The sequence below is a fragment of the Pseudomonas sp. TNT2022 ID1044 genome (assembly GCF_028656895.1).
GTDB lineage: Bacteria > Pseudomonadota > Gammaproteobacteria > Pseudomonadales > Pseudomonadaceae > Aquipseudomonas > Aquipseudomonas reinekei.
The window spans coordinates 230,687-314,557 of sequence record NZ_JAMDHB010000003.1; the positions used below are offsets into that span (position 1 = coordinate 230,687).

Annotated in this window: 71 protein-coding genes (1 of these 71 running past the window's edge); 30 read left to right on the forward strand and 41 right to left on the reverse strand. The window is 59.9% G+C overall.

Annotation, left to right across the window (positions count from 1 at the left end; translation table 11 throughout):
- From M5G20_RS05890 to argH, 11 genes are all read right to left on the reverse strand, one after another.
- Positions 1-756: the 5' portion of an acyl-CoA dehydrogenase family protein gene (locus M5G20_RS05890; protein ID WP_273918330.1), read on the reverse strand. 396 nt of this gene lie to the left of the window's left edge; the window shows 756 of its 1,152 coding nt (coding positions 1-756); the start codon lies at positions 754-756; its stop codon lies beyond the left edge, outside the window.
- A gap of 3 nt (positions 757-759) precedes the next feature.
- A complete protein-coding gene (locus tag M5G20_RS05895; RefSeq protein ID WP_273918331.1) occupies positions 760-1,866 on the reverse strand; it encodes an enoyl-CoA hydratase/isomerase family protein in 1,107 nt (368 codons plus the stop codon).
- Positions 1,867-2,050: 184 nt separating this feature from the next.
- Positions 2,051-2,758, reverse strand: coding sequence for an HPP family protein (locus M5G20_RS05900; RefSeq protein WP_273918332.1), 708 nt, complete (start codon positions 2,756-2,758; stop codon positions 2,051-2,053).
- Between the two features lie 157 nt (positions 2,759-2,915).
- The gene (locus M5G20_RS05905) at positions 2,916-4,094 is read right to left on the reverse strand and encodes an MFS transporter (RefSeq protein WP_273918333.1); all 1,179 of its coding nucleotides are present in this window, start codon (positions 4,092-4,094) and stop codon (positions 2,916-2,918) included.
- Positions 4,095-4,240: 146 nt separating this feature from the next.
- Positions 4,241-5,590, reverse strand: a complete 1,350-nt coding sequence (locus M5G20_RS05910; protein ID WP_273918334.1) for an MmgE/PrpD family protein — start codon at positions 5,588-5,590, stop codon at positions 4,241-4,243.
- The gene (locus tag M5G20_RS05915) at positions 5,587-6,474 is read right to left on the reverse strand and encodes a polysaccharide deacetylase family protein (RefSeq protein ID WP_273918335.1); all 888 of its coding nucleotides are present in this window, start codon (positions 6,472-6,474) and stop codon (positions 5,587-5,589) included. The genes M5G20_RS05910 and M5G20_RS05915 overlap by 4 nt, the downstream gene beginning before the upstream one ends.
- Positions 6,467-7,315, reverse strand: a complete 849-nt coding sequence (locus tag M5G20_RS05920; RefSeq protein WP_273918336.1) for a polysaccharide deacetylase family protein — start codon at positions 7,313-7,315, stop codon at positions 6,467-6,469. Before M5G20_RS05920 ends, M5G20_RS05915 begins: the two co-directional genes overlap by 8 nt.
- Positions 7,316-7,468: 153 nt before the next feature.
- Positions 7,469-8,293, reverse strand: coding sequence for an ABC transporter substrate-binding protein (locus tag M5G20_RS05925; RefSeq protein ID WP_273918337.1), 825 nt, complete (start codon positions 8,291-8,293; stop codon positions 7,469-7,471).
- Between the two features lie 39 nt (positions 8,294-8,332).
- Positions 8,333-9,097: an amino acid ABC transporter ATP-binding protein gene (locus M5G20_RS05930; RefSeq protein WP_273918338.1), complete on the reverse strand. Its 765-nt coding sequence runs from the start codon at positions 9,095-9,097 to the stop codon at positions 8,333-8,335.
- 10 nt (positions 9,098-9,107) lie between these two features.
- Positions 9,108-9,986 carry an amino acid ABC transporter permease gene (locus M5G20_RS05935; RefSeq protein ID WP_273918339.1) on the reverse strand — a complete coding sequence of 293 codons (879 nt, stop codon included), beginning with the start codon at positions 9,984-9,986 and terminating at the stop codon, positions 9,108-9,110.
- Positions 9,987-10,136: 150 nt separating this feature from the next.
- The gene (argH, locus tag M5G20_RS05940; RefSeq protein ID WP_273918340.1) at positions 10,137-11,564 is read right to left on the reverse strand and encodes an argininosuccinate lyase; all 1,428 of its coding nucleotides are present in this window, start codon (positions 11,562-11,564) and stop codon (positions 10,137-10,139) included.
- A gap of 308 nt (positions 11,565-11,872) precedes the next feature.
- Between argH and M5G20_RS05945 the strand changes: the two genes are divergently transcribed.
- On the forward strand, positions 11,873-12,838 hold the full coding sequence (locus tag M5G20_RS05945; RefSeq protein WP_273918341.1) for a LysR family transcriptional regulator: 966 nt from the start codon (positions 11,873-11,875) through the stop codon (positions 12,836-12,838).
- A 208-nt stretch (positions 12,839-13,046) separates the two neighbouring features.
- Here M5G20_RS05945 and M5G20_RS05950 read toward each other — a convergent pair whose 3' ends face one another.
- A complete protein-coding gene (locus M5G20_RS05950; protein WP_273918342.1) occupies positions 13,047-14,423 on the reverse strand; it encodes a UDP-glucose dehydrogenase family protein in 1,377 nt (458 codons plus the stop codon).
- Positions 14,424-14,604: 181 nt separating this feature from the next.
- On the opposite strand from M5G20_RS05950, the gene M5G20_RS05955 reads away from it, so the two are divergent.
- Entirely contained in the window at positions 14,605-15,543 is a 939-nt protein-coding gene (locus M5G20_RS05955) for a site-specific integrase (RefSeq protein WP_273918343.1), read from the forward strand.
- 79 nt (positions 15,544-15,622) lie between these two features.
- Here the strand turns inward: M5G20_RS05955 and M5G20_RS05960 are convergent, their stop codons facing one another.
- From M5G20_RS05960 to M5G20_RS05990, 7 genes are all read right to left on the reverse strand, one after another.
- Positions 15,623-16,180, reverse strand: a complete 558-nt coding sequence (locus M5G20_RS05960) for a PqiC family protein (RefSeq protein WP_273918344.1) — start codon at positions 16,178-16,180, stop codon at positions 15,623-15,625.
- Positions 16,181-16,197: 17 nt separating this feature from the next.
- Positions 16,198-17,874, reverse strand: a complete 1,677-nt coding sequence (locus tag M5G20_RS05965) for a PqiB family protein (protein ID WP_273918345.1) — start codon at positions 17,872-17,874, stop codon at positions 16,198-16,200.
- Positions 17,855-18,511, reverse strand: a complete 657-nt coding sequence (locus M5G20_RS05970; RefSeq protein WP_273918346.1) for a paraquat-inducible protein A — start codon at positions 18,509-18,511, stop codon at positions 17,855-17,857. The genes M5G20_RS05965 and M5G20_RS05970 overlap by 20 nt, the downstream gene beginning before the upstream one ends.
- The gene (locus tag M5G20_RS05975; protein ID WP_273918347.1) at positions 18,508-19,104 is read right to left on the reverse strand and encodes a paraquat-inducible protein A; all 597 of its coding nucleotides are present in this window, start codon (positions 19,102-19,104) and stop codon (positions 18,508-18,510) included. Before M5G20_RS05975 ends, M5G20_RS05970 begins: the two co-directional genes overlap by 4 nt.
- 272 nt (positions 19,105-19,376) lie before the next feature.
- Entirely contained in the window at positions 19,377-20,678 is a 1,302-nt protein-coding gene (locus M5G20_RS05980) for an NAD(P)/FAD-dependent oxidoreductase (RefSeq protein ID WP_273918348.1), read from the reverse strand.
- On the reverse strand, positions 20,675-21,763 hold the full coding sequence (locus M5G20_RS05985; protein WP_273918349.1) for a polyamine ABC transporter substrate-binding protein: 1,089 nt from the start codon (positions 21,761-21,763) through the stop codon (positions 20,675-20,677). Before M5G20_RS05985 ends, M5G20_RS05980 begins: the two co-directional genes overlap by 4 nt.
- Positions 21,764-21,947: 184 nt before the next feature.
- Positions 21,948-23,306, reverse strand: a complete 1,359-nt coding sequence (locus M5G20_RS05990; protein WP_273918350.1) for a glutamine synthetase family protein — start codon at positions 23,304-23,306, stop codon at positions 21,948-21,950.
- 161 nt (positions 23,307-23,467) lie between these two features.
- On the opposite strand from M5G20_RS05990, the gene M5G20_RS05995 reads away from it, so the two are divergent.
- Positions 23,468-24,424: a helix-turn-helix domain-containing protein gene (locus M5G20_RS05995; RefSeq protein WP_273918351.1), complete on the forward strand. Its 957-nt coding sequence runs from the start codon at positions 23,468-23,470 to the stop codon at positions 24,422-24,424.
- On the opposite strand, the gene M5G20_RS06000 is transcribed toward M5G20_RS05995, so the two are convergent.
- The 15 genes from M5G20_RS06000 to rfaH all read right to left on the reverse strand — a co-directional run bounded on the left by M5G20_RS06000 (position 24,425) and on the right by rfaH (position 42,343).
- A complete protein-coding gene (locus tag M5G20_RS06000; protein ID WP_273918352.1) occupies positions 24,425-25,471 on the reverse strand; it encodes an acyltransferase family protein in 1,047 nt (348 codons plus the stop codon). It abuts the gene before it with no gap.
- Positions 25,472-25,628: 157 nt separating this feature from the next.
- The gene (locus M5G20_RS06005; protein ID WP_273918353.1) at positions 25,629-27,101 is read right to left on the reverse strand and encodes a family 16 glycosylhydrolase; all 1,473 of its coding nucleotides are present in this window, start codon (positions 27,099-27,101) and stop codon (positions 25,629-25,631) included.
- A complete protein-coding gene (gene galE, locus M5G20_RS06010; RefSeq protein WP_273918354.1) occupies positions 27,098-28,153 on the reverse strand; it encodes a UDP-glucose 4-epimerase GalE in 1,056 nt (351 codons plus the stop codon). The genes M5G20_RS06005 and galE overlap by 4 nt, the downstream gene beginning before the upstream one ends.
- 30 nt (positions 28,154-28,183) lie before the next feature.
- Positions 28,184-29,602, reverse strand: coding sequence for an oligosaccharide flippase family protein (locus M5G20_RS06015; protein WP_273918355.1), 1,419 nt, complete (start codon positions 29,600-29,602; stop codon positions 28,184-28,186).
- A 13-nt stretch (positions 29,603-29,615) separates the two neighbouring features.
- The gene (locus tag M5G20_RS06020; RefSeq protein ID WP_273918356.1) at positions 29,616-30,569 is read right to left on the reverse strand and encodes a glycosyltransferase family 2 protein; all 954 of its coding nucleotides are present in this window, start codon (positions 30,567-30,569) and stop codon (positions 29,616-29,618) included.
- 28 nt (positions 30,570-30,597) lie between these two features.
- Entirely contained in the window at positions 30,598-31,911 is a 1,314-nt protein-coding gene (locus tag M5G20_RS06025; protein ID WP_273918357.1) for an O-antigen ligase family protein, read from the reverse strand.
- Positions 31,908-33,020 (reverse strand): glycosyltransferase, encoded by a 1,113-nt coding sequence (locus tag M5G20_RS06030; protein WP_273918358.1) that lies wholly within the window; start codon positions 33,018-33,020, stop codon positions 31,908-31,910. Before M5G20_RS06030 ends, M5G20_RS06025 begins: the two co-directional genes overlap by 4 nt.
- Positions 33,017-34,099, reverse strand: a complete 1,083-nt coding sequence (locus M5G20_RS06035) for a glycosyltransferase (protein ID WP_273918359.1) — start codon at positions 34,097-34,099, stop codon at positions 33,017-33,019. The genes M5G20_RS06030 and M5G20_RS06035 overlap by 4 nt, the downstream gene beginning before the upstream one ends.
- 2 nt (positions 34,100-34,101) lie before the next feature.
- Positions 34,102-34,806 (reverse strand): WecB/TagA/CpsF family glycosyltransferase, encoded by a 705-nt coding sequence (locus tag M5G20_RS06040; protein WP_273918360.1) that lies wholly within the window; start codon positions 34,804-34,806, stop codon positions 34,102-34,104.
- Positions 34,803-36,161, reverse strand: coding sequence for a UDP-glucose dehydrogenase family protein (locus tag M5G20_RS06045; protein ID WP_273918361.1), 1,359 nt, complete (start codon positions 36,159-36,161; stop codon positions 34,803-34,805). Before M5G20_RS06045 ends, M5G20_RS06040 begins: the two co-directional genes overlap by 4 nt.
- Before the next feature lie 48 nt (positions 36,162-36,209).
- Positions 36,210-37,601 (reverse strand): undecaprenyl-phosphate glucose phosphotransferase, encoded by a 1,392-nt coding sequence (locus tag M5G20_RS06050; protein ID WP_273918362.1) that lies wholly within the window; start codon positions 37,599-37,601, stop codon positions 36,210-36,212.
- A 146-nt stretch (positions 37,602-37,747) separates the two neighbouring features.
- Positions 37,748-40,060 (reverse strand): GumC family protein, encoded by a 2,313-nt coding sequence (locus tag M5G20_RS06055; protein ID WP_273918363.1) that lies wholly within the window; start codon positions 40,058-40,060, stop codon positions 37,748-37,750.
- Between the two features lie 2 nt (positions 40,061-40,062).
- On the reverse strand, positions 40,063-40,596 hold the full coding sequence (locus M5G20_RS06060) for a polysaccharide biosynthesis/export family protein (RefSeq protein WP_150733057.1): 534 nt from the start codon (positions 40,594-40,596) through the stop codon (positions 40,063-40,065).
- Positions 40,597-40,608: 12 nt separating this feature from the next.
- On the reverse strand, positions 40,609-41,793 hold the full coding sequence (locus M5G20_RS06065) for an outer membrane beta-barrel protein (RefSeq protein WP_337994289.1): 1,185 nt from the start codon (positions 41,791-41,793) through the stop codon (positions 40,609-40,611).
- A 13-nt stretch (positions 41,794-41,806) separates the two neighbouring features.
- Positions 41,807-42,343, reverse strand: coding sequence for a transcription/translation regulatory transformer protein RfaH (gene rfaH, locus M5G20_RS06070; protein WP_273918365.1), 537 nt, complete (start codon positions 42,341-42,343; stop codon positions 41,807-41,809).
- Positions 42,344-42,946: 603 nt separating this feature from the next.
- Here rfaH and M5G20_RS06075 point away from each other — a divergent pair.
- On the forward strand, positions 42,947-43,924 hold the full coding sequence (locus M5G20_RS06075) for an NAD-dependent epimerase (RefSeq protein ID WP_273918366.1): 978 nt from the start codon (positions 42,947-42,949) through the stop codon (positions 43,922-43,924).
- 9 nt (positions 43,925-43,933) lie between these two features.
- On the opposite strand, the gene M5G20_RS06080 is transcribed toward M5G20_RS06075, so the two are convergent.
- Positions 43,934-44,530, reverse strand: coding sequence for a cupin domain-containing protein (locus M5G20_RS06080; protein WP_273918367.1), 597 nt, complete (start codon positions 44,528-44,530; stop codon positions 43,934-43,936).
- Positions 44,531-44,693: 163 nt separating this feature from the next.
- Positions 44,694-46,655, reverse strand: a complete 1,962-nt coding sequence (locus tag M5G20_RS06085; protein ID WP_273918368.1) for an oxidoreductase — start codon at positions 46,653-46,655, stop codon at positions 44,694-44,696.
- Positions 46,656-46,855: 200 nt separating this feature from the next.
- Between M5G20_RS06085 and M5G20_RS06090 the strand changes: the two genes are divergently transcribed.
- From M5G20_RS06090 to M5G20_RS06175, 18 genes are all read left to right on the forward strand, one after another.
- Positions 46,856-47,647: a class II aldolase/adducin family protein gene (locus M5G20_RS06090; protein WP_273918369.1), complete on the forward strand. Its 792-nt coding sequence runs from the start codon at positions 46,856-46,858 to the stop codon at positions 47,645-47,647.
- Between the two features lie 233 nt (positions 47,648-47,880).
- A complete protein-coding gene (locus M5G20_RS06095) occupies positions 47,881-48,528 on the forward strand; it encodes a TetR family transcriptional regulator C-terminal domain-containing protein (protein ID WP_150733049.1) in 648 nt (215 codons plus the stop codon).
- A 75-nt stretch (positions 48,529-48,603) separates the two neighbouring features.
- Complete coding sequence (locus tag M5G20_RS06100; protein WP_273918370.1) at positions 48,604-49,320, forward strand: response regulator; 717 nt, start codon at positions 48,604-48,606, stop codon at positions 49,318-49,320.
- 5 nt (positions 49,321-49,325) lie between these two features.
- Complete coding sequence (locus M5G20_RS06105; RefSeq protein WP_273918403.1) at positions 49,326-50,096, forward strand: substrate-binding periplasmic protein; 771 nt, start codon at positions 49,326-49,328, stop codon at positions 50,094-50,096.
- Positions 50,093-52,354, forward strand: coding sequence for an ATP-binding protein (locus tag M5G20_RS06110; RefSeq protein WP_273918371.1), 2,262 nt, complete (start codon positions 50,093-50,095; stop codon positions 52,352-52,354). Before M5G20_RS06105 ends, M5G20_RS06110 begins: the two co-directional genes overlap by 4 nt.
- A 208-nt stretch (positions 52,355-52,562) precedes the next feature.
- The gene (locus M5G20_RS06115) at positions 52,563-53,975 is read left to right on the forward strand and encodes an amino acid permease (protein WP_273918372.1); all 1,413 of its coding nucleotides are present in this window, start codon (positions 52,563-52,565) and stop codon (positions 53,973-53,975) included.
- Between the two features lie 319 nt (positions 53,976-54,294).
- Positions 54,295-55,086, forward strand: coding sequence for an enoyl-CoA hydratase/isomerase family protein (locus M5G20_RS06120; protein ID WP_273918373.1), 792 nt, complete (start codon positions 54,295-54,297; stop codon positions 55,084-55,086).
- 42 nt (positions 55,087-55,128) lie between these two features.
- The gene (locus M5G20_RS06125; protein ID WP_273918374.1) at positions 55,129-56,289 is read left to right on the forward strand and encodes an acyl-CoA dehydrogenase family protein; all 1,161 of its coding nucleotides are present in this window, start codon (positions 55,129-55,131) and stop codon (positions 56,287-56,289) included.
- Between the two features lie 18 nt (positions 56,290-56,307).
- Positions 56,308-58,407 (forward strand): acetate--CoA ligase family protein, encoded by a 2,100-nt coding sequence (locus tag M5G20_RS06130; RefSeq protein WP_273918375.1) that lies wholly within the window; start codon positions 56,308-56,310, stop codon positions 58,405-58,407.
- Positions 58,408-58,417: 10 nt separating this feature from the next.
- Positions 58,418-60,025 carry a 5-guanidino-2-oxopentanoate decarboxylase gene (locus M5G20_RS06135; protein WP_273918376.1) on the forward strand — a complete coding sequence of 536 codons (1,608 nt, stop codon included), beginning with the start codon at positions 58,418-58,420 and terminating at the stop codon, positions 60,023-60,025.
- A gap of 24 nt (positions 60,026-60,049) precedes the next feature.
- The gene (locus M5G20_RS06140; protein WP_273918377.1) at positions 60,050-61,240 is read left to right on the forward strand and encodes a pyridoxal phosphate-dependent aminotransferase; all 1,191 of its coding nucleotides are present in this window, start codon (positions 60,050-60,052) and stop codon (positions 61,238-61,240) included.
- Complete coding sequence (locus tag M5G20_RS06145; RefSeq protein ID WP_273918378.1) at positions 61,233-62,648, forward strand: aldehyde dehydrogenase family protein; 1,416 nt, start codon at positions 61,233-61,235, stop codon at positions 62,646-62,648. Before M5G20_RS06140 ends, M5G20_RS06145 begins: the two co-directional genes overlap by 8 nt.
- Positions 62,649-62,745: 97 nt before the next feature.
- The gene (locus M5G20_RS06150) at positions 62,746-64,347 is read left to right on the forward strand and encodes an ABC transporter substrate-binding protein (RefSeq protein WP_273918379.1); all 1,602 of its coding nucleotides are present in this window, start codon (positions 62,746-62,748) and stop codon (positions 64,345-64,347) included.
- Positions 64,348-64,513: 166 nt separating this feature from the next.
- Entirely contained in the window at positions 64,514-65,473 is a 960-nt protein-coding gene (locus tag M5G20_RS06155) for an ABC transporter permease (protein ID WP_273918380.1), read from the forward strand.
- Between the two features lie 3 nt (positions 65,474-65,476).
- Positions 65,477-66,304, forward strand: a complete 828-nt coding sequence (locus M5G20_RS06160) for an ABC transporter permease (RefSeq protein WP_273918381.1) — start codon at positions 65,477-65,479, stop codon at positions 66,302-66,304.
- Between the two features lie 2 nt (positions 66,305-66,306).
- Positions 66,307-67,950 carry an ABC transporter ATP-binding protein gene (locus tag M5G20_RS06165; RefSeq protein WP_273918382.1) on the forward strand — a complete coding sequence of 548 codons (1,644 nt, stop codon included), beginning with the start codon at positions 66,307-66,309 and terminating at the stop codon, positions 67,948-67,950.
- A 9-nt stretch (positions 67,951-67,959) separates the two neighbouring features.
- Positions 67,960-68,676 (forward strand): NAD(P)H-dependent oxidoreductase, encoded by a 717-nt coding sequence (locus tag M5G20_RS06170; protein ID WP_273918383.1) that lies wholly within the window; start codon positions 67,960-67,962, stop codon positions 68,674-68,676.
- A 143-nt stretch (positions 68,677-68,819) separates the two neighbouring features.
- On the forward strand, positions 68,820-69,272 hold the full coding sequence (locus tag M5G20_RS06175) for a YMGG-like glycine zipper-containing protein (protein WP_273918384.1): 453 nt from the start codon (positions 68,820-68,822) through the stop codon (positions 69,270-69,272).
- A 111-nt stretch (positions 69,273-69,383) separates the two neighbouring features.
- Here the strand turns inward: M5G20_RS06175 and M5G20_RS06180 are convergent, their stop codons facing one another.
- The 3 genes from M5G20_RS06180 to M5G20_RS06190 are packed head-to-tail and all read right to left on the reverse strand — an operon-like array spanning position 69,384 to position 73,072.
- The gene (locus tag M5G20_RS06180) at positions 69,384-70,415 is read right to left on the reverse strand and encodes a DUF2955 domain-containing protein (RefSeq protein ID WP_273918385.1); all 1,032 of its coding nucleotides are present in this window, start codon (positions 70,413-70,415) and stop codon (positions 69,384-69,386) included.
- Positions 70,405-71,544 carry an HlyD family secretion protein gene (locus M5G20_RS06185; protein ID WP_273918386.1) on the reverse strand — a complete coding sequence of 380 codons (1,140 nt, stop codon included), beginning with the start codon at positions 71,542-71,544 and terminating at the stop codon, positions 70,405-70,407. The genes M5G20_RS06180 and M5G20_RS06185 overlap by 11 nt, the downstream gene beginning before the upstream one ends.
- Positions 71,537-73,072: an efflux transporter outer membrane subunit gene (locus M5G20_RS06190; RefSeq protein WP_273918387.1), complete on the reverse strand. Its 1,536-nt coding sequence runs from the start codon at positions 73,070-73,072 to the stop codon at positions 71,537-71,539. Before M5G20_RS06190 ends, M5G20_RS06185 begins: the two co-directional genes overlap by 8 nt.
- A 238-nt stretch (positions 73,073-73,310) precedes the next feature.
- Here M5G20_RS06190 and M5G20_RS06195 point away from each other — a divergent pair, with 238 nt between their 5' ends.
- From M5G20_RS06195 to M5G20_RS06220, 6 genes are all read left to right on the forward strand, one after another.
- Complete coding sequence (locus tag M5G20_RS06195) at positions 73,311-75,314, forward strand: aminotransferase class I/II-fold pyridoxal phosphate-dependent enzyme (protein WP_273918388.1); 2,004 nt, start codon at positions 73,311-73,313, stop codon at positions 75,312-75,314.
- Between the two features lie 27 nt (positions 75,315-75,341).
- Positions 75,342-76,124, forward strand: coding sequence for a transporter substrate-binding domain-containing protein (locus M5G20_RS06200; RefSeq protein WP_273918389.1), 783 nt, complete (start codon positions 75,342-75,344; stop codon positions 76,122-76,124).
- 110 nt (positions 76,125-76,234) lie between these two features.
- Entirely contained in the window at positions 76,235-76,948 is a 714-nt protein-coding gene (locus M5G20_RS06205; RefSeq protein ID WP_075944585.1) for an ABC transporter permease, read from the forward strand.
- 18 nt (positions 76,949-76,966) lie between these two features.
- Positions 76,967-77,665, forward strand: coding sequence for an ABC transporter permease subunit (locus tag M5G20_RS06210; RefSeq protein ID WP_273918390.1), 699 nt, complete (start codon positions 76,967-76,969; stop codon positions 77,663-77,665).
- Positions 77,665-78,663 carry a DMT family transporter gene (locus tag M5G20_RS06215; protein WP_273918391.1) on the forward strand — a complete coding sequence of 333 codons (999 nt, stop codon included), beginning with the start codon at positions 77,665-77,667 and terminating at the stop codon, positions 78,661-78,663. Before M5G20_RS06210 ends, M5G20_RS06215 begins: the two co-directional genes overlap by 1 nt.
- A gap of 57 nt (positions 78,664-78,720) precedes the next feature.
- Positions 78,721-79,737 carry a succinylglutamate desuccinylase/aspartoacylase domain-containing protein gene (locus M5G20_RS06220; protein ID WP_273918392.1) on the forward strand — a complete coding sequence of 339 codons (1,017 nt, stop codon included), beginning with the start codon at positions 78,721-78,723 and terminating at the stop codon, positions 79,735-79,737.
- A 270-nt stretch (positions 79,738-80,007) separates the two neighbouring features.
- On the opposite strand, the gene M5G20_RS06225 is transcribed toward M5G20_RS06220, so the two are convergent.
- On the reverse strand, positions 80,008-81,132 hold the full coding sequence (locus tag M5G20_RS06225; RefSeq protein ID WP_273918393.1) for a hypothetical protein: 1,125 nt from the start codon (positions 81,130-81,132) through the stop codon (positions 80,008-80,010).
- A 389-nt stretch (positions 81,133-81,521) separates the two neighbouring features.
- Here M5G20_RS06225 and M5G20_RS06230 point away from each other — a divergent pair, with 389 nt between their 5' ends.
- Positions 81,522-82,034, forward strand: coding sequence for a cupin domain-containing protein (locus M5G20_RS06230; RefSeq protein ID WP_273918394.1), 513 nt, complete (start codon positions 81,522-81,524; stop codon positions 82,032-82,034).
- A gap of 443 nt (positions 82,035-82,477) precedes the next feature.
- Positions 82,478-83,488, forward strand: a complete 1,011-nt coding sequence (locus M5G20_RS06235) for an integrase (RefSeq protein WP_273918395.1) — start codon at positions 82,478-82,480, stop codon at positions 83,486-83,488.
- Between the two features lie 267 nt (positions 83,489-83,755).
- Here the strand turns inward: M5G20_RS06235 and M5G20_RS30210 are convergent, their stop codons facing one another.
- Positions 83,756-83,842: a hypothetical protein gene (locus tag M5G20_RS30210; protein ID WP_443218293.1), complete on the reverse strand. Its 87-nt coding sequence runs from the start codon at positions 83,840-83,842 to the stop codon at positions 83,756-83,758.
- Positions 83,843-83,871 lie beyond the last annotated feature (29 nt).

Below are 83,871 nucleotides of genomic sequence, written 5' to 3' on the forward strand. Positions count from 1 at the left end.
CAGCGCTTGCGCGGCGATGCCGATGCGGCCGCCTTCGAGGTTGGACAGGGCGATGGCCAGGCCTTTGCCGCGTTCACCCAGCAGGTTGGCCTCGGCAATGGTGCAGTTGTTCAAAGTGACCGCGCAGGTATCAGACGCGCGAATGCCCATCTTGTGTTCGGTGCGATCGACGATAAAACCGGCGGTGTCGGTTGGTACCAGGAACGCCGAAATTCCGCGCTTGCCCAGGTCCGGATCGGTCACCGCGAACACGATCGCCAGTTTCGCCCGTTTGCCGTTGCTGACGAATTGCTTGGCGCCGTTGATGACCCACTGGCCGTCGCGCAGTTCGGCGCGGGTGCGCAGGTTGTGCGCTTCGGAACCGGCCTGGGGTTCGGTCAGGCAAAAGCAGCCGATGGTCTGGCCGCTGGCAAGATCCGCCAGCCAGGTTTGCTTCTGTTCTTCACTGCCGTAGTTGAGCACCGGCCCGCAGCCCACTGAGTTGTGGATGCTCATGAACGCGCCGGTTGCGCCATCGCCCGCGGAAATTTCTTCTACCGCCAGCGCATAGGCCACGTAGTCGACATAGGTGCCGCCCCATTCTTCGGGGACCACCATGCCAAGCAGGCCCAGTTCACCCATCTTCGCCACCAGAGCGTCGTCGATCCAGCCGGCCTTTTCCCAGGCCTGGGCGTGAGGCGCGATTTCGCCGCGGGCAAAGTCCCGGGCCATGTCGCGGATCATGACTTGTTCTTCGGTCAATTCGAGATCGTGCATGGCTCAGCTCCCGCTCTCATCGAAACCGTTGAAGAAACTCGCCACGTGCTCGGCGTCCAGCGCCTGCAGGGTGGGCGGGTTCCAGCGCGGGTTCTTGTCTTTGTCGATCAGCAAGGCGCGCACGCCTTCGATCAGGTCGCCGCGCTCGAACCACTGGCGGTCCAGGTGCAGCTCCAGGGCAAAACATTGTTCAAGGCTCAGGTGGCGTCCGCGACGGAGCATTTCCAGGGTCACGCCCATGGCCAGCGGTGAACGGGTCTGCAGCAGGTCGGCGGTGGCTGTCGCCCATTCGTGGCTGTCGGCGACCGTCACTTCACGCATTTGCTCAACCATACTCGGCACGTCGGGCAGGGCGAAGAAGTGGTCGATGGCCGGGCGCAAAGTTGCCAATGGCGCATCCGGCAATTGCTGTACGGCGAGTTTCGCCAGCAGGCTTTGCAGGTCTTTGAGCGGCGTGTCGTGCCACTCCAGTTGATCGAGTTTTTCGTCCAGCGCGGTCAGTTGGCTGCTGTCGAGGTACCAGTCAGCCAATCCGCAATACAGCGCATCCGCGGCACGGATCTGCACGCCGCTGACCCCCAGGTAAATCCCCAGTTCGCCGGGAATACGCGGCAGGAAGTAGCTGCCGCCGACGTCCGGGAAATAGCCGATGCCGACTTCCGGCATCGCCAGGCGACTTTTTTCGGTGACCACCCGCAGATCGGCGCCTTGCACCAGTCCCATGCCGCCACCGAGGACGAAACCGTCCATCAGCGCCAGCACCGGCTTGCGGTAATGGTGAATCGCGAGATCGAGGGCGTATTCCTCGACGAAGAAATCTTCGTGCAGGGTGTCGCCGCTTTTGAAGCTGTCGTACAGCGAGCGGATGTCGCCACCGGCACAGAAAGCCTTTTCACCGGCACCGCGCAAAACCACCGCGTGCACCTGCGCATCCTGCGCCCAGGCATCGAGCTGGCGGTGCAGGTTGCGCACCATGTCCAGGGTAATGGCGTTGAGGCCGGCGGGGCGGTTGAGGGTCAGATGCCCGATGTGGTTGCGTACCTCGGCCAGCACTTCATTTTGCGTGGCCTCCATGGACTGCGTGCCCTTCGATGAAACCTGAGCAGTCATCACTAACTCCCTGCTTTTATTGTTCTTTATTAGAGAAGCTCGCGCGCGAGCGATGCAGGATCGTAACAGTGCAAATTTGTGATGTACAACCGGGATATGTGCAGCTGCTCACTGCATTTTTGCATGACGATCACCCGCCCCCGTGGCGAGGGCGCAAGCTCCCTCGCCACATTGGTCAGTGTTGTCAGGCGCTGCGGCTCAATACTTGTGCGATGCTGCGCCGCTTGGCATGCAGTTCACTGGCATGGATCAATTGTTCGAGGTCTTCAGGCGTGACATCGAAGAAGGCTTCCATTTCGGCCAGGGCCAGTTTCAGGTCCTGGGCAGTGATGGCCTGGGACTCAACAGGAGGATGATCGGCAGGCACCACAGCCACCGGGTCAGCGGCGCGCTTGGGGTAACGGATGCGCGTCAGGTTGTTATAGGCCAGGGCGCTTAGCAGCATGATCGATGCACCGAGCATTACCGGGCCGAGGGCCTTCCAGTCCATGGCAATGGTGGCCGGGTCGGCCAGCACCAGGGTCAGCGCCAACGCGCCGGCCGGGGGATGCAGGCAACGTAGCCAGCACATCAACACCAGCGCCATGCCCGCCGCGAGACAGGCACTGCCCAGTGTCCGCCCCAGCACGTGGGCTACAAGCAGCGACACCACGCCCGCGCTCAGGTAACCGCCCACAATCGACCACGGCTGCGCCAGTGCACCGGACGACACGGCAAACAGCAACACCGCCGACGCCCCCAGCGGCCCGATCAGGTGATGCGCCACTTCGATGCCAAATACCTGGCCACACAGCCAGACACTGAGCAGGGTGCCCAAAGCCATGCCGATGGCGGCGCGGCTCCATTCGGAGGGGCGGGTGTTGATGGCGGCGGGCAACCAGCGAGCAAGCATGATGGTGAATGTTCCAAAAAAATTTCAGGAAAAAAAAAGGCTTATCTGGGATATCCAGAAAGCCTTTGAAGTTGTTCCAACTATTGGGGGAGGAACGACGACAGTGTGCCGATCATTGCTGATGCTGACAAATTCATATTAATGAAGCTTCAGTTCATTAATTCTGAAGTAAAGCCACGCGTCTTCCACTCATGAAGCACAAGAATCCACCCATCGCGGTGAGCGCGCTCAAGGCGTAGAACATGGTGGGCGCCGGGGTATGCATCAATAGAAAGCCGCAAATCACCGGGCTCAGGGCTCCACCGAGGGCCGCCAGGTTTTGTGCGCCGTAATAACTGCCGCGCAGTTCTTCCGGGGCCAGGGTGTCGACGAAGAGGAATTCGGCCGGGTAAATGATCATCTCACCGAGGGTGAAGATGAACATTGCCACGCACCAACTGATCAGGTGGTCAGCCAGGCTGAAGCCGATCAGGCCGAGAATGAACAGGCTGGTACCACCGGCGATCCAGAAGCGCAGCTTTTCCCGATTGAGGAACCGACCGATCTGGTACTGCAACAGGATCACGCTGATGGCATTGCAGGCGAGCAGCGCGGCCATGATGTCGAGGGCGTCTTTGGAATCGTGGGTCACCAGCAGGTATTGCGACAGGTACAGCGTGAATCGGCCATGCACCACGGTACTCAGCAGGCAGCCGCAGGTGAACATGATCAAGGTGCGGTCGTTTTTCAGGGTGACCAGGGTCTTGAGAAAACTCTGCGGTTGGCCAATCGCCGGTGTCTGTGCCGAGTCCTTCGGGATGCCGATCATCAGGAAAATGCTGAAAAACGCGATGCCGCCGGCAATCAGGAAAGGTGCAATCGGATACACGCCGGCAATCACCACACCCAGCATGGGGCCGGTGGCGTAGCCGATGTTGGTCAGCGTGTAGCGCAGGGAAAAAGCCTTGGCGCGTTGGCCCATGGGCAGGTTTTCGCTGAGGATGGCTTTGGAACCGATGAGAAACAGCGCAGACGCGGTCTCAGTGATCACCAGTGTTGCGGTGGTCAGATAGAGGTTTTCAGCAAAGGTCAGCAGCACGAAACCGATGGCACTGGAGAGCATCGCCAAAATCAGCAACCGGCGTTTTTCCAGGCGGTCGATGATGTAGCCGCCGTACAGGGCGAGCAGGGTGGCGATGAACACCGCGATGCCCAGCAGCAGACCAACGTCCTGTTGGTTCAAGCCCAATTTGTTGCTCAGGAACAGCGTGAGCAACGGGCTGGTGATGGCGCGGCTGACGACGATGGTCAGTGAAACGATCATCAACCGACGAATAACGAGCGAGTAAGTGGCCACGGTGGGTGCAAATGTCCTTATTCAGTCTTGTTGGTGTACGTCGGGAGACCGCGTCGCGACCAATCGCTGGCAGGCTCGCCCGCACAAAAGCGCCGCAATGCCTGTGGGGCTTGCCCGCGATGAGGCTCGACCGGTCGATGTAAGGCTCAACCCAGCCACCGATCCAGCGTACGCACCGATTCCATCTCTTCAATTCGCCACAACTGCCCCAGCAACTGTTCAGCCTGGCGCCGCGGCATCACCCGCAGCGCCAGACTGAAAAATTTGTACTCCAGCGCTGCTTCGCTCAGCGGATTCCCCGGCGCACCCAACGGCACTTCAACGCACAGACTCGCTTGCCGACCGTCCACGGTCCGCAGCGTCACCACGGGCTCGCCATCCTCGGACAGTTGCGGATCGACTTCAAGACGGATGCGCGACATCCAGTGAGCAATGCGTGGATCGCAGCGTTGTTCATCGTCAAAGGCTTGCAACCGACAATGACCGTGTACCAGCCGTGCCGCCAGCGCGTAGGGCAAACTCATCTGCGCGGCGGCCTGGGTGCTGACATCGTGGCTGCCACACATACCTTGCAGAAATCCGCACAGTGAAACCTGTACGTCTTCGACCTGATCGACCGGCACATCGAGTTGCTCCAGCAACAACCCCAAGGCATCAATCGCCGAATGGGTGCCGCGACACGAGGCATAGGGTTTGATCGAGCAGCGGGCGAGTTTCCACACGACGCCAAGCTCGGCATCCAGCGCGTCGGGTGTGGCAGTGGCCGGCGCAAGGGTTTTCAGAAAACCACCCCAGACGTCGTCGAATATCTGTGTCGGCCCACTGATGCCCTGTTGGGCAAATCGTGCCGCCAGCAATCCGCCTTCGGCTGCGCGCCCGCTGTGCAGTTTTTTGCTGTGCGAACCGTCGTGAATGAAGGCCCACAAACCGCCGCTGAAACTGGCGGCGATACCCAATGCCGACACCGTTTGCCCGGCGCTCAAACCGAGAATTCGCGCACTGGCTGCCGCCGCGCCAAACACGCCGCAGGTCGCCGTGGAATGCCAGCCTGCGCCGTTGTGGGCCGAATAACCGCCGCAAGCTTCGAGCACCCTGCGGCCGATTTCGTATCCGAGTATCACGGCGGTGATCAATTCACGGCCGCTCACCGGTTGATCCGTCATCGACAGCGCGGCCATGACCGCCGGCAACACCACAGCCCCGGAATGGTCGCAACCTCCGGTGTCGTCCAGTTCCAGGGCATGGGCGGCGACGCCGTTGAGCATGGCTGCCTGCGCGGCACCCACCCGCAGGCGTGTGCCCCAGACCAAAGCGTTGCCCGTTTCGCCTGCAAACACTTGTTGCGCTGTTCGCGCCACGTCACTGTCGGCTCCGGCGAGACTGGCGCCAAAGGTATCGAGGATGTGCCGCGTGGTTTGTTTGACCAACGCAGGAGGCAGGTCTTCGAACCGGGTATCGACACAAAACCGTGCCAGGTGCTGAAGGCGTTCGCTCATAGGACGTAATCCCGATAGTGTCGCTCATACACTGAGGCCGGATGGTCGTCGGTCACGGGCGCGGCTGATTCGGCCCACCATTGTGCGACTTCGGCACCGGTGGTGATCCATACGTCGTCGTGCTGCAACATGCCTTCGAGCAATTCGCGCAACACGCCAATGCGCCCCGGCGTGGCGATGATTTCCGGGTGCAGGCGCAGCACGTAGCACAGGCCGAAGCGGTGGAAGCCGGCGAAGTCCATTTGCAGGTTGCCCAGGGTGTGGCTGTAAGAGGCGATCCGCGATTGCGCCGGAGGCACGGCGGGGCTCAGGTTGAAGGCGAAATAGGGTTCGTCTTCCAGTTCATAGTGCAGCGGTAGCTCGATCACTTGCGGGGCGGTCGGGTGCGCGAACGGCAAATCGTCGCCGCGCCATGACGACGACCAGCGAATCCTCTGATCACTGAGTGCCTCGATGAAGCCCGGCGCACCATTGCCGGCGGGGATTCGAAAACCGCTTGGACGTTCACCCGTCAGAGTCGTCAGCGCTTCGCAGCCCCTGGTGATTTCAGCGCTTTGGGCAGCAAGATCAAGCGTGTCGTAGTCCTGATGGCGATACCCGGCGCAGGCGATTTCATGACCGCCCGCCCTGATCGCGTGGATGTGCCCGGGGTTTTCCTCAGCGACGATGCCGGGCACGAACCAGGTGCTCGGGACGCCAAGTTCCTTGAACAGGCCGAGCAAACGCTCGACCCCGCGCTGGGTGCCGTAACGCCAGACCGACAGGGTCTTGTCGCGACCGGCGACTTCCGGGGCCTGGGTGAGGATGCCGTGGATGTCGTTGTAATCGACCGTCAGCACCACTGCACAGCGATAGCCCTTGGGCCAGGAATAGGAGTCAGCCATGGTGATGCTCCTTCAGCCACCACTGGGCGACATCGCGGCAGGTGGCGAACCACACATCGTCGCGCTGGCGCATGTGTTCGAAGAGTTTTTCCAGCAACAGGATGCGTCCTGGTTTACCAGTGATCTTGGGGTGGAACAGAGTGGTCAGGCACAAGCCTTCGTTCATCGCGCCGTCGTACTCGCGGCACCAGTTGTCGAGGGTCAACGCGTAGCTGGCCGTGCGGTCGAGGCCTGAGGGAAAGTTCGGTGCGCGGGTGTAGGCGAGCGAGGCGTAGTCGTCCATTTCCCAGCGACCGGGGATTTCCACCAACGGCGTGGCGTGGCCGGGGACATTCACCAGGTACGGGCGATCATCGCCGCGCATGCTGCTGGAGTAGGTCACGCCGGCCTCTACCAACATGGCCGGTGTTTCTGCGCGCCAGTCTCCGGAAGGCGTGCGAAAACCTTCGGCGCGGATGTGCAGGTGCTTCCAGAACACTTCGCGGGACAACGTCATCACGTCCTTTTGCTGTTCCAGCGTCAGGGCGTAGAAGGATTCGTGTTTGTAACCGTGATACGCCACCTCGTGCCCGCGTTCGACAATTGCCTGGCACTGCTTTGGCCAGTTCTCCACGACCCAGGCCGGGACGAAGAAAGTCGTGGGGATGTTGAATTCATCCAGTAGATCGAGAATCCGTGGAAGTGCCCGATACGGACCGTAACCGCCAAAACCGAAGTACTCCGGTTTGTGCCAGATCGAACCGTTGAGCATGGCATCACCGGTCGGGCCATCGAGGTCGAAGGCAAGGGCCAGGCAAGCCTTGTGCCGGTCGGGCCAGGTGGGTTGAGGGGAGACGGACATCTGTGGTGCTCCAGTTATCTTCAAGTAAACACCCGATTCCTGTGGGAGCGAGCCTGCTCGCGATGAGGCCGGGCCAGTCAACATCCTGGTTGCCTGACACACCGCAATCGCGAGCAGGCTCGCTCCCACATTGGATTCGGGGCGCCTGCGCGATTACTTCCCGGCGTTGATGGTCGCGGTCTTGATCGCACCCAGTTCCAGGTCCCACTTTTTCAGGATCGCCTGGTAGCTACCGTCGTCGATCATGCTTTGCAGCGCGACCTTCACCGCTTCGCTCAGCTCAGGCTTTTTCTTGCTCACGCCCATCCCGGTGAACTGCTCGGAAATCGGCAGGCCGACGGTTTTGTACATGTCCTTTTCCTGCGTCTTGAGGTAGGACAGGGTTTCGCTGCCCTGCATGGCCGCGTCGATACGGCTCTGGCGCAGTTGCGCGCGGGCGTCGGCGGAGCCTTCGGTGCCGATGACGTTGATCGCCGGCTTGCCAGCGGCTTCGCAGTTGGCCTTGCTCCACTCGGCGATTTCCGACGGGAAGGTGGTGCGGCGACTGGTGCCGACTTTCTTGCCGCACAGGTCGACGATTTCGTTGGTGTCCTTGTTTTTCTGCAAGGTGTAGAACTGTGGACCGCTGGTGAAGTAATCGACAAAGGTCACGCTGGCCTGACGCTCGGCGGTGTCAGTCATGCCCGACAGCACCATGTCCACGCGGTCGGTGGTCAGGGCGTTGATCATTTGTTCGAAGCCGGTTTCCTGCCATTTGATCTTCACCCCCAGACGCTCGGCCAGGGCGTTGCCCAGGTCATAGTCGAGGCCGGTAAGGGTGTTGGTGGCCGGGTCCTTGAAATCCATCGGCGGGTAATTCGGCATGATCGCAACAACGATCTCGCCCTTGTCCTTGATGCTGGCCGGCAACTGGGCAGCGAAGCTGAAACCGGATGCCATAACGCCTGCGAGTACTGCCGGGATAACGAAATTCTTCATGGTCGTTCTCTTATGAGTGTTGTGAGCGTCAAGGGACGCTTAGGTTCGAACGGCAGAAATGAAGCTTTGGGTGCGCGGGTTTTGCGGACTTATTAGTATTTCTTCGGGGCTTCCAGCCTCCACGATCTGCCCGCCGTCCATGAACACCATGCGGTTGGAAACCTCGCGAGCGAAGCCCAGTTCATGGGTGACGACGATCATGGTCATGCCGGTTTGCGCGAGATCGCGCATCACCGACAGCACCTCACCGACCAGTTCCGGGTCGAGTGCCGAAGTGGGTTCATCGAACAACATCAGCTTGGGACGCATGGCCAATGCACGCGCAATGGCCACGCGTTGTTGCTGTCCACCCGAAAGTTCGATCGGGTAGCTGTTGAGTTTGTCGGCCAGGCCGACGCGGGCGAGCAATTCCAGGGCTTCTTCGTGCGCTTCCTTGGGAGAACGCTTGAGCACCTGGCACGGCCCTTCGATGATGTTTTGCAGCACAGTCATGTGCGGGAACAGGTTGAAGCGCTGGAACACCATGCCGGTGGACAGGCGCTGGCGGGCGATCTGCGTTTCGTTGAGCTCGTGCAGTTTGTTGCCGACGATGCGGTAACCCACCAGTTCGCCGTCGACCCAGAGGCCGCCCTTGTCGATCTTTTCCAGCTGGTTGACGCAGCGCAGCAAGGTGCTCTTGCCGGAGCCGGACGGGCCGATGATGCACAGCACTTCGCCTTGCTCGACTTCGATGTTGATGTCTTTGAGCGCGTGGTACTGGTCGTAGTATTTGTTCAGGCTCACGGCTTTGACGATGCTTCTCATGTGGGGCTCCTCAAGAACGCTTGCCGGCGCCGCGAGCGAAACGACGCTCCAGACGGCTCTGACCAAAGGACAGGACGGTGACGGTGGCCAGGTACCAGATACCGGCCACGATCAAAAGCTCCATCACGCGGGCGTTGGCGTAGTAGATGTTCTGCGCGTTGTAGAGCAGCTCCGAGTACTGGATGACGCTCGCCAGCGAGGTCATTTTCACCATGCCGATGAACTCGTTGCCCACTGGCGGAATGATGATGCGCATGGCCTGTGGCAGGATGATCCGGCGCAGCGCTTGCAGGCGGGGCATGCCAATCGATTTGGCCGCTTCGTACTGGCCGGTGTCCACCGACAGCAGGCCGGCGCGCACCACTTCGGCGGTGTAGGCACCCTGGTTGATGCTCAAGCCGAGCAGGGCGGCCACGAACGGCGTCATCAGGCTCACGGTGTCGATTTCGAACAAGCCCGGAATGCCGATGGTGGGAAAAATCAGCGCCAGGTTGAACCACAACAGCAGTTGCAGGATCAGCGGCGTGCCGCGAAACAGCCAGGTGTAGGTCACGGCCACGTAGCGCAGGATCGGGTTGGCCGACATGCGCATGATCGCGGTGATCACCCCGAACACGATGCCCAGGGCCATGGCCAGCACGGCCATGACGACGGTGTTGAGCAACCCCCACATGATCGCCTGGGACGTGAGGAACTGGCCGATGTACGACCATTCGATCTTGCCTTCGGCGAAGGCGCGCACCAGGCCGATAATGGCGATGACGATCACCGTGGCGAAGAAAATCCGCCCGTAATAGCGCCGTGGCACATGGTCGTACTGGGTGATATCAAACTGGTTTTCCGCCAGTTTGCGCTCCGCCTGGAGTCGTTCTGCCTGTGTCTGGCTCATGGTGGTTCTCCGTACTGTTCTTTCAAATCCAACACGGTCCCTGTAGGCGCCGGCTTACCAGCGATTGCGGTGGGTCATCCCGCTTCAATATCGGCTGGTTGTACGCCATCGCCGGCAAGCCGGCTCCTGCAGGGGTATGTGTCGTGGCCGTTAGAGGCGGAAGCCCTGATAGTCCTCGGTCCATTGCTGCTGGGCGGCGAGGGCGGTTTTCAGGCGGCCGATCTGCTCGCGCACCTGTTGCGGCGCGGTACCGCCCCAACCACTGCGAGCAGCGATGGCGGCTTCCAGCGTCAGGCTGTCACGCACTTCCGGGGTCAGCCGTGGGTCGATTTCGGCCAGCAGCGCCGGCGAGGCTTCCCACAGTTCAATGTCGTGTTTCTCACAGGCCTGAACCAGCGCCCCGGTGATCTCGTGGGCTTCCTTGAACGGCACGCCGCGTACCGCCAGCCAGTCGGCCACTTCGGTGGCGAGGGTGAAGCCCAGTGGCGCCTGACGCCGTAGCTCTTCAACGTTGACCTTCATGGTCGCGACCATCCCGGCCATCGCCGGCAACACCAGCAACAGGGTGTCGACGCTGTCGAGTACGCCGTTCTTGTCTTCGCTCAAGTCGCGGTTGTAGGACAGCGGCAAGGACTTCAGCGTCGACAGCAGACCGGTCAGGTTGCCGATCAGGCGACCGGCCTTGCCACGGGCCAGTTCGGCGATGTCCGGGTTTTTCTTCTGCGGCATGATCGAACTGCCGGTGGCGTAGGCATCGTCCAGCGCGACCCATCGGAATTGCCGTGACGACCACAGGCAGAACTCTTCGGCCAGGCGCGAGATATTGATACCGAGCATGCTGGCGATGAACAGGAATTCAGCGACGTGATCCCGGCTGGCCACGGCGTCGATGGAGTTTTCGCAAACCCCGCTGTAACCCATTTCTTTCGCCGATTGCTGCGGCAGGCGAGCGATGGCCGAACCGGCCATGGCGGCAGCGCCGAGAGGCGACAGCGAGGTGCGCGCGTCCCAATCCACCAAGCGTTGTACGTCACGCAGCATCGATTGCGAGTGGGCCAGCAAGTGATGCGCGAAGACGATCGGCTGCGCCTGCTGCAGGTGGGTGAAACCTGGGCAGATGCTCTCGATGTGTTGCTCGGCCTGATCCACCAGCGCCTGTTGCAAGGCCAGTACTTCAACGGCGAGGGTGCGCACGTGATCGCGCAAAAACAGACGCAGGTCGTTGGCGGTCTGGTCGTTGCGCGAGCGGCCGGCCCGCAGCTTGCCGCCAAGCGCGCCGAGGCGTTCGGTCAGCAGGCGTTCGATGAAGGTGTGGACGTCTTCGTCGTCCAGGGTCGGCGCAATGCTGCCGGCGCGGAAGTCAGCGCCTATACGCTCCAGGGCATCAAGCATGGTCTGGGTTTCTTGTTCGCTCAGCAACCCGGCGCGCTGCAGTTCCCGGGCATGGGCCTTGGAACCGGCGAGGTCATACGGGGTGAGGCGGAAATAGCGCTCGGGGCAACGGGAGAGGGCGGCCAGGGCTTCGGACGGACCGCTTTTGAAACGAGCACCCCAGAGACGGTCTGTAGCTTGAGACATTGTTGTTTTCCTCGTCGGTAACGCGAACTGAAATCGGTGTGCCAGACCTGATCCATCTGCCGAAAATCTTCCGGGCGGAATCAGGCCTAATCAAAATTCAAGGGCAGGGGATAAACGCAGTTGCTTCGATGCGAGAGCTGATCGAACTGTCAGCTTTTAATGTTTCGAGATCAGTGAGTTGGTACTGATGTTCGGTATTTTTTGGCGGTTGCCAAGCCTGGTTTTCTGTGTTCATTATTATTAGGCCAGCTATGTTTTTGTTGTTGGGCACAGAGTGTTGAATACGGCGACAGAGGTAAATAAGCATTATGGAAACCCCACTTTCCAATTCCGGAAACCCGGCGCCGAAGACGCTGCAACGGGCACCTTTGGCCCTGAGTGGGCTGGACTTCAAATTGCTCAAGGTGTTCAAGGCAGTGGTCGAAGCTGGCGGTTTCAGTGCTGCGCAAAACGAGCTGAATGTGGGGCTGGCAGCGATCAGCAAACAGATTTCCGACCTCGAGATCCGTATCGGAATGCGCTTGTGCACGCGAGGGCGAGAGGGCTTTCACCTGACCGAAGAGGGACGTCTGGTGTATCAGGCGTCCATTGACTTGTTTGCGTCGGTCGATAACTTTCGTGATCGGCTTAGTTCTGCACAGAACGAACTGATCGGAGATCTTGGTGTGGGGGTTATTGATAATACAATCGGCGATGATAATTCGCCGTTAGTTGCTGCGCTTAGACGGATAAACGAACAGTCACCCAAGGTGCGATTTCAACTTCAGGCGACACAGCTTGATGAAGTTGAACGAGGTGTCGTAGAGGGGCGTTTGGTGGCGGGTATTGTCCCTGTTTATCAAAAACGCGAAGAGTTTGATTATTACCCGTTATATCAGGAGCGCTCGGAAGTTTATTGTGCGGTCGGTCACCCCTTGTTCGACAGGGCGGATGCGGAAATTGACGACAACGTGCTCAAGGATTACGAGTGCGTCAACCACAGGTACGCGATCCATCGAGACAAACTGAATTTTGCCCACTACGATAGTTTTTCTGCGTCAGCCACCCAGGTGGAAGCTGTGGCGCTGTTGATCAAGACCGGCCGTTTCGTGGGCTTCCTGCCCCGGCATTACGCTGCGCCGATGGTCGCTAATGGAGAGTTTCGTGCGATTCGTCCGCAGATGATCCACATCGTCACACCGTTCAATCTGATCCTGCGCCACAACACCGTCCGCAGTCCGCTGGTGAAGGCATTTGCACAGGCGCTGGGCGTTGATTTGAAAGCTGCGGTTTGATGGCTGACGAGGTTCCTGTGGGAGAGGGCTTGCCCGCGAAGGCGTCATCCGCTTCATCCTGGATGTTGGCAGTTCAATCGCTATCGCGGGCAAGCTGGCTCCCACAGGATTTGCATTTGATGCATGGGTGTTAGTGGCCGTTGAATAAAATTACACATAAAGCAAACAGTAACTTGCAAAATCGTTTCAGTTGTCGCTAACAGTGTCCTCAAGCCACCGACACTGCTGGCCAGCGTTGCAATGGAATTGGCAACTTTCGCGACTCGCCCCGGCCCATCGGGAAGTACATGAAACCATTGCGGGCCAACCGTTCGGCGTCATACAGATTGCGGCCGTCGAAGATCACCGGTGCATTGAGTCGTTGGCGAATCAGATCAAAGTCTGGCGCCTTGAACTGTTGCCATTCGGTGCAGATGATCAACGCGTCCGCGCCGTTCAATACCGATTCCGGCGTCCCCATCAGCATCAACTGGCTTTCGTCGGGATACAGCTGCTGGGTTTGCTGCATCGCTTCCGGGTCGAAGGCCCGTACGTTGGCGCCTGCCGCCCATAGCGATTCGAGCAATACACGGCTTGGAGCATCGCGCATGTCGTCGGTGTTGGGTTTGAACGCAAGCCCCCATACGGCAAACGTCCTGCCGCGCAAATCACCTTTGTAGTAAGCCTTGATGCGCTCGAACAGCTTGTGTTTCTGCCGCTGATTGATTGCTTCTACCGCTTGCAGCAGATCGCTGGAGCAGTGGGCTTGCTCCGCGCTGTGGATCAGCGCGCGCATATCCTTGGGAAAACACGAGCCGCCATAACCGCAGCCCGGGTAGATGAAGTGGTAGCCGATGCGCGAATCGGCACCGATGCCCAGGCGCACGGATTCGATGTCCGCACCCAGGTGTTCGGCGAGTTCGGCGATCTGGTTGATGAAGCTGATCTTGGTCGCCAGCATGCAGTTGGCGGCGTACTTGGTCAGCTCGGCGCTGCGCAGGTCCATGAACATGATGCGGTCATGATTGCGATTGAACGGTGAGTACAGGTCACGCATCACCTCGCGCACCTCATCGCGTTCGCAACCGATGATGATGCGGTCCGGGCGCCGGCAATCCGCCACGGCGGAGCCTTCCTTGAGAAACTCGGGGTTGGAGACGATATCGAACTGCAGCAAGCGCCCGACCTTGATCAGGCATTTGTCGATGTGCGCGCGCAAACTGTCGCCGGTGCCCACCGGCACCGTGGATTTCTCCACAAGAATCACCGGTTGCTCGCGATGACGCGCCACGGCGTCGCCCACCGACATGACGTAGCGCAAATCTGCCGAACCGTCCTCCCGGGACGGCGTGCCCACGGCGATGAACAGCACCTGGCCATGTTGCACGGCGAGTTTTTCATCGGTGGTGAACTGCAAGCGTCTGGCGTCGATGCTTTCGCGCACCAGGCTGGCCAGCCCGGGCTCGAAAATGCTCACGTGCCCTTGTTGCAGCAACTCGACTTTTTTCTGGTCAATGTCCATGCACACTACGTCATGGCCGACTTCAGCCAGAACGGCTGCTTGTACCAGGCCTACGTAACCGCTACCAAATACACTGATTTTCATGGCTTGCTCCTGCCGCGATCGACTCGCAAACAGCATTGCATCGCCATGTTTCAATTCATCTATTGCCTGGCCGTTGGCCCTTGTCGGCGTAATTTGACTTTATCGGCCATGACCGGCAGCGTAACGGCCATCTTTGCTTGCTCACCGCTTGTTGCGACTTCTTTTTTCAAGGCCGTTTCGTTTGACTGACTTACCTGTTGCTGATTCAAGTACTCCCAAGACCAACCCGCTGACCGTCTATCTGGCGCGTTTGGCGCCCTCCAGCCAACTGACCATGCGCTATGTGCTGCAGGACGCTGCCGATCGCCTGGGCTTCGACGAAGTGAACATCGAGGAGATTCCCTGGCATAACCTGCAACCCGAAGACGTGATCGCCCTGGTCGCCACATTGCGCACCGATGGTTATGCGCCAAACACCTCGTCGCTGTACGTCAACGCCGTGCGCGGGGTGATGAACGAAGCGTGGCGCATGAGCCTGATCAGTCAGGAGCATCTGCTGAAAATGCGTTCGGTCAAGGGCATTGCCGGCACGCGTCTGTCCCAGGGCCGCAACCTGCGGCGCACGCTGATTCAGGAACTGATGGAAGTCTGCGCCGCCGATCCCCGTCCGCAGGGCCTGCGGGACGCGGCGATCATCGGGATTTTGTATGGTTCGGGCATGCGCAAGTCAGAGTCGGTCAACCTCGACCTGAACCAGGTCGACTTCGCCGAGCGCAGCCTGCGGGTGACCGCCAAGGGCAACAAACAATTGATCAAGTACGCTCCGGCCTGGGCTTTTGCCAAGCTGGACGCGTGGCTGGAACTGCGGCGTTCGATGCTCAAGGAAGGCGAAGAGGATGACCCGTTCCTGTTCAATCGCATCCGGCGCGGCAGCCATATCACCCGCGAGCGCATCACCAAGCATGCGATTTACTACATTGCCCGGCAGCGGGGAACGCAGGTCGGGGTGAAAATCATGCCCCATGATTTTCGCCGCTCGTTCATTACCCGGGTGATTGAAGAACACGATCTGTCGATCGCTCAGAAGCTTGCCCATCACAGCAACATCCAGACCACCGCCAACTACGACGTGCGCGATGATAACGAGCGGCGCAGGGCGGTTGACCGCTTTGATCTCTGAGCCTTCAGCGCAATACGCAAGCCCTCAGCTCAATACATGAGCATGGCCGATGGTCGAGACATGTACAGCATTCGTCGATTCATCGGGTCGACGGGCAACCTTTTTGCGCGCTATTGGCTGCCTGGCTGATCACCTCGGCCAGGCGCCTGACGTTGTTTTGCTGAGCCGCCACCAGTTCGTCGATGGATGGCCCCGAAGGGGTCTGCAACGCACTGCGGCAGGACAGCAGTGAGTCTTCGTCGCCGCTGGCGCCCCGCAGGCGCCATTTCACATCGATCAGCCCGTATTGGCCCGGGATCGAGTCGAAGCGCTGCACCTCGAGCCGTACCGAGACTTTGCGATTGGGGTTGCCGTTGACCATCTGGTCGGTCAGGGCACTGCGCAGTTCATCCACGAGACTGGCGCCCCACCATTGGGTTTCGAGGATGGCCATGCCGGTGTTGCCCTCGCGCACCACGATTTGCGGTCGATCGACCTGCGGTGGGACCGTGAGGCCTTCGATCTGGATATCCGTCGCGGCCTTGGTATTTCCCGGCAACTGCGCGGGCGTCAAGGTGTGAAACTCAATCGGATCGCTGCGGCAGGCGGCGAGCAGAGACAACGTGGCGACCAGAGTCAACTTCAATGGAAAAGCCATGGGTGTTACTCCTGTAGTCATTTGCTCGGCGGCCCTTGCAGATCCATGGGCGCAGCATTTTTGGGGCGGCCGCGAATCAACGATTCCGGATGGCGGCCCAGGTAATCAGCGAGATCACGCAAGGACCGCGACGTGCGCCCGAGCTCGTCCAGGGTTTGCCCCAGCTGCTCGCGTTGTGGCGAATCTTCGGCCAGGGTTGAGTTGGCCGATTTCAGCGTGGTGTCGGCCGATTCCAGCGTCTTGCTCACGTTCGACAGGGTGGTTTGTACGCCGGGCAGTGTCTTGCTGTTGAATTGGCTCAGGGCTTTGCGCATCTCGACGAGGTTGCCATCCAGATTGCCGGCAATCCGCTCCACCGGCAGTTTGTTGATTTTGTCGACCATGGCTTCGAGTTTTTCCTGCAACTGCTCCAGGCTACCCGGAACGGTCGGAATCATGACCGGGCGAGCCGTAGCATCGAAGGCGACTTTCTCGGCCTTGGGGTAGAAATCCATGGAGATGTAGAGCTGGCCGGTCAACAGGTTGCCGGTGCGGGCCTGGGCTCGCAGGCCGTTTTCGATGAAGGTGCCCATCAAGCGCACACCTGCGGCTTCATCATTGGGGTCATGGTTGAGCGCGGCGAGCATTTTTATGTGAGCCTGACCCAGGCGCTGCGGGTAGATAACGATGCCGACGTTGAGCGGAAAGCTGCGTTTTTTCGCATCGAAGTCGAGGTTGATCGACACCACCTTGCCGATTTCCACCCCGAGAAACTCTACCGGGGCATCGACCTTGAGCCCGCGCAGTGCCTGATCGAAGCGTAGGGCCAGATATTGCGGCTTGCCACTGGGCGGGGCAAGGGCGGTTTGCTGGTCGTCGAACAGTTCGTAGGCGTATTCCTCGGGTGCCGGCTTGTCGTTGGGGCTGTATTCCGGCGCACGGAAGGCAATGCCGCCTACCAGGATCGAGGACAGGGATTCGGTCTTGACCGCAAAGCCGTTGGCCCCGACGTTCACGTCAATCCCGCTGGCATTCCAGAACCGGGTGTTTTCGGTGACGTATTGATCGTTGGGCGCATGGATGAACAGTTCGATGTTGACGCCTTTGCCGTCCGGGTCCAGCTCATAGGCCACCACCTGGCCGACCGGAATCTTGCGGAAATACACCGGGGAACCGATATCCAGCGACCCCAGGTCCTGGGTATGCAGGGTGAAGCGTTTGCCCGGCTCGCCATAAGTGATGGCTGGCGGGTTTTCCAGACCATTGAAGTGCTTGGCGCGAGCATTGTCCTGGCCGATATCAGCGCCGATGTAATCGCCTGACAGCAGCGTATCGATACCCGACACCCCGCCAGCCCCGATCCGTGGTCTCACCACCCAGAACTGCGAGTCTTTACGGGTAAAGCTTTCAGCCTGTTTCACCAGTTTTATCGTGGCATTGACGCTCTTCTGATCGTCGCTCAGCGCCACGTCCGAAACATGCCCGATCACCACGTTGCGGTACTTGACCTCGGTTTTGTTCGCCGTCAGGCCGTTGCCGGTCTTGAAGGTGACGACGATGGTCGGCCCTTCCTGCATGATGCTGTGCACCACCAGTGAAATCCCCACCAGCACCGCGACGATCGGCACAATCCACACCAGCGAAATGCTGAACCGCCGGGTCTTGATCGGGGCCTGCCCCGGGGCACGTGGTTCGTTAGTGGTTTGCGACTGCATCCGTGACCTCCTGATTATGCGGAACTTCCCGTTCTTTATCCCAAATCAACCGCGGGTCGAAACTCATCGCCGACAGCATGGTAAACACCACCACCAGACCAAAAAATAGAATGCCCGGGCGCGGCTCGATGTCGGCCAGGGCTTGAAACTTCACCAGCGAGGCCACCAGCGCGACCACGATGACATCGAGCATCGACCAGTAACCGATCACCTCGACGAAGCGGTACAGCTGTGAGCGCTCCTTGCGTGCCCACGCGCTGTCACGCTGCACGGTGACCAGCAGCATTGTGATCGCCACGAACTTGACGCCCGGCACCGCAATACTGGCGATGAAAATGATCAAGGCGATGTCCCAGGCGCCAGCTTCCCAGAACTCCAGCACGCCGCTCATGATCGTACTGTCGGCGCCGCTGCCGACCATTTTGGTGTTCATCACCGGCAACAGATTAGCCGGGATGTAAAACACCAGGGCCGCAATCATGAAGGCCCAGGTTCGGGTCAACGAGTTGGTTTTGCGTCGATGCAGCGGGGCCCCGCAACGTTCGCATTCGTGGGGTTGATGGGTCATATCGCAAGCCAGGCCGCAGGTGTGGCACAGGCATAGATTGAGATCGTCGGCGACCGGGGGCGTAGTCATTGAATGGCCCATAGTTCGCGGATATCGCGGCCGGCAATGCGGATCATCATCAGGCTGAGGATGGCCAGGGCGAACAAGCCGATGCCCGGCAGCACGTCCAGCAGCCCGGCGAGTTTGATCACCGCCACCATGGCCCCCAACAGACACACTTCCAGCATGCTCCAGGGCCGGAGGGTTTCCAGCCAGCGCATGCAGAATTTGAAGGCGGGCGAGCGTTTGTTGCCGAGCGCGAAGCTCAAGACCCAGATCAGCAGCAGCAACTGGATAATGGGCGCGATGATCATGGCGATCGCCGCCACCAAGGCGATGAAGGTGATGGGGCCCAGACTCAACGCCAGCACCGAATCCCAGAGCGTTGCGCTGTTTTTCAGGCCTTTGAGGCTGATGCTCATGACCGGATAGAAATTGGCAAAGATCCACAGCATCAACGCGGTGAATGTCAACGCAAGGCGTTGTTCGACCGTGAGGCCGTTATAGCGCTGGAGCACGCCACCGCAGCGCGTGCACAGGGTTTTCTGATGTTTGGCGAGCGTCACTTTTTCGTACACGCAATCACAGTGCTCGCAAATGATCAGTTGATCAGTAGATGCCATGGGCCAGACTCGACAGAGGGCAGAAAAGGATGAGCACCTCCTCAATATAGAAGCGACTCGCAATTGAGCAAATCGAAAGGCGAAACCATGGGATGTACAGCGCAGGAAGGGTAGGACAAGCGGGAGAATGTGTGGCGAGCGAGCTTGCTCGCGCTGGGTCGCGGAGCGGCCCCAAACTATCCGGCAACAATTGCCTTTTTTGCGAGTGCTGCGCACTCGAGCGGGAGCAAGCTCCCTCGCCACAGTCTTTTGTACGAGGATGACTGCCCAACCTAGCCGAGCATTTCCCGCATCCGATACCACAGCATGCCAAGGGCCAGCAGTGGCGAGCGCAGGACGCGGCCGCCGGGGAAGGTCATGTGCGGCACGGCGCTGAACACGTCGAAGCCTTTGCTGTGGCCGACATGAATCGCCTCGCCCAGCAGCCTGGCGCACCAGTGGGTGACGTTCAGGCCATGACCGGAATAACCCTGGGCGTAGAACACGTTCGGGTGCTGGCTCAAACGCCCGACCTGCGGGAAGCGATTGGCGGTGATGCCGATCATGCCACCCCACTGGTAATCGATGCGCGCGTGCGCCAGTTGCGGGAAGACCTTGAGCATCTGCGGACGCATGTAAGCGGCGATGTCCGCCGGATCGCGCCCGGAATAATGGCAGGCGCCGCCGAACAGCAAGCGCCGGTCTGCCGAGAGCCGGTAGTAATCCAGGCCGACTTTCTGGTCGCACAGCGCCAGGTTCTGCGGGATCAATTGCCGGGCCGCGTCTTCCGACAAGGGTTCGGTGGCGATGATGTAGCTGCCGGCCGGAAGCACTTTGCCGCTGAGTTTCAGTTCGAGTTCTTCCAGGTGCGCATTACAGGCCAGCACCAGACTGCCGGCGCGAACCGTGCCCCCGGCACAACGCACCTGCACGGTACTGCCGTGGATCAGCTCCAGCACCGGGCTCTGCTCGAAGATTTGCACGCCAAGGGATTGCGCGAGCTGCGCTTCACCCAGCACCAGATTCATCGGGTGCAGATGACCTGAACCCATGTCGAGCAATCCGCCGGCATACACGCCTGAATTCACCACCTGCTGACGAATCTGCTCTGGCTCGATCAGGCGGGTTTCGTGGGCGTAACCCGCCTCCTGGAGTTCTGCATACTCCGCCTTCAACCCGGCGAAGTGCGCCGGGGTGTTGGCCAACTCGCAGAATCCCCAGCGCAGGTCGCAATCGATGCCGTGTTCACGGATGCGATTGCCCACCACTTGCACAGACTCCGTTCCGGCGTGCTCCAGATAACGCACGCCTTCGGCACCGATATGCCTGGCGAAGCCACTGACGTCATGGCCGATGCCGCGGATCAGTTGCCCGCCGTTGCGTCCGCTGGCACCCCAGCCGATCCGCCGGGCCTCCAGCACAATCACCGAGAGCCCGCGCTGGGCCAGTTCGATGGCGGTGTTGATACCGGTGAACCCACCGCCAATCACACAAACGTCGGCGACCAGGTCAGACGTCAGTTCAGGACGGTTGGCCATGCCATGAGCCGAAGCGGCGTAATACGAGCGCGTGTGTTCCTGGGTGTACTGGTTCATTGGTTGGACTTCACTTTGCTCCAGGAACGGGTCATCAAACGCATGATCGACTGGGGCGGAGTGGTGGAGATGTAGAGTTTGTCGAGCACATCCTGCGGCGGGTAAACCTCGGGATTGTTGACCAGTTCCGGGTCCATGTACTGCTTGGCGGCCGGGTTCGGGTTGGCGTAACCGACCGACGCGCTGACCTTGGCGATCACTTGCGGGTCGAGCAGGTAATTGATGAAGGCGTGGGCTTCTTTCGGGTTGCTGGCATCGGCTGGAATCGCCAGCAGGTCGAACCACAGGTTGGCGCCTTCCTTGGGAATGGCGTAGGCGATGTTCACGCCGTTGCCGGCTTCCTTGGCGCGGTTGGCGGCCTGGAACACATCACCCGAGTAACCGAAGGCTACACAGATGTCGCCGTTGGCCAGGTCCGAAACGTATTTGGACGAGTGGAAATAGGTGATGTACGGGCGGATGCTCAACAGCTTGGCTTCGGCCTTTTTGAAGTCTTCAGGTTTCTCGCTGCGCGGGTCCATGCCCATGTAGTTCAGCACGGCGGGGAACACTTCATCCGCCGAATCCATCATCGACACGCCGCACGCGCTGAGCTTCTTGATGTTTTCCGGCTCGAACAACACGGCCCAGGAATCGATGTGGTCGATGCCCAGCACTTGCTTGACCTTTTCAACGTTGTAGCCGATGCCGTTGGTGCCCCACAGGTACGGCACCGAGTGCTCGTTGCCCGGATCGTTTTTCTCCAGCAGCGTCAGGAGTTTCGGGTCGAGGTTCTTGTAGTTCGGCAGTTGCTCGCGGTCCAGTTTCAGGAACGCGCCGGCCTTGATCTGGCGAGCGAGGAAGTGGTTGGACGGCACGACCACGTCATAGCCGGTGCGGCCGGCGAGCAGTTTGCCTTCCAGGGTTTCGTTGGAATCGAATACGTCATAGATGACCTTGATCCCGGTTTTGGCCTGGAAGTCGGCGAGGGTGGTATCGCCGATGTAGTCGGTCCAGTTGTAGACGCTGACCTGGGGCTGAGCCTGGGCAACGGCGCTGAACAGGACCGCCAGCGCGACCGGGGCCACGGATTTCAATAGACGCATATCGATACCTTCTTGGAATTATTGGATTTTTTTCAGGTGATTCTTTGGTGTTCGCTATCCCTGTGGGAGCGGGCTTGCCCGCGATGGCGGCCTGTCAGTCAAAGAGGGTGTTTGAATGTACCGGCCTCATCGCGGGCAAGCCCGCTCCCACAGGGAATGTGTGATCCCCTGGGGAGTGCACGCTTTAGACGCTGAGCATCAGGAACTCACGCTCCCACGAGCTGATCACCCGCTTGAAGTTTTCGTGCTCGGCACGTTTGACCGCGACGTAGCCGCGCACGAATTTGTCGCCCAGGTAACGGCCGATGGTTTCGCACTCTTCCATTTTGGTCAGGGCGTCTTCGATGGTGATCGGCAGGCGCAGGTTGCGGCGTTCATAAGCCCGGCCCTGGACAGCGGCGCTCGGTTCAACACGCTCGACCATGCCGAGGTAACCGCACAACAGGCTGGCCGCGATGGCCAGGTACGGGTTGGCGTCGGCGCCCGGCAAGCGGTTTTCCACGCGCATGGCGTCCGGGCTTGAGGTCGGTACGCGCAGGCCGACGGTGCGGTTTTCTTCGCCCCATTCGACGTTCACCGGTGCCGAAGTGTCCGGCAGGAAGCGGCGGAACGAGTTCACGTTCGGCGCGAACATCGGCAGCACTTTCGGGATGTACTTTTGCAAGCCACCGATGTGGTGCAGGAACAACTCGCTCATGTTGCCGTTTTCATCGGCGAAGATCGGCTTGCCGGTGGCGATGTCCACCACGCTCTGGTGAATGTGCATGGCGCTGCCCGGTTCGTCGCCGACCGGTTTGGCCATGAAGGTCGCCGCCACGTTGTGCTTGAGCGCGGCTTCGCGCATGGTGCGTTTGAACACGGTGATCTGGTCGGCCAGGTCCAGTGCGTTGCCATGGCGGAAGTTGATTTCCATCTGCGCCGGGCCGTCTTCGTGGATCAGCGTATCGAGGTCCAGACCCTGCAATTCGCACCAGTCGTAGACGTCTTCGAACAGCGGATCGAATTCGTTGGCGGCATCGATCGAGAACGACTGACGACCGCTTTCAGCACGGCCCGAACGGCCCATCGGGGCCTTGAGCGGCAAGTCCGGGTCTTCGCAGCGCTGAGTCAGGTAGAACTCCATTTCCGGCGCCACAATCGGCCGCCAGCCTTTGTCGGTGTACAGCTGCAGCACTTTTTTCAGCACATTGCGCGGCGACAGTTCGATCGGGTTGCCGAACTTGTCGAAGGTGTCGTGGATCACGATGGCGGTTGGCTCGATGGCCCATGGCACCACGTAGACTGCATCGGCATCCGGCTTGCAGACCATGTCGATGTCGGCGGGGTCGAGCAGGTCGTAGTAGATGTCGTCGTCGACAAAGTCCCCGGTTACCGTTTGCAAAAGCACACTTTCCGGCAGGCGCATGCCTCGCTCATGCAGGAACTTGTTGGTGGGTGCGATTTTGCCGCGTGCAATGCCGGTCAGGTCGCTGACGACGCACTCGACTTCGGTAATCTTGTGATCTTTCAGCCACGTGAACAGCTGATCGAAAGGGACATTCATAAAGACCTCGTTATTGGTTTTATTAACGCCAGGAGAGGCCAGTTTCATCCGCCGGACACTTCCCCTGTAGCGCGTTGACGTCTATCTTGGGCGAGCCTTGCGGTTCCATCTATCCACTTTAAGCAGCACAAAGCGCACCAAAAGAGTGCGCAAGGTCACCCATGACACACTGCAATTCACTACAGGTTCAAGCGTTCAGCACCGCCGATGTCGCCGAGCAAATCCGCGCCACGCCGGGCTGGACCCAGCATTACCAACAGATGTCGCCAGGGCATTTCGCCGGTCTGGTGCGCTATCTGGATTTGCAGGGCGTGGAGATTTACGAAGAGCACATGAATACCCGCGTCGAGCAGAATTTCAGTGCACCACAGGGTTCACTGGCGTTCTGTTTCGATCGCAGCGACAACGCGCTGTATGTGTTGAATGGCGAGAGCCGCAACATCTGGATCACCCCGGAGAACTACCAGGAAATCGCCGTGGTGTTCGGTCCGGAGTTCGTGCAGCGCAACAGCCTCGATGTCGCCCGGCTCGAAGGGCTGTTCATGGCGCCGCTCAATTCGCAGCAGAACGCGTTGTTCTGCCGTTGGCTCAGCGGCACGCTGACGCGACTGTCGCAGACGTTCGATCCGCCGACTCGGGAGGCGCTCACTCAGCAATTGCTCGATGACTGCCTGTTCATTCTCGACAACGCTTGCGTTTGCCTTGACCACGGCGCACTGCAGCGCCGCGCCGGGGAACGGGCGATCATGAAACGAGTGGGGGAGTGGGCGGCGGATACGCCGGAAGAACACCTGAACCTGTTGGAGCTGTCGCTGGTCGCCGGGGTTTCACTGCGCCAGTTGCAGCATGCGTTCAAGACCTACACCGGGATGGCGCCGACCCAATGGCTGCGCCTGCGCCGCCTGAACAGTGCCCGCCGCGAATTACTCAGCCGCACGCCAACGCAAACCACCGTCGCCGAAGTGGCGATGCATTGGTCGTTCTGGCATTTGGGGAGGTTTTCCAGCAGCTATCGCGCGCTGTTCAAAGAGTTGCCCAGCGATACCCTGAAGCGGGCGAGCGCCGCGCAGCCTGGTGGCCAGCGGCGTGAGAAGGTTGCGTCGTTACTGATGCGTTGATCAGCCTCTGACACGGGTGAAGGAAATCGAGAGGAATTTTTTGATGACCCTGGCCATGGGCGTCTCGATCTCTTTGTGGATGAGATAAGACAGACCTATCATCACGGCGATGGTGCTCCACAGCAATACGTGCGGGTTTATCACCGGATAAGCAATGTTGAAAATCATAAAGCCGATCATTTGGTGTAACAGGTACAGCGGGTAGGTCAGCGCACCTAATACAGTCCAGTTCAAAGCCCCTACGACGCCGGTTTTATTCGTCGCGATCAAAAAGAACGTCATGAAAAACAGCATGATCAAACTGCAGACAATGAGTGGATTGTATTCGGTTGAATATTTGCTTTCGAGCAATTGGGCCCATGCAATGGCGGTGTAGTTGGCCAGTGCCCAGGCACCCGCCAACAGCAGCACTCGTGTTCTCGTGATGCCCTTGGCCCATATGAGGTAGAACGTGGCGCCAGCTATAAAATAAGCGGCGTAATCGGTGATCAGTATCGAGCGCAGCTTCTCGACAGTGAGTATCTCCGCTGTGGCAGAAATCACTAGCCAGTACACAAAATAGGTCTCTATTTTTTCTATTTTCTTCAAGCCCAACACAATGGATATCATCAAATAAAACTGTATTTCTACAAACAGAGACCAGTACACGCCGTCTATTGACGGCACGCCCAGCAAGTCGCTTAAAAAGGTCATGTTTATTACGTATTGATAAAGGTCAGCGGTGTATCTCGGCTGGCCAATCGCAAGCGTCATCAGGAACGTGATCGTGCAGCACACCCAGAAAGCAGGGCAGAGCCGAACGATACGGGATATGAAAAACACTTTGAGGTTATTGCTCGAGGCGGTCATCAGAATGACAAAACCGCTGATCATGAAAAACAGTTCGACGCCCAAGTAACCGTATTTGGCGGGCTCGGCCAATAGTGGGTAGGGCATTGTGGACATGTCGCCTTTTGCATACCCGCGAAATGCATAGTGAAAGAACACTACCGCGATAGCAGCAACAAAGCGCAGCAAATCCAATTCTTTCAGCCGGCGTTTAATCATGCAGTGCGCTCCAGATGTGTTAGCGCGGTTTGAGAACGAACCTCCTTGCCGATTGAAATGTGACCCAGGGCGCACGGCGCAGCAGCCGTCGAGCCTCATGGACTTCAATTGAAGGTGCAATGGATCAAGACTGAGAACGCCTCAGCCTGGTGTGGCGCTAGCGCGAGCGTTGCCACATGTACATGTAGTCGACTTCAAAGGTGGAGGGCAGGTCGGCATCGTCGACCACCCCAAACCATTTCCACATGGCCTCGCTGTCGAGGTTCACCTCCATCGGGAAGAAGAAGTGCGAGTTCTTCGATTCCCTGACCAGCACCCCGTCGACGTACCAACGCAGTGTGTCGGGCTGCCAGTCGAAGCCGTAGACATGGAAGTCATCCGCCAGGCGCCATGGACTGATCCAGATGCTGCCATTTTCAATGTGCTCGTTGCTTTGCGGCGTGGCCCACAGGTGGGCATTCATGTTGTACGAGTGGTCTAACGCGCCGTTTTTGGTTTTGCCGGCGATTTCGAAGATGTCGATTTCGGTGGCATTGTCCGCCATGCCTGTCCACGCCAGCCAGAATGCACTGGAACCTGCGGAGTTCATGGGTTTGGCGCGGACTTCGTAGTAGCCGTAGAACCCGCGTTCATTGGTTCGCACCATCGCTGAGGTGTAGTCCTTGAAGCCGAGCTTGACGTACTTCTGCGGCAAGGTTTCCTTGCGAAAGATAATGTTCAGGTTGCCGTTCTCGACGATGACATTGTTCGGCGTGTACAGCGCCGGTTTGCGTCCCAGTGACTCGTTCCCAATGCCATTGTTGACGTGCCAGCGTTCGAGATCGAGGGTGGTGCCGTTGAAGTCGTCGGACAGTTTCCGGTTGAGCATCCACTGCCCCGCATTGGCCTGGTCGGACAGCGGCAGCTCTCGATTCGACCGGCTCGGCAATGGGCCCAGTGGTCCGACCCGGGTCCAGGTATTGGCCAGTTCGGGGATGGCAACGGACCATTTTTCCGCCAGGTACTGAAAGGCTTGCTGACGTTCCGCGAGGGAGGCAAAGGCGCGGTCGTAGACCAGCACTTCGGCGATGTCGCCGCGAAAGTTCTCGGCGTTGCCCAGGGCATTGCGCCCGACTGCATACGGGCCAATCGGCACGTCGTAAAGCTCCAGGACGGAAACGGTCGGCGCATACGCGCTGGTTTGTGGCAGGCTGATGGCGAAATTGGGCAACAGGTTATCGTTGTTGGCGGCTTGCGGGCGTGAGCTGAACAAGCGTTGCCAGGGATCAACGTCAGGCTGTCCGGACAATCGACGGGACACGACCAATACGGTCACAGGGCCTTTGGCAGTGCGGATGGGTTTACCCAGCAACCCCGACACGCCACTGAAACGCACCACCGAATGGCCATTCAGGGCGTTGGCGATCCGCTGCGGCTGCGAGGCGCCATCGTCGACAGTGGCGTGACTGGATTTTCCAGATTTATCGTTCCAGCGCCGGACATGGTTTTGCGCATCCAGGGTCATGGTCGACGCATCCGCCGCATCCAGCCACAGCACGAGCCCGGTGGAGGGAACACCGGGCGCTTGTGCCGCGTTGCAGGCGATCGACACCGACAGCAGCAGAGTCAGCAGGGATCCTTTGAAGATCATTTGACGGCGATCAGCGCGGGGATTTCGAAGGAAGCTTGATAACCCTGCGGGTTGCACGACTGCCACCGCCAGGTGTCGACGATCATCTGATGAAGATCCCGTTGGGCGGTCCAGTTCAGCTCCCGTCCAGCCTTGCCGGGGTCGGCCCAGCATTGGGCGATGTCACCTTCGCGTCTTGGCGCGAAGTGGTAGGGAATAGTGATGCCCGTGATGTCCTCGAAACTCTGGATGATTTGCAGCACGCTGTAGCCCGTGCCGGTGCCGAGGTTCCAGACATTGATGCCGCTGTTGTGCTGCAACACCTGAAGAGCCTTGAGGTGGCCGATCGCAAGGTCGACCACGTGGATGTAGTCACGCACGCAGGTCCCGTCCACGGTGGGATAGTCGTTACCGTACACCGTGAGTTCAGGCATCCGGCCAATGGCGACCTGCGTCAGGCACGGCAACAGGTTGTTGGGACGGCCCCTGGGGTCTTCACCGATCATCCCGCTTTCGTGGGCGCCAATCGGGTTGAAGTAGCGCAACAGCCCGATGCTCCAGCGTGGATCGGAATGGCACAGATCGGCGAGCAACTCTTCGATCATGAGCTTGGTGCGGCCATAGGGGGTGGTCGGTTTGCCGGTGCCGACCTCTTCGGCAATGGGTATCTGTGTAGGTTCGCCGTACACCGTGGCCGATGAGCTGAACACCAGTTGGAACACGTTATTGCGCGCCATGGCCTGGCACAGCTCAAGCGTGCCGCAGACATTGTTGGCGTAGTAATCCAGAGGCGTGTGCACGCTTTCTGCGACGGATTTGAGGCTGGCAAAATGCACCACGGCATCGATGTCATAGCGTCTGAATATGTCGTCCAGCAAGTTTGAATCACGAACATCGCCCTTGATGAACGCCACCCGGGTCAGGGTCAGTTGTTCCAGGCGCGAGATGCACTCTCGTGAGCTGTTACACAGATTGTCGAGCACCAGCACATGGTGTCCGGCATTGATGAGCGCCACGGCGGTATGAGAGCCGATGTAGCCGGCCCCGCCAGTAATCAACGTAGTTTTGCGCATGGTGAGGCCTTCCTGTTTCAGGGACTGAATTCAGCGGGTGGTGAAAACCGATTTGAATTCTTGCGGCCAGCGCGGGTGCATGACGCTATACGCCACGGCATAGCTGAGCGCGCCTGCCACGATGTTGCAGATCAGGTGCAGGTAACCTTCAAAACCTGAGAGCGACGACACGTACAACACGGTCGCTGCCATGACGAGCGAGGCAATCACGCTGCGGTAATTGCAGTCGAAGAACCGGCGCCAGCCGTAACCGATAGCGGCGTTGAGGCCGCGGATTTGCAGCGGCGTGATGATCAGCATCCGCGCCAGCAGGGCGAGGGCCGCGGCCATGCCGCCATAAACGCTGCCCAGGCCGTAGACCAGTGCCAGCGCCAGCACCGTGGTCACCACTTCAGCCTTGATCGTGAGGTGGCTGCGGTTGACCGCCACCAGTGCCGTGGTGGCGTACATGGCGGTGTTGCCAATGGCCGCCGCGCAGGCCAGCACTTGCAGCAGGGGAATGGCATCGGCCCACTTGGCGCCGAAGATCAACAGGATGACGTCGTTCGCCGTGAGTGCGATCCCCAGGAACAAAGGCGTCAACAGAAAGCCGCTGACGGCGGTCGAGTCGTCAATGATCCCGAGCAATCGCGACGGCTCTGCACTGCGCCGGGAGAACGCCGGCAGCGCATAGCTCAGCAGACCGTTATAAATCGCCGTGCGTGGCAGATCGATGATGCGCATCGCCATGTTGAACATGCCGACCGCGTTGGCGCCAGCCGCCATCCCGAGCACCACGTTGACCCCGCGCTGAAGGGTTTGAGAGCTCAGTGCGTTGATGGCAACCGGTGTACCGGCCTTCAACAGTTCGCGCAGGACCGGACCGTCAATATGAAAGGCAATGCGCCGCGGGTCTGCGCGCATCAATACGATGATGGACACCAGCTCCATGATCAGGGCCTGGGCAATGACCGCCCAGGCCCCCAACCCGCAAAGCGCGACAGCGATGCCGCCAACGCCACCAAACACCTTGCCCAGTAACGTTCGCGACGCCAGCGTCTTGAAGTCGCCGCTGCGGCGCATTTGCGCGACATAGACACGCGCCATCATGGTGAAGAGGATTTTCACCGACGCCACCGCCGTCATCCATTGCAGCAGTGGCTCGGACGTGTACAGCGTCGCCGCACCCGAGATGAATACGATCGAAACCAGGCTCACCAGTACCGCCGCCCAGAAGGCGGTGCTGATGTGCTTGTCCTCCAGCCGCTCGAGTCGCACCAGCGGGTCTTCCAGCACCGATGAATAAATCAGCCCGATCAACTCGACGATGGCAATGATGATCGTGCCCACACCCAGCTCCGCCGGAGACAGCAGTCGGGCATACACGACAAAGGTGATCATCGACAGGAAGATCAGGCCGAACTTCTCGGTGAAGATCCAGCCCAGGGTAGTGAGGCGACGGTTGGCCATGGCGGATACCGGTTCAATGAGCGGTGGTTGACGCCGTTGGCTTGCGCCATGTTTTGGCGCAGGCGTAGAGGTAGCGCAAGGTCGGTTTGCCGTGATCGAAGAACAGGGTTTGCCAGGAATGCTTGAACATTCGCTGGTACACGTCGATCACCTCGACATGCTCGCCGCCTCGGGAAAACGTATTGAGAAAGTCGGTGTGATTGGCCAGCACGAATTCGATCTGTTGCTGCTTGCTCAACTGCGCGGCGTAGCGGTCGAGGTACACCTCGATGAACCTGATCTTGTTCTGATAGTGCTTTTTCGGGTTTGCGGTCATGTTGCCGCTGTTGACCGTGCGCTCGAGCAGCACCTGCGGCACGGTGTGGATCTCCCAGTGCTCGGCGATTCGGGTCCACATGAAGCGGTCTTCGCAGTAACGCAGGCCGGCATCGAAGCCACCCAGTTCCATGATCACGTCGCGCCTGACCAGTGCGGCGGAAACGCCATTGAGAACGTTGGCGCGGATGAAATCGTAGAAATGCATGCCGTTCTTGAGCAGGTTGTCCAGTTGCCGCCTGCCGTCGCTGTAGTTGACCTGCGTGTAGCAGTCGACCAACCCGACCTTGCGACCCTGATGAGTCAGCTCGTCGTACAGCGCCAGCTGCAGCTCCAGTTTTTGTGGACGCCATTGGTCATCGGCGTCGAGCATCGCCACAAACGTCTCTTGAGAGTGGCGCATGCCGTGGTTGCGGGCGCTGGCCTGGCCTTCGTTGGCTTGCTGCAGCAGCGTCAGGCGAAACGGCGCGGTGAAGTCCTTGACCCGTTGGGGGCCGTCATCGGTGGAACCGTCGTCAATGACGATGACGTGATCGGGCAGGCGGGTTTGCTTGGCCAGGGACACCAGCGTTTGCTCGATGCTGGCGGCGCCGTTGTACATCGGGATGACCACGCACACTGTATGCGCTGAAGCAGGGGCTTGGTTTCGCACGGGTGTTTCTCCTGTTTTAAGCCTTGGGTTACGCCTTGGCGCAATCGCGCGCGAATGCCTGGCCGGACGGACGCTGGCGCAGGGTTGTCGGTGTTGATTCGGGGCAGGGCGCGTAGTGACGCCGAAAGGACAGGGCCAGGGTGCAGAACACCAGGAACTCGGCAGAGCGGTAGTTGGGAATCACGTACGCCACATAATTGGTGACGGCGAACAAGCCGATGATCACCAGGGCGCTGGCGCGAAACTGTGCCGCCTGGTTCGCGGTCACGGCGCGGTATTGCTTGAGCAGCGCCTCGCCCAGTAGCAGCACCAACGCCGTCAACTGGATAACGCCGCCATTGAGCAGGGTCTCCATGTAGCCGCTGTGGGCGTTGCCGATATAGCCCCAGCGCGTGATGAACGCATCGGCGTCGGCACTGGCCCAAAAGGCGCCGAAGCCGTAGCCCTTGAGCCATTGCTGGTCGACAAAGGGCGCAAGCAGCTCCCAGATCAGCGTGCGGTCCGTCAATGACGGATCGCGACCGGCCACCTCCAGCAGCCAGGCAATGTGGTTGTAGAGCAACAGGCAAACCAGCAGAAACACCAGCGTGCAACCGAAGAACAGCCACTGCGAGCGGTTGATCCGCAAACGGATCAATGTGAGGAAGTACCAGTAACTCACCGTTCCCGAAACGATCAATGCCACGCCGGTCGCCGACTGGGCGAGCAGGACGGCGATCAGCGAAAAAAACGAGCAGAAGAGGGCCCAGCGGTTGCCCTGGCGGATCATCGGCAGCAACAACAGGATGGCGATCGCGTTGAGCCGTGCGCCGGCGTTCTTTTCGGTGAAAATCCCCTTGAAGGCGCCGTCACGGATACCACCGGATAAAAACGCGACGCTTGGCATGACCACCGCAAGTATCAAGCCGATCAGCGCCGCTATGCCGATGGCACAACCGAGCATGAAGGTGATTTTTTCAAGGGGGTAGTTATAGGCAATGAACCCGGCAAAGAACACCACGCCGAGCATCGCGATGAACCGCTTGAGACTGAGCATCGGGTCGTAGGACCAGCCGATCGATGCGATGACACAGAGCAGGAACACCAGCAGAAAAAAATTGCTGCGGTAAAAGGTTTTGCTCAGGAACACCTTGTTGCGGATGAAGAAGTACAAGGGCACCAGCAGTGTGATCAGGCCGCAGACCTGATTGGCGACATTGCCTTCGAGATCTTTACCGATGTCGCCGAAGCCGGATCCGCCACCGAGTCCGAGCACAAATGTCAGCACCTGGATGTAGAACAGCACGCCAAACAAAGTGAAGCCATCGCGTAGCGTCGAGTATCTGACCTGGAGTCTGCTCATGATGCCCGGCTCCCTAGCAACGCCGCGAGGTAGGTTTGCACCGCGCTGGCATTCTTGAATCGGGCGGCTGCCTCAAGGCGTTCATGACGTTGCAGGTTGCGCGGTGTGGCGAGTTGCAGGGCAATCGCCTGCGCCAGTGCGATCGGGTCGTCGACGGCAACAAGCGGTGCAACCACGCCGTCGATGAGGATGTCCTGGGGGCCATGGGGGCAGCGAGTCGCGACCACCGGGGTGCCCGTGGACAAGGCTTCTACCAGCGCATTGGGACTGCCCTCGAACCGAGACGACAACACAAAGCAATCGGCCGCTGCCACCTCTGCCAGGGGATCGTCGGTGTAGCCCGGCAGGTCGACGCGATCGGCGACGCCCAGTGTCAGTGCCTGTTCCAGCAATCGGACCCTGAGTGCGCCTTCACCAAAAATGATCAGGCGCACGCCCTTGTCCGGTAACGCGGCGAATGCCGTGATCAGGGTGTCGAAGCCTTTTTGCGGCGCCAGGCGACCAACGGCGACAATCACCGTGCCGGACTTTTCCAGGAGCCAGCGGTGGCTTGGCAGCCCCGGCGTCTTCTCGCGGAAGTTGTCGTCGAGCACCGGGTTGTCGGCAGTGGTCACGTCGCGGCGGCGCGCAATGGTGGTATCGATCAGGTCCTGGGCGACACCGCGGGAGACGCAGATCACCGGGTTGGGAATCAGCCGATACAGCAGCGGTGCCACCCGATATGCGACCCGCACCATGAAGTCGGGGTTAACGTGTTTGTCATGGGAAAAGGCATTGCGCTCGCTGACATGCAGCCGCGCCAGGGTGCCGGACAGCAGGGCAGCGGCGATTGCCACCACGTTGACGTGGGTGAGGGCCGCCAGTTGCGCATCAAAGCGATTGGCGCGAAGAAACCGCGCGAGTGCCGGCACCGCGCGCGAGGTGCGTGGGCTGCGCAATTCAACCTTTTTGACACGGGGGTCGAGGTGCGCTGCATTGGGCCCGCCGCCGGTCAGCAGTAACAAGGTCACGTCATTGCCTGCGTCGACCAGTGCCGCGGCAAGACGCATCATCATTTTCTCGGCCCCGCCGGCGCTGAGGTCATGCAGGATAATCAGCAACTTTTTCATTGGTTCCATACCTGGTAATACGCCTGCGCCGCGTGCTGGCTGGTGTAGGGACGGATGGCGTCGGTGAGCATTTTTTCGCTGGGTGCCACTTGCCCCCTTGATGTCAGGCTTCGCCGCATGCCATCGGCCAATGCCGGAACATCGTTGGCGTTGACCAACAGGCCCAGCTGGCCGTTGTCCAGCAGTTCCCTGGGACCGGTCTCGCAGTCGCATGCCAGCACCGGCGTACCCAGCGCCAAGGCCTCGATCAGTACGGTCGGCATGCCTTCATGAAGAGAGCTGAGAATGAACAGGCGTGCATGCCTGAGCAGGGGATAGGGGTTGCGCAGGAAACCGGTGAAGTGCACCCGCTGCCCGATACCCAGGCGTTGTGCCTGGGCGGTCAGTGCTTCGCGTAACGGACCGTCGCCGGCGATCACCAGGTCTGGCAGCGCCTGGCGTTGCAGCGCCATGGCGTAGGCATCGAGCAACAGGTGAAAGCCTTTCTGTTGCGTCAATCTGCCCAGGCCCAACCAGTAGTCACCGGGTAACCCGGCGGGCAGTGGCGCCTGCGCGGCTTGAAACAGCTGCTCGGTGATGACCGCGTTGGGGCAATAGCGCACTCGCTGTCGACCCCAGGGCAGCATGTCGACGAGGGACTGGCGCAATGCCGTGGAGACCGTCACCACTTTGCCGCTGCCGCAGAGGTACAAGGCATAGAGAAGGCGCAGGCTGGAGGGGCCGGTTTTCTGCTCGGTGCAATCGAGTGTCACGTGTCGGCTATAGATGACTTTGCAGGCACTGCCCAAGGTGGCGAACCAGGTGCAGACGTTGGCCTGTTCCTTGGCGGAAATGAGGTGGGTGACGCCCTCGCGACGAATCAGCCGGCGTAACAGAACGATCGACCGGAGCAGGCCGACGATGCCGTTGCCACCGCCGTTGTTATGGCGTTCTGCGCCTGTGGTGTCCGGCGTCTCACCGTTCATGACGAAGAAGCTCACGCGCTGGCCATCCTTGAGAAATTGCTCGGATAACCGTTGCTGCACTCGCTCAACGCCGCCACCGGAATTGAAATCCTTGAGAATGAACAGAATGTGCATGGTCATTCCCCAACGCTGATGGCGACTTTGTGCCGGGCGAGCATCGCCAGCAGGTGCAGGAAGTTGCTTGGGTAGTCGATGAAGTAGCGTTTGATCGTATGGGGTTCGCGGTACATTCGATAAAACGCGCGCATATGCAGGCGATCGATCACCGCCGGGTAGTATTGCCGCGTGGCCAGGGCTTCCTGGCGAATGAACCCGCCGCAGGTGAACGCCACACCACGAAAGCCTGCGCGCATCGCGTCCTGTTCGAACTGCTCTTGCAATCCGGCACCCAGGCCGACGATCAGAATGTTTGCTTCGCTGCGGCAGATGTCGGCCTGAATGCTCTCGGCCTGGGCCGCATTGAAGTAACCGTTGTGATAGCCGGCGATGGTCAGGTGTGGGTAGAGCGCCTTGATCTTGCTGATGAACAGCTCCAGTTCGCTCTGTCGTGCGCCAACGAAATACACGCGTTTGCCCTGTTGCTCGGCACTGCCGAGTACCAGGTCGGCAATGGACGTGAAGTCAAAGCTGACCCGGCCGATCGTGCGGCCTGTCACCCGGGACATGAACGTCGACATCAACATGCCGTCGCAAAAGTAGGCGACGGAGCTCGGGGCTTTTTCGAAGAAACTGCCAATGGACGCAAAGTTGATGAAGGAATACGCCTGGTTCGCGTCCAGCAGCTTCGGGGAAAATTGCCCGATCAATTCCAGCCTGATCATGGCGCCACTCCTTCTTGAAAGACGGAAGGGGTCTGACGGCCCACGGAAATGTAGGTAAAGCCGCGTTTGCTCAAACGCTGCGGGTCGAACAGATTGCGGCCATCGAAGATCAGCGGTTGCTTGAGTTGCCGCGCCAGCAGGTCGAAGTCCGGCGCCCGAAACGACTGCCACTCGGTGACGATGATCAGTGCGTCGGCATTTTTCAGTGACGCTTCCTTGGTGCCCGCCAGTGTCAGGTCATCGCGCGCACCATAAATACGCTGGGCCTCTTCCATGGCTTTGGGGTCGAACGCCTGGACGCGGGCACCGGCCTGCCACAAGGCCTCCATCAATACCCGACTGGGGGCTTCGCGCATGTCGTCGGTGTTGGGTTTGAAGCTCAGGCCCCACAGGGCAAAGGTTTTGCCGCGAAGCGCGCCGTCGAAGTGATCGAGGATCTTGTTGTACAGGCTGGCTTTCTGCTCCTGGTTGCGTGCCTCGACGGCCTTGAGCAACCGGGCATCAATGTCGACGCTGGTGGCGGCATGTATCAGCGCCTTCACGTCCTTGGGAAAGCACGAACCTCCGTAGCCCAGGCCCGGGTAGATGAACTGATAACCGATGCGTGGATCGGAGCCGATGCCGTGGCGCACCATCTCGATATCGGCGCCCAGCTTTTCGGCGAGGCTGGCCATTTCGTTCATGAAGCTGATCTTGGTCGCCAGCATGCAGTTGGCGGCGTACTTGGTCAGTTCGGCGCTGCGAACGTCCATGACGATGATCTTTTCGCGGCTGCGATTGAACGGTTCGTACAGTTCGCGCATGACCGCTTCGGCGTGCGGGCTGTCGGTGCCGATGATGATCCGGTCGGGGCGCATGCAGTCTTCCACCGCGCAGCCTTCCTTGAGAAATTCCGGATTGGAGACCACGTCGAACGTCAGGTCGCTGCGATCGTTCTCGGCCAGTACCTGCTCGATGCGTGCGCGCACCAGGTCACCGGTTCCGACCGGCACGGTGGATTTGTCGACGACGATCTGGTGACGGTCCATGTTCAGCGCGATGGTCTGCGCCACGCTCAACACGTATTGCAGATCCGCCGAACCGTCTTCGTCAGGCGGCGTACCGACGGCGATCAACAGCACGTCGCCATGGTGAACCGCGCTGGCCAGGTCTGTGCCGAACCGCAGCCGCCCGCTTTGATAGTTCTCGCGCACCAGGCTTCTCAGGCCTGGCTCGTAGATCGGCAACGTGCCTTCCTTCAGTGCCTCCACCCTGGCCGTGTCGACATCGACGCAGAGCACGTTGTGCCCGACCTCTGCCAGTGCGGCACCTTGGACAAGGCCCACATAGCCAATACCGAATACGCTCACATTCATGGTCAAACCTCAGGTCGTCGTGACAGTGATCTGCGATGGGGCGGGGGGTCAGTAGATGTTTTTCGAGAACAGCGTGAAGGGGGTCTTGATGAGGATTTTGATGTCGAGCCACAGCGACCATTGGTTGATGTAGTTGAGGTCCTGGGCGACGCGCAGCTGCATCTTTTCCACGGTTTCGGTTTCGCCTCGATGCCCGGTGATCTGGGCCAGGCCAGTGATGCCAGGCTTGAGCCGGTGGCGGGCCATGTAGGCGCGGACTTTGCCGGTGTAATAAATGTTGTGGGTGACGGCGTGGGGGCGGGGGCCGACGAGGGCCATCTGGCCGGACAAGACGTTGAACAGCTGGGGCAATTCGTCGATGGAACTGCGGCGCAAGAAGCGTCCGAACGGCGTGACGCGATCATCGTCACGGGTGGCCTGGCGCACGTCGCGGTCGTCGTGCAGGCGCATCGAGCGAAACTTCCAGACCTTGATCACTTCGCCGTTGCAGCCGTGGCGATTTTGCATGAACAACACCGGGCCGGCAGAGGTCAGCTTGACGGTAATCGCCACCACCAACAGCAACGGGCTGAGGACAAGAATGGCCATGGCCGCCAGGCTGCGTTCGAACAGGTCCTTGCAAAACAGGCTGGCGGGGTGCGAGCTGAGCAGGCTTTCGTTGAGATAGATGGCCGGCATTCGTTCTATTTCAGAGATCGAATGGTTGAGCAGCACCATGCTGCCGAAATCCGGGATCCACACCACGTCGACGTTCATGTCCAGCAGGTCGATGTAGAGCGCTTCAATGGTGGCGGCGTGTTCCATGGTCAGCACGATGTAGACGCGCCGCACCTCCAGGCGCGTGAGGATTTCGCGAATCGCGTCAACGTGGCCGAGCAGCGGCAGGATGCTGGGAGCGGGGCCGCTGTCATGGGCAGTGGCGATGAATCCCAGGGCCAGCGCGCGGTTGGGACTGGAGAGTTTTTTCGCCAGTTCATGGGCCGTCGGGCAGGTGCCGATGATCACTGAACGGCGCCCGTTGCAGATCATCTTCGAATGCAGTCGGGCGAAGTAATGCAGGGGCAGAAAACTGCCCACCTGGACGAGAAATCCCAGCACCGCCCAGGCCACGATGACCTGGCGCGAGTAAATCGCGCTGGTCTGGGTGATGAAGGCAATGGCCGCCAGAACGGCCAGCAGGATCAACCAGCCGGCCAGTAAGCGGCCGATCCCGACCACCAGGCCATGACGTTTGTGGAAGACCTGCATCATGCTGTAGATCGGCACCGAGCCGAGCACCGTCAGGATCATCAGGGTGCGGTATTCGCTGGTCAGGCTGCCAACACGCCAGTGCACGAGCAGCATCAAAAGCGCGATGGTCAGCGTCATCGCACACAACCACTGGCCCCAGAACGTCAGGCCTCGGCGGTGTGTCATGTGAGCGGTATAGAGCGGTGTCATGGGCTTGACCTCGAGGCAATGAATTCATCAGCACTGAAGGAGCGGGCACGGCGAAGCTCCCGCAGGCTTTCCGTAGCTCGGCAGAGGTGAAGCGAACGGTTGTGATGGCAGTGAAAGGCGTAGCGACAGACCAGGGCGGTCAGGCGTTACCGGGGGGCGAAGTCATAGTCATAAAACGTTTTGGAATGGTGGTAGCCGTACTTGCGCGCCTTGCGCAGGTCTACCTGGTTGAGGACGGTACCGAATACCGACACCTGGCTTTGTTGCAACATGGCAATGCCTCTCTGCACCTGGCTGATCGGCGTACTGTCAGCCTTGACCACGTAGATCACTGCGTCCGAGTGCTTGGCCAGCAATAGCGCGTCGCTGATCATCTCCGCAGGCGGCGAGTCGATAATGATGTGGCGGTAACGCGATTTCAGCGCATCGAGCATGCGCGCCATGCGCGGTGAACTGAGCAGATCCTGCGGCGGAGGCTGGCGTGCCGGGTTGAGAGCATCCGCTGGAGACGGCAGGCGCGGCGCAGAGAACAGATCCAGCGAAGGGGGGATGACCATCCCGGCCGGCAGCATGTCCAGATTGCCTACCGAAACGATACAGTCTTCGAGCCTTGCGGTGCCGGCAATGACATTGGCCAGCCCCGGGCTGTCGGGCGGAAAGTCAAAGTTCAGCGAAAGCGTTGGCTGGCGCATGTCCGCATCGATCAACAGCACGCGCTCCAGTGAAGCGAGCGAACTGGCCAGGTTGTTGGCGATGGTGCTTTTACCTTCACCGGCGACGGTCGACGTCACCAGCACTACCTGCGACGGCATTTCGCTGCCTTGCAACATCAGCCAGGTGCGCAGATTGCGAATGGTCTCGCTAAAGCGCGGGTTGTCGTTGTCTTCGAACAAACGGGCCAGTTGCCGGCGGCTTTTTTTCCTCACCAGCGGTACGACGCTGAGCAGAGGAATGTTAAGCGCGCTCTCAATCGTTTCATCGGTTTTGAAGGTATTGCTCAGGCTCTCGAAGAGCAGGGCCAGGGCCACGCCGATCACCGCAGCGATTAAGCCGACGATCCCGACAATCAATGTTTTACGGGGTTTGCTCGCTTCGGTAGGTACGATGGCCGGGTCGACGATGCGCACTTTTGTCGAGTCCATGTCGGCGGTGGCCGTGGTTTCTTTGAGCCGGGTGACGAAGGTTTCATACAGCGCGCGGGTGCTGTCGACCTCACGCTGGAACTCGCGCAGCTGGAACTCCTTGCGGGCAATGTCCTGGATCTGCGCCTTGTTGCTGTTGAAGGATTGACGCAGCGAGGCTTCGCTGGCAGAGGCGAGCTGGTATTGCCGTTCGATACCGGCCACCACTTGTTGCACCTGGAGTTGCAGGCTGGTGGTGGCGGCGCGCAGTTCCGACTGCGCGGACACCAGGCTCGGGTGTTTGGGACCATAGCGCCCCGACAGCTCCTCGACCTTGGCTTGTGCCTTGGCCCGTTCAGCCTGGAATTGCTGGACCAATGGGTTACTCAAGACCGCAGGGACGCTGGAGAGTCGGCTCAGATCACCATTGCTCAGGGACTTCGCCTGACGGTACTCGCTCTCCGCTTCAGCGCGGTTGCGACGGGCGTCGACCATGCGATTGCCGGTCATTTCCAGTTCGTTGGCGCTGATGGTTGCGACCCCGCCAACGTCGACCAGACCTTGCTCTTCCCGATAGCCTTGAAGCTTCTTCTCGGCCGCCCGCAAGTTATTGCGCAGCTCCACCAGGCGTGTGTTCATCCAGGCCGTCGTGGTTTGCGAGGATTTCTCGCTGGTGTCGAGTTGGCTGTCGGTAAAGCCCTTCGCCAACGCATTGGCCGCCGCTGCCGCCAGAACAGGGTCCGGCAGCTCGACCTCGATTTCCAGCAACTGGCTCTTGCCGACGAACTTCACGCTGGTGTGCAGCATCAGGTTCTGGGTGACGATATTGAAGACGTCTTCTTCAGTTGGCGTTTCCTGCACAGGCATCAACCGACCCAGTTCAGGAATCCATTGATCGAGGTTGAGGTCGGCCAGCCATTGGCGCGGCGTGAACCAGGGTTTCGGTTGCTGGCGCGGGTCGGTGATCGGGTGGGTGGTCAGGTCGAGTGTTTTCACCGCGCGTTCGGCGAGGTCTCGTGATTGCAGGAGCGCCTGTTGTGTCTGCAAGTAATCGGTGGCGTTGCTGCCTGATTCCTTGACTTGCTGGAAGGACATCAGCGGTGGCGTTTTATCGTTGAACAGCAAGGTGGTGCTGCCGACGTATTGCGGCGTGATCTTCGTGACCACAATGATCGCCAGCAGACAGCTGACCAGGACCAGCCATCCGATGCTCCATTTGGCGCGCCAGATCACCCTCCAGAGTTTCAGAAGATCAATCGTGTCCTTGTCTTCGCTGTACTGCTGATGCAGATGCGTTTGCAGAGGACGTTCGACGTAGGTGCTAGGGCTGTTGTCCATGATTAGAAAAAGCCTTGTGCAATGGAAATGGTATCGCCGGGGGCAATCGTGGTGCTGCGTGTCACTTCGTCGGTGAGTGTGGCGGCGCCATCACCGCGCACGATGGTCACGCGTTTGATCGAGGCCCGTTCGGTCAAGCCGCCGCCCAGGGCGATGGCTTTCTCCAGGGTCAGGCCGGGTATGAAGGGGTAGTTGCCGGGCTTTTTCACTTCGCCGTTGATGTAGAACGGGCGGTATTCGATCTGGCTCAAACTGACTTTCGGGTCGATCAGGTACCCTTGTTTAAGTCCGTCGACGATGATCTTTTCGACTTGGCCGGGGGTCAGTCCCTTGGCGGAAATCTCGCCCAGAAAGGGGTAGGAAAAGGTGCCGGCATCGCTCAGGCGGATCTTTTTCAGGCTCAACTCCGGCTCGCCAAACACGATAATGCGCAAGACATCGCCGGCGGCCAGCTTGTACTGGGTGCCGGGGTCTGCGGCATAGGTATTGGGGAAAACTGCCAAGGCGAACAACAGGCCAAGAGTGTGTGATTTCATGGCGAAACCCTCTTAAAGGCTGACGTTGAAGCTGATCTGAAAAACGTTGCGGGTAAAACTTTCGTTGTCGGCATCCGAGTCGTTATCGCGGTACCGATAGCCCATTTCGATTTCCAGCCACCGGCGCATCGCATACACCACGGCCAGGTTGTAATCCTGCCGGTCGTCCGTGCGGCTTTGGCCCTCGTAGACGTATCGGCCGAACCCGGCTTGTGCCACGGTGGTGATCCGTTCAGTCCAGCCATGGCGCCAACCGACCTGGGTGAAGGTCGACTTCACGGCATCGGCACCGTCGTCGCCCTCGGCCAGCGCCTGGCGGGCGACGAAGGTGAAGGTTGAATAGGTGCGTGGCTTCCATTGCATATCCACTTGCCACGTGGGGTTGTCGAGGTCCTTGGATTCGCTGCTGTCGAAGTCCTTTTTCTCGTAACCGATGCGGACTTTACCGGTGGTTTTGGCGGTGATATCCCAGACGGCACCGGCGAGTACGGCATTGGAATTACTGCTGCGCTGGCTGTTGGCTTGCAGGTAATCAAAGTTGGAGTAGTTGTATTCCAGCAGGCCGCGGGTGTTACTGCCGATGCGGTGGTACCAGGTGCTGGTGACTGAGGTGGTATCACGTTCCTTGTCGTCATTGACGCCATCGCCATTGTCATAGCGAAGCTCTGCGTAGTTGGCGCCGAAATCGATCTGGTTGTCCGCGCTCTTGGCGCCGTAGGTGTAGAGGCCACCCACCCGTTTGTTGTTGAGCTTGTCATTTTCGCCTTCGACCGCCGTCGATTCGGTGCGCTGCCATTTGCGGTATTCGGCGTCGAGTGCCAGGCGATGTCGGTCGGTGAACTCCATGACGCTGTCCGCGCGAACGCGCTGTGCCGTGTTCGAGGCGCTGGTGTGCTCGTGGTAAATGTACCGGGTGGGCTGCCAGGTCAATCGAGTGGCGCTGTTGCGGTCTTCAGCCTTCAGCTCGAAGGAGGGTGCCAGTTTGGTGATCATGGACTCCTGTACATTGCTTTCCAGTTCGCGAAAGTTGTCGTCATAACTTTCTGCAAATGTGAAAGTTGGAGTGAAATCGAATCCGTAGATATCAATAGGTTGCGGATTAGTACTCCAGGCAATTCCAGGGTATAGGGAGGCCATGATCAGTGCAAAAGGGCAGCGTGACTTCAAGACCATTTTATAGCTCCTAGCGAAAAGCATATAAGGCTAGTAATTAGTTGTTTGTATGAAGTGCGCGGTGTTGACGTTCGACAATGTTCAAGGGCACACAAACAGATTGTTCCCGATTAAGAAACTGCATCAGGATCATCACCCGTTCCGCACCTTGCGGGGCAATGAACACGCCCTCCAGTGGCGACAGCGGACCACTGATGAACTGTAAAGGCTCGCCGGGTTTAAGGGCCTCGTCCGCGCTAGATGCCGAGGACTCGACACAACGCTCACGCAAATGCTCGATGACGTGTTCTGCCACCGTCGCAGGACCTTGATTGAATTCGACAATGCGACTGATGCCCCGGGTGGAACGTATGGGCGCCCAATTGTCTGTACGGCTGAGCTGAATAAACAAATAGCCGGGGAAGAGTGATTCCAGCACCCGCTGTCTTCTCCCGCGGATGACGCGTTCACTCGTAAGTTGGGGATGGAAGATTACGTAATTTTGTTGAATCAAATTGAGGTGGGCACGCTCGTCCTGGCGTGGCTTGCATTGCAAAAGATACCAATTAGGCTGCTCGGAGCTGATAGCTGACATGCTGGTAAACTCTGAAGTTTTCGAAGTTTAAGCAGGCAGGGGCTCTATTTGAGCCAGGAAATGTCAATCAGCAAAAGTCTGGTTTTTATGGTTTGACGCAAGCGTGTATCAATAATGAATCACAAAACGCTTCAGGAGAGTGCGCGACTTAATCGCATGACGCTATAAAGTGCATTTGTCTGGCATGACCCGTAGTTTTAATTCTCAAAGGTCAAAGCTACCGCACGGTCTGCACATTGGACCGGTGTACAAGAAAATTTAGAAGTGTCGTTGGAACATTGAAGAACAAGCAAAAGAACACTTGCGTCTTGTTCGAACAGACGTTGACAGTTATCGGCCAGTCTTCGCTGTCTGTCAAACGTTCCTAGTCAAAAAATTCGCCATTGGTCAAATGTCAAAAATGACAGCTTACAAGTGTTTGTTTATAAAGTGTTTTATCCAATCGTCGCGCCAAAAAAACTTTCCCCGTTGTTTGTAGTCGGCGGCGATTTGGTCTGTCAGCAATCCTTTACCCACTATTGGGGGGTGTTATGAGAGGTGGACCTCGTGCACTAGCGACGCTATAACTAGTCGCCTGTCGAGTTGAAATATGGAGCAGGGACTATGACCGTTCTTGTGACTGGCGCTGCGGGTTTCATTGGGTATCACACGGTCAAACAATTGTGCCTTGATGGTCATGAAGTTGTTGGCATCGACAACCTCAATCCTTACTACAGCGTCCAACTCAAAGAGGCACGACTCAAGCAATTGAGTGAACTGCAAGGTTTCCGTTTCCACACCATGGATATTGTCGACAAGCCTGCCTTGATGGCACTTTTCGAAGCCGAGCGATTCACCGAGGTCGTGCACCTGGCCGCTCAGGCGGGGGTCCGTTATTCACTGGATAACCCGGATGCCTACGCGCAATCGAATCTGGTTGGTTTCTTGAACATACTGGAAGCCTGCCGGCATTTTCGGCCCGCGCATCTGATCTACGCGTCGAGCAGCTCGGTGTACGGCGCCAACAGCAAACTGCCCTTCAGTGTCGATGACGCGGTCGAGCATCCCGTCTCCCTGTACGCCGCCACCAAGCGTGCCAACGAGTTGCTCGCCGACAGTTACTGCCACCTCTACGGGCTACAGGCCAGCGGGCTGCGGTTTTTTACCGTTTATGGGCCTTGGGGGCGGCCGGACATGGCGCTGTTCAAGTTCACCGAAGCGATCCTACAGGGCCGGCCCATCGATATTTACAACCATGGCCAGATGGCGCGGGACTTCACCTATATCGACGACATTGTCGAAGGCATTGTCCGCTTGTGTCCGAAGCCGCCGCTGCCGGACACGCAGGCCCAGGGCGTCAACCGGATTTTCAATATAGGGCGTGGCCAACCGGTCGCGCTGCTGGATTTTGTCGACTGCCTGGAATCGGCGTTGGGCATAAAAGCTCAGCGCAACTTTTTGCCGATGCAGGCGGGCGATGTCGTCAATACGTGGGCTGATGTTTCGGCGCTGGCAGACTGGGTCGGCTTTTCCCCGCACGTGGAGGTTGCAGCCGGTGTGGAGCAGTTTGTGCGGTGGTATCGCCAGTTTTATCAGGTGTGAGTTTTACGCTCAAAAGGTTGGCGGGGTGATGACCCAGATCACCACTGCATCGACGTCGCCTGGGTTGCCGTAGCGGTGCGGTTGCTGGCTGGAGAAGCTGAAACTGTCGCCCTCGCTGAGCTGAAAGTGGCGCTCGCCGACCCATAGCTCGAAACACCCCGACAGCAAATACCCGGCTTCTTCGCCTTCGTGGCTGTAGCTTTGCTGACTGTAGGTGCCGGGTGGAAAACGCGAGTGGAGCATTTCCAGCTTTTGATTGGGTTGCGGTGTCAGCAACTGGTCGACGATGCCGTCTTCGTAATGCACGCTCAGGCGACTGTTCTTGCGCACCACCACGCCGTCGTCCTCGGGTGCGGTGTTGGCCTCGCTGGCGAAGAACCACTGGATGGTCACGCCGAGGCTGCGGGCAATGTTGAACAATGCCGGGATCGACGGGTAGGCGAGGTTGCGTTCCAGTTGGCTGATGTAGCCGGCGGTCAGTTCGCTCAAGCCTGCCAGTTCCGCGAGGGTCATGCCCCGACGCTTGCGCAGGCCGCGGATGCGGGTGCCGAGGAAGTGCGGCTCGGCGGCGCCGGTTGCGGGCTGTGATTTGCTGTTGTTGCTCATGGAAAATTCCGAACCGGGGAGGTGGTGACTTACCGCTCTCTGTAGGAGCTGGCTCGCCAGCGATGGAGGTACAGACACCACGTTCGCGTTATCGTTAACGTCCATCGCTAGCAAGCCAGCCCCTGCAAAGCACAGCGGTGAAAGCCCCGGAGTATAAACAGCCTTAAAGCTGCCACGCGACTTTCAGGCCTTCATAAATCGCTTCTTCGGCGGTGCGTGGCGCCAGGCAATCGCCGATCCGGCGAAACTCTACCAGTCCTTGCAGCTCAGCCCCCAGTGTGTCCACCGGCTGGTGTCCCTGGCACAACACCAGCGTGTCGATATTCTCCAGCAGCATCGGCTCGCCACTGGCGGTGTGTTGCAGGTACACCGTGTTGTCGTCGCAACCATACAGCCGGGCGTACGGAATAATCGCAATGCCCAGTTTGTGCAGTTCACCGGCCAGTTGATCGCGGACATACAACGGCAGGTTTTCCCCGCAATGGGTGCCGTTGACCGCCAGTTGCACCTGATGCCCGGCGCGGGTCAGATGCTCGGCGATGCCCGGGCCGATCCAGTCGCAGCGCCAGTCGACCACCACCACCGAACGGCCGATCTGCACCTCGCCACGCAGCACTTGCCAAGCGTCCACCACCTGCAACTCGCCACCGCGTTCGAACGTTGGCCAATAGGGTTCGGCGCCGGTGGCGATGATCACCATGTCCGGCTTTTCCTGTTCCACCAGGGTGCGGTCGACGCGGGTATTGCGCACCACCTGGACACCGGCCAGTTCCATCTCCCGTTGCAGGTTGGTGCTGGCCCCGCCGAACTCGCTGCGCCGTGGCAGCAATTGCGCGAGCAACACCTGACCGCCGAGTTGTGAGCTGGCTTCGTACAACGTCACGTCATGCCCGCGTTGCGCGGCGACGGTGGCCGCTTTCATGCCAGCCGGACCACCACCGGCGACCATGATGCGCTTGCGGGTTTTAGCCGGTTGCCGCTCGCCAAAGATCAGCTCACGGCCGGTTTCCGGGTGCTGGATACAAGAGATCGGCAAGCCCTTGTGGAAGTGCCCGATACACGCCTGATTGCAGGCGATGCAAGCGCGCACATCTTCGGCGCGGCCGTTGTCGGTTTTGTTGGGCATCTGCGGGTCGCAAATCAATGCGCGGGTCATGCCGCAGACATCGGCCTGGCCCCGGGCCAGAATAAGCTCGGCTTCCTGGGGCTGGTTGATGCGTCCGGTCACGAAAAGCGGAATATCCAGACGGGCCTTGAACGTCCCGGCTTCCTTGGCCAGGTAAGCCGCCTCGATGGCCATCGGCGGCACGATGTGCACCGCGCCGCCCAACGAAGCTGAGGTGCCGGCGACGATGTGCACGTAATCGAGTTGTGCTTGCAGCGATTGGACGGCGGCCAGGGACTCGTCGTCGGTCAGGCCTTCAGGATCTCGCTCATCGGCGCAGATGCGCAGGCCGATGATGAACTGCTCATCAGTGGCGAGCCGTATCGCCGCGATGATTTCCCGCAGAAACCGCAGGCGCTGCTCCAGCCCGCCGTTGTAGCCATCGGTACGGCGATTGACCCGAGGATTGATGAATTGCGCCGGCAAATAACCGTGGCTGGCGACCACTTCAACGCCATCGATCCCGGCCTGGTGCAGGCGTCGGGCTGCGGCGGCATAGCCGGCGACAATCTCGTCGATCATCGCCTGATCCAGCGCACGGGGCATCACCCGGAAGCGTTCATTGGGCACCGCCGAAGCGGAGTAGGCCACCGCCAGCAGACCATCGCTGGACTCCATGATTTCCCGTCCGGGGTGAAACACCTGGGACAACACCACGGTGCCGTGGGCGTGGCAGGTTTGCGCGAGTTTGCGATAACCCTCGATGCATACGTCGTCGGTGGCCATCAGCACATGGGAGGTGTACCGCGCGCTGTCATGCACGCCGGCCACTTGCAGCACGATCAGCCCGACACCGCCCTCGGCGCGCGCCCGGTGATAGGCGATCAGTTGCTCGTTGACCAGGTTGTCGGTGGGCATCGACGTGTCGTGCCCGCTGGACATGATGCGGTTTTTCAGGCGTTTGCCACGAATCTCCAAGGGTTCGAACAGGTGCGCGAAGGCAGGGGTCGAGGTCGGCATGGTGCGGATACTCCAGGCAGGCTGAAGCCGAAAGGCCGGGTTTCGGCGTTGTTATTATTGTTCTATAGAAATTTACCTGTAGTAAAAAATCAACCTGTTTATTTACTTTCGACTGCGTTAGCGTGAATTGTCAGCTGGACGATGCAACACGACCGGCCTTACTGTCCTACCCAGCCGATTTCAGCCTGGAGACCACAACAATGAATAAAATCGCTACTTCTCTGACCGCGCCGCAGCGCAGTGCCACGGAGCAACGCCTGCGTGAAGAGCTGGCTGCCTGTTATCGCCTGATCGCCCATTTCCGGATGACCGATTTGATCTTCACCCACATCTCGGTGCGCATTCCGGGGCCGGAGCATCATTTTCTGATCAACCCCTATGGGCTGATGTTCGATGAAATTACGGCGTCGAATCTGGTCAAGATTGGTCTGGATGGCCACGCCGTTGAAGCCTCGCCTTACCCGGTGAACCCGGCCGGTTTCGTGATTCACAGCGCGATCCATGGTGCCCGGGAGGATGCGCAATGCGTGTTGCACACCCACACCAAATCCGGTTGTGCAGTGGCGGCGTTGAAGTGTGGTTTGTTGCCAGTGAACCAGATTTCCATGGAGTTCTATGGCCGCGTGGCCTACCACGACTATGAAGGCGTGGCGCTGGACATGAGTGAGCAGCAGCGACTGGTCCAGGACCTCGGGGACAAGCCGGTGTTGATGCTGCGCAATCATGGGCTGCTGACGGTTGGCGAGACGGTGAGCCAGGCGTTTTTGCGCATGTATTACCTGGAAAAGGCTTGTGAAATTCAACTGGCAGCGCAGGCAGCCGGCGAAATTGTTTTGCCGTCACATGAGGTGTGCGCGCACACCGAGCGGCAGTTCAATGACCCAGGGCGGCCGCTGGAAGAGGGTGAGTTGAGTGACCCGGATGCCATGCAATTGGCTTGGGCGGCGATGCTGAGGTTGTTGGATCGGGTCGCGCCCGGGTATCGGGATTGACCGAAGCCCGGTGTTGAATCGGTTGACGCCATCGCTGGCAAGCCAGCGCCTACAGGATTTGTGGGTGTACGCGGAAATTGCGTACGAGCCAATACTGTAGGAGCCGGCTTGCTGGCGATGCAGGCGCCGCAGTTTCCCGGGCTTACGCCAAGGCACATTGTTGCTGTACAGTCGTTCAGCCCGCAGCTAACCCGTGCGGGCCTAAACGAATGAGCCTAAGGAGCGTGTCGCCCATGAATCAGGAAGCCCGTTTTTCCCGCATGGAACCGGAGTTGCGCAAGGCCAACCTGATCGAGGCGACGTTGACGTGCCTCAAGCGTCATGGCTTCCAGGGCGCCTCGATCCGCAAGATTTCCGCCGAGGCCGGTGTCTCCGTTGGCCTGATCAGCCACCACTATTCCGGCAAGGACGAACTGGTGGCCGAAGCCTACATGGCGATTACCGGGCGGGTCATGACCCTGCTGCGTGACGCGATGGAACAAGCCGCACCCAACGCCCGTGAACGCCTGTCGGCATTTTTCCGCGGTTCGTTCTCCGCCGAATTGCTCGACCCGCAATTGATCGACGCCTGGCTGGCATTCTGGGGGGCAGTGAAAACCGCCGAGGCCATCAACAAGGCCCACGATCATTCCTATGGCGAGTACCGCGCAATTCTGCGCAAGGTGCTGATGGAACTGGCACAGGAAGAGCACTGGGAAAACTTCGACGCCGATCTCGCCGCGATCAGTCTCAGCGCGTTGCTCGATGGCTTGTGGCTGGAGTCCGGGCTCAACCCCGGCACCTTCACCCCGGAGCAGGGCATCCAGATTTGTGAAGCCTGGGTCGACGGTTTGCAGGCAGGTGGCCGCCAGCGATTTTGCAGACAGACGAGTAGCTGTTGATCGCCCGTTCAGCTGTGGCTACTCTCTGGCGTTGATGCAACACCCCTCTAATAAGAAACAAGCAGGACACCAGCAATGACACCTCGGGTACTGGTCGTCGATGACGATCCGCTGATTCGCGAACTGTTGCATGCCTACCTGTCCCGGGAAGGCTATGAGGTGCATAGCGCCGCCACGGCGGAACTGGCCGAAACCTTCCTGGCCAGCCAGACCGTCGACCTGGTCATGCTCGATATCCGCTTACCGGGCAAGGACGGCCTGACCCTGACCCGCGAGCTGCGGGTGCGCTCGGAAGTGGGCATTATCCTGATCACCGGCCGCAACGATGAAATCGACCGCATCGTCGGCCTCGAATGCGGTGCCGATGACTACGTGATCAAGCCGCTCAATCCGCGCGAATTGGTGTCCCGGGCGAAGAACCTGATTCGCCGGGTTCGCCATGCGCAGATCCCGCCACCGGTTGTCGCCGTTGCCAAACCCGTCAAACAGTTCGCCGATTGGGCGCTGGACACCGACCGCCGTCGGCTGATCGATCCGTCCGGCAGCGAAACCCTGCTGACCCACGGCGAGTATCAGTTACTCAGTGTGTTCCTGCGCAACAGCGGCCACACCCTCAGTCGCGATCAGTTGATGGATCAGATCCGCAACCGCGAATGGGTGCCCAATGATCGCTCCATCGACGTGCTGGTCGGCCGTTTGCGCCGCAAGTTGCATGACGATCCGGCCGAGCCGCAGTTGATCATCACCATTCACGGCGCCGGTTATCTGTTTACCGCCAGCCTGGCGGCGTGATGACGCTGGGGCGGCTGCTCTGGCTGCTGATGCTGCTGGCGGGCACCGCCCAGGCAGCGGAAAAGATCCGCTATTGCGATTACCCGGTGTACCCACCGATTTCCTGGAGCGACGGCAAACAGGTGCGTGGCCTGGCACCGAGCGTGGTGAAAAAACTGTTCGGCCAGCTCGGCTACGAAGTCGAGGTCGTGGTGCTGGGCAACTGGAAACGCTGCCTGCTCGATGCCGCCGAAGGCCGGGTCGACGTGGTCCTGGCCTACAGCACCGCGCAACGCGAACAAAGCATGCTGTTTTCCAACGTCCCGGTGCTGCGTGAAGAAGTGGCGCTGTTCATCAACCGCCAACACCCGGTGAAGTTTGAACGGTTGCAAGACCTGGCCCGTTACCGTGGCGGCCTGCTGTTCGGTGAAAGCTACGGCGTGGAGTTCGATCGCATGGTCGCGCAAAACAACAACATCGAATGGGTCTCCGATAGCCGCCAGAACTTCGGCAAGCTGATTCGCGGGCGCATCGACTTCATCACCCAGGAACGCCGTACCGGCCAGCTTTACGTCGAAAGCCTGGCCGGCGCGCAAGACATTGTCGCGTTGCCTACAGCCCTCAGCGTTGACGACCTGCGGGTCGCCGTTTCCCGTCGCTCACCCCTGGCTGAACGCATGCCGGATATCGATGCGCAACTGCAGCGCATGGTCAATGCCGGTGACATTGAGCGTCTGCTGAATGAGAGCGAAGTGACCTACCGCGACATGATCCATTTGCCGGCGAACAGCCCATGATCCGCGGCCGACCCGGTGGCTTGTTGCGGCGTCTGCTGCTGTTCATTCTGTTGTTCAGCCTGTGCTTCACCGTACTCGCCAGCAGCGTGCAGCTCTACATCGAGTACCGCCGGGAAATGCGCGAGATCGATTCACGCATGGAGCTGATCCGCGCCGGGTATCTGGCGAGCCTGGAGCGCAGTTTGTGGGATCTGAACCAGGAACAGTTGAACGTGCAGTTGCGCGGGCTGGTGGATTTCTCCGATGTCGCCCGGGTGCATCTGATCAGCAGCGATTTCGATCTGGTGCAAGGCAATCCGCAACCGGTCGGGCCGCTGCGGGTCGAGCGTTTTGTGCTGGATTACCAGCCTCCGTCCGGGCCGTTGCGCCAACTGGGCGAGCTGGAAGTCAGCACCGACCTGGGGGCGGTGTATCAGCGCCTGTATGCCAGCGGCTTGACCAGCCTGTTGTGGATGGGCGCGTTCCTGTGTGGCCTGGCGGTGGCGTTGTCCGGTTTGTTTTATCGCCTGGTGACCCGGCACTTGCAGGTCATGGCCGAATTTGCCCGGCGCATTGCGGCCGGGCAGTGGCAGGAGCCCCTGCGCCTGGGCAAGAGCCGCAGCGCCAACGAAGACGAAATCGACACGGTCGCCACCGCGCTCGACGACATGCGCCGGGCGATCCTCAGTGACATTGAACGCCGCGAAACCGATCGGTTGGCCTTGCAGGACAACCGCGACGAGTTGTTGAAAATGGTCGAACGGCGGACCGCCAGCCTGATGCGCGCCAAGGACGAAGCCGAAGCGGCCAACCTCGCCAAGTCACGGTTCCTGGCGACCATGAGCCATGAGTTGCGCACACCGCTCAACGGCATTCTCGGCATGGCTGAACTGTTGCGCGATGCGCGTCTCGACGAGCGCGATGGCAAGCGACTTGATGCGCTGCACAAGGCCGGCGAAGGCTTGCTGACCATCCTCAACGAAGTACTGTTCTTCGCCAAACTGGAGGAGGGCGCAAGCCTGCCGGAGCCGGTGGATTTCTCGGTGCGCCAATTGCTCGATGAAGTGCTGACCTTGCTGGAACCGAAGGCACTGGCCAATGACACCGTGCTGCACTGTCGCGTCGATCAGCGGGTGGCCGAGCGTTATCACGGCGCCGAACAGTTTTTGCGCCAGGTCTTGAGCAATCTGCTGGCCAATGCGATCAAGTTCACCGAAAACGGCGAGGTCAGTGTCGACGTGGCCTTGCTCACGCAAGCTGAAGGCAGTCGCGCTGATCAGTTGCGGGTGAGCGTCACCGATAACGGCATCGGCATCGCGGCGCCCATGCAGGCAAAGATTTTCGAGCGTTTCACCCAGGCCAGCGATGAAGTGGCGCAGCGTTTTGGCGGCACCGGGTTGGGGCTTGCGATCTGCAAACACCTGGTAGAGCAGATGGGCGGGAGCATCGGCGTTGCCAGCGAAGTCGATCGGGGCAGTTGTTTCTGGTTTGAGCTGACGCTGCAACCTGCCGTCGGTGCGACGGCTCAGCTGCCGATAGATGTGCCGGGGCCAGCGCTGGATATTCTGGTGGTTGAGGACGTGGCGCTCAATCGCGATGTGGTCAGCGGTTTGCTGCAACGGGATGGCCATCGGGTCTGGCTGGCCGAAGAGAGCGAACAGGCACTGCTGCAATGCGCCGCGCAGGCCTTCGATCTGATTCTGCTGGACGTACATCTGCCGGGCATGAGCGGTGTGGCGTTGTGCAAACGACTGCGTAGCCTCGAGGGGCCGAACCGAACCGCACGTATTTTTGCCCTGACCGCCAGCGTGCAGCCGGCGCTGGTGCGCGGGTATCTGGATGCCGGCATGGACGGCGTGCTCGCCAAACCGCTGAAACTGGACCAGCTGCGTAAAGCCCTGAGTGAACAGCCACTGACGCCCGAGCCGTTGCCGGAAGACAGCGCGATGGACTGGCCGCTGCTGCAAACCCATCGCACCTTGCTGGGCGAGCAGAAAGTGCAGGGGCTGCTGGCCGTACTGCGCGACTCGATCCTGCAACATCGTCAGGCGTTGCGCGAAGCCATTGGCGCCGATGACGGCAGCGAAGTCGCGCATCTGGCGCACCGACTGGCCGGCAGCTGCGATTCGCTGGGCTTTCGTGCCTTGGCCAATGATCTGAGATGGCTGGAAGACGCGGCACGGAGCAATGACGAGGCGGCTGTCCGCTTGCTTGCACCGCAGATCGACGGGCAATGCCAACGCTCGCTCGACACGCTGGAACAACTGTTGCAGCGCTGACGTACAAGTTTGTTACGACTTTTCACAACTTCGATCTTTACGTACAACGCGACCTTACATGGCTTTCCAATAATCGACGCAACCGCCGCAGCGCGGTCTTCGAAGCTTATTGGAGATAATAATAATGAATTGCCGTAAAGCTGATTCCTCCCCGTGCCCTGACGTCCTGTCATGCACTGCGCACCTCACCGACTGCTGAGGTGCAGACATGAACGAAAATACTGATCGCAAAGGCATCCAACTGACCCGGGCCCTGAAAAGCCGGCACATCTTCATGCTGTCCCTGGACGGGGTGATTGGCACCGGGCTGTTCATGGGCTCCGGTGTCATCATCAATCAGGGTGGCCCGGTGGGGGCGATTCTGGCGTACCTGGTCGCAGGTTTCCTGATGTATCTGGTGATGGTCTGCCTCGGTGAACTGTCGGTACAGATGCCGGTGTCGGGCTCGTTTCAAACCCATGCCACCCAGTACATCGGGCCGGCTACCGGCTTCATGATCGGCTGGGTCTACTGGATGAGTTGGGCGACCACCGTAGGCCTGGAATTCACCGCCGCCGGCATGCTGATGACCCGTTGGTTTCCTGAAGTGCCAATTTGGTACTGGTCGGCGCTGTTCGTGGTGGTGTTGTTCGGCATCAACGCCATGGCGACCCGCGCATTCGGTGAGGCGGAATACTGGTTTTCCGGGATCAAGGTCGCGGCGATTCTCGGTTTTATCGTGGTTGGCGTGCTGGTGATCTTCGGCGCGATACCGCTGAGCAGCGGCGCGCCCGCGCCAATGGCGAGCAATCTGATTGGCGATTCGTTGTTCCCCAATGGGTTGTCGGCAGTGTTCGCAGTGATGATGACTGTGGTCTACGCCTTCCAGGGTTGCGAGATCATGGGCGTGGCAGCCGGCGAAACCGATCAGCCGGAAAAGAGCATCCCGCGTGCCGTGCGCAACGTGGTGTTCCGCGTGCTGATTTTCTATGTGCTGGCGATCATCGTGCTGTCGGCCATCGTGCCGTGGCAGCAGGCGGGGTTGATGGAAAGCCCGTTTGTGCAGGTGTTCGATATGGTTGGCATTCCGTATGCGGCTGACTTGATGAACTTCGTGATCCTCACCGCGATTCTGTCGGTGGGCAACTCCGGCCTGTATGCCTCGACGCGCATTCTATGGGCAATGTCGAAAACCGGCATGGCGCCCAAGAGCCTGTCGCCGCTGAGCAAGCGTGGCGTGCCGCTGCGTGCATTGAGCATCACGTTGTGCTTTGCCCTGGTGTCGTTGATGACCAGTTTCGTCGCGGCCGACACCTTGTTCATGGTGCTGATGGCGGTGAGCGGCATGTCCGGCACCGTAACCTGGATTGTCATCGCGCTGGCACAGTACAAATTCCGCAAAGCCTGGCTGCGTGACGGCAACAAACTCAGCGACCTGAAATACCGCGCACCGTGGTTCCCGGTATTGCCGCTGATGTGCATTACCTTGTGCTGCTCGCTGTTCGTGTTCCTGGCCCTGGATGAAACCCAGCGTCCATCGCTGTATTGGGGCTTCGGGTTCATCGCGCTGTGCTATGGCGCGTATTTCCTGATCCATCGCAAACGTCAGGCCGTGTTGGCACCAAGCCTGCCGACAGCCTGATCCCCGTAGGAGCCGGCTTGCTGGCGATAGCGATGTGTCAGCCAGCAGAGATGTTGGATGTGATGCCGCAATCGCCAGCAAGCCGGCTTCTACAGGTTTTCGAACGTCGCAATGCCTTGTCGGCAGTTGTTCGAAGTTGTAACAGCGGCACTGGCCCAACACCAAAACTCGACAAATAAACCAATAAAACCAATGCGTTAACGATTAAAGACGATCGTTACAGCTGATCTCTCCACCGATTGCCGCCTTGCTGAACACTCGTTTAGTATGGCCTCAAGTCGCATCACCTCAGACCCATCACAATAATTCGAGGACTCGCATGACTACTCATGATTCGCTGCTCAGTCAGGTCGAAGCAGGCGTTGCCTGGATTACGCTCAATCGCACCGCTCAGCGCAACGCGCTGGACATCCCGACCCTGAACACCCTGCATGGGTTGCTCGACAGCTTCAACGCCGACCCAGCGGTACGCGTGGTGGTGTTGACCGGCAGCGGTCGCAGTTTCTGCGCCGGCGCTGACCTCGACGAGTGGGCCGACGCCGAAGCCCGCGGTGCGCTGGAAACCTACGGCTGGACCGAAACCGCCCACGCCTTGATGACCCGTCTTCACAGTCTGGAAAAACCGACGATCGCCGCCATCAACGGCACTGCCGTCGGCGCCGGTATGGATTTGACCTTGTGCTGCGACCTGCGCATCGCCGGGCAATCGGCGCGATTCAAGGCCGGCTACACCAGCATGGCCTACTCGCCGGACGCCGGCGCCAGTTGGCACCTGCCACGGCTGATCGGCAGCGAACAAGCCAAGCGTCTGCTGTTCCTCGATGAGTTGTGGAGCGCCGACCGTGCGCTTTCCGCGGGTCTGGTCGGCGAAGTCTGCGCCGATGATCAACTGCTGACCGTCGCCAGCGAATTGGCCACACGCCTGGCTGCCGGGCCGACTTTCGCCTTCGCCCAAACCAAAAAACTCATGCGCGAAGGCGCCGAACGCAGTCTCGCCGAACAGCTGCAAGCCGAACTCGCCGCCGGGTTGCTCTGCGGTCGCAGCGTCGACGGCAGTGAAGCCCTGCGCGCCGCCATGGAAAAACGCCCGGCACGCTTCATCGGTCGCTAAGCCCCGCATCCACCTATCAGCACACGAACAACAGGTAGCCGCATGAATTTCCAACTGACCCAAGAACAAGAAATGTTGGTGGACTCGGTACGCAGCTTCGTCGAGAAGGAACTGCTGCCCTATGAGACCGAAGTCGACCGTGCCGACGAGGTCTCTGCCGAACTGGCCGCCCAGATACGCGGCAAGGCGATTGCCGCCGGTTTCTATGCTTTCAACATGCCGGAAGACGTCGGCGGCGGCGGTCTGGATTACCTGTCCCAGGCGCTGATCGAGCGTGAACTGTCGAAAGTGTCCTGGGCGCTGCACGTGTTCGTCGCACGGCCTTCGAAAATCCTCATGGCCTGCAAAGGCGACCAGATCAACGACTACCTGCTGCCGTGCATCCAGGGCGAGAAAATCGACTGCTTCGCCTTGACCGAACCGGGTGCCGGCTCCGACGCCAATGCGATCAAGACCCGCGCCGTGCGTGAAGGCGACGACTTCATCCTCAACGGCAGCAAGCATTTCATCAGCCACGCCGGCCACGCCGATTTCGCCATCGTCTTCGCGGTGACCGACACCTACGAACAAAACGGCAAGAAGCGCAACGCCGTGACCTCGTTCCTGGTCGACCGCAACACCCCCGGCATGACCATCCGCCGTGGCCCGAAATGCGTGAGCAACCGTGGTTACCACACCTTCGAAATGTTCTTCGACGATTGCCGCGTACCGGCCAGCAAAGTGCTGGGTGAAGTCGGCAAAGGCTGGGACGTCGCCAACGCCTGGCTGACTGCCGGGCGGGTGATGGTCGCGGCCAACTGTGTCGGGCAGGCCCAGCGTGCACTGGATTGCTCGCTGCAATGGGCGGCCGACCGCAAGCAGTTTGGCCAGGCCATCGGTCACTTCCAGGGCGTGTCGTTCAAATTGGCGGACATGGCGACTCAGATCCGCGCCGCGGAACTGCTGACCCTGCACACCGCGTGGAAAATGGACCAGGGCACCATGACTGACGGCGAGGCCGGCATGGCCAAGTTGTTCGCCAGTGAAGTGCTCGGACGTGCGGCGGATGAAGCCGTGCAGATCTTTGGCGGCATGGGCCTGATGGATGAAAGCCCGGTGGAGCGCATTTGGCGTAACGCGCGGATCGAGCGAGTCTGGGAAGGCACTTCGGAAATCCAGCGCCACATTATTTCCCGCGAGCTGTTGCGGCCACTGCTGCGCTGATCGGCCTGGAGAATTGCCATGTCCCAAACCATTCGCGACAACCTCCAGCGCATGCTCGCGCCACAACACGTGGCGTTTGTCGGCGGCCGCAGCATGGCGCGCGCCCTCAAACGCTGCGCCGACGGTGGCTACCAAGGGCAAATGTGGCTGGTCAACCCGCAGCACGACAGCCTTGAAGGCGTGCCCTGCGTGCGCAGCATTGCCGATTTGCCCTGCGGGCCGGACGCGGTGTTCATCGCCACCAACCGTGATTTGACCCTGACCTGCGTCGCCGAACTGGCCGCCATCGGTGCCGGCGGCGCGATCTGCTATGCCTCGGGGTTCGCCGAAACCGGCGCCGAAGGCCAGGCGCTGCAACAACAACTGCTTGCAGCCGCCGGCGACATGGCGTTGCTCGGCCCCAACTGCTACGGCTTGCTCGACTACCTGCACAGCGCCGCGCTGTGGCCGGTGGCCCATGGCGGCAAAGCGGTGGAGAAGGGCGTGGCGGTGCTGACTCAGAGCGGCAACTTCGCCTACAACCTGTCAATGAGCGACCGGTCGCTGCCGGTGGCCTACATGGCGTCGGTCGGTAATCAGGCGCAACTGGGCGTGGCTGAATTGATGGATGTGCTGCTCGACGAACCGCGTGTCACCGCCATCGGCCTGCACCTCGAAGGTTTGAAAAACGTCCCGGGGTTCGCCCGCGCCGCGCACAAGGCCCTGGAGAAGGGCATTCCGATCATTGCCTTGAAAACCGGCGTGTCGCAGATCGGCGCCGAACTGGCCCTGAGTCACACCAGTTCGCTGTCCGGTTCCGATGCGCTGTACGACGCGTTGTTCGAGCGCCTGGGCGTGATTCGCGTCAGTGGCCCGGTGAGTTTTGTCGAAACCCTGAAAGCCGCGGCCTGCGGCAACCTGCCGGCGGGCAACAGCCTGATCGCACTGGCCTGTTCCGGTGGCGATGCCGGGCTGATTGCCGACTACGCCGAACGCAATGAACTGGGCTTGCCGACACTCGATGACGGGCAGGTCGGCGAACTGGCGCAGGTGTTGCCCGGTTACGCCAACCTGGTCAACCCGCTGGATTTCACCACCGCGATCTGGGGCGATGGCGCGGCGCTCAATCGCATGCTCGACAGCGCCCTGCGCACGCCAGCCGACGCGGCGATGCTGGTGCTTGATTACCCCGCCGAGTTCACCGGCGAGCGCAAGGAGTGCGACCTGCTGCTTGAGCTGTACTGTGCAGCATTGAAGCGTCATGGCAAGAGCGGCTTTGTCACTTCGGCGTTCCCTGAATTACTGCCGGCCCACGCCCGTGAGCGCCTGCATGCGCAAGGCGTGGCGGCGTTGCAAGGCGTCGAGGATGGTTTGGCGGCATGGGGTCGAATCGCCGGTTACCAGCGCAATCGTCAGGCGTTGTTGGCTCTGGGTGAGTCGGCGTTGCTGCCGCTGTGTCCGCAAGCATTGACCGGCGAGGGTGAGCTGCTCAATGAATGGAATTCCAAACAGGCATTAAGCGCTTTCGGTCTGCCGACGCCAAACGGCGTTCTCAGCACCCCGGCCAATGCCTTGAAAGACGCCGAAGTGCTGGGCTACCCGCTGGTGGTGAAAGCCGTCAGCGCACAGTTGCCGCACAAGACCGAAGCCGGCGCCGTGGCACTGAACCTCAAGGACAGCGCCGCATTAAGCGCAGCACTGGAAACCATGCGCGCCAGCATCGCCGCGTATGCGCCGGACGTGGCGTTCGACCAACTGCTGCTGGAGCCCATGGCCAAACCGCCGTTGGCCGAGTTGATCGTCGGCATCAAACGCGAAAACGATTTCGGCCTGGCCCTGGTGATTGGCGCCGGCGGCATTCTGGTGGAATTGCTCAAGGACAGTCGCAGCCTGTTGCTGCCGACCACCGACGGCGCCATCCGCAACGCCGTGCTAGGTCTGCGCAGTGCACCGTTGCTGCAGGGTTTCCGTGGCCGTGATGCGGCGGATCTGGAAGCGCTGGTGGCCGCGATTCGCGCGGTCGCCGATTACGCCTGCGAAAACGCCGCGCAATTGTTGGAACTCGATGTGAACCCATTGTTGGTCGGCGCCGATGGCACGACTGCGGTCGATGCGTTGATTCGCCTTGGCCATGTGTGAGGACCTGAACATGCAAAGCAAAACCTTGACCGGTGGCCAGGCGCTGGTGCGCCTGCTGGCCAATTACGGCGTCGATACCGTGTTCGGCATTCCCGGCGTGCACACGCTGGAGCTGTATCGCGGCTTGCCCGGCAGCGGCATTCGCCACGTGCTGACTCGGCATGAACAAGGCGCCAGTTTCATGGCCGACGGTTACGCGCGGGTCAGCGGCAAACCCGGCGTATGTTTCGTCATCACCGGCCCCGGCGTGACCAACGCCGCCACGGGAATCGGGCAGGCTTACGCCGACTCTATTCCCATGCTGGTGATTTCCAGCGTTAACCACAGCGCCAGCCTCGGCAAGGGCTGGGGCAGCCTGCATGAGTGTCAGGATCAGCGGGCGATGACTGCGCCGATCACGGCGTTCTCCGCCGTGGCACTGAGCGCGCAAGACCTGCCGGAACTGATCGCCCGCGCCTATGCGGTGTTCGACAGCGAGCGTCCGCGTCCGGTGCACATTTCGGTGCCGCTGGATGTGTTGTCGGCGCCGATTGCTCGTGACTGGAGCAACGACGTGGTGCGTCGCCCGGGGCGTGGTCCGGCATCCGCCACCGCGCTCGATGAAGCCGTGGCCAAACTCAACGGCGCAAAACGCCCGATGATCATCGCCGGTGGCGGCGCCTTGCAGGCCACTTCGCAACTGCAAGACATCAGCACCCGACTCGCGGCGCCGCTGTTTACCAGTGTCGCCGGCAAGGGCCTGCTAGCACCCGACGCGCCGTTGAATGCCGGATCGTCGCTGTGCGTAGAACCCGGCTGGAACCTGATCGCCGAAGCCGACGTGGTGCTGGCGGTCGGCACGGAAATGGCCGACACCGATTTCTGGCGCGAGCGCCTGCCGCTCAATGCTGAACTGCTGCGAGTGGACATCGATCCGCGCAAGTTCAACGACTTCTATCCGTGCACTGTGGCCTTGCATGGCGACGCGCAACAAACCCTCAGCGGCTTGCTTGAGCGCCTGCCATCCAGCGTACGTGACGCCAGCGCGGCGATTGCCTCGGTTGCGGCATTGCGTGAAGCGGTCAAGGCCAGCCATGGCCCGTTGCAACGGATCCATCAGTCAATTCTCGATTGCATTGCTGCGCAGTTGCCGGAAAACGCGTTCATCAGCACCGACATGACCCAACTGGCCTACACCGGCAACTACGCCTTCGACAGCCTCGCGATCCGCAGCTGGCTGCACCCGACCGGCTACGGCACCTTGGGCTACGGCTTGCCCGCCGGCATCGGCGCCAAGTTCGCTGCGCCGCAACGTCCGGGCCTGGTGCTGGTGGGCGACGGCGGTTTCCTTTACACCGCCCAGGAACTGGCCACCGCCGTGGAAGAGCTCGACAGCCCGTTGGTCGTTTTGCTGTGGAACAACGACGCACTGGGGCAGATCCGCGACGACATGCTCGGCCTCGATATCGAGCCGATCGGCGTGCTGCCGCGCAACCCGGATTTCGCCGCCCTCGCGCGCGCGTTCGGTTGCACCGTGACTCAGCCGCAAAGCCTGGCGGAGTTGCAAACCGACTTGCGCCACGGCTTCAAGCGCAACGGCGTGACCCTGATCGAACTCAAGCATGCCTGCGCCCATTGATCTGTATTTAAGGGGGATGAAGCCATGCGCTTTTCCGATCTGACTCAACGTATCGCCGGGGACGGCGCCGCCGCCTGGGATATTCACTACCGTGCCCTGGCACTGCGCGAGCAGGGTGAAGACATCTTGTTGCTGTCCGTGGGCGACCCGGATTTCGACACACCGCAACCCATCGTGCAGGGCGCCATCGACAGCCTGCTCAACGGCAACACGCACTATGCCGAAGTACGCGGCAAGCGTGCCCTGCGTGAAGCCATCGCCAAGCGTCATCGGCAACGCAGCGGGCAAGCCGTCTCGGCGGATCAGGTCACGGTGCTGGCCGGCGCGCAGTGTGCGCTGTTCGCCGTTGCCCAATGCGTACTGAACCCGGGCGATGAAGTGATCGTCGCCGAACCGATGTATGTCACTTACGAAGCGGTGTTTGGTGCCTGCGGCGCCGTGGTCGTGCCGGTGCCGGTGCGTTCGGAAAACGGTTTTCGCGTATTGCCCGAAGACGTCGCCGCGCGGATCACGCCTCGTACCCGGGCGCTGGCCTTGAACAGTCCGCACAACCCGTCAGGCGCAAGCCTGCCGCGCAGCACCTGGCAGGCGCTGGCCGAACTGTGCATCGCCCACGATCTGTGGCTGATTTCCGATGAGGTCTACAGCGAACTGCTGTTTGAAGGCGAGCACGTCAGCCCGGCGAGCTTGCCGGGCATGGCCGAGCGCACGGCGACCCTCAACAGCCTGTCGAAATCCCACGCCATGACCGGGTGGCGCATCGGCTGGGTGGTGGCGCCGCCGTCACTGGCCACGCACCTGGAAAACCTTGCGCTGTGCATGCTCTACGGTTCGCCGGATTTCATTCAGGACGCCGCGGTGATCGCGCTGGAAAGCAACCTGCCGGAACTGCAAGCCATGCGCGAAGCCTATCGCCAGCGTCGCGATCTGGTGTGCGACAGCCTCGCCGAATGCCCGGGCGTGCGCGCCTTGAAGCCCGATGGCGGAATGTTCGTGATGGTGGATATCCGCGAAACCGGGCTCAGCGCCCAGGCATTTGCCGACCGCTTGCTCGATCGCCATGGCGTCTCGGTACTGGCCGGCGAAGCCTTCGGCCCGAGCGCGGCGGGGCACATTCGTCTGGGGCTGGTGGTCGGCGCCGAACCGTTGCGTGATGCCTGTCAGCGCATTGCCCGATGTGCCCAGGAATTGATGGAGGCCGAGGTTCATGCTTAACCACAAGAGATTGTTTATTGATGGCCGCTGGCAAACGCCGTCGGGGCAGGGGATCGCCGAGGTGATCAACCCGGCCACCGAAGAAGTGGCCGGCAGCGTGCCGCTGGGAGATGAGCGCGACGTCAACAACGCGGTCGCCGCCGCGCGTAAGGCCTTCGAATCCTGGTCGCGCACCCCCGCCAGCGTACGCGCCGGCTACATCCGCGCACTGGCCGAGCAACTGCGCAGCCGTGCCGATGAAATGGCCGCAGTCATCACCACTGAATTGGGCATGCCGGTGCAATGGTGCCGCTCGGTACAGGTCGACGGGCCGATTATCGGCCTCGAGCAATACGTCGGACTGGCCCACCTGATGGATGACGTGCGCGAAGTCGGCAACTCGCTGGTGATCCGTGAAGCGGTGGGCGTCTGCGCCTTTATCAATCCATGGAATTACCCGCTGCATCAGTTGATCGGCAAACTCGCCCCGGCACTGGCTGCCGGTTGCACGGTGGTGGTCAAGCCGAGCCAGGAAACGCCGCTGCATGCATTTTTGCTGGCACAGATGATCGAAGCCATCGGCCTGCCGGCCGGAGTGTTCAACCTGGTCAGCGGGCCGGGTTCGAAAGTCGGCGAAGCGTTGGCCAAACACCCGGACGTCGACATGGTGTCGTTCACCGGATCCACCGGCGCCGGTGTTCGCGTGGCGCAAGCGGCAGCGCCATCAGTGAAACGCGTGTGTCTGGAACTGGGCGGCAAGTCGCCGCTGTTGATCGCCGAAGACGCTGATCTGGCTGCTGCGGTTCGTTATGGCGTGCAGGACGTGATGATCAACTCCGGTCAAACCTGCACCGCGTTGACCCGCATGCTGCTGCCGGCCACTCGCTACGCAGAAGCACTGGAATTGGCGCTGGCCGAAACCCTGAGCCTGAAAATGGGCGATCCGCTCGACCCACATAGTTTTCTCGGGCCGATGTGTTCGGCGGGGCAACGCCGCACCGTGCTCGATTACATCAAGGTTGGGCAACAGGAAGGCGCGCGCCTGCTGTGCGGTGGGGATCCAGCACCGGCGTTCGAACGCGGTTATTACGTCAGCCCGACGCTGTTCGCCGACGTCGACAACCGCCTGCGCATCGCCCAGGAAGAAATCTTCGGCCCGGTGCTGTGCCTGATTCCCTACAACGATGAAGCTCACGCGATCCAGATCGCCAACGACTCGCCGTTTGGCCTGTCCAGCGGTGTCTGGGCCGGGAGTGCCGAGCGCGCCCTGCATCTGGGGCGGCAACTGCGGGCTGGCCAGTGCTTCCTCAATGGCGCGGCGTTCAATTATCAGGCGCCGTTCGGCGGCTACAAACAATCGGGTAATGGTCGGGAGTGGGGGGAAGAAGGGCTGAACGAATTCGTCGAAGTGAAGGCGATCCAGGTGTGACCGTTGGCGATTCAAACGTTATACGCACCGGGCCATGGCCCGGTGTCTGGCGTGGCTTTGAATGGGTATTTCATTAGCTTTTATCAGGGGCAATGCAATGAGCGATAACAAAAACAAGATTACTCAAGCGAACCATGAATTCAGCTTCCCGCGTCGCGACTTCTTGAAGTACAGCGCCGCTGCCGCAGCTGTGGCCGGGGCGTTTTCGATGGGGCTGCCGTTTGGCGCCATGGCGGCGCAGTCGTCGCCGAAACCCGGAGGCGTATTGCGTCTGGGCCTGGCAGGTGGCAGCACCACCGATTCGAAAGACCCCGGCTCCTGGGTCGATACCTTCACCTTCGTCGGGTTCTCGGCGATCTATAACACCCTCACCGAAATTGCCGTCGACGGCACGGCGATCCCCGAACTGGCTGAAAGCTGGACCTCGACCCCGGACGCACGGGTCTGGACTTTCAAATTGCGCCAGGGCGTGACCTTCCACAACGGTAAGACCCTGACCGCCGACGATGTGGTCGCCTCGATCCAGCATCACCTCGGGGAAAAGTCCAGCTCCGCGGCGAAAACCGTGTTGGGCGATGTGGACAAGGTCAGTGCCAATGGCAGCGACAGCGTGGTGTTCGAACTGAAATCCGGCAATGCCGATTTCACCTACGTGGTTGCCGATTACCATCTGGTGATCATGCCGAGCAAGGACGGCGTGCCGGACTGGCAGGCCGGTGTCGGCACCGGTGGTTACCATCTCAAGGAATTCGAACCGGGTGTGCGCATGACCCTGGAGCGCAGTCCGGATTACTGGAAGGCAGGGCGTGCGCACTTTGCCGGTGCCGAACTGATCGCGATTGGCGATGGCGCCGCGCGCATCAACGCGCTGGTCACCGGGCAAGTTGACGTGATCAACAAGGTCGACCTGAAAACCGTGGCGTTGCTCAAGCGCAACCCGAACCTGGTGATCGAAGAAACCAAGGGCGCGCAGCACTACACCTTCCCGATGCTTACCGACAGCCAGGTGTTCCAGAACAACGACGTGCGCATGGCGATGAAGCACGCGATCAACCGTGAAACGTTGCTCGCATCGGTGCTGTACGGCTACGGGCTGGTGGGGAACGACCACCCGATCCAGCCAGGAAGCCGCTTCATCAACACGGCGCTGGAACAGCGCACCTACGATCCGGACAAGTCGCGTTTCTATCTGAAGAAGGCCGGCCTGGATTCGCTCAAAGTTCGCCTGCAAGCCTCCGACGCGGCGTATACCGGCGCGGTCGACGCCTCGGTGTTGTTCAAGGAACAGGCCCGTGCCGCCGGGATCGACATCGATGTCGTGCGCGAACCGGCTGATGGTTTTTTCTCCAACGTATGGATGAAGCAACCGTTCACCACGTCGTTCTGGTACAGCAGCCTGACTGCCGACCGCATGTTCAGCATCGGTTATGCCAAAGGCGCGGCGTGGAACGAAACCCACTGGGACAACCCGCGCTTCAACCAATTGCTCAACGCCGCCCGTGGCGAGATGAACGAACCGCTGCGCCGCGAGATGTACAACGAAATGCAGAGCCTGTGCCGCGACGAGGGCGGGGCGATCGTGCCGTTGTTTGCCAGTTCGGTGGCGGCGCGCTCCAACAAGGTCGCCCACGGCGGGCAGACAGCGCCGTATGGCGAGCTGGATGGGTTGCGGGTGATTGAGCGGTGGTGGCAGGCGTAAACCGGGATCTATCAAACAGTGAAGATCGCTGTGGGAGCGGGCTTGCCCGCGATGGCGCCGTGACAGTCGACATAGATATTGGATGACAAACCGGTATCGCTGGCAAGCCAGCTCCCACAGTGGAATTTGCAATCTTCACCCGCGTGCCCATTCAAGGAACCGCACGATGAGAAGTATTTTCAAGCTATTAGGGCAGCGCCTGGCATTAGGCCTGTTATCGCTGTTCGCCGTTTCAGTCATCATCTTCCTCGCCGTCGGCCTGCTCCCGGGCGATATCGCCCAGGCCATGCTTGGCCAGTCCGCCACGCCGGAAACCGTGGCGGCCTACCGCGCGCAACTGGGCCTGGACTTGCCGCCGCTGACGCGTTTCGGCCACTGGATCTGGCAATTGCTGCACGGCGATCTGGGGGTGTCGCTGGCCAACCAGCGGCCCATTGCCGACCTGGTCGGCTCGCGTTTGGGCAACACTTTCAGCCTCGCGTTGCTGGCGGCATTGGTTTCAGTGCCACTGGCGTTGCTGCTGGGGATGCTCGCTGCGCTGTACCGCAATAGTTGGTTCGACCGTTTGCTCAACACCTCGGCATTGAGCGCGGTGTCGTTTCCCGAGTTCTTTGTCGCCTACCTCCTGATTCTGGTGTTCGCAGTGAAGCTCAGCTGGTTCCCGAGCATTTCCAACCTGTCGCCGGACGCGTCCCTCGGCACCGTGCTGGAACGCTCGGTACTGCCGGTAGCAACTCTCAGCCTGGTGGTCATCGCGCAGATGATGCGCATGACCCGCGCCTCGCTGATCAACCTGCTGGCCAGTCCCTACATCGAAATGGCACGGCTCAAAGGCATCAGCCAGTCGCGGATCATCTTCCGCCATGCGCTGCCCAATGCGCTGGCGCCGATCGTCAACGTCGTGGCGCTGAACCTGGCGTACCTGGTGGTCGGCGTGGTGGTGGTCGAGGTGGTGTTTGTCTATCCGGGTCTCGGCCAGTTGCTGGTGGACTCGGTGGCCAAGCGCGACATCCCGGTGGTGCAGGCCTGCAGCCTGATCTTCGCCGCGACCTACATCCTGCTCAATACCAGCGCCGATGTGCTGTCGATTGCCAGCAATCCACGCCTGATGCATCCGAAGGGGTAAACCATGAGCTTGCTTAAACAATTATGGCGGGCGCCGCTGAGCGCCAAGTTCGGGTTATTGGTCATCCTGCTGTACATCCTCGTGGCCCTGTTCGCGCCGGTACTGGCGCCGTTCGGCGAAACCCAAGTGGTGGGCGAGGGCTTCGCACCGTGGGGCGGGCAGTTCCTGTTGGGCACCGATAACCTGGGGCGCGACATGTTCAGCCGCCTGGTCTATGGCGCGCGCAACACCCTGGGCATCGCGTTCCTGACCACGGCGCTGGCGTTCTTGCTCGGGGGTTCCTGTGGCCTGATCGCGGCGATCAAGGGCGGCTGGGTCGATCAGGGTTTGTCGCGGGTGGTGGACATTCTGATGGCGATTCCGCAGCTGATTTTCGCCTTGCTGATCCTCAGCGTGGTCGGCACCACCGCGACTTCGCTGGTGCTGGTGATTGCGCTGCTGGACGCGACCCGGGTGTTTCGCCTTTCACGCGCCGTGGCGATGAACGTGGTGGTGCAGGACTTCGTCGAAGCCGCTCGCCTGCGCGGTGAAGGCCTGTACTGGCTGGTGTCTCGTGAAGTGCTGCCGAATGCGGCGGCGCCGTTGATTGCCGAGTTCGGGCTGCGGTTCTGCTTTGTGTTCCTGTTCATCAGTGCGCTGTCGTTCCTCGGCCTGGGCATTCAACCGCCCACCGCCGACTGGGGCAGCATGGTGCGAGACAACGCCGTACTGATCACCTTCGGCGACATCAGCCCGTTGCTGCCCGCCCTGGCCGTGGCGTTGATCACGGTCAGCGTCAACTTCGTCGTCGACTGGATGCTGCACAAATCCAGCGGCCTCAAGGAATGCTGAACATGACGACAACCAAACCTTTGCTGGAAATCCGCGACCTGCACATCGAAGGTCACTACGAAGACGCCTGGCACCCGCTGATCAAGGGCATCGACCTGACCCTGCAGCGCGGCGAAGTGCTGGGGCTGATCGGTGAGTCCGGCGCGGGCAAGTCGACCCTCGGGTTGTCAGCCATGGGCTACACCCGCGATGGCTGCCGGATCACCGGCGGCTCGGTGCATTTCGACGGCATCGACTTGCTCAAGGCCAAACCCGAAGCCCTGCGCAAGTTGCGCGGTTTGCGCATTGCCTATGTGGCACAGAGCGCAGCGGCCTCGTTCAACCCGGCTCATCGCCTGATCGATCAGCACGTCGAAACGGCGGTAAAGAACGGTGGCATGAGTCGTGATCAGGCCATGGCCGAAGCCGTCGAACTGTATCGTGTACTGCGTTTGCCGAATCCCGAAACCATCGGCCAGCGCTATCCGCATCAGGTGTCTGGCGGTCAGTTACAGCGCGTGATGACCGCCATGGCCATGGCCTGCCACCCGGACCTGATTATCTTCGACGAGCCGACCACTGCGCTGGATGTCACCATGCAGATCGAAGTGCTGGCGGCGATTCGCGATGCGGTGGCCACCTACGGCAGCGCCGCGATCTACATCAGCCACGACCTGGCAGTCGTCGCGCAAATGGCCGACCGCATCATGGTGCTGCGCCACGGCAAACTGGTGGAAGAGGCCGAAACCCGCAAGATGCTCGGTGACCCGCAGGAGGATTACACCAAGTCATTGTGGGCGGTGCGCAGCTTCCGCACCGAGCCCAAGGCATTGCCACAGCAGGAGCAACCGCTGCTGGAATTGCGCAAGAGTTGCGCCAGTTACGGCCACCAACCGGTGCTGCATGATGTTTCGCTGAAGCTTTATCGCGGGCAAACCCTGGCCGTGATCGGCGAGTCCGGCAGTGGCAAAAGCTCCACGGCGCGCTTGATCACGGGTTTGTTGCCACCCACCTATGGCGAGGTGCTGTACGACGGCCAACCGTTGCCGGCGGATTTTCGCCAGCGCAGCAAGGAGCAACTGCGGCGCATCCAGATGATCTACCAGATCCCGGACACGGCGTTGAACCCGCGTCAGCGCATCGTCGACATCATCGGTCGGCCACTGACCTTTTACCTGGGCCTCAAAGGCAAGGCCATGCGTGCGCGGGTCGCCGAGTTGCTGGAGATGATTGAACTGGACCCGGCGACCTTCATGGAGCGTCAGCCTCGAGAGTTGTCCGGTGGGCAGAAACAACGGATCTGCATAGCCCGGGCGCTGGCGGCCGATCCGCAGCTGATCATCTGCGATGAAGTGACCTCGGCCCTCGATCAACTGGTGGCTGAAGGCGTACTTAAACTGCTCAACCGCATTCAGCAACAGCTGGGCGTCGCCTACCTGTTCATCACCCATGACGTCGCCACCGTGCGGGCGATTGCCGATGAGGTGCTGGTGATGCAGCGGGGCAGGGTGGTCGACCACGGCTCACGCAGCGAAATCTTTACACCACCGCATCAGGATTACACCGGGCTGTTGTTCTCCTCGGAACCACAAATGGACCCGGACTGGCTCGACCGCTTGCTGGCGAGCCGCGCCACGCATTCAAACCCTACGCTGGAAAAAGTCTAAGGAATCACCATGAAAGTATTGATCGTCCACGCTCACCCGGAGCCGAAATCCTTCACCGCCGCCCTGCGGGATCAAGCCGTGGCCAGCCTTGAAGCCCAAGGCCATGAAGTGCAGGTCAGTGACCTGTACCCAATGAACTGGAACCCGGTGGCCAGCGACGCGGACTTCTCCTCGCGGGAAAACCCGGAATACCTGGTCTACGCCCTCGAACAACGTCTGGGCGTGAAGAGCCAATCCTTGGCGGCGGACATCCAGGCCGAGCTGGACAAACTGCTGTGGGCCGACCTGCTGATCCTCAACTTCCCGATCTTCTGGTTCTCCGCTCCGGCGATGCTCAAGGGCTGGATCGACCGGGTTTTAGTGTCGGGGATTTGCTATGGCGGCAAGCGTTTCTACGATCAGGGCGGGCTGGCCGGCAAAAAAGCGTTGGTCACCGTGACCTTGGGCGGCCGCGAGCACATGTTCGGTGAGGACGCGATTCATGGACCGCTGGAAGACATGCTGCGCCCGATCCTGCGCGGGACCTTGGCGTACGTCGGTTTCGACGTGCTGGAACCGTTTGTGGCCTGGCATGTGCCGTACATCAGTGACGAGGCGCGTCGGCAGTTTTTGATTGATTACGACCAGCGCCTGCAACATCTGAGTGATGACCAGCCGTTGGTGTTTCCGAAGTTGGCGCAGTTTGATGACAAGCTCTATCCGCTGGGCATCCATTCAATGGCTTGACGCATCGGCAAGGGTGGTACGAGCGGGTGTATGAGCAACCGGCGGTCAGGCGGGCGCATCTGGAGGAAGGGTTGGAGTGATTGAGTAAAACGGTGAACTACACTGTTTTACTTAACCCAGTCCGGCTGCTGTCGGAGGTCACCATGAAACGTTTGTCACCTATCGGCCTGTGCGTCGTATTGTCGGTTTTCAGTGCCCAGGGTTGGGCACAAACGGTCGTACCGATGAAGGGCCAGAGTTCACAACAGACCCAACTCGACATCAATGAATGCAACAGCATCGCCGCCAGTAGTACATCGACGACCTCAACACCGTCCGGAGGTCGGGTAAAGGGCGCCGTGGCCGGGGCGGCTGCCGGGGCGACCGCCGCGCAGGTGCGCGGTCGGCAGCACGACGAGTTTTATGATCGCGTCGATGACGACAACAAACAGGATTACCGGCAGGACCGCGCCAAGCAGACCGCTGCGGCCGGTGCCGTGGTCGGTGGTTCGCGCCAGCGTCAGGAACGTCGTGCGCAAGATAAGACCAACACGGCGAACACGGCGACGGCCTACACCAGTTGCCTGCAAGGCAAGGGGTATCAGGTCAATCCATAAACAAGTCCGCCCCCCTGTGGCGAGGGAGCTTGCTCGCGCTGGACTGCGCAGCAGGCCTTTTAACGAAGAGCCCGCTTTGCGACCTAGCGAGAGCAACTCCCTCGCCACGGGTTATTCGGCGATCGCCGTCGATCGTGTCGATTGACGCTGCTCGAGCAGATGCACCATCAGGCAGGCATACAACGTGACGGCGATGAACAGGCCCATGCGCACCGCAAATGCGGTGTAGACGTCTTTGCCCGCCAGACTGTCCTGAACCGACTGGCCCAACAGGATGATCAGCGTGATCAGGGTATTGAGCCAGAAACCCGGACTCAACCGGCCCGGACTCAAGCCATACAGCTTGCGCGCCAGGATCAGGGCGAACAGCAGCATCCACAGGAAGAACATCCATAGGTGCACAAACAACGTCAGTGCACTCCAGAACAGGATCGCGAGCAGCCCGCCCAGCAACGTCGAGCCAATCAACTCGCGTGCGGCATCGCGCGCATGGGTGGTGGAACTTTGCTGGCCCAGGCTGACCGCCTTCAGCACGATGGGCATGTAGCTCGCCGGATCAATCAGCGCCAGCAAAAACGTTGGCATCACGATCAGGGTTGCCCGCAACGCCACACGGTCGACATCTTGCGCCGATAATGCCGGGGCGGGTGGGGGAGTCGGTGCATTGTCCGGCTCCGGGAACAGCCAGTGACTTAGCCTGCCGATCATCACCGCCAGGAGCAACCCGCTGGTCAACGCCTTGATCACCGTCGCCGCGAGGCCAAAGTCCACCACACCGGCTGCAGGAATCATGGTCAGGCCGATCACCAGAAAGGTGACCACCAGGTTATTGCCGCCACGTTGGCCGTATCGAAAGACCATCAACAAACAGAGGCCGATCAACAGCACGCCGCTGAAGGCGTAGTAACGCAGGACCGGAATCAGCAGCAGGCCAATGCCAGTGGTCAGCATCGCGGTCAGTGCCAGCACCAGGGTGGCCTTGAACGGCAACGGACGATTGATGCTGACCAGCAACAACGCCCCCAGCACCGGCGCCAGAAAGGGGATTGGCATGCCCATGCCGAAACTCGCCCCCAGACACAACGCCGTGCCACTGGCCAGACGCAGCGCGCGCTGCACCCTCGGCGAGCGGCTAGTAGGCATACGACAGCCAGCTCATCAGCCACAGAAATATCCGCCCCAGCGGGTTCAGCACATTGCCTTCGGACGGAAAGGCCATGACTTCAGCCTGACCTCCGGAGCGGATGGCACGGTTGTCCTTGAGCATGGTCAAGGCCTCCGGCGAGAACTCGATGATCACAGGAAAGCGTTGCGCCGGGCGCAACCAGTCGCGACTGTTCTGCACCGTCGGCAGGCTGCCGGGGGCGGCGGGTTGGCCCACGCTGACGCCGTAGCCGACGCTGCGCACACGCCCCTGGAAGACTTCGCCGGGCAACGCATCGAGGGCAATGGACACCGGGGTTTCAGGTTTGACCAGGGCGAGGTTGTTCTCGGTCATGTCGGCGCTGATCCATACATCGTGGATCGCAATCAGGGTCATGACCGGATTACCGGCCGCCGCGAATTGACCGACATCGGTGCGCAGGTCGGTGATCAACCCGGCCGAGCGAGCGCGGATCTGCGTGTTCGACAAGTCCAGTTCGGCTTTCGACAACGCGGTCGCGGCGCTGCGCAACAGGGCGTTGTCTTCCGCGCTGCCACCTTCGGTTTCACGGGCGCGTTGCACCTCGGCGCGGGCCGCGGCAACCTGACTGACGGCCGCCTCACGGTTGGCGCGCGAGACTTCCAGCAGGCGCACGGAGATGGTGCCCGGGTCTTCGCGGTACAACCCTTCAAGCCGCTGATTGTCCTGACGCGCCTTGAGCTCGTTGGCTTGTGCCGCGCGCAAGTTGGCCTGCGCCGAAGCAATGCCGGCGGTACTGGCGCCGATCTGCCGGCGGGTGGATTCCAGGTCCGCTCGAGCCCGGTCGACGGCAATCTGATACGGCTGCGGGTCGATCTCGAAAATCACTTCCCCGGCCTTGACGTCCTGATTGTTGCGCACATTGACGCGGATCACTCTACCTGCGACTTCCGCCGCCACCGGGATCACGAATGCACCCACCCGCGCCTGTTGCGTATACGGCGTGAAGCGGTCAGCCAGCAGGTACCACGCGAGGCTGAAGACAATCAGCAGCAGCACCCACTTGATGCCTTTTCTGGTCGGATCGGTAGCCGCTTCAGCGGGCGGCGGGGAGGGCGCGTCGGGCGTTACGGGCGCGGCTTCACTCATGGTCTTTCACCTGCTCGGGCAAAGGGTAGGCGGGCGGGGCGGCGGGTTCAGTCAGCAGATTGCCCCAGTCCGTGCGTTGTTCCATCTGCTTGCGCGTCGTGGCGTCGACTTTGGCTTGGGCGCTGTACCAACCGCCACCGAGGGCCTTGTACAGGGCAATCACGTTGCTGACGGCATCGCCGCGACTGAGCAGGTAACTGTCCTGGAGTTCGAGCAGCGCGCGTTGGGCATCGAGCACGCGCTGGAAGTCCGAATAGCCTTCGCGGTACAGCGTGTTGGCCAGTTCCAATGAGCGTTTGGCAGCACCTTCGGCCTCGCGCAGGATGCGTTCGCGCTGCAATGAGCGCGTCAGGCCATTGGCCGCATCATCCGCTTCGCGTGCGGCCTGGCGTACTTTGTCGCGGTAGGCTTCGATCAACTGCTGCAACCGCGCGTCCTGCACGCGCACGTTGTTGCTGATGCGCCCGTAGTCGAACACGTTCCAGCGCAGGCTGGGGCCACCCACCAGATCGAGACTGCGGGACGTGCCGCTCAGGGTGTCGGTGGACCAGACAATGCTGCCCAGCAAGGTCAACGACGGGTAAAAATCGGTTTCGGCCACGCCGATCAGCGCCGATTGTGCGGCGACATTCAGTTCGGCAGCCCGCACATCAGGCCGGCGCAACAGCAGATTGGCCGGGACATCCTGCAACACGGCGCGGTCCACCAGCGGAATCAGTCCGGTGTTTTCCGCCATCAGCGGGAGCGCCCCCGGCGGACGACCGATCAACACACCCAGTGCATTGCGGATTCGACCGATCTGATCCTCAAGCCCGGGGAGGGTGCTCAAAGTCCCGAGGTATTGAGTCTTGGCTTGTTGAAGGTCGAGTTCGGCAGTCTGGCCGCTGTTGAACAGTTTTTCCGTAATCTCGTAATTGCGCTGTTGCTGACGGGCGTTTTCCCGGGCCACGCGAAGCCGCGCTTCGGTGGTGCGCAGGGAAAAATAGGTGTCGGCAACCTGAGCCCGCAACAACACAAGCGCATCTTCATAATTGGCTTCGGCCGCGAAGTAACTGGCATCGGATGACTCGATCGCGCGGCTGAAACGCCCCCAGAAATCCAGCTCCCAACCCACATCGAATCCGCCGCTGTGCTGCCAGAAATGGCTGTCGACCGGGTTATTGCCACCGTACTGTCGGCGGTTGATATACACGCTGTCAGCGCTGACCTGCTGCAGTTGCGGGTAGAGGTTGCTTTGGGCGATGCCCAATTGTGCGCGCGCCTCCATGACGCGCAATCCGGCAATTTTCAGGCTGGCGTTGTGGGCATCGGATTCGGCGATCAACTGGTTCAGCGCCGGGTCGGCGAACACTTGCCACCACTGGCGGATGTCCGGGTTCACCACGCGTTGGCTGGCCTGGTCGAGGGCAGGGGTGTTCCAGTGGTCGACCCACGCTTCGCCCGGCGGTTGAAAGTCCGGTCCCAACCGCACGCAACCGCCGAGGACAAGCACGGCAGACAGCAGCAGCTGGCGGATACCTGAATGCATCGCGCGTCTTCCAACCAATAAACATCACAGCAGCATAGACGCCTGAATGGCGTCCGTTCAGTTTCAACGCCGCGCTGCGCAAAAACGCCACCACTGTCGTAAAAACGACCTGTTTACGCTGAACGCGAACCGTCGTGAGTTTTCTGTTGAACGAGTGTTCAGCCTGGTCTATGTTCGTTCCACCTTCTTTCCCGGCTGGTTGCGGGCTTGCGTTTCTTCTATTGGACGAGGCACTGGCATGCGGTTTTCACCCTTTGTTGAGCGGATCTCAGGACAAGGCGTTGCTGCCTGGGATATTCACAATGCGGCGTTCGAAGCCCGCCGCAATGGTGAGGATGTGATCATTCTCAGTGTCGGCGATCCGGATTTCCCGACGCCTGATTTCATCACCGACGCTGCCATCCAGGCGCTGCGAGAAGGGGACACCCACTACACTGAAATCGCCGGCCGCCAGGCGTTGCGCGACGCCATCGCTGCGCGCTACGGCAAATTGTTCGAGCGTGAGGTGCAGGCTGCAAACGTGATTACCGTGGCCGGCGCGCAGAACGCCTTGTTCGTCGCCTCGATGTGCCTGCTCAGTGCGGGTGACGAGGTGATCGCGCTCGATCCTATGTACGTGACCTACGAAGCGACGCTCAAAGGCTCGGGCGCCACGCTGGTGCGGGTGCCGTGCTCGGCGATGGATGATTTCCGCTTCGACGCGGCCGTGCTGGCCAAAGCCATTACCCCGAGAACCCGAGCGATTTTCCTGTCCAATCCCAACAACCCCACGGGCGTCGTGCTTAACCGAGAAGAGCTGCAAGCCATCGCAGACCTGGCGATCGCCCACGACCTGTGGGTGGTGGTCGATGAAGTCTATGAGAGCCTGGCTTTCGAGCGCGAACACCTTAGCCTGGCGGCGTTGCCCGGTATGGCCCAGCGCTGTGTGGTCATCGGCAGCCTGTCGAAATCCCACGCCATGACCGGTTGGCGCATCGGCTGGATCGTTGCCGCACCGGCCCTGATCGCACATGCCGAAACCCTGGTGCTGAGCATGCTCTACGGCTTGCCGGGATTCGTCATGGAAGCCGCACTCAAGGCTGTCGAAGCCCACGATGAAGTGACCCACGGCATGCGCGAGATCTATCGTCGTCGCCGTGATCGGGTGGTGACCGGGCTGGCCGATTGCCCGGGCATATCAGTGCTGACGCCTGATGCAGGGATGTTCGTGCTGGTGGACGTGCGCGGCACTGGCCTGACTTCGCTGGAGTTCGCCTGGCGGCTGTTGCGTGAAGCGAAGGTATCGGTGCTGGACGCGGCCGCCTTCGGTGAACCGGCGCAGGGTTTTGTGCGGCTGTCCTTTACCTTGGGGGAAGAGCAACTGGCCGAGGCCTGTCAGCGCATTCGTGATTTCGTTCTGGTGTTGAAGGGCGAAGCGCCGCGACCGGTGATCACCAGCGTCGCCACCGAGGCAGCGGTCGAGCCGGTCGCTGCGCGGACCATGATCGAAGTCGATCACCTGCATAAACGCTTCGGCAATATCGAGGTGCTCAAGGGCGTATCGCTGACCGCCCGCGAAGGCGAAGTGATCTCGCTGATCGGCGCCAGTGGCTCGGGCAAAAGTACTTTGCTGCGTTGCATCAACATGCTCGAAGTGCCGGATCAGGGGCGCATCCTAGTGGACGGCGAAAGCATTCACCTCAACCACACCCGCCCCGGCGCGCCGCTGGTGTCCGACGCCAGGCAACTGGTGCGCATCCGTTCCAGCCTCGGCATGGTGTTCCAGAACTTCAACCTCTGGCCCCATCGCACGGTGCTGGAAAACCTCATCGAAGCGCCGACCCAGGTCCTTCGTGAAAGCAAAGCGGAGGCCACCGAACGGGCCGAAGCCTTGCTCGAACGCGTCGGGCTGGCAGCCAAGCGCAACGAGTACCCGGCGTTTCTCTCCGGGGGACAGCAACAACGGGTGGCCATCGCCCGGGCCCTGGCCATGCGGCCCAAGGTCATGCTGTTCGATGAACCCACCTCGGCACTCGACCCGGAATTGGTCGGGGAAGTGCTGCGGGTGATCCGCTCCCTCGCCGAAGAAGGCCGGACCATGATCCTGGTGACCCATGAAATGGCCTTCGCACGCGATGTCTCTTCCAAAGTCGCCTTCTTGCATCAAGGGCTGATCGAGGAAACCGGTTCGCCGGACGAAGTGTTCGTACACCCACGCAGCGAGCGTTGCCGGCAGTTCGTCAACGCTCATCAAACTCGCTAACGCCACATAAAAAGACGGGAAAACACCATGGGAAATCGACGTTTTGCACACTGGTTGACCGGCGCCGCCTGCGTACTGCTGGCCGGCATGAGCGCGGCACAGGCACAGCCCATTCGCTTCGCGGTCGCGGCCGAACCCTATCCGCCGTACACCGAGAAACAAGCCAGCGGTGAGTGGAAGGGCTTTGAAGTCGACCTGATCCACAAGCTGTGCAGCGAAATGAAAGCCGAGTGCGAGATCAAGGAGGTGGCGTGGGACGGGATCATTCCGTCGTTGCTGGCGAAGAAGATCGACGTGATTTTCTCGTCGATGTCAGTGACTGAAGAGCGGGAAAAACAGATCGCGTTCAGCAAGGCTTATTACGACTCGGTGGTCGCGGTGGTGGGGCCGAAAGACGCCTCCGTCAAGAAGTACCCGGATGACCTCAAGGGCAAGATCATCGGCGTGCAGAACTCGACGGTGAGTGCGAGTTACCTGAAGACCTACTACGAAAAAATCGCTGACGTTAAGTACTACGATACCCAGGACTCGGCCAACGCCGACCTGATTGCCGGCCGTATCGACCTGATGATGGCCGACGGCACTGCCATGGCCGCTTTCGTCAAAACCCCCGATGCCAAGGACCTGGCTTACCTCGGCGCGGTGCCGTACGACCCGATCTTCGGCAAAGGCGTGGGCGCCGGCATGCGCAAGGACGACACCGAACTCAAGGCCAGGCTCGACAAGGCAATCCAGGAACTGCTGGCGAGCAAGGACTATGACGACCTGTCCCAGAGCTACTTCGGTACCAGCGTAAAACCGACGTTCTGACCGCAGGAGCCGGCTTGCTGGCGATCGGCACAACGAGGTGTACCTGACACACCGCCATCGCTGGCAAGCCAGTTCCCGCATGGGATCGCGTTTGCCAACCGGAGATACGAATGCCAGCCATGTTTGATTTGATCAATTTCAGCGAGCAAGGATGGGGCGGGGCGCTGCTCAAGGGGCTCTGGATGACCCTGCAGATTTCGGCCGGGGCCTTCGTGCTCGGGCTGGCGATCGGCCTGGTGGTGGCCTGCCTCAAGCTGGGAGCGCCCAAACCCATTGCCGCACTGGCTCGCGGTTACACCACGTTGTTCCGAGCGGTGCCGGAGTTGTTGCTGATCCTACTGCTGTACTACGTCGGTTCCATGCTGCTCAATTCACTGATGACCTCCCTCGGTTACGAGGTGGTCAACGTCAGCGGCCCGTTGGCAGCGATCGTGGTGCTGGGCCTGGTGCAGGGCGCCTACGCCTCGGAAATTTTCCGCGCGGCGATCCAGGCGATTCCCTATGGCCAGATCGAAGCGGCCAAGGCTTTCGGCTTACACGGTTTCGGCCTGTTCCGTCGTGTCACGCTGCCGATCATGGCGCCCTACGCGATGGCGGGGATGGCCAACTTGTGGATCAACCTGATCAAGGACAGCGCGCTGATCAGCGTGGTCGGCACCAATGAACTGCTGTACACCGCCAAACAAGCGGCGGGTTCGACGCGTCACTACCTGTTGTTCTACCTCACGGCCGCGGCGTTGTATTACGCGGTGACGCTGGTGTCCAACTACCTGTCGGGACGGCTTGAGCGACGCATTCGTCGCTGGATGCCCCTTGCTGACTAAACCGGCTGAGTAAATGAAATGATTCCAGCGTGGACCATTGAATACGCATCGCTGTTGATCAGGGGGCTGCAAACCACCATCACCATCCTGCTGATTTCCAGCGTCTTCGGTTTTGTCTTGGCCGTACTGGTGGCGTTGGCACGGATCTCGAAAAACAAGCTCATCGCCAAGGTCAGCCTGTTCTATACCAGCGTGACCCGCGGAACGCCGTTGCTGATTCAGATTTACATTTTCTACTACGGCCTCGGCAGCCTGTTTGCGCAGTTCCCGCTGATTCGCGGCAGTTTCCTCTGGCCGTACCTGCGTGATGGTTATTGGTACATCGTGTTTGCCCTGGTGGTGTCGGTGGGTGCCTATGTCGGCGAAGTGATTCGCGGCGGCCTGTTGGCGGTACCCAAAGGCGAGATGGAAGCCGCCTCCGCGTTTGGCATGACCGCTCGCCAGTCACTGTTGCGCGTGCGGTTGCCCCGGGCACTGCGTTTACTGCTGCCAACCCTGGCCGGGGAAACCGTGATGTTGCTCAAGTCCACGGCGTTGGCCTCGACCATCGCGGTGATCGACTTGCTGGGCGCGGCCAACGTCGTTCGCGCGCAAACCCTGCAAGTGTACGAGCCGTTGCTGTTGGTGGCCGGGGTCTACGTCTGCCTGACGTTCCTCATCGAAGCCTTGTTTGCCTTTGTTGAACGCCGGGGCACGCCGGTACGCAGGTCTGCATGATGAATAAACCGTTGGTTGACCGCTCGCTACAGGGCATTGGCCTGTGCACACTGGGCTACGCATTCCTGTCGTTGCAGGACGCCGGAATCAAGTGGCTGGTGGCCGACTATTCGGTGGTCACCATTTTGTTCTGGCGTGCGCTGGTGGTGGCGATTGCGTGTTTGTTGATAGGGCGCTTGTCACTGGTGCGCCGCGCGTGGCGTTCGTCCAGCCGGCGCTTGCTGGTGGTACGCGGCTTGCTGTCGATTGCCGCGTGGTTGCTGTACTACACGGCGGCACGCGATCTCACGCTCGCTGAGATGACCACGCTGTATTTTTCCGCGCCGATCATGGTTACGGTGCTGGCGACGGCGATTCTGAAGGAGCGCGTCACCGGTGGGCAGTGGTTCACCCTGATCGTCGGTTTTGTCGGCGTGGTGATTGCTTGCCGCCCGAACAACCTGGCCAATCCGGTGCCGATTGTCCTGACGTTGCTGGCGGCGATGTGCTGGGCGTTCACTTATATCCAGCTGCGCCAGGTGGATGACCAGACCTCGGTGCTGGAGCAGATGCTGATCACCAATGTGGTGTTCGTCATCTGCATGGCGCTGGCGTTGCCCTGGACCCATACGCCGGCACCAACGCCGGCATGGCTGGGCATGCTGGGGGCAGGGCTGTTGGGTGGCATCGGCCAGTTCCTGTTGTTCGCCAGTTTCCAGCGCGCCACTGCGACGGTGCTGGCGCCGTTTGAGTACACCGGTCTGATCTGGGCATTCCTGCTGTCGAGCATGATCTGGGGCACGCTGATGGATGTGTCGCTGATGATCGGCGCCGGTTTGATCGCGGTCAGTGGCACCCTGGCGATGATTTTTGGCCGGCATCCCTCACAGGACGTCGTCGGTGCTGAATGCTCCGTGTCGCAGCCCCTTTATCCAGCAGCGGCAGATGTGGAGCCCGATGGACGGACTGAAGGGGTTGACGCACCACTCGATCCAGAGTCCGTCGAGCATCGCCGATAGACCGATTGCTGCCAGGCGCGTGTCGGTTATTTACGTTCATGTAGGAAGGACAATGGCATGGCGCAGGATATTTCGTTCAACATTCGCAACAACAATGGCGATACGGTGCAGGTGGGCGCCTGGCGTTTCCAAGGCGCCTGCGACGGGCCGAAGGTGCATCTACAGGCCGGGGTGCATGCCGATGAAATTGCCGGGATGCTGGTCCTGCATTTATTGATGCAGCAGCTTGCGGTAGCGGAGGCTGAGGGCCGACTCAACGGCAGCGTGACCGTGGTGCCACAGGCCAACCCGCTGGGCATCGGCCAGTTTCGCCAGGGGCGGATTCTGGGACGCTTTCACGATGCCACCGGCCATAACTTCAATCGAGGCTTTGACCAGTCTGCGGCGATGGAGCAACCGTCCACCAATGTCCATGAATGGCAGAAGAAACTGGTGCAACTGGCCGCACCGGCAGATGTCATGCTCGATCTGCACACCGATGACGAAGCACTTCCTTATATCTATGTACACCGCAGCTTCTGGCCCCAAGGCCACGAACTGGCGGCGGCAATGAAGATGGAACTGGCGATCATCTGGGACGAAGGTGGCGATGGCTCCTTTGAGGAAACCATCATTGCGCCGTGGTTGCGCGAAGGCACCACGCAGGGCCGCCTGGCCGCGACCCTGGAATTGCGAGGGCAGGGCGACGTTAGCGACCGGTACGCCACGCAAGATGCACAAGGCCTGTACGCCTGGCTCTGCGGTTTCGGCGTTATCGACGGCGCAACCACACGGCCCGAGTGGCCCGTCGAGGTCAGGGACATGGCGCAAATGGAGACCATTCTCGCGCCACAACCCGGTGTGCTGATCTTCGAAAAAGAACTGGGTGACGTCGTGGAGCAAGGCCAGCGGTTCGCACGGATCCTGCGCCGCCCGGGGGATCCGACCTCAGAAGTAGTGCTGGTGGCCGAACAAACCGGGCGCATGATCACCCGTTATCGCGATCGATTGATCTCGCAGGGCGTGGTGGTGGCGAAGTTCACCGGCAGCAATGTGTCGCGTCACTGGAGTGGTGGGTTGCTGGACCCAAATTGATGCTTGAGTGCTCTTTGAATGTTGGTTGGCTGGCGACGGCGAAAGCGCTGCCGTCAGCATTGCCCGAGGTTTTTTTAAATCTGGGGGCGTTGCCCACCGACCCTCAGTTTAGTAACAAAGCGGTCGCCATTCGGTTGGGAATCCAGTACTGCATAAGGCAGATTTTCTGGTTTTCGCGGCGTCGATATCGTTACGTCCTGACCTTGTGAGTGTTCAAGCTTGACGTCGGTGACACCTTGCTGGAGAAGATGGAGCTCGATTTCACTAAACCTATCCAGACGGTGTTTTTCCCCCTTGCTGTTGAATGTCTTGCCATTCCGTTGTCCTGCGGTCTTTTTGCTCTCGATAGGCGGACTTGGTATGGATTTGCTCCAGCAACTCACTGGCTTTAACGTCGACGTACAGGGCTTTTTTTTCATCCATGAACACCACGGCGTTTTTCATATCCAGCCTGTTGTTGGGGCTCATGCCGATTTTGTCTTGATTATTTAAGTTCACCGTTCCGTAAGGAGGCATGCCGGTAATCTGCTCCAGCGTTTGTAGTTCATCAGGGAATTTTTCGAAGGCGTTGTCTTCATGCCGGACTTTTCCCAAGGGAGAGTGCCCATTCCCTCCATCCATAAATTGATTTGGAAAAAGTATTGAAAGATTTTTTCCGCCCATTCCCAATAATATTTTTTGGCTATCCGGGTTACTCTCCAGCAAGCTTTTGGCAAACAATTCAAGCGTCTGCCTCAATACACTGGTTTTGACCGCTTCTTGATTGATGGCCAACGTTCCGAGCAGGATATTGCCTTCAACATCTTTCCACACATTGACATGCCCCACGTAATGTGCGGCGCGGGTGATCTTGCAAGAAATACCGTCGGCTGACAGATACTCCGCTAAAGGATAATTGCCACCGAACCCGCCAATGAAATCACAATGCCGGGTCTCACAACTCAGCAAGAAAGGTAAACCGCTCTTGTAGTCTGATGGGGTCAACGGCTCAATTTGCATGTCATGAAAGCTGACCGCAGGCACCGAAAAACTTACCGATTTCTCGGGCAGGTGATCGTTGAGTATGGACATGAGTGCATTGGTTTTTACGGGATCGACCGTATAAGTGATGTCGGTCCTCAGATCGGTAAATTTATATTCCCCGCGTTGTAACGTCTCAGCGTTGCAGCAGGCACTGATTGTGGTGAGGTCGCTGTCTTGATTGTGCAGAGACCGTGTTTCTTTGCTGAGCAATGTTTCAAGCGAGGGTTTTGTTGTGGTGATGTTGTTGGCGTGCAGGGTTTCGATCAGATTCTTGATGTTCGTTATTGATTCAGCGTTGTGATTGATTGCTGATTGTGGCTTTCGACGTAGGTCAAGTGAAGAGGAGGACAAGGATGTGGGGGTTATATTCATATGTATTGGCCTTGGAATTGATATCTGCGTCGATCGCAAGAATGCAAAATCAGATCGGTTCAGAACCTGATCTCCCTGCGCTGGCAATGAGCAAGTGTCTTGCTCACGCCGGTACATGCTTGGTCATCCGCAAACAGCAAACTTTCACAAACCGCTCAAATACACGCCCCCGACCTGGCTTGTTGCAAGTAAAGCGCGTTTGGCATACACGCGAAAATTGTTAATGATCAACGAAAACACGAATCGCTGACTGATGGGATGAAGGACGTCCAGAGCCTTTATTTGGCGAATAAATTATAACTACGCTAAATGCCTGTTTAGTCGAGTTAATCGCCAAACGTCGGCTAAAATCTATCAAATGCAGTAAAATCCTGAGAAAGGAAAAGTGCGTGAGCAGGACGATACCAGACGCCACCCAGCAATTAATCGCCGCACTCGATCTGGTTCGACATCAGGAAGGCGGCTATTACCGTCGAACGTTTCAGTCCGACGATCAAACCATGCTGAGCACTGCGGGCGGCCCACGATACCGCATGACGTCTATCTATTACTTGCTGACCCAGGATTCACCCATAGGTCATTTCCACCTGAACAAGTCAGACATCGTGCATTACTACCATTTGGGTGATGCAATCGAATACACGCTGATTTTTCCAGACGGCAGATTGAAAACGATTGAAATGGGCAGTGACATTATCGCCGGTCAACGTTTGCAGTTACACGTACCGGGCGGTATCTGGAAAGCATCACGGCTATTGGCAGGTTCTTCGGGATTCGGTTTGATCAGTGAAGCGGTTTCGCCAGGGTTTGATTTTGCGGATATGGAAATGGGGAGCCGACGACAACTCAGCGAGCAGTTTCCAGAGCATTTGGGATTGTTTGAAAGTCTGACAGATCGATGAGATTTCAGGGGTCGATTGGAGACTTGAAATCTGCGTGCAACGAGCCTGATGCTGTAATACTTTGTTACGCATAATGTATATTATGTTAAATCATGTATCTGTACGGAGCTACGCTTGAGGTCTGTCCAATCCCACATACCTCCGGTCAAATCCCCACAAACCCCCGTTTCCCTGAAAATCAAAAACTTGGGTTGGATTCATAATCCTATCTCTGCTCATGGCCCCTCACTAATCTCCGGTTGGCTTCACCCAATCCTCCACCCCATTCGACGATGACAATCGCCATGGCAATGCTGCAGCTTTCTGCTACAGGTTAAAGGAGCCATCACTCATTCTAGCTCCCTGGTTCTTTCATGACTCGGCCGTTCATCCCATTCCCGATTTTCCCTCCCTACGTGTACTGGAGGCCAAACCAGCATCGAGCCTTTCCTACGAATCTCGCTGTGGCTGATCGGTTAGCCCAGATCGATCCGGCAGCCAACCCCTTCATCAACATCTGGTACGTCGACAGATTTGTGAACTGGATTGCTCATAATTGGGGCGCAGAAAATCCTCACCGTCAGTACCACAGCTGCATCACTGGGCTGGAGAAAATGCTCAATTGGAGTTTTGCCCATGGCCTGTCGCTCGTTGACTGGCGCCGCAAAGACTTTGAGAGCTACGCTGAGTTTGTGCTCAACCCGCCAAAAGCTTGGACTGTGTCCGGCAAACAGGCGCGCTTCGTGCAGGAAGCCGGCGTCGGATTCGAGGGCTGGTCAATAAACCCAATCTGGCGCCCATTCCTCGACTCCAGATCAATTGGTGATGACGGCGAAATCGAGAAAAATGTCTGGAAGCGAGAGATTCGCTGCGCGACGCAGTTTTTGGATTTTTATCTCAAGGATATGTCAGCCTCACGCGAGAACGTTGCCGCGCAGCCCCTTCCTAATCTTGCTTTTAAGCAACCCAAGGCGATCGGCTTTTTGACCGATGCTGAGCTGGGATGGGTCTTAAAATCGCTGCCGAATTTCATGGGGGCGCATGAATTCCGAATAATTGAGATGTACCTGATCATGGCCAGGTACTCGGGCCGCCAACTCTGGAGCATCATGGGAAACGCCAGGGCGCCCGGTCATCTCGATCAGTTCAATCGTAGGTCGGGTGGACGTTGGGTTGAGCTTCGCTCAGCCAAGGATGGCTGGCTGCCGCTGTCACCCCATTTCGATGAAGTCTTTGATCGTTACCTGCGTTACCTGAATATTGATCCACTCCACCCTCTCCCATCGATCCCAATTTTCCCCAGAGATGATCGGAGTTCCTTTAACCCCAAAGCGCTCGGACGCATCCTTGTTTCCATCAGGGACGCTTTGGCAGACAGCGCAGCTGGGTCTGATGATCCAGAGATCTCCATCGCCTCGGAGAAGATTCGCGGTTTGACGGTTATGTTGGTGAGTCGCAAGCCTGTTGCTGAGTGAGAACTGTAATTGGCATTCTAATGGATGCGTTGAGCGCGCCCCGGTGGGGACGGCTGTCGTGAACCGTGTTTCGGCCATCAGCCTCATCACGGCCCTGCGGGCGTCCATCCTCACGCCTGCGGGCTCCGCTTGCATGTCTAGGCCACTAGAGCGTCATTAGAGTGAGAAACACCCCATAGGGCCAGCTGCACAACGTTCAGACTATAGCCTCCTACCCCTTGCCTACAGAATATACGAGCCCATTTTGCTGGCTTACGACTGGCGCCATTACAGATGTTTCTTCGGCGGCTTGAATTTGCACCTGGGAAACGTTGAGCAGGATAGGAATTTTCCGTACGGCCCTGGTCGCCATATGAGCTCACCATGTCGGCGCTGATTGAAAA

Coding starts and splice junctions, on each gene's coding strand:
- M5G20_RS05895 (WP_273918331.1), bottom strand. CDS start 1,866: ATGACTGCTCAGGTTTCATCGAAGGGCACGCAGTCCATGGAGGCCACG.
- M5G20_RS05900 (WP_273918332.1), bottom strand. CDS start 2,758: ATGCTTGCTCGCTGGTTGCCCGCCGCCATCAACACCCGCCCCTCCGAA.
- M5G20_RS05910 (WP_273918334.1), bottom strand. CDS start 5,590: ATGAGCGAACGCCTTCAGCACCTGGCACGGTTTTGTGTCGATACCCGG.
- M5G20_RS05915 (WP_273918335.1), bottom strand. CDS start 6,474: ATGGCTGACTCCTATTCCTGGCCCAAGGGCTATCGCTGTGCAGTGGTG.
- M5G20_RS05920 (WP_273918336.1), bottom strand. CDS start 7,315: ATGTCCGTCTCCCCTCAACCCACCTGGCCCGACCGGCACAAGGCTTGC.
- M5G20_RS05925 (WP_273918337.1), bottom strand. CDS start 8,293: ATGAAGAATTTCGTTATCCCGGCAGTACTCGCAGGCGTTATGGCATCC.
- M5G20_RS05930 (WP_273918338.1), bottom strand. CDS start 9,097: ATGAGAAGCATCGTCAAAGCCGTGAGCCTGAACAAATACTACGACCAG.
- M5G20_RS05935 (WP_273918339.1), bottom strand. CDS start 9,986: ATGAGCCAGACACAGGCAGAACGACTCCAGGCGGAGCGCAAACTGGCG.
- argH (WP_273918340.1), bottom strand. CDS start 11,564: ATGTCTCAAGCTACAGACCGTCTCTGGGGTGCTCGTTTCAAAAGCGGT.
- M5G20_RS05945 (WP_273918341.1), top strand. CDS start 11,873: ATGGAAACCCCACTTTCCAATTCCGGAAACCCGGCGCCGAAGACGCTG.
- M5G20_RS05950 (WP_273918342.1), bottom strand. CDS start 14,423: ATGAAAATCAGTGTATTTGGTAGCGGTTACGTAGGCCTGGTACAAGCA.
- M5G20_RS05960 (WP_273918344.1), bottom strand. CDS start 16,180: ATGGCTTTTCCATTGAAGTTGACTCTGGTCGCCACGTTGTCTCTGCTC.
- M5G20_RS05965 (WP_273918345.1), bottom strand. CDS start 17,874: ATGCAGTCGCAAACCACTAACGAACCACGTGCCCCGGGGCAGGCCCCG.
- M5G20_RS05970 (WP_273918346.1), bottom strand. CDS start 18,511: ATGACTACGCCCCCGGTCGCCGACGATCTCAATCTATGCCTGTGCCAC.
- M5G20_RS05975 (WP_273918347.1), bottom strand. CDS start 19,104: ATGGCATCTACTGATCAACTGATCATTTGCGAGCACTGTGATTGCGTG.
- M5G20_RS05980 (WP_273918348.1), bottom strand. CDS start 20,678: ATGAACCAGTACACCCAGGAACACACGCGCTCGTATTACGCCGCTTCG.
- M5G20_RS05985 (WP_273918349.1), bottom strand. CDS start 21,763: ATGCGTCTATTGAAATCCGTGGCCCCGGTCGCGCTGGCGGTCCTGTTC.
- M5G20_RS05990 (WP_273918350.1), bottom strand. CDS start 23,306: ATGAATGTCCCTTTCGATCAGCTGTTCACGTGGCTGAAAGATCACAAG.
- M5G20_RS05995 (WP_273918351.1), top strand. CDS start 23,468: ATGACACACTGCAATTCACTACAGGTTCAAGCGTTCAGCACCGCCGAT.
- M5G20_RS06000 (WP_273918352.1), bottom strand. CDS start 25,471: ATGATTAAACGCCGGCTGAAAGAATTGGATTTGCTGCGCTTTGTTGCT.
- M5G20_RS06005 (WP_273918353.1), bottom strand. CDS start 27,101: ATGATCTTCAAAGGATCCCTGCTGACTCTGCTGCTGTCGGTGTCGATC.
- galE (WP_273918354.1), bottom strand. CDS start 28,153: ATGCGCAAAACTACGTTGATTACTGGCGGGGCCGGCTACATCGGCTCT.
- M5G20_RS06015 (WP_273918355.1), bottom strand. CDS start 29,602: ATGGCCAACCGTCGCCTCACTACCCTGGGCTGGATCTTCACCGAGAAG.
- M5G20_RS06025 (WP_273918357.1), bottom strand. CDS start 31,911: ATGAGCAGACTCCAGGTCAGATACTCGACGCTACGCGATGGCTTCACT.
- M5G20_RS06030 (WP_273918358.1), bottom strand. CDS start 33,020: ATGAAAAAGTTGCTGATTATCCTGCATGACCTCAGCGCCGGCGGGGCC.
- M5G20_RS06035 (WP_273918359.1), bottom strand. CDS start 34,099: ATGCACATTCTGTTCATTCTCAAGGATTTCAATTCCGGTGGCGGCGTT.
- M5G20_RS06040 (WP_273918360.1), bottom strand. CDS start 34,806: ATGATCAGGCTGGAATTGATCGGGCAATTTTCCCCGAAGCTGCTGGAC.
- M5G20_RS06045 (WP_273918361.1), bottom strand. CDS start 36,161: ATGAATGTGAGCGTATTCGGTATTGGCTATGTGGGCCTTGTCCAAGGT.
- M5G20_RS06050 (WP_273918362.1), bottom strand. CDS start 37,601: ATGACACCGCTCTATACCGCTCACATGACACACCGCCGAGGCCTGACG.
- M5G20_RS06055 (WP_273918363.1), bottom strand. CDS start 40,060: ATGGACAACAGCCCTAGCACCTACGTCGAACGTCCTCTGCAAACGCAT.
- M5G20_RS06060 (WP_150733057.1), bottom strand. CDS start 40,596: ATGAAATCACACACTCTTGGCCTGTTGTTCGCCTTGGCAGTTTTCCCC.
- M5G20_RS06065 (WP_337994289.1), bottom strand. CDS start 41,793: ATGCTTTTCGCTAGGAGCTATAAAATGGTCTTGAAGTCACGCTGCCCT.
- rfaH (WP_273918365.1), bottom strand. CDS start 42,343: ATGTCAGCTATCAGCTCCGAGCAGCCTAATTGGTATCTTTTGCAATGC.
- M5G20_RS06075 (WP_273918366.1), top strand. CDS start 42,947: ATGACCGTTCTTGTGACTGGCGCTGCGGGTTTCATTGGGTATCACACG.
- M5G20_RS06080 (WP_273918367.1), bottom strand. CDS start 44,530: ATGAGCAACAACAGCAAATCACAGCCCGCAACCGGCGCCGCCGAGCCG.
- M5G20_RS06085 (WP_273918368.1), bottom strand. CDS start 46,655: ATGCCGACCTCGACCCCTGCCTTCGCGCACCTGTTCGAACCCTTGGAG.
- M5G20_RS06090 (WP_273918369.1), top strand. CDS start 46,856: ATGAATAAAATCGCTACTTCTCTGACCGCGCCGCAGCGCAGTGCCACG.
- M5G20_RS06095 (WP_150733049.1), top strand. CDS start 47,881: ATGAATCAGGAAGCCCGTTTTTCCCGCATGGAACCGGAGTTGCGCAAG.
- M5G20_RS06100 (WP_273918370.1), top strand. CDS start 48,604: ATGACACCTCGGGTACTGGTCGTCGATGACGATCCGCTGATTCGCGAA.
- M5G20_RS06110 (WP_273918371.1), top strand. CDS start 50,093: ATGATCCGCGGCCGACCCGGTGGCTTGTTGCGGCGTCTGCTGCTGTTC.
- M5G20_RS06115 (WP_273918372.1), top strand. CDS start 52,563: ATGAACGAAAATACTGATCGCAAAGGCATCCAACTGACCCGGGCCCTG.
- M5G20_RS06120 (WP_273918373.1), top strand. CDS start 54,295: ATGACTACTCATGATTCGCTGCTCAGTCAGGTCGAAGCAGGCGTTGCC.
- M5G20_RS06125 (WP_273918374.1), top strand. CDS start 55,129: ATGAATTTCCAACTGACCCAAGAACAAGAAATGTTGGTGGACTCGGTA.
- M5G20_RS06130 (WP_273918375.1), top strand. CDS start 56,308: ATGTCCCAAACCATTCGCGACAACCTCCAGCGCATGCTCGCGCCACAA.
- M5G20_RS06135 (WP_273918376.1), top strand. CDS start 58,418: ATGCAAAGCAAAACCTTGACCGGTGGCCAGGCGCTGGTGCGCCTGCTG.
- M5G20_RS06140 (WP_273918377.1), top strand. CDS start 60,050: ATGCGCTTTTCCGATCTGACTCAACGTATCGCCGGGGACGGCGCCGCC.
- M5G20_RS06145 (WP_273918378.1), top strand. CDS start 61,233: ATGCTTAACCACAAGAGATTGTTTATTGATGGCCGCTGGCAAACGCCG.
- M5G20_RS06150 (WP_273918379.1), top strand. CDS start 62,746: ATGAGCGATAACAAAAACAAGATTACTCAAGCGAACCATGAATTCAGC.
- M5G20_RS06155 (WP_273918380.1), top strand. CDS start 64,514: ATGAGAAGTATTTTCAAGCTATTAGGGCAGCGCCTGGCATTAGGCCTG.
- M5G20_RS06160 (WP_273918381.1), top strand. CDS start 65,477: ATGAGCTTGCTTAAACAATTATGGCGGGCGCCGCTGAGCGCCAAGTTC.
- M5G20_RS06165 (WP_273918382.1), top strand. CDS start 66,307: ATGACGACAACCAAACCTTTGCTGGAAATCCGCGACCTGCACATCGAA.
- M5G20_RS06170 (WP_273918383.1), top strand. CDS start 67,960: ATGAAAGTATTGATCGTCCACGCTCACCCGGAGCCGAAATCCTTCACC.
- M5G20_RS06175 (WP_273918384.1), top strand. CDS start 68,820: ATGAAACGTTTGTCACCTATCGGCCTGTGCGTCGTATTGTCGGTTTTC.
- M5G20_RS06180 (WP_273918385.1), bottom strand. CDS start 70,415: ATGCCTACTAGCCGCTCGCCGAGGGTGCAGCGCGCGCTGCGTCTGGCC.
- M5G20_RS06185 (WP_273918386.1), bottom strand. CDS start 71,544: ATGAGTGAAGCCGCGCCCGTAACGCCCGACGCGCCCTCCCCGCCGCCC.
- M5G20_RS06190 (WP_273918387.1), bottom strand. CDS start 73,072: ATGCATTCAGGTATCCGCCAGCTGCTGCTGTCTGCCGTGCTTGTCCTC.
- M5G20_RS06195 (WP_273918388.1), top strand. CDS start 73,311: ATGCGGTTTTCACCCTTTGTTGAGCGGATCTCAGGACAAGGCGTTGCT.
- M5G20_RS06200 (WP_273918389.1), top strand. CDS start 75,342: ATGGGAAATCGACGTTTTGCACACTGGTTGACCGGCGCCGCCTGCGTA.
- M5G20_RS06205 (WP_075944585.1), top strand. CDS start 76,235: ATGCCAGCCATGTTTGATTTGATCAATTTCAGCGAGCAAGGATGGGGC.
- M5G20_RS06210 (WP_273918390.1), top strand. CDS start 76,967: ATGATTCCAGCGTGGACCATTGAATACGCATCGCTGTTGATCAGGGGG.
- M5G20_RS06215 (WP_273918391.1), top strand. CDS start 77,665: ATGAATAAACCGTTGGTTGACCGCTCGCTACAGGGCATTGGCCTGTGC.
- M5G20_RS06220 (WP_273918392.1), top strand. CDS start 78,721: ATGGCGCAGGATATTTCGTTCAACATTCGCAACAACAATGGCGATACG.
- M5G20_RS06225 (WP_273918393.1), bottom strand. CDS start 81,132: ATGAATATAACCCCCACATCCTTGTCCTCCTCTTCACTTGACCTACGT.